Annotated in this window: 118 protein-coding genes and 5 pseudogenes (1 of these 123 cut by a window edge); 64 read left to right on the forward strand and 59 right to left on the reverse strand. The window is 64.2% G+C overall.

Features of this window, described 5'->3' with window-relative positions:
* Window positions 1-86: 86 nt before the first annotated feature.
* A complete protein-coding gene (locus CLG96_RS05350; protein ID WP_133175346.1) occupies window positions 87-395 on the reverse strand; it encodes a hypothetical protein in 309 nt (102 codons plus the stop codon).
* A gap of 290 nt (window positions 396-685) precedes the next feature.
* On the opposite strand from CLG96_RS05350, the pseudogene tnpC reads away from it, so the two are divergent.
* Window positions 686-1525, forward strand: a pseudogene (tnpC, locus tag CLG96_RS05355) (IS66 family transposase); the annotation flags it as partial.
* Here tnpC and CLG96_RS18460 read toward each other — a convergent pair.
* The gene (locus CLG96_RS18460; RefSeq protein WP_133175347.1) at window positions 1522-2412 is read right to left on the reverse strand and encodes a hypothetical protein; all 891 of its coding nucleotides are present in this window, start codon (window positions 2410-2412) and stop codon (window positions 1522-1524) included. The pseudogene tnpC and the gene CLG96_RS18460 overlap by 4 nt on opposite strands.
* A 212-nt stretch (window positions 2413-2624) precedes the next feature.
* On the opposite strand from CLG96_RS18460, the gene CLG96_RS05365 reads away from it, so the two are divergent.
* Window positions 2625-3506 (forward strand): reverse transcriptase domain-containing protein, encoded by an 882-nt coding sequence (locus CLG96_RS05365; protein WP_107966868.1) that lies wholly within the window; start codon window positions 2625-2627, stop codon window positions 3504-3506.
* A gap of 297 nt (window positions 3507-3803) precedes the next feature.
* Entirely contained in the window at window positions 3804-5012 is a 1209-nt protein-coding gene (locus CLG96_RS05370; protein WP_107966869.1) for a toll/interleukin-1 receptor domain-containing protein, read from the forward strand.
* A gap of 248 nt (window positions 5013-5260) precedes the next feature.
* On the opposite strand, the gene CLG96_RS05375 is transcribed toward CLG96_RS05370, so the two are convergent.
* From CLG96_RS05375 to CLG96_RS05385, 3 genes are all read right to left on the reverse strand, one after another.
* Window positions 5261-6640 carry a phage portal protein gene (locus CLG96_RS05375; RefSeq protein WP_165799538.1) on the reverse strand — a complete coding sequence of 460 codons (1380 nt, stop codon included), beginning with the start codon at window positions 6638-6640 and terminating at the stop codon, window positions 5261-5263.
* Window positions 6641-6733: 93 nt separating this feature from the next.
* Window positions 6734-8197 (reverse strand): phage terminase large subunit, encoded by a 1464-nt coding sequence (gene terL, locus CLG96_RS05380; RefSeq protein ID WP_207796585.1) that lies wholly within the window; start codon window positions 8195-8197, stop codon window positions 6734-6736.
* Window positions 8175-8615, reverse strand: coding sequence for a terminase small subunit-like protein (locus CLG96_RS05385; protein ID WP_133175348.1), 441 nt, complete (start codon window positions 8613-8615; stop codon window positions 8175-8177). The genes terL and CLG96_RS05385 overlap by 23 nt, the downstream gene beginning before the upstream one ends.
* A 183-nt stretch (window positions 8616-8798) precedes the next feature.
* Here CLG96_RS05385 and CLG96_RS05390 point away from each other — a divergent pair, with 183 nt between their 5' ends.
* The 3 genes from CLG96_RS05390 (at window position 8799) to CLG96_RS05400 (ending at window position 14184) form a co-directional block, all read left to right on the forward strand.
* Entirely contained in the window at window positions 8799-11267 is a 2469-nt protein-coding gene (locus CLG96_RS05390) for an NAD-dependent epimerase/dehydratase family protein (protein WP_207796586.1), read from the forward strand.
* A 340-nt stretch (window positions 11268-11607) separates the two neighbouring features.
* Entirely contained in the window at window positions 11608-13452 is a 1845-nt protein-coding gene (locus CLG96_RS05395) for a M48 family metallopeptidase (protein ID WP_165799539.1), read from the forward strand.
* A 183-nt stretch (window positions 13453-13635) separates the two neighbouring features.
* Window positions 13636-14184 (forward strand): hypothetical protein, encoded by a 549-nt coding sequence (locus tag CLG96_RS05400; protein WP_107966874.1) that lies wholly within the window; start codon window positions 13636-13638, stop codon window positions 14182-14184.
* Window positions 14185-14353: 169 nt separating this feature from the next.
* On the opposite strand, the gene CLG96_RS05405 is transcribed toward CLG96_RS05400, so the two are convergent.
* Entirely contained in the window at window positions 14354-15460 is a 1107-nt protein-coding gene (locus CLG96_RS05405) for a DUF3616 domain-containing protein (RefSeq protein ID WP_107966875.1), read from the reverse strand.
* A 112-nt stretch (window positions 15461-15572) separates the two neighbouring features.
* Window positions 15573-17855: a UDP-galactopyranose mutase gene (gene glf / locus CLG96_RS05410; RefSeq protein WP_107966876.1), complete on the reverse strand. Its 2283-nt coding sequence runs from the start codon at window positions 17853-17855 to the stop codon at window positions 15573-15575.
* 548 nt (window positions 17856-18403) lie between these two features.
* Here glf and CLG96_RS05420 point away from each other — a divergent pair.
* Entirely contained in the window at window positions 18404-19525 is a 1122-nt protein-coding gene (locus CLG96_RS05420; protein ID WP_107966878.1) for a glycoside hydrolase family 26 protein, read from the forward strand.
* Between the two features lie 237 nt (window positions 19526-19762).
* Window positions 19763-20308: a YciE/YciF ferroxidase family protein gene (locus CLG96_RS05425; RefSeq protein WP_107966879.1), complete on the forward strand. Its 546-nt coding sequence runs from the start codon at window positions 19763-19765 to the stop codon at window positions 20306-20308.
* Between the two features lie 286 nt (window positions 20309-20594).
* Here CLG96_RS05425 and CLG96_RS05430 read toward each other — a convergent pair whose 3' ends face one another.
* From CLG96_RS05430 to CLG96_RS05440, 3 genes are all read right to left on the reverse strand, one after another.
* Window positions 20595-20900 (reverse strand): hypothetical protein, encoded by a 306-nt coding sequence (locus tag CLG96_RS05430; protein ID WP_107966880.1) that lies wholly within the window; start codon window positions 20898-20900, stop codon window positions 20595-20597.
* A 116-nt stretch (window positions 20901-21016) separates the two neighbouring features.
* Window positions 21017-21502, reverse strand: a complete 486-nt coding sequence (locus CLG96_RS05435; protein ID WP_207796587.1) for a GNAT family N-acetyltransferase — start codon at window positions 21500-21502, stop codon at window positions 21017-21019.
* A complete protein-coding gene (locus CLG96_RS05440; RefSeq protein WP_107966881.1) occupies window positions 21499-22107 on the reverse strand; it encodes a TetR/AcrR family transcriptional regulator in 609 nt (202 codons plus the stop codon). The genes CLG96_RS05435 and CLG96_RS05440 overlap by 4 nt, the downstream gene beginning before the upstream one ends.
* Before the next feature lie 112 nt (window positions 22108-22219).
* On the opposite strand from CLG96_RS05440, the gene CLG96_RS05445 reads away from it, so the two are divergent.
* From CLG96_RS05445 to CLG96_RS05465, 6 genes are all read left to right on the forward strand, one after another.
* Window positions 22220-22912: an NnrU family protein gene (locus tag CLG96_RS05445; protein WP_243395640.1), complete on the forward strand. Its 693-nt coding sequence runs from the start codon at window positions 22220-22222 to the stop codon at window positions 22910-22912.
* A 196-nt stretch (window positions 22913-23108) separates the two neighbouring features.
* Window positions 23109-23816, forward strand: coding sequence for an aspartate/glutamate racemase family protein (locus tag CLG96_RS05450; protein WP_107967247.1), 708 nt, complete (start codon window positions 23109-23111; stop codon window positions 23814-23816).
* 67 nt (window positions 23817-23883) lie between these two features.
* On the forward strand, window positions 23884-24456 hold the full coding sequence (locus CLG96_RS05455) for a helix-turn-helix domain-containing protein (protein WP_107966883.1): 573 nt from the start codon (window positions 23884-23886) through the stop codon (window positions 24454-24456).
* The gene (locus tag CLG96_RS18635; protein WP_165799540.1) at window positions 24449-24613 is read left to right on the forward strand and encodes a hypothetical protein; all 165 of its coding nucleotides are present in this window, start codon (window positions 24449-24451) and stop codon (window positions 24611-24613) included. The genes CLG96_RS05455 and CLG96_RS18635 overlap by 8 nt, the downstream gene beginning before the upstream one ends.
* Before the next feature lie 49 nt (window positions 24614-24662).
* Window positions 24663-25541, forward strand: coding sequence for a S1C family serine protease (locus CLG96_RS05460; protein WP_107966884.1), 879 nt, complete (start codon window positions 24663-24665; stop codon window positions 25539-25541).
* Window positions 25538-25912, forward strand: a complete 375-nt coding sequence (locus tag CLG96_RS05465; protein ID WP_107966885.1) for a helix-turn-helix domain-containing protein — start codon at window positions 25538-25540, stop codon at window positions 25910-25912. The genes CLG96_RS05460 and CLG96_RS05465 overlap by 4 nt, the downstream gene beginning before the upstream one ends.
* Before the next feature lie 100 nt (window positions 25913-26012).
* Here CLG96_RS05465 and CLG96_RS05470 read toward each other — a convergent pair whose 3' ends face one another.
* From CLG96_RS05470 to CLG96_RS05485, 4 genes are all read right to left on the reverse strand, one after another.
* Window positions 26013-26465, reverse strand: coding sequence for a hypothetical protein (locus tag CLG96_RS05470; protein ID WP_133175349.1), 453 nt, complete (start codon window positions 26463-26465; stop codon window positions 26013-26015).
* On the reverse strand, window positions 26462-26824 hold the full coding sequence (locus CLG96_RS05475) for a PadR family transcriptional regulator (RefSeq protein ID WP_107966887.1): 363 nt from the start codon (window positions 26822-26824) through the stop codon (window positions 26462-26464). The genes CLG96_RS05470 and CLG96_RS05475 overlap by 4 nt, the downstream gene beginning before the upstream one ends.
* A 495-nt stretch (window positions 26825-27319) precedes the next feature.
* The gene (locus tag CLG96_RS05480) at window positions 27320-28432 is read right to left on the reverse strand and encodes an extracellular catalytic domain type 1 short-chain-length polyhydroxyalkanoate depolymerase (RefSeq protein ID WP_107967248.1); all 1113 of its coding nucleotides are present in this window, start codon (window positions 28430-28432) and stop codon (window positions 27320-27322) included.
* 41 nt (window positions 28433-28473) lie between these two features.
* Complete coding sequence (locus tag CLG96_RS05485) at window positions 28474-28887, reverse strand: CopG family transcriptional regulator (RefSeq protein ID WP_107966888.1); 414 nt, start codon at window positions 28885-28887, stop codon at window positions 28474-28476.
* Window positions 28888-29082: 195 nt separating this feature from the next.
* Here CLG96_RS05485 and CLG96_RS05490 point away from each other — a divergent pair, with 195 nt between their 5' ends.
* Window positions 29083-29289, forward strand: coding sequence for a hypothetical protein (locus CLG96_RS05490; protein WP_107966889.1), 207 nt, complete (start codon window positions 29083-29085; stop codon window positions 29287-29289).
* 309 nt (window positions 29290-29598) lie between these two features.
* The gene (locus CLG96_RS05495; RefSeq protein WP_133175350.1) at window positions 29599-29856 is read left to right on the forward strand and encodes a hypothetical protein; all 258 of its coding nucleotides are present in this window, start codon (window positions 29599-29601) and stop codon (window positions 29854-29856) included.
* 176 nt (window positions 29857-30032) lie between these two features.
* On the opposite strand, the gene CLG96_RS18465 is transcribed toward CLG96_RS05495, so the two are convergent.
* Window positions 30033-30593: a hypothetical protein gene (locus CLG96_RS18465; protein WP_133175351.1), complete on the reverse strand. Its 561-nt coding sequence runs from the start codon at window positions 30591-30593 to the stop codon at window positions 30033-30035.
* Between the two features lie 219 nt (window positions 30594-30812).
* On the opposite strand from CLG96_RS18465, the gene CLG96_RS05505 reads away from it, so the two are divergent.
* From CLG96_RS05505 to nhaA, 8 genes are all read left to right on the forward strand, one after another.
* The gene (locus tag CLG96_RS05505) at window positions 30813-31031 is read left to right on the forward strand and encodes a hypothetical protein (protein WP_107966892.1); all 219 of its coding nucleotides are present in this window, start codon (window positions 30813-30815) and stop codon (window positions 31029-31031) included.
* Window positions 31032-31378: 347 nt separating this feature from the next.
* Window positions 31379-31771, forward strand: a complete 393-nt coding sequence (locus CLG96_RS05515) for a PRC-barrel domain-containing protein (RefSeq protein ID WP_107966894.1) — start codon at window positions 31379-31381, stop codon at window positions 31769-31771.
* Window positions 31772-32039: 268 nt separating this feature from the next.
* On the forward strand, window positions 32040-32246 hold the full coding sequence (locus CLG96_RS05520; protein WP_107966895.1) for a cold-shock protein: 207 nt from the start codon (window positions 32040-32042) through the stop codon (window positions 32244-32246).
* A 7-nt stretch (window positions 32247-32253) separates the two neighbouring features.
* Entirely contained in the window at window positions 32254-32514 is a 261-nt protein-coding gene (gene infA / locus CLG96_RS05525) for a translation initiation factor IF-1 (protein WP_107966896.1), read from the forward strand.
* A 304-nt stretch (window positions 32515-32818) separates the two neighbouring features.
* Window positions 32819-33025 (forward strand): hypothetical protein, encoded by a 207-nt coding sequence (locus CLG96_RS05530; RefSeq protein ID WP_107967249.1) that lies wholly within the window; start codon window positions 32819-32821, stop codon window positions 33023-33025.
* A complete protein-coding gene (locus tag CLG96_RS05535) occupies window positions 33022-33258 on the forward strand; it encodes an antitoxin Xre/MbcA/ParS toxin-binding domain-containing protein (protein ID WP_107966897.1) in 237 nt (78 codons plus the stop codon). The genes CLG96_RS05530 and CLG96_RS05535 overlap by 4 nt, the downstream gene beginning before the upstream one ends.
* 53 nt (window positions 33259-33311) lie before the next feature.
* Window positions 33312-34208, forward strand: coding sequence for a transglutaminase family protein (locus CLG96_RS05540; protein ID WP_107966898.1), 897 nt, complete (start codon window positions 33312-33314; stop codon window positions 34206-34208).
* 301 nt (window positions 34209-34509) lie between these two features.
* Complete coding sequence (nhaA, locus tag CLG96_RS05545; protein ID WP_107966899.1) at window positions 34510-35838, forward strand: Na+/H+ antiporter NhaA; 1329 nt, start codon at window positions 34510-34512, stop codon at window positions 35836-35838.
* Window positions 35839-36037: 199 nt separating this feature from the next.
* Here the strand turns inward: nhaA and CLG96_RS05550 are convergent, their stop codons facing one another.
* Both CLG96_RS05550 and CLG96_RS05555 read right to left on the reverse strand, forming a co-directional pair.
* The gene (locus tag CLG96_RS05550; RefSeq protein ID WP_133175352.1) at window positions 36038-36262 is read right to left on the reverse strand and encodes a hypothetical protein; all 225 of its coding nucleotides are present in this window, start codon (window positions 36260-36262) and stop codon (window positions 36038-36040) included.
* Between the two features lie 181 nt (window positions 36263-36443).
* Window positions 36444-36671 (reverse strand): hypothetical protein, encoded by a 228-nt coding sequence (locus CLG96_RS05555; protein ID WP_107966901.1) that lies wholly within the window; start codon window positions 36669-36671, stop codon window positions 36444-36446.
* 310 nt (window positions 36672-36981) lie between these two features.
* Here CLG96_RS05555 and CLG96_RS05565 point away from each other — a divergent pair, with 310 nt between their 5' ends.
* Together CLG96_RS05565 and CLG96_RS05570 are read left to right on the forward strand one after the other, a co-directional pair.
* Entirely contained in the window at window positions 36982-37173 is a 192-nt protein-coding gene (locus CLG96_RS05565; protein WP_107966903.1) for a hypothetical protein, read from the forward strand.
* A gap of 1516 nt (window positions 37174-38689) precedes the next feature.
* The gene (locus tag CLG96_RS05570) at window positions 38690-39229 is read left to right on the forward strand and encodes a hypothetical protein (protein ID WP_107966904.1); all 540 of its coding nucleotides are present in this window, start codon (window positions 38690-38692) and stop codon (window positions 39227-39229) included.
* Between the two features lie 361 nt (window positions 39230-39590).
* Here the strand turns inward: CLG96_RS05570 and CLG96_RS05575 are convergent, their stop codons facing one another.
* The 3 genes from CLG96_RS05575 to CLG96_RS05585 form a co-directional block, all read right to left on the reverse strand.
* Window positions 39591-40190 carry a TetR/AcrR family transcriptional regulator gene (locus CLG96_RS05575; RefSeq protein ID WP_107966905.1) on the reverse strand — a complete coding sequence of 200 codons (600 nt, stop codon included), beginning with the start codon at window positions 40188-40190 and terminating at the stop codon, window positions 39591-39593.
* A 74-nt stretch (window positions 40191-40264) separates the two neighbouring features.
* Entirely contained in the window at window positions 40265-41389 is a 1125-nt protein-coding gene (locus CLG96_RS05580) for an acetyltransferase domain-containing protein (RefSeq protein ID WP_133175353.1), read from the reverse strand.
* Between the two features lie 95 nt (window positions 41390-41484).
* Window positions 41485-42267: a GNAT family N-acetyltransferase gene (locus CLG96_RS05585; protein ID WP_341476938.1), complete on the reverse strand. Its 783-nt coding sequence runs from the start codon at window positions 42265-42267 to the stop codon at window positions 41485-41487.
* On the opposite strand from CLG96_RS05585, the gene CLG96_RS05590 reads away from it, so the two are divergent.
* On the forward strand, window positions 42186-42434 hold the full coding sequence (locus CLG96_RS05590) for a putative antibiotic biosynthesis monooxygenase (RefSeq protein ID WP_107966908.1): 249 nt from the start codon (window positions 42186-42188) through the stop codon (window positions 42432-42434). The two genes, CLG96_RS05585 and CLG96_RS05590, sit on opposite strands and share 82 nt — an antisense overlap.
* 62 nt (window positions 42435-42496) lie before the next feature.
* Here CLG96_RS05590 and CLG96_RS05595 read toward each other — a convergent pair whose 3' ends face one another.
* A complete protein-coding gene (locus tag CLG96_RS05595; protein WP_107966909.1) occupies window positions 42497-43585 on the reverse strand; it encodes an aldo/keto reductase in 1089 nt (362 codons plus the stop codon).
* A gap of 151 nt (window positions 43586-43736) precedes the next feature.
* On the opposite strand from CLG96_RS05595, the gene CLG96_RS05600 reads away from it, so the two are divergent.
* Together CLG96_RS05600 and dapA are read left to right on the forward strand one after the other, a co-directional pair.
* On the forward strand, window positions 43737-44612 hold the full coding sequence (locus tag CLG96_RS05600) for a helix-turn-helix domain-containing protein (protein WP_107966910.1): 876 nt from the start codon (window positions 43737-43739) through the stop codon (window positions 44610-44612).
* Between the two features lie 459 nt (window positions 44613-45071).
* Entirely contained in the window at window positions 45072-45950 is an 879-nt protein-coding gene (dapA, locus tag CLG96_RS05605) for a 4-hydroxy-tetrahydrodipicolinate synthase (RefSeq protein ID WP_107966911.1), read from the forward strand.
* A 60-nt stretch (window positions 45951-46010) separates the two neighbouring features.
* Here the strand turns inward: dapA and CLG96_RS05610 are convergent, their stop codons facing one another.
* From CLG96_RS05610 to CLG96_RS05645, 8 genes and pseudogenes are all read right to left on the reverse strand, one after another.
* Window positions 46011-49751 carry a tetratricopeptide repeat protein gene (locus CLG96_RS05610; RefSeq protein ID WP_107966912.1) on the reverse strand — a complete coding sequence of 1247 codons (3741 nt, stop codon included), beginning with the start codon at window positions 49749-49751 and terminating at the stop codon, window positions 46011-46013.
* Window positions 49752-50285: 534 nt separating this feature from the next.
* Window positions 50286-50930 (reverse strand): annotated as a pseudogene (locus CLG96_RS05615) (dienelactone hydrolase family protein); the annotation flags it as partial.
* A 111-nt stretch (window positions 50931-51041) separates the two neighbouring features.
* Window positions 51042-51788: an arsenical resistance protein ArsH gene (gene arsH, locus CLG96_RS05620; RefSeq protein WP_107966914.1), complete on the reverse strand. Its 747-nt coding sequence runs from the start codon at window positions 51786-51788 to the stop codon at window positions 51042-51044.
* Window positions 51788-52234, reverse strand: a complete 447-nt coding sequence (arsN2, locus tag CLG96_RS05625) for an arsenic resistance N-acetyltransferase ArsN2 (protein WP_207796588.1) — start codon at window positions 52232-52234, stop codon at window positions 51788-51790. Before arsN2 ends, arsH begins: the two co-directional genes overlap by 1 nt.
* Window positions 52231-53307 carry an ACR3 family arsenite efflux transporter gene (arsB, locus tag CLG96_RS05630; protein WP_107966915.1) on the reverse strand — a complete coding sequence of 359 codons (1077 nt, stop codon included), beginning with the start codon at window positions 53305-53307 and terminating at the stop codon, window positions 52231-52233. The genes arsN2 and arsB overlap by 4 nt, the downstream gene beginning before the upstream one ends.
* Before the next feature lie 16 nt (window positions 53308-53323).
* Window positions 53324-53764 (reverse strand): arsenate reductase (glutaredoxin), encoded by a 441-nt coding sequence (arsC, locus tag CLG96_RS05635; RefSeq protein ID WP_207796589.1) that lies wholly within the window; start codon window positions 53762-53764, stop codon window positions 53324-53326.
* Window positions 53765-53772: 8 nt separating this feature from the next.
* A pseudogene (locus CLG96_RS05640) lies at window positions 53773-53916 on the reverse strand (arsenate reductase/protein-tyrosine-phosphatase family protein); the annotation flags it as partial.
* 12 nt (window positions 53917-53928) lie between these two features.
* On the reverse strand, window positions 53929-54261 hold the full coding sequence (locus CLG96_RS05645; protein WP_107966917.1) for an ArsR/SmtB family transcription factor: 333 nt from the start codon (window positions 54259-54261) through the stop codon (window positions 53929-53931).
* Window positions 54262-54442: 181 nt separating this feature from the next.
* Between CLG96_RS05645 and CLG96_RS05650 the strand changes: the two genes are divergently transcribed.
* Entirely contained in the window at window positions 54443-54889 is a 447-nt protein-coding gene (locus tag CLG96_RS05650; protein WP_107966918.1) for a VOC family protein, read from the forward strand.
* A 281-nt stretch (window positions 54890-55170) separates the two neighbouring features.
* On the opposite strand, the gene CLG96_RS05655 is transcribed toward CLG96_RS05650, so the two are convergent.
* The 3 genes from CLG96_RS05655 to CLG96_RS05665 all read right to left on the reverse strand — a co-directional run bounded on the left by CLG96_RS05655 (window position 55171) and on the right by CLG96_RS05665 (window position 57072).
* A complete protein-coding gene (locus CLG96_RS05655) occupies window positions 55171-56055 on the reverse strand; it encodes an AraC family transcriptional regulator (RefSeq protein ID WP_107967251.1) in 885 nt (294 codons plus the stop codon).
* A gap of 116 nt (window positions 56056-56171) precedes the next feature.
* Window positions 56172-56618, reverse strand: a complete 447-nt coding sequence (locus CLG96_RS05660) for a DUF411 domain-containing protein (RefSeq protein ID WP_107966919.1) — start codon at window positions 56616-56618, stop codon at window positions 56172-56174.
* A 64-nt stretch (window positions 56619-56682) separates the two neighbouring features.
* On the reverse strand, window positions 56683-57072 hold the full coding sequence (locus tag CLG96_RS05665; protein ID WP_107967252.1) for a DUF305 domain-containing protein: 390 nt from the start codon (window positions 57070-57072) through the stop codon (window positions 56683-56685).
* A 223-nt stretch (window positions 57073-57295) separates the two neighbouring features.
* On the opposite strand from CLG96_RS05665, the gene CLG96_RS05670 reads away from it, so the two are divergent.
* The 4 genes from CLG96_RS05670 (at window position 57296) to CLG96_RS19120 (ending at window position 62029) form a co-directional block, all read left to right on the forward strand.
* A complete protein-coding gene (locus CLG96_RS05670) occupies window positions 57296-57685 on the forward strand; it encodes a ribonuclease HI family protein (protein ID WP_107967253.1) in 390 nt (129 codons plus the stop codon).
* Window positions 57686-57781: 96 nt separating this feature from the next.
* A complete protein-coding gene (locus CLG96_RS05675) occupies window positions 57782-58441 on the forward strand; it encodes a phytanoyl-CoA dioxygenase family protein (protein WP_243395641.1) in 660 nt (219 codons plus the stop codon).
* 260 nt (window positions 58442-58701) lie between these two features.
* Window positions 58702-61095, forward strand: coding sequence for a TonB-dependent receptor (locus CLG96_RS05680; protein WP_107966921.1), 2394 nt, complete (start codon window positions 58702-58704; stop codon window positions 61093-61095).
* A gap of 397 nt (window positions 61096-61492) precedes the next feature.
* A complete protein-coding gene (locus CLG96_RS19120) occupies window positions 61493-62029 on the forward strand; it encodes a TetR/AcrR family transcriptional regulator (RefSeq protein WP_279330576.1) in 537 nt (178 codons plus the stop codon).
* A 39-nt stretch (window positions 62030-62068) separates the two neighbouring features.
* Here CLG96_RS19120 and CLG96_RS05690 read toward each other — a convergent pair whose 3' ends face one another.
* A complete protein-coding gene (locus CLG96_RS05690) occupies window positions 62069-62650 on the reverse strand; it encodes a CGNR zinc finger domain-containing protein (protein ID WP_207796590.1) in 582 nt (193 codons plus the stop codon).
* A 154-nt stretch (window positions 62651-62804) separates the two neighbouring features.
* On the opposite strand from CLG96_RS05690, the gene CLG96_RS05695 reads away from it, so the two are divergent.
* From CLG96_RS05695 to CLG96_RS05710, 4 genes are all read left to right on the forward strand, one after another.
* On the forward strand, window positions 62805-63503 hold the full coding sequence (locus tag CLG96_RS05695; RefSeq protein WP_207796591.1) for an SDR family oxidoreductase: 699 nt from the start codon (window positions 62805-62807) through the stop codon (window positions 63501-63503).
* Window positions 63504-63559: 56 nt separating this feature from the next.
* Entirely contained in the window at window positions 63560-64030 is a 471-nt protein-coding gene (locus CLG96_RS05700) for a lipocalin-like domain-containing protein (RefSeq protein ID WP_207796592.1), read from the forward strand.
* 91 nt (window positions 64031-64121) lie between these two features.
* The gene (locus tag CLG96_RS05705) at window positions 64122-64412 is read left to right on the forward strand and encodes a hypothetical protein (RefSeq protein ID WP_107966926.1); all 291 of its coding nucleotides are present in this window, start codon (window positions 64122-64124) and stop codon (window positions 64410-64412) included.
* A 16-nt stretch (window positions 64413-64428) separates the two neighbouring features.
* A complete protein-coding gene (locus CLG96_RS05710; RefSeq protein ID WP_207796593.1) occupies window positions 64429-64797 on the forward strand; it encodes a 5-carboxymethyl-2-hydroxymuconate Delta-isomerase in 369 nt (122 codons plus the stop codon).
* A gap of 403 nt (window positions 64798-65200) precedes the next feature.
* Here CLG96_RS05710 and CLG96_RS19435 read toward each other — a convergent pair whose 3' ends face one another.
* Together CLG96_RS19435 and CLG96_RS05720 are read right to left on the reverse strand one after the other, a co-directional pair.
* Window positions 65201-65473, reverse strand: coding sequence for a helix-turn-helix transcriptional regulator (locus tag CLG96_RS19435; RefSeq protein WP_107966928.1), 273 nt, complete (start codon window positions 65471-65473; stop codon window positions 65201-65203).
* Between the two features lie 622 nt (window positions 65474-66095).
* Complete coding sequence (locus tag CLG96_RS05720; protein ID WP_207796594.1) at window positions 66096-66965, reverse strand: LysR family transcriptional regulator; 870 nt, start codon at window positions 66963-66965, stop codon at window positions 66096-66098.
* A 132-nt stretch (window positions 66966-67097) separates the two neighbouring features.
* Between CLG96_RS05720 and CLG96_RS05725 the strand changes: the two genes are divergently transcribed.
* Both CLG96_RS05725 and CLG96_RS05730 read left to right on the forward strand, forming a co-directional pair.
* Window positions 67098-67445: an antibiotic biosynthesis monooxygenase gene (locus CLG96_RS05725; RefSeq protein ID WP_107966930.1), complete on the forward strand. Its 348-nt coding sequence runs from the start codon at window positions 67098-67100 to the stop codon at window positions 67443-67445.
* Window positions 67442-68629 (forward strand): MFS transporter, encoded by a 1188-nt coding sequence (locus tag CLG96_RS05730; protein ID WP_107966931.1) that lies wholly within the window; start codon window positions 67442-67444, stop codon window positions 68627-68629. Before CLG96_RS05725 ends, CLG96_RS05730 begins: the two co-directional genes overlap by 4 nt.
* Before the next feature lie 188 nt (window positions 68630-68817).
* On the opposite strand, the pseudogene CLG96_RS19440 reads toward CLG96_RS05730, so the two are convergent.
* Window positions 68818-69333 (reverse strand): annotated as a pseudogene (locus CLG96_RS19440) (TetR/AcrR family transcriptional regulator); the annotation flags it as partial.
* Between CLG96_RS19440 and CLG96_RS05740 the strand changes: the two are divergent.
* The 5 genes from CLG96_RS05740 (at window position 69312) to CLG96_RS05755 (ending at window position 72494) form a co-directional block, all read left to right on the forward strand.
* The gene (locus tag CLG96_RS05740) at window positions 69312-69794 is read left to right on the forward strand and encodes a zinc-binding dehydrogenase (protein ID WP_207796595.1); all 483 of its coding nucleotides are present in this window, start codon (window positions 69312-69314) and stop codon (window positions 69792-69794) included. The pseudogene CLG96_RS19440 and the gene CLG96_RS05740 sit on opposite strands and share 22 nt — an antisense overlap.
* Before the next feature lie 119 nt (window positions 69795-69913).
* The gene (locus tag CLG96_RS18640; protein WP_165799541.1) at window positions 69914-70057 is read left to right on the forward strand and encodes a hypothetical protein; all 144 of its coding nucleotides are present in this window, start codon (window positions 69914-69916) and stop codon (window positions 70055-70057) included.
* Between the two features lie 64 nt (window positions 70058-70121).
* Window positions 70122-70985, forward strand: a complete 864-nt coding sequence (locus CLG96_RS05745) for a PhzF family phenazine biosynthesis protein (RefSeq protein WP_107966933.1) — start codon at window positions 70122-70124, stop codon at window positions 70983-70985.
* A gap of 152 nt (window positions 70986-71137) precedes the next feature.
* On the forward strand, window positions 71138-71905 hold the full coding sequence (locus CLG96_RS05750; RefSeq protein WP_165799542.1) for an SUMF1/EgtB/PvdO family nonheme iron enzyme: 768 nt from the start codon (window positions 71138-71140) through the stop codon (window positions 71903-71905).
* Window positions 71906-72092: 187 nt separating this feature from the next.
* Window positions 72093-72494, forward strand: coding sequence for a hypothetical protein (locus CLG96_RS05755; protein ID WP_133175354.1), 402 nt, complete (start codon window positions 72093-72095; stop codon window positions 72492-72494).
* 19 nt (window positions 72495-72513) lie between these two features.
* Here CLG96_RS05755 and CLG96_RS05760 read toward each other — a convergent pair whose 3' ends face one another.
* The 3 genes from CLG96_RS05760 to CLG96_RS05770 all read right to left on the reverse strand — a co-directional run bounded on the left by CLG96_RS05760 (window position 72514) and on the right by CLG96_RS05770 (window position 74062).
* Window positions 72514-72786, reverse strand: coding sequence for a hypothetical protein (locus CLG96_RS05760; protein WP_133175355.1), 273 nt, complete (start codon window positions 72784-72786; stop codon window positions 72514-72516).
* 53 nt (window positions 72787-72839) lie between these two features.
* A complete protein-coding gene (locus CLG96_RS05765; protein ID WP_243395644.1) occupies window positions 72840-73574 on the reverse strand; it encodes an energy transducer TonB in 735 nt (244 codons plus the stop codon).
* A 119-nt stretch (window positions 73575-73693) separates the two neighbouring features.
* Window positions 73694-74062 carry a hypothetical protein gene (locus CLG96_RS05770; RefSeq protein ID WP_107966938.1) on the reverse strand — a complete coding sequence of 123 codons (369 nt, stop codon included), beginning with the start codon at window positions 74060-74062 and terminating at the stop codon, window positions 73694-73696.
* Window positions 74063-74204: 142 nt separating this feature from the next.
* On the opposite strand from CLG96_RS05770, the gene CLG96_RS18955 reads away from it, so the two are divergent.
* A complete protein-coding gene (locus CLG96_RS18955) occupies window positions 74205-74426 on the forward strand; it encodes a hypothetical protein (RefSeq protein ID WP_207796596.1) in 222 nt (73 codons plus the stop codon).
* Window positions 74427-74548: 122 nt separating this feature from the next.
* Window positions 74549-75546, forward strand: a pseudogene (locus CLG96_RS05780) (aldo/keto reductase).
* Between the two features lie 90 nt (window positions 75547-75636).
* Here the strand turns inward: CLG96_RS05780 and CLG96_RS05785 are convergent.
* Complete coding sequence (locus CLG96_RS05785; RefSeq protein WP_207796597.1) at window positions 75637-76191, reverse strand: TetR/AcrR family transcriptional regulator; 555 nt, start codon at window positions 76189-76191, stop codon at window positions 75637-75639.
* 159 nt (window positions 76192-76350) lie between these two features.
* Here CLG96_RS05785 and CLG96_RS05790 point away from each other — a divergent pair, with 159 nt between their 5' ends.
* Window positions 76351-77976, forward strand: coding sequence for an ABC-F family ATP-binding cassette domain-containing protein (locus CLG96_RS05790; protein ID WP_207796598.1), 1626 nt, complete (start codon window positions 76351-76353; stop codon window positions 77974-77976).
* Window positions 77977-78002: 26 nt separating this feature from the next.
* Here CLG96_RS05790 and CLG96_RS18645 read toward each other — a convergent pair whose 3' ends face one another.
* Window positions 78003-78176 carry a hypothetical protein gene (locus CLG96_RS18645; RefSeq protein WP_165799543.1) on the reverse strand — a complete coding sequence of 58 codons (174 nt, stop codon included), beginning with the start codon at window positions 78174-78176 and terminating at the stop codon, window positions 78003-78005.
* Between the two features lie 127 nt (window positions 78177-78303).
* Here CLG96_RS18645 and CLG96_RS05800 point away from each other — a divergent pair, with 127 nt between their 5' ends.
* Both CLG96_RS05800 and CLG96_RS19310 read left to right on the forward strand, forming a co-directional pair.
* A complete protein-coding gene (locus CLG96_RS05800; protein ID WP_107966942.1) occupies window positions 78304-79137 on the forward strand; it encodes an oxidoreductase in 834 nt (277 codons plus the stop codon).
* A 10-nt stretch (window positions 79138-79147) separates the two neighbouring features.
* The gene (locus CLG96_RS19310; protein ID WP_279330549.1) at window positions 79148-79279 is read left to right on the forward strand and encodes a hypothetical protein; all 132 of its coding nucleotides are present in this window, start codon (window positions 79148-79150) and stop codon (window positions 79277-79279) included.
* Here CLG96_RS19310 and CLG96_RS05805 read toward each other — a convergent pair.
* Window positions 79269-79727, reverse strand: coding sequence for an Lrp/AsnC family transcriptional regulator (locus tag CLG96_RS05805; RefSeq protein ID WP_243395645.1), 459 nt, complete (start codon window positions 79725-79727; stop codon window positions 79269-79271). The genes CLG96_RS19310 and CLG96_RS05805 overlap by 11 nt on opposite strands.
* A 146-nt stretch (window positions 79728-79873) precedes the next feature.
* On the opposite strand from CLG96_RS05805, the gene CLG96_RS05810 reads away from it, so the two are divergent.
* A complete protein-coding gene (locus CLG96_RS05810) occupies window positions 79874-80836 on the forward strand; it encodes a DMT family transporter (protein WP_107966944.1) in 963 nt (320 codons plus the stop codon).
* 17 nt (window positions 80837-80853) lie between these two features.
* On the opposite strand, the gene CLG96_RS05815 is transcribed toward CLG96_RS05810, so the two are convergent.
* Window positions 80854-81762 carry a LysR family transcriptional regulator gene (locus CLG96_RS05815; RefSeq protein ID WP_107967254.1) on the reverse strand — a complete coding sequence of 303 codons (909 nt, stop codon included), beginning with the start codon at window positions 81760-81762 and terminating at the stop codon, window positions 80854-80856.
* A 97-nt stretch (window positions 81763-81859) separates the two neighbouring features.
* On the opposite strand from CLG96_RS05815, the gene CLG96_RS05820 reads away from it, so the two are divergent.
* On the forward strand, window positions 81860-83185 hold the full coding sequence (locus tag CLG96_RS05820) for an MFS transporter (RefSeq protein WP_243395646.1): 1326 nt from the start codon (window positions 81860-81862) through the stop codon (window positions 83183-83185).
* A 38-nt stretch (window positions 83186-83223) separates the two neighbouring features.
* On the forward strand, window positions 83224-83574 hold the full coding sequence (locus CLG96_RS05825) for a gamma-glutamylcyclotransferase family protein (protein ID WP_243395648.1): 351 nt from the start codon (window positions 83224-83226) through the stop codon (window positions 83572-83574).
* A gap of 83 nt (window positions 83575-83657) precedes the next feature.
* Here CLG96_RS05825 and CLG96_RS05830 read toward each other — a convergent pair whose 3' ends face one another.
* Complete coding sequence (locus CLG96_RS05830) at window positions 83658-84686, reverse strand: alpha/beta fold hydrolase (RefSeq protein WP_107967257.1); 1029 nt, start codon at window positions 84684-84686, stop codon at window positions 83658-83660.
* A gap of 141 nt (window positions 84687-84827) precedes the next feature.
* On the opposite strand from CLG96_RS05830, the gene CLG96_RS18470 reads away from it, so the two are divergent.
* Window positions 84828-85085, forward strand: coding sequence for a hypothetical protein (locus tag CLG96_RS18470; protein ID WP_133175356.1), 258 nt, complete (start codon window positions 84828-84830; stop codon window positions 85083-85085).
* Here CLG96_RS18470 and CLG96_RS05835 read toward each other — a convergent pair.
* The 4 genes from CLG96_RS05835 to CLG96_RS05845 all read right to left on the reverse strand — a co-directional run bounded on the left by CLG96_RS05835 (window position 85061) and on the right by CLG96_RS05845 (window position 88418).
* Window positions 85061-85396, reverse strand: a complete 336-nt coding sequence (locus CLG96_RS05835; protein ID WP_243395649.1) for a hypothetical protein — start codon at window positions 85394-85396, stop codon at window positions 85061-85063. The two genes, CLG96_RS18470 and CLG96_RS05835, sit on opposite strands and share 25 nt — an antisense overlap.
* A gap of 48 nt (window positions 85397-85444) precedes the next feature.
* The gene (locus tag CLG96_RS05840; protein ID WP_107966945.1) at window positions 85445-85861 is read right to left on the reverse strand and encodes an NUDIX domain-containing protein; all 417 of its coding nucleotides are present in this window, start codon (window positions 85859-85861) and stop codon (window positions 85445-85447) included.
* 329 nt (window positions 85862-86190) lie between these two features.
* On the reverse strand, window positions 86191-86982 hold the full coding sequence (locus tag CLG96_RS18475) for a hypothetical protein (protein WP_133175357.1): 792 nt from the start codon (window positions 86980-86982) through the stop codon (window positions 86191-86193).
* A 524-nt stretch (window positions 86983-87506) separates the two neighbouring features.
* Entirely contained in the window at window positions 87507-88418 is a 912-nt protein-coding gene (locus CLG96_RS05845; protein ID WP_107966946.1) for a LysR family transcriptional regulator, read from the reverse strand.
* Between the two features lie 186 nt (window positions 88419-88604).
* On the opposite strand from CLG96_RS05845, the gene CLG96_RS05850 reads away from it, so the two are divergent.
* From CLG96_RS05850 to CLG96_RS05865, 4 genes are all read left to right on the forward strand, one after another.
* Window positions 88605-90041, forward strand: coding sequence for an MFS transporter (locus tag CLG96_RS05850; RefSeq protein ID WP_107966947.1), 1437 nt, complete (start codon window positions 88605-88607; stop codon window positions 90039-90041).
* On the forward strand, window positions 90038-91030 hold the full coding sequence (locus CLG96_RS05855; protein WP_107966948.1) for a nucleoside hydrolase: 993 nt from the start codon (window positions 90038-90040) through the stop codon (window positions 91028-91030). The genes CLG96_RS05850 and CLG96_RS05855 overlap by 4 nt, the downstream gene beginning before the upstream one ends.
* A gap of 13 nt (window positions 91031-91043) precedes the next feature.
* Window positions 91044-92045 carry an adenosine deaminase gene (gene add, locus CLG96_RS05860; RefSeq protein WP_107966949.1) on the forward strand — a complete coding sequence of 334 codons (1002 nt, stop codon included), beginning with the start codon at window positions 91044-91046 and terminating at the stop codon, window positions 92043-92045.
* 65 nt (window positions 92046-92110) lie between these two features.
* The gene (locus CLG96_RS05865) at window positions 92111-93448 is read left to right on the forward strand and encodes an 8-oxoguanine deaminase (RefSeq protein ID WP_107966950.1); all 1338 of its coding nucleotides are present in this window, start codon (window positions 92111-92113) and stop codon (window positions 93446-93448) included.
* A gap of 134 nt (window positions 93449-93582) precedes the next feature.
* Here CLG96_RS05865 and CLG96_RS05870 read toward each other — a convergent pair whose 3' ends face one another.
* The gene (locus tag CLG96_RS05870; protein WP_107966951.1) at window positions 93583-94572 is read right to left on the reverse strand and encodes a zinc-dependent alcohol dehydrogenase family protein; all 990 of its coding nucleotides are present in this window, start codon (window positions 94570-94572) and stop codon (window positions 93583-93585) included.
* Window positions 94573-94676: 104 nt separating this feature from the next.
* On the opposite strand from CLG96_RS05870, the gene CLG96_RS05875 reads away from it, so the two are divergent.
* Window positions 94677-95576, forward strand: coding sequence for a LysR family transcriptional regulator (locus CLG96_RS05875; protein ID WP_107966952.1), 900 nt, complete (start codon window positions 94677-94679; stop codon window positions 95574-95576).
* Between the two features lie 430 nt (window positions 95577-96006).
* Here CLG96_RS05875 and CLG96_RS05880 read toward each other — a convergent pair whose 3' ends face one another.
* The 8 genes from CLG96_RS05880 to CLG96_RS05915 form a co-directional block, all read right to left on the reverse strand.
* Window positions 96007-96918: a DUF4238 domain-containing protein gene (locus CLG96_RS05880; RefSeq protein ID WP_107966953.1), complete on the reverse strand. Its 912-nt coding sequence runs from the start codon at window positions 96916-96918 to the stop codon at window positions 96007-96009.
* A 9-nt stretch (window positions 96919-96927) separates the two neighbouring features.
* A complete protein-coding gene (locus CLG96_RS05885; protein WP_107966954.1) occupies window positions 96928-97647 on the reverse strand; it encodes a hypothetical protein in 720 nt (239 codons plus the stop codon).
* 23 nt (window positions 97648-97670) lie between these two features.
* Window positions 97671-98669 carry a hypothetical protein gene (locus CLG96_RS05890; RefSeq protein ID WP_107966955.1) on the reverse strand — a complete coding sequence of 333 codons (999 nt, stop codon included), beginning with the start codon at window positions 98667-98669 and terminating at the stop codon, window positions 97671-97673.
* Window positions 98666-99238 carry a hypothetical protein gene (locus tag CLG96_RS05895; RefSeq protein WP_107966956.1) on the reverse strand — a complete coding sequence of 191 codons (573 nt, stop codon included), beginning with the start codon at window positions 99236-99238 and terminating at the stop codon, window positions 98666-98668. Before CLG96_RS05895 ends, CLG96_RS05890 begins: the two co-directional genes overlap by 4 nt.
* The gene (locus CLG96_RS05900; RefSeq protein WP_133175358.1) at window positions 99235-99660 is read right to left on the reverse strand and encodes a hypothetical protein; all 426 of its coding nucleotides are present in this window, start codon (window positions 99658-99660) and stop codon (window positions 99235-99237) included. Before CLG96_RS05900 ends, CLG96_RS05895 begins: the two co-directional genes overlap by 4 nt.
* Window positions 99650-100144 carry a YfbU family protein gene (locus CLG96_RS05905; protein ID WP_243395673.1) on the reverse strand — a complete coding sequence of 165 codons (495 nt, stop codon included), beginning with the start codon at window positions 100142-100144 and terminating at the stop codon, window positions 99650-99652. Before CLG96_RS05905 ends, CLG96_RS05900 begins: the two co-directional genes overlap by 11 nt.
* Before the next feature lie 77 nt (window positions 100145-100221).
* Window positions 100222-101193 (reverse strand): hypothetical protein, encoded by a 972-nt coding sequence (locus CLG96_RS05910; RefSeq protein ID WP_133175359.1) that lies wholly within the window; start codon window positions 101191-101193, stop codon window positions 100222-100224.
* 840 nt (window positions 101194-102033) lie between these two features.
* Window positions 102034-103047: a GlxA family transcriptional regulator gene (locus tag CLG96_RS05915; protein WP_165799545.1), complete on the reverse strand. Its 1014-nt coding sequence runs from the start codon at window positions 103045-103047 to the stop codon at window positions 102034-102036.
* A 163-nt stretch (window positions 103048-103210) separates the two neighbouring features.
* Between CLG96_RS05915 and CLG96_RS05920 the strand changes: the two genes are divergently transcribed.
* From CLG96_RS05920 to CLG96_RS05940, 5 genes are all read left to right on the forward strand, one after another.
* Window positions 103211-104038, forward strand: a complete 828-nt coding sequence (locus tag CLG96_RS05920; protein ID WP_107966960.1) for an alpha/beta fold hydrolase — start codon at window positions 103211-103213, stop codon at window positions 104036-104038.
* 100 nt (window positions 104039-104138) lie between these two features.
* Window positions 104139-104918: an SDR family NAD(P)-dependent oxidoreductase gene (locus CLG96_RS05925; protein ID WP_107966961.1), complete on the forward strand. Its 780-nt coding sequence runs from the start codon at window positions 104139-104141 to the stop codon at window positions 104916-104918.
* A 37-nt stretch (window positions 104919-104955) separates the two neighbouring features.
* Complete coding sequence (locus CLG96_RS05930; RefSeq protein WP_107966962.1) at window positions 104956-105456, forward strand: hypothetical protein; 501 nt, start codon at window positions 104956-104958, stop codon at window positions 105454-105456.
* A 99-nt stretch (window positions 105457-105555) separates the two neighbouring features.
* Window positions 105556-106017, forward strand: coding sequence for a GNAT family N-acetyltransferase (locus CLG96_RS05935; protein ID WP_107966963.1), 462 nt, complete (start codon window positions 105556-105558; stop codon window positions 106015-106017).
* 38 nt (window positions 106018-106055) lie between these two features.
* Window positions 106056-106253: an ester cyclase gene (locus tag CLG96_RS05940; RefSeq protein WP_207796599.1), complete on the forward strand. Its 198-nt coding sequence runs from the start codon at window positions 106056-106058 to the stop codon at window positions 106251-106253.
* Between the two features lie 379 nt (window positions 106254-106632).
* Here CLG96_RS05940 and CLG96_RS05945 read toward each other — a convergent pair whose 3' ends face one another.
* Window positions 106633-107394 (reverse strand): hypothetical protein, encoded by a 762-nt coding sequence (locus CLG96_RS05945; protein ID WP_207796600.1) that lies wholly within the window; start codon window positions 107392-107394, stop codon window positions 106633-106635.
* Window positions 107381-108454, reverse strand: the 3' portion of a protein-coding gene (locus CLG96_RS05950; RefSeq protein ID WP_207796601.1) for an N-6 DNA methylase. It continues 636 nt past the right edge of the window; only the last 1074 of its 1710 coding nucleotides appear in the window; its start codon lies beyond the right edge, outside the window; its stop codon occupies window positions 107381-107383. The genes CLG96_RS05945 and CLG96_RS05950 overlap by 14 nt, the downstream gene beginning before the upstream one ends.

Here is a 108454-nt window from a genome sequence, read left to right on the forward strand (position 1 = left end):
ACCGTGAACGCTTCATTCGTCCGTCCTTCTGAAGGGCCGGACTCCAGCTCCAAATGGAGGAAAATCTCAGGGGCAGGTCAGGGTGGTCAGCGGACGTTCACCAATGCGCCCGTTGAGCGCCGTTTCATCATGAGCATCAGCATGATGGTCGATATCGCAAAACTCATGAAACCGAGTAGCGCGAGATCTTGTCGACGAACGAATATGAAGACAGCCAATTCAAGCCAAACAAGGCGATTCACGATCAGGAGGCGACGGTCCCCATATTCGGACGAGAAGAGTCGCTCCCACCACGTCATCTCACGCCATTTCTTCTTGGCGTTCGAATTGAAGGCATTAACTGCCCGTCGCGTTGGGGCATCGAGAAGCATCAGCACGAACATGATCGTCGCCATGGCTCCCAGCATGATCGTGGTCGGAAGAACGAGCGCTATGAGAGGCCTGCGCATTAGAGCGGCAGCCATACCGACCAACACGCCGGCCCAAGCGCCGATTAGTGAGGGCCAGAAGAGCGAGTCTGTCCAACGGTCAACCATCGTCAGCTAAGATAGCATCGGATCGATCCGATGCCCATGAATGTTTACTATTGGTCGTCTCCTTCCCGGCAGCTTTTCCAGCCAACGGTGCAGGGCGTACGCTTACCAACATCATCAATCACGATAGAATTTACCCTTAGGCTTGACATCCCGTGCTGGCGCCGGGGGCCGGGAAGACGGCCACCGGTCGCCTATGGGTCTACCTTCGCGACAATCGACGATGGAGCCATCTGGACAAGCTGGCGGCGCTGTTCCGCTACAGCCCGGATCGCAAGGGCGAGCGGCCGCGCGAGCACCTCAAGACCTTTGCAGGCTTCCTGCAGGCCGATGCCTATGCCGGGTTCGAGCGCCTCTATGCGCCCAACCGCGAGCTGGGGCCGATCACGCCTGTCGCCTGTTGGGCCCATGCCCGGCGCAAGCTGAACGATGTCTACAAGGCGGATCCGAACTCGGTCGCGCTCAAAGGGCTGCAGATGATCGGCGAGCTTTACGACGTCGAGCGGCAGATCGTGCGTGAGCCGGCAAACTTCCGCCGCAAGGCCCGTGCGCTCTCAAAGCTCAAGGCGCTGGATTTCTTCGTCTGGGCTGATGATGTGCTTTCCAGGGCATCGGCCCGTTCGCCGCTGGCCGAGGCGCTACGCTATGCCGTGAAGCTCAAGCCGCAACTGCTCGCCTACACTGCGGACGGCAGGTTGGAGATCGACAAAAACCCGGCGGAGAATGCCCTGAGAGGCATAGCCGTGGGCCGCAAAAACTGGCTTTTTGCGGGTGCCGACTGCGGCGGTGAGCGCGCCGCCGCCATGTATTCGTTGATCGAGACCCCTAAACTCAACGGCGTTAACCCGCAAGAATGGATGGCCGACGTGCTCGACCGCATCGGCAAAGGGCATCCGATCAACAGGATCGACGAGTTGCTGCCCTGGACGTGGGCAGCATCTCAATTCGTGACCGAACAGGAGGCGCAACCGCCACAGAATGGGCGCTGCTAATTCGGCAATTTCCAGCGAAGTTTGTAGCGGAACCTTGATCCTGCCGCGTTTGCACCATTCTTTAGGCGCTCCTGAACCACGACGCGCCTGAACATGCTGTCGGCAGATCCAGCGAAATACAGTGCACTCTCTGGTGGATCGAAAGATTCATCCCGGCATATGACAGAGCGATCGGCTTGCACCTGGCATTCTGCAGTCTGCGTTCCTTCGCGATTCTCACGCAGGGCGCGCGACGGATACTGATTCATTTGAGGATCCTTGCCGGCTTCAAACGAAATCTGTGCGAGTTCGACCAGGGGACCCGTGGTCAGATCAACCGCAGGCGGCTGAGTGCGATCGATGCGCACGGCTACTCGGGCTAATCTGAAGAATGGCGGATTGCTATTCCCCGGAACATCGGCGCGGTAAGCAACAAGCTTACTCCACAAGGGAGATGTCCCCCGCGGTGCGAGACCGAGCGCAGTTCGGTTGATAGCTGGAAACTGTGGCAACGCTGATTGCGGCGCTGCACGGACCAGCCTCATGGCGAGCAACTGTTCCTTGCTTGACCAGCTATCCGCTTCGCAGGTGTTGCGGTCGACCGTCCCGTCGTCGGATATCTCGCAAAGGATGCTCACATTTAGCGCAGGTATCGTCCCGCCCCACTTGGCTGCTTCGCGATAAACCTCGGCAACTGATAGAAGGTGAGGATCGAACGTAGTTGGCGGTACGTCGAACGTTTGAACCTTGAACGCGATATTCCCATTCCGGTCAACGACAACGGGGGCTTCGACCACCGCTTCGCTAGGTAGGATCAACACAATAGCGAAAACTGCTGAAATGAAAGCTCGCCCAGACATCTCGACGTCGACCCCATCTTGCCACGACGAACCGCAAACGATCATCACCGGCTGCAACCCTTGCCATTTCAAAATTACGTAGCAAGTCCAATCGAACGTCACTCCAAACGCGACACCGGACGCTTACCGTTCTTCTCACCATCGATGCCCTCAAGCCATATGCAGAGACCCCGTTCAGCTTTGGTGGCATCCGCAAAGTGCGGGCGCGCGGTCAGTCGCGCGAAGAGTCTCTGTCCGCCGTGCCTGCTGCGATCCAGGCTATGCTCGACGCAATTGCAAACGGAGCTCGCTTCGTAGTCTGCGCGGATATCCAAGCTTTCTTCACGCGCATCTCCAAGGAGCATGTCTCCAGCATAATCGCCGCGGCTGTCGATGATCCGCCCTTCATGGAGTTATTCAGGACGGCCATTCGTGTCGAGTTGGCTAACCTCGCCGATTTGCGAGACAAGGCCGACCTTTTCCCCATTGAGGACATCGGCGTCGCTCAGGGTAACTCTCTATCACCACTTCTCGGCAACATCGCCTTGGCAGAGTTTGACCGCATCATGAACGAGGGCGACTGCAGGTGCATCCGGTATATTGACGACTTCATCATTCTCGCGCCGACGCTGCAGGCGGCCAATGCGCGACTTGCAAAAGCAAAGGCTTTGCTGGGCAAACTCGGCATGCAGCTCTCGCCGGAGAAGAGTGGCAAGGGCGGGACGAGCATCACCAAAGGGTTCGACTTTCTCGGCATCAACATTTGCCCTGGCCTCGTGCGGCCGAGCGCCAAATCCGAGGCTCGCTTTCTTGCCTCGCTCGATAAGCTCCTTAGCGAAGGGAAGCGCTCGCTCAGGATCGTCGAGAACGGTGGCACGGTCGAACGGACGAGCTCCTTTCTCGGTACTCTCAAACGATTGGACGGCGCGATTGATGGATGGGGCAAACACTACTGGTTTTGCTGCGATCAGTTGAAATTCCAGAACCTCGACAAGGAGATAGCCAAGAAATTGGCCAAGTTTATCGGGCACTATGGCAGCATCCGCGACCATCTTGCGCCTGAGCGGCGGACACAGCTGCTCGGGGTGGCAGAGCTGGCGAGGCAAAAGCGGGAGCCGTTCAAAGGCCCTCGGATCAAGGCGAAAGCCGCTCCTCCACAATAGCGCAAAGCTTACCACTGGCTCTCTGTCTGCTCTGATGTCGCATGGAGAACCGTTGGAATTACGAGAAAAGCATGTTTGCCAATCCGCCGCTCTTGCCGTTAGCCGCCCCTCTGCTCGTGGAGAATCCACGCACAGAGGCAGACATAGATGTCCACCTGAAGCCAGTATCGCGCTCCAGCAAGGGCTGGAACAAAAAGGGATCGAAATGCGATGCTGCATCTGGCATAGAGCTCACGCCCAATCACACGGCGGGAGAGCAATCCTGTGGTTATCGAATTCCGGCAAAGGGGCCGAAAGGTGTCACAGAGCAACTTCTTCAAGGGATTCATGGAAGACACCCTTGAGCAGGTGATGTCCTCCTATGCCGACGAGCTGCACGGCACGGCCGCCTCGGTCGTCGATCCCGAAACGGGCAAGCATGCGCTGGTTTTCGTCCGCCGGATCGGCAAAGATGGATGGGTGATCCACACCAGCGGTTCGCCAGCCTTCGCCCGTGCGCTCGAACAACGGCTGGGTCTCAATAAGGGAGAAGTTCACGGCATGAATGAACCGGCCAACCGCGAGCGACTGGTCTATCTGGCGCATGCTTCCGAGGACAAAGCCCTGGTCAAGCCGTTGGCCGAAGGGCTAATGCGGCGGGGCATTAAGGTCTGGTATGACAATTGGGAGATCGGTTACGGCGACAGCCTCCGGCGGAAGATGGAAGAAGGTCTTGGGGACTGCACTCATTTCGTCGTGCTACTCACCGAAACGTCGATCAGGAAACCTTGGGTCAATGAGGAGATCGACGCCGGCTTGATGAGCGCGGTGGAAGGCAGCGCCAAATTCATCGGCCTGCGCCACAACCTGCCGCTTTCATCGGTATCGCCCTTTTTCAAAACGCGGCTGACACCCGAGTTCCAGCCCGGCGAAGAGGGACTGGATGCGCTGTCCGGTGAAATTTACGGAGTGAGCAAGAAGCCGCCGTTGGGTGAGAAGCCTCGCTATGTCCAGTCGCACGAGCCGGGTTCCACCTGGGCAGCCTCGGCTCGGACCGTGGCGGAATATTTCGTGCGGAACAGTGCTCACGCGCAGCCGATGGACCCGCAGGCCAGCTATGCCGAAATCCAGCAGGAAACCGGCTTGCCGATGCCCGATGTGAGGATCGGCGTACTCGATCTGATCGGAGCAGGCCTCTTGGAGAAGCAGGAATATTTTGGCGGAGAAGGCCATATCTGGCCGAAGTCCGATATGTTCGTGACGTTCGATGCAGATTTTATGGATTGGGATCCCGAGAAGGATGCGCGCGATCTCGCGGTGCATCTAACCAATCTCGATACTGACCAGGCCGATGCGAACGAAGTGGGCCTGGCGCTCGGCTGGAAGCCGCGCCGTTTCAATACAGCGGCGGCCTATTTGGTATCTGCGCGGGTGGTGAAACCAATCGAATACATGAGCGGCGATGCATATTGGCCATGCGGCTTCATGATGGGCGATGAATTGCTGCGCTTCGTGCGGAGTCTCTGACGGTCAGCTATTGCTCACTCGGGCTCTAGTTCGACTGCTTGCGTCCGCTTTCAGGATAATACGTGGGGCCGCTGTACGGCAAAGATGGCGCATCCCGGTCGACGAGAGCGGCTCGGTCCGCCGTCATGGCGACGTAGCGATAAAGGGGCAGATCCAACTGGCTCCTTCCGGCACAACCGAGCCCGGCGCTCATGCGCCGGGTTCGACATCCAAAGCTCGACATAGCGCAAGCCTCGCACCGCCCCTGCTCAATCCGCCGAAGGAAGGCGTCCCTCCCGCCCAAGCGCGGAGGTCGCCTCCGCCGGCATCCGCACACCGGCCCCCTCCCCCTCCGACTCCTCCCCGCTCTTCCCCCCGAAGCGCGCCTCTTCCGCTATCTCGGCGAGCGCGCCGTCCAGCCCGGGGATCCACCCTTTCTCCACCAGCAGGTTCTGCATCGCCTTGGCGAAGGCGATGGGCGGGATCGTGCCGCTCTTTCGGAGCGCCGTCATCGCCTCCATCATCGTCTTGAACAGCCCGGCCGTTTCCGTCTCCGACAGCAAAGACAAGGGCGCGAAGGCATGGAAAATGTCCGGATCGCGGCTGCCGAGCGCGGATCGGATCAGCAGCTCGTCGATGCGCGCAAGCTGCGGCGCAAGGTCCGTCTCCTGCCGCCCGGCGATCATCCGGTCATAATTGGCCCGATCGCCCTCCCCCGTGGCGTTCATGCCGTCGGGCGACTTGCCGAGCAGCCGCGTCGCCGGAATGTCCGTCGCGCCGGCGACGAGCCCCACATAAGCGGAAATCACATCCGTCATGCCCGCCCAATTGACCTGGCGCGTCTCCCACGTCTCCGCCGCATCCTTCAGCCGCGCCCGATGCATCGACTGGCCGAGCTTCATCAGCTCCAGCCGGCGCAGCAGCCGGGATTCGCCCTCCTCCGTCCCCACCATGGCCAGCATGTCCGGAATGCCGATCGTGTCGATGCTGGCCTCGTCGATCAGGCTCGCAAAGCCGTTCTGCGCGGCATCGGCATTCTTGACCGCATCGCCGATCGCCTGCGGGATGCTGTCGCCCCAGAACGCATCCTCCTCCGACACGGTGGCGAAATCGGGCACGGCCTGCCCGGTGAAGGCGACGACACGCGAGGGATGGATCAGCGCGCCGCCGCCCTTCCCGTCCGTCAGGCGCCAGAGGCTGGGCTGGCCGAAATTCTCGTCCGTCGGATCGCGGATGATGCCGCCCTCGAACTGCAGCTGCCAGCGGCTGATGACATGGAGGAATTTGAGCTCCCCCTGGCGGAGCTGATCGGGCAGGAGCGGCATGGCCGGATCGCCACGGCCGACGCCCAGCAGGATCGCGCCGCCGCCGAGCCGGCCCAGAATCAGCGCGCGCCGGATCTTGGCGCGAAGGTCCAGCCTGCGCTCCTCCGCCTCCAGCCGCTCGATCTGGTCGCCCTTCGCCTGCCAGTTCCGCCAGGCGCGCGTCATGTCATAGGGCGGCAGGTCCACCGCCTTGCGCATCAGCCAGGAGCTGCGATAGGCGGCCTCGATCTGGTCGGGCGACCAGCGGTCGAGGCGATAGCGGGCATATATCCGCTTGTCGGCGGTCGTGCCGGCGCCCGTCATCGCATTGGTCAGGCTATCCATGGCGACGAAGCGCCCGGATGCGGGATCGCGGGGACGAGCGGGGAAAGACATGTCGCCACGATAAGGCGCGGCACGTGGCGCGGTTTACGGCCGTCAGAGATTGGCGAGCGAATAGGTCGAGCCCAGCGCAAGCGCGTTCACGGCATCGGCGAACGCGTCCACCTGATCGTCATGCGCGCCGGCCGGGAATAGCGAAATCTCGTCGAGGAAGGGGCCGATCCAGGCATCCCGGTCCGCCTCTCCGCTGGCGAGGATGCGGACATTGCCCGCCTCCGCCTGCACCGCCGCAGGCGTCGCGCGCGTCGCCTTGTCGCCCGTCGCGGGCTCGATCAGGACGGTATAGCCCGCGAGCGCGCGCAGGAAGGTATCGGCCTGCGCCTTGCCCGCCTGCCCCGGATCCTGCGTCAGCCGGATCGTCACGCTGGTTCCATCCAGCGCGGCCATGCCCCGGATCGCGGCATCCACCTCCATCGGCGATCCCCGGAAACGATGGACGCCCTCGATGATGAACAGGCCGTCATTGCCGCGGGAGATGCGAATGCCCACGGTCCAGTCCGGATCATTGCCGCTCGCCTTCCTGGTGGCGGCAAGATCCCAGGCGCGCACGGTGCGGCGCGCGCCCGCGGGGATGGCGCCGATCGGCTGGAACCAGGCCCGCTTGAACAGCCCACCCTCGCGCGGCGCGGGGCGCTGCTGATGCTGGCCGGCGGTGGCATAGGCGCCCATCACCCTTTCCAGCTCGTCCACCACCTTCGCCGGAAAACGCTCGGGGAAGAGCAACTCGCCCGGCGCGCTGCGCCAATCGGCCGCGCCCAGCATCGTCACGCAGGTCCGCTCCGGCTCATAGCGCATCGGCAGCATCAGATGCTCGTAACCCAGCCGTTCGGACAGGATCAGGCCCGAAAGGTCGCGCTCGTGCAGCCGCTGCATGACGATGACGATCGCCGACCGGTCCGGATTGTTGAGGCGCGTGGGCAACGATTCCCGGAACCAGAGATTGACCCGCTCGCGCTCCGCCTCGCTATTGGCATTTTCGGCGGACAAGGGATCGTCGAGGATGATGCGGTCGCCGCGCCGGCCCGTTATGTTGCCGGGCGTCGCCACCTGGCGGAAGCCGGTCGCTTTATTCTCGAAATTCAGCTTCTCATTCTGGTCGCGCGTCATCGCCACCCGATCGCCCCAGAGCCGCTGATACCAGGGCGAGGAGGCGAGCCGGCGGCACTTCAGATTGTCGCGAATGCCGAGATTCTGCTCATGCGCGACGCCGATATAGCGCATCGACGGCATGTTGCGCGGCCCCCATTCCCACATCGGCCAGAACACGCCCGTGACGGTGGATTTGGACGTGCCGGGCGGGACGTTGATCAGGAGCCGGCTGATCTGCCCCGCGGTGACGGCCTCCAGATGCTCGCACATCACATCGATATGGCGGCCATGGACATAAGGCTGCCCCGGCTCGATCGTCGGCCAGGCCAGGCGGACGAATTCGGCGAGCGAGCGCCGCGACAGCTCCCGTCGCGCCGCGAGCACATGATCAGCGCTGATCGTCGTCGCCAAGCGACTGCTCCGCCAGATAGCGCAGCACGTCCATCGGCGCGTCGCTCAAATCGATCCTGTGCGCGTGGGGGACGGCTGCGGCATCGCCCGCGCCCGTCGCTTTGTCGCCCCTGTCGGCAAAGGCGCGGGAAAGCTTGCCGAGGAACCATTTCTCCGCATCGAAGGCCAGCCGGCCGGCAGCCGCATTTTCGGCACTCTTCGCCGCCTCCACCGCCGCCTCGGCCCGGTCGAGATAGCCCAGCTCGCGCGCGGACAGGATGGCGGCCGCAAGCGCGCCGTCCCCCTCGCTCCAGCGCCGGATGGTTTCGCGATCGGGCATCCGCCTGTCGGCGCATATGGCCCGCAGGCTCTCACCCTTTCTCAGCCGTTCCAGAAGCTCTTCGATAATCTCTGCGGGGAAGCGGTTGTCGGGGCTCATCACCACCCCAGCCTACGCCCCCCGCCGTTCACGCGTTTACGGCCCTCACGCGCATGCCCGTCGGGCCCTCCACGATGGCCGGCGGACTGCGGGCGTTGCGCGCCGTCCGGAACCGGCATCTGGCGCGCCGGTTCTATCAGCGAGCCGGTAATGGCATCACGGACCGGCCGCGAGGCGGGAAGCATGCGCGACACTGCGAAACCCATCGTCCTGATCACGGGAGCAGCCGGCAATATCGGCCGCTCGCTCGCCCATGCGCTGAGCGACGCCTACACTATCGTGGGGCTCGACCGGGAAGGGATGAAGGCCGATTTTCCGCTGATCCCGGTGGATTTCACGGACGATGCCTCGGTCGCCGGGGCCTTGGCGAAATTCCGTCGGGATCATGGCGTACATATTGCCAGCGTCATCCACCTCGTCGCCTTCTTCGATTTCAGCGGCGAGGATAATCCGCTCTACGACAAGGTGAATGTCGAAGGCACGCGGCGCCTGTTGCGGGCCTTGCAGGATTTCGAGGTCGAGCAGTTCGTCTATTCGGGCACGATGCTCGTCCACGCGCCCGGCCGGCCCGGCGAGCCGATCAGCGAGGATCAGCCGATCGCCCCCGGCTGGGCCTATCCAAGATCCAAGGCCAGGGCCGAAGAGGTGATCCGCGCCGAGCATGGCCATATTCCCTATGTCCTGCTCCGCCTCGCCGGCCTGTACGACGAACGAACCTCCGTCCCGACGCTCGCCCATCAGATCGCGCGCATCCATATGCGGGAATTTCAGAGCTATTTCTATTCGGGATCGCCGCTTGTCGGCCAGTCCATGCTCCATCGCGAGGATATGCTGGATGCCTTCCGGCGCGTCGTGGACCGGCGCAAGAAACTGCCGCCGCAGAGCGTCATCCTGATCGGGGAGCCCGGGGCGATGGGCTATGACGCGCTTCAGGACGAGATCGGCTATCTGATCCATGGCACGGAGGATTGGCCGACGCTGCGCCTGCCCAAGGCCGCCGCGGCCGCGGGCGCCTGGGTTCAGGACAGGCTCGAACCCGTCGTGCCCGATGCGTTCGACCAGGGCGAGCGGCCGTTCATCCGGCCCTTCATGGTGCAGCTTGCCGACGATCATTATGAGCTCGACATCGCGCGCGCCCGTGCCTTGCTCGATTGGGAACCGCGCCATCGGCTGAAAGACCGGCTGCCCGCGATGATCGCGGCGCTCAAGGCCGATCCGCTGGGCTGGTACAAGGCCAATGGCCTGACCCCGCCCCCCTTCATCGCGGAAGCGGCCGAGGCGGGCGAACATCCCGAAGATCTCCGCAAGCGCCACGAAACGAAGATCCGGGCGGAACATCGCGCCAACCGATGGGCGCATTTCATCAATATCGCGCTCGGCACCTGGCTCATCACCCAGCCGCCGCTGATCGGCGTGGCCGAGCCGGGGCTGGCGCGGGCCGAAATAGCGCTGGGCGCGGTGCTGATCCTGTTCGCCGCGCTGTCGCTTTCCTGGCGGATGGGCTGGGCGCGCTGGGTCTCCGCCGCGATCGGCGCGCTGGTGATGGCGGCGCCCTTCCTCTTCTCGACATCCAATGCGGCCGCCTATCTTTCGGACACGCTCGTCGGGTTGCTGATCTTCGGCTTCGCGGTCGGCACCCGGCCCGATATCGGCCCTTCGCCGCTCGCGGCGCTCACCGGCCCGGAAACGCCGCCGGGCTGGAGCTATAATCCCTCCTCCTGGACGCAGCGCATGCCGATCATATTGCTCGCGCTCGTCGGCCTTCAGGTCTCGCGCTATCTCGCCGCCTATCAGCTCGGCCATGTCGATGGCGTGTGGGAACCCTTTTTCCAGGGATCGCCCGAAGATCCGAAGAACGGCACGGAAGAGATCATCACCAGCTATGTCTCCGAAGCCTGGCCGGTGTCCGATGCCGCGGTGGGCGGCTACACCTATGCGCTCGAAATCCTCACCGGCATCGTCGGCTCGCGGATGCGCTGGCGCACCATGCCATGGCTGGTCATCCTGTTCGGGCTGATGATCGCGCCCTTGGGCGTCACCTCGATCTTCTTCATCATCATCCAGCCGATCTTGCTCGGCACCTGGAGCACGCTCGCGCTGATCGCGGCCGCGGCGATGCTGATCCAGATCCCCTATTCGCTCGACGAGCTGCTCGCGACGCTCCAGTTCATGCGCCGCCGGGTGAAGGCGGGGCGAAGCTGGCTGCGCGTCTTCCTGTTCGGCGACACCGATCGGGGCCCGCGCGATGAAGCCGCCGACGAGTTCGATGCGCGTGCCGACGTGGTGCTGCGCGAGATCTGGACCGGCGGCGTCACCCTGCCCTGGAATCTCGCGGCGGCGGCGGCGATCGGCCTGTGGCTGATGTTCACGCGCCTGACGCTGGGCGCCGTCGGGGGCATGGCGGATGCCGATCATCTGATCGGCGCGCTCGCGCTCACGATCATCTCGCTCGCCGCGGCCGAGGTGGCGCGGCCGCTGCGCTTCCTGCTGATCCCCCTGGGCGCCGCGCTGCTCGTCACGCCCTTCGTCTATGAGGCGAGCGGCGCGGCGATCGCCGCCAGCATCGCCTGCGGCATCGGCCTGATCGCCCTCAGCCTCCGCCGCGGCACGATCACGCAGCGTTATGCCGGCTGGCAGAAGATGATCGTCTGAAATCGGGCGGCGAGCGACGGCAGCAGCCCTCCGAACGGAATTGCCTCGATCGGAGACGCTGCCCGGCGGATCTCCGATGGGCAGCGGACCGAGGGATGCGCAAGCCGCTGTCGGGGCGCATCACCATTCCAGCCTACGCCCTGCCCCCTTACGCGTTTACGGCCCTCCCGCACATGCCCGTCGGGCACGCCCCCGCCCGGCCGGCATCACGTCCATCGCGCTTGACGCGTCGTCGCCGTCATGCTGCCTCTCGATGGAACAGGGGGGAGGCATCGGTTTGACGTTTTTCCGGCGGAAGAGGCTGCGGGTCGAAGCCGGTTCGCCCGCCTGGACGGGAGCGGTGGGCATCGACGCGCGCTTCGCCGGGCTGGTCGAGCGACTGCGCGTCGAGGCTGAGCGGCATCCCCTCGCCTATCGCCGCAAGGTCGTACTCGCCGGCCTGTTGGGCTATGCCTACGTCCTGACCGTGCTGCTGGCGCTGCTCGCAGGCACTGGCGCGATGATCTGGATGCTTATCGTTGCGCGTGGCGCGGCGGCGATCGAAGCGAAGCTTGGGATTTTTCTGGGCCTGAGCGCGTTCGCCCTCATCCGCGCCCTGATGATCGAGGCCGAAGCTCCGGCCGGCATCCTTATCGACCGGGCGGCCGCCCCCGATCTGTTCGCCCTGCTCGATCGATTGCGCGCGCAAGTGAATGGCCCGGCGATCCACACGGTCTATATCGGCGATGAATTCAACGCCGCGATCATGCAGCAGCCGCGCTTCATGATCTTCGGCAATCGCAATATCCTGACGATCGGGCTTCCCTTGCTGCAAGGCCTATCGAAAGACGAGGCGGCTGCGGTGATCGCGCATGAGTTCGGGCATTTTGTCGGCGGCCACGGCCATTGGGCCGCATTTATCTACCGCATCCGCAAACGCTGGATGCAGATCGCCGAGCGCCTTCCCAGAGGGATCGTCGCCGCTGTGCTGCGGCTGTTCTTCCGCCGCTATGGCCCCTGGTTCAACGCCTACAGCTTCGTCCTCGCCCGCGCGCAAGAATATGAAGCCGATCGCCTCGCCGCACGGGCATTATCGCCGGCATTGGCCGCCGCCGCGCTGATCCGCGTGACGACGCGCGGCGATCGTTTCGCCGCAAGCTGGACCGGCGTCTGGGGCGAGGCGGTATCGCGCCCGGATCCAAGCACCATGCCGTATCGGACCGCCGCTTCCTATCTGCGCGAGGAGGCCGAGGACGAGCTGTCGGTCCTTGAATATGCGCTGGAACGGATGACCGGCCTTGACGATACGCATCCTTGCCTGAAGGACCGGCTGGCGGCGATCGGGTCGGATCCGGTCCTGCCGCCTCCCTTCGCAGCCAGCGCGGCCGAGACACTGCTCGGTGGCCGTGCGGAGGAGCTCGCCGACGAACTCGACCGCAATTGGTGGAATGCGCATGGCAATTGGTGGCGCACGCTGCACCAAATGCGCCAGGACGAGATTGCGGAACGCGATGCGCTCGCGGCGCGCCTGGAAAGCGGCGACGCACGCAAGGCCGAATATCAGCGGCATGCGGAGCTGGTCGCAGAGATGGATGGCGCATCGGCGGCCATTCCTTTCTATCGAAAGCTGCTCGATCGCTTCCCGGACGCTGCCGACGTCCGTTACCAACTCGGCGCAGCGCTCCTCTATGCTGGCGACGATGCCGGCATCGTCGAGCTGGAGACGGCGGCACAAATATGGCGCGGCCTGGGGGCGCCCGCCTATCGGACGATCATCGGCCATCTTCATGCGACAGGGCGGCAGGACGAAGCCGAACCCTATTTCGTCCGGCTCGATGCCGCCGAAGCGCATGACGAGCAGGCTGCCGCCGAAGCGAACCAGATCGACGCGCAGGCGGAATTGCTTCCGCTGCTCCTGTCGGACGAGGACCGTCGGAGGATAGCGGATACTCTGGCGGGCATATCCGGGCTGAAATCGCTCCGCGCTGCGCGCCGGAAGCTTCTATTCGGCGACCGGGACCAGATCATATTCCTGGCCTATCCCGGCAAGGGCACCGACCCGCAGCAGCTCGTGGATGCAATCACGCCTATTCTCCTCGAATATGGCGATACGCTCGGCTTTGGCGCCCATGGAACGACCCGATGGCTCGGCAAAAAGCTTCGCGCCATTCCCGGCAATCAGCTTGTGCCAGCCGTAAAGGGCTGAGCCAGCCTATGAAATGCCGGGCGTGAAGGCCAATAGGCGCTTTGGCCGATACCATTGAAAAAGTCGTCCCCCTCAAGAAGAGCGCGACATAATCAGGATTTTGCACGGCCACTTTGACAGCTCAGATTCTTTCAACAGCACCGCCCCATTGCGGACGTCCATGTCGGTGCCTAGCCTGCCGCTATGATCCTTGGCTGCTTTGAAAAAACCGTGATCTTCATCGTCGCGATCGGGAGCTATTTCGCCCGGCCATGGTCATGCGGCTACGCGCTCGGACGCTTCTCCCCGGAAGAGAATGTGCCCTACGCCGGATTTGACTATCATGGCATGGGCGCAATCAGCGGCTGGCTGCTCGCATTGCTATATGCCGTGCCTTTCTTCCTTTTGATCAGAGCAACATTGATACGACCGTCCACGCAGTCTGACCCTCGGTTGGCAGATGCAAGCGGGCGAAGGCTGGGTGTTTCGCTCCTTTTTCTCCTGATCTTCGCAGCACCAACCTATACTCAAATTTGTTACCTTCTCGCCCTTCCTGCGTCTTTGACGATGCCCATCGTCCTGTCGTCGGCAGCATGGTTCGGGATCACGACCATCATCTGGCTTGCGGCGATCAGTCGCCCTGATGCGACGGCATTTTGGGCTTCAATCCGCTCCAAGGTCGGGACACTCGCCGCATTCATTGCCCTGCCCAAGATCGCGCTGCTGTTCCCCCTTCTTCTGCGGGCCGCCTGACTGGGATGACAATGAACCACCCCGTCCGGCGGCCGCCCGTCGCCGACGCGCTCGCCTCAAGGCCCAACGCGACGATCTGGCCGATTGCGGAAATCGGCCTCGCAATCATGGGATTGGAGAGGCAGAGCTTCGGAATGGTCATTCGCCTGGACGTCCGGGAAGACCCCGCTCAGTCCGGCAGCCGGAACAGGTCGCAGGCAAGGCGGCGGCGTGCCGCATCCAGACGGAAGGGCGCAGGGCCGTCGCAGACGATGAGGAGGTCGAGGCGTCCGTCCGCTCGGTCGATCAGCGCCAATCCCTCGGGATGATCGTCCCCGCGCCCGAACGGCAGGTCGATGATCCGTTCGGGCCTGTGCAGGCGGACCATATCATAATGCTCGGCGGGTTCGGACAGCCAATCGCGCCAGCGATAGATGGCGCACGGCCCGTCCAATCCGGTGGTCGGGCCGGCGAGGATGAGGAGATCGGCCCCGATCCGCTTGAGATCGCGGATGCCGAGCCCCTCCAGATCGAGCAGGCGCTTGAACAAGGGCCCGTCGATCCGGAGCGCACCGGAACGCCTGGCGCCGATCTCCATTTCGAGCAGCACCGCATAATTCCGGATCACCGGACCGCGCATGCCGATTGCAAGCCGGGAGCCCGCGACGGCGATGCCCTCCAGGTCGATCCCGCCTTCCTTGGCCGGAATTTGGGTGAAGGGCTTCAGGAGAGGATGCCGCGCGAGCAGCCTGGCCAGTTCATTGCCGTACTTCGTCCGCTCGAGCATGCCGGCACGGCGGCCGCCCGCGCTCAGCACCGGCATCACGCGTCCGGGCGCGTGCGGATCGGGCACAAGCGGGAGCCGCGCGAGCAGGCAGCGCGCGCGCGTGTCATTGAGATTGCTGAACGTGCCCAGATCGATCCGATCCTCGCCGCGGCGGCGCAGCTTCGGCCGCGTGCGCGCATGCGAGCCCAGCACCCAGAGCCAGCCATCCTCCTCGGCGAGACCTTCGACATCGGCCTCCGCCGCGGGGTCGAGATCGAGATAATCGGCGAGCATCAGGCGGCGGTGCCGTACCCAGCGCGTGCCATCGCGTTCGAGCCGCTCGATCGCTGCGCCCTCGTCGCTCCCGAGGAACAGCGTGTCGCCGACCCGGACCGCCGCGGACAGATCGGCCAGGGGATCGTCCGCGCCTTCAAGATCGGCGTCGAGCGCGATTTCGACCCGACCGCAAGCGGGAGTGACCTCCCGCCAGGGATGCGCCGACGGCGCCGACGGCCAGCTGGCTTCCGACATCTTTCTTGTCCTTCCGTCCCGTTCCGCGCTGCAACGCACCGGGCGCGGGATCGGCGGCAAGGAAATAGGGCGCTTTACGCGCTGTGGAACAACGCCGTGGAGCGGGCTCGCTTCAGCTCGGCTCCTTGCCCAGCGCGAGCCGGCCCGCTGCCGCGGCGAAGCTCCTGCGATGCCACCCGCTCCTGGCTTGAACCCTGCCCGATGCGGCGGAGCGGAGCCGCCGGTAGGTGGCGAGCGCCTGCCCTATCACCTGGTCCATATTATAATAGCGATAGGTCGCCAGGCGCCCGACAAAGATCACATTGGCCAGGGCAAGCGTCAGCGCCTCGTAACGCTTGAACAGTTTCTGGTTCTCCTCGCAGGGAATCGGGTAGAATGGATCCCCTTCTGCGCGCGGATATTCATAAGTTATGCTTGTCTTCGGCGCGATCTGCCCGGTAATATGCTTATATTCGGTGATACGCGTGTAAGGAACCGTTTCCGAGGGATAGTTGACTACGCCCGCTTTCTGAAACCATTGCTGATCCAGCGTCCGATGGCGGAACTCCAGCGAGCGATATGGCAGCTTGCCGAAACAATAGTCGAAATATTCGTCGACCGGGCCCGTGAACACCAGTTCCGCGTGGGGATAGGCGGCTCTTGCATCGCGATATTCCACGCCGAGCAGCAAGTCGATATTCGGGTGATCGAGCATGCGCTCGAACATTCTGGTAAAGCCCTCGGCGGGCATGGCCTGGAAACGGTCGGTGAAATAGCGATCGTCCATATTCGTCCGGACGGGCACCCGGCATGTCACCGATTTGTCGAGCTCGGACGGGTCCATGCCCCATTGCTTGCGCGTATATCCCCGAAAGAATTTTGCGTAGAGGTCCCGCCCGACCCTGGATATGACGGCGTCCGCCGCGCTGCGGATGGCGGGAAGGGTTTCGGCCCGCGCCGCGAAAAACGCCTCCGCCTCCTCGTCGCTGGACAGCGAAAGGTCATAAATGGCGTTGAGCGTCGTTCGATTGATCGGCATCGGCACCAGCTTGCCCTCGACGCTCGCGATCACGCGATGCTCATAAGGTCGCCACCGGGTGAAACGGGAGAGATAGTCGACGATCTCGGCGGAATTGGTATGAAAAATATGCGGGCCATAATGATGGATGAGGATCCCGGCCTCATCGAACCGGTCATGCGCATTGCCGCCGATATGCGGCCGCCGATCGATCAACAGCACCTTCTTGCCTGATCCGGCGGCAAGGCGCTCCGCCATCACCGCCCCCGCGAAGCCGGCGCCGACGACCAGGCAGTCATAGCATCTGGGGCGTTCTGCCGGCCAGACCGCCTGCGCCTTCGATCGCCTGGCGGGCCTCTTCTCCCCGATCGCCTCTTGGACGAGCCTGGCCATGCGGGCGTAGATGCCGTCCCAGCAATGCTGCGCCAGCATCCTGTCCACCGCGTCGCGCCACCTGCTCCCGCTGCGGGACAAGACGAGCGCGGCCTCGCATTGCCGGATGAAGCCTTCGACCGAGCCGGCGATCCGCACCGCCTCCAGCCCCGCATAATGGCGCACCACATCCGCGATCGGGGTGGAGACGACCGGGCGTCCGCCTGCGAGATATTCGGGGGTCTTGGTCGGGCTGATGAAGCGCGTCGCGGCATTCACCGCAAAGGGCATCAGCGCGACATCCCATCCGCGCAGATAGGCGGGAAGCTCGCCATAGGATCTGCCGCCGAGATAATGGATGTTCGGCCGTTGCGGGAGGTCGGCGCGATCGATCTTCACGACCGGGCCGACGATCATGATCGACCAGCCTGGCCGCGCATCGGCAATTGCCGCGAGCAGCGCCAGGTCCATGCGCTCGTCCACGACGCCGTAGAAGCCGAAACGGGGCCTTGGCAGCCCGGCCTGGTCGGCGGGTTCGGCGCCCGCTTCGCGCGCCCGGATGAAATGCGCCACGTCCACGCCGGAGGGAAAGGGATATATGTTGCGATGGCTGTCGCGCTTCGCCTCATAGAGGCTGTAGCCGCCGGTGAAGACCACATCCGCCCGATCGAGCAGCCTCCGCTCCAGCGGGCCGAGCCCGGGCGGAGCATTTTTGAAATTGGCCAGCTCGTCCATACAGTCATAAACGATGCAAGCCGCCGGCACATGCTCGGAAAATGGCAGCATCATCGGCGTATAGTACCAACGTATCAGCGGGCCATTTTCGCGGGCCAGAAGGGCGTCGAGCATTGCCGTCAGCACGGCCTTGTCGGTCGTGCGGTCCGCCGCTGCGACCAGCTCGGGCACGGCCACGATCACCCCCGTGTCGGGGCAGGTCCGCAGATCGAGCCTGGCCTCGCTCAGGTCGGCACGGAACCGGGGCTCCTCCCAATAGATGATCCGGTTCTCCCGCGCGAAACGACTCATAAGATGCTGCGGGCGCTGAAACACAAAGTCCCAACGCAGATGACTGAAGCAAATAATTATATTCTGATGTTTGCGGGGATAGTCGGCAGCAAGGACCAACGGTGATGCAAGATTATCGCCATGCTCCATGCGAACACACCTCCGCATAAATACACTGTTTTGATAGCTTATGGTACACGAACGTACGATAAAAATGGTTGTTCCTTTAGTTGACAATGATCGCCGCATCCGATCCACTAATAGTAACATAGATTATACTATAAGATGTTTGGCATTTGGGATGATGGCTTCTTGAAAGCCGGGCCGGAACAAGGCGCCGGAAAGCGCCGTCATGCTGCGACGGAAGGCCGGCCCGTCAAATCGGGGAGAATGAGGAACAAGTGGCGGCGCATGATGTTCGCACACAGCCGCGCAAGGATATTCAACCGACGATCAGGGAGGGAGGAATGGCAGGAGCGCCGGCAGATGCCCCGGCGGCAGCAAGCCGGGGCGGACGGACGCGCCGCATGGTTCGCCAAATCGTTCGAATGCAGCGCCGGTGACATGCGGTGACGCGCCAGCCTCTGTTCAGCAGCTTCTTCATGGCGGGCTTCGAATGCTCGTCGCACCGCCGGAAGGATGGCATGCGCCTCGATCTGATCCGCGCGACGAGGCACGACCGGCATGCCTTTGACGATTATCGCCGCTGTGCCGAGTTGGGCTTGCGCACCGTTCGCGACGGGCTTCGCTGGCATTTGATCGAAACGGCGCCCGGCATCTATGACTGGTCGAGCTGGATACCCATGCTCGACGCCGCCCAGGCCGCCGGCATACGCATAATCTGGGACATCTATCATTATGGCTCGCCCGACCATTGGGATCAGCGGACGCCCGATTTCATCGATGCCTATGCCCGGTTCGCGGGCGAAGCCGTGCGCGTGCATCGCGAGAGGACCGGAGAGGCGCCGCTCCTCTGCCCGATCAACGAAATCTCCTTCTTCGCCTGGTCGGTGGAGACCGGATATTTCCCGCCGTTCGCGGCCGAGACGGGGGGCTGGTTCAAGCGCCATCTGATCCGCAGCGCCGTTGCGGGCATCGGGGCGATGCGGTCAGCCGATCCCGGCTGCCGCTTCATCTGGGCCGAACCGCTCATCCATGTCGCCCCCCGCGATCGTTCACGCGAGGAAAGGCGGCGGGCGGAGGCGTATCGGCTGGCGCAGTTCGAAGCCTATGACATGCTGGTCGGCCGCAGCGCGCCCGAGCTTGGCGGCCGGCCCGACATGGTCGATATGATCGGGCTCAACTTCTACCCGCACAATCAATGGTATTATGAAGGCCCTACGGTGCCCATGGGGCATCATGAATATCGCGCGCTCGCGGACATGCTGATGGAGGTGGGCGATCGTTACGGCAAGCCGATATTCCTCGCGGAGACCGGCGCGGAGGGCTCGGGCCGCCCTGCCTGGCTCCATTATGTCTGCGACGAGGTGCGCGCAGCGATGGCGGCCGGCGTCCGCATCGAGGGGATCTGCCTCTATCCGGTGACGGCCTATCCCGGCTGGGACAATTCGCGGCATGCCGAAGTCGGACTATTCTCGGCGCCGGTGGCGAACGGAGAACGGCATCTTTTCAAGCCCCTGGCCGACGAGCTGGCGCGCCAGCGCGGCTTGTTCGCCGCGATCGGCCGATAGCCCGATTCGCGCGCAGCCATGGGAAGCCCTGCCGCAGCGGGCCTGCCGCGCGACGCAACGCGCGCCGCACGTCCGTGGCGCGATGACGGGCCGTGACGCCTGGGCTCGGTTCGTCGGGGGAAAGGCCCGCACGAGCGCGCGCCGAACGGCGCGGACACATGGGTTATGACCAGGCCCCGACATGCGGAATAAGACCCCCTTCCTCCAAAAAAAAGCTTGTTTGGAAGGAGGCTTGGAATGGCTGCTGCGCCGAAAACCGCCCAGGACATTCTGGTGAAGGAATTGAAGGAAATCTACAGCGCTGAACGGCAACTGTCGCGCGCCGTGCCGAAGCTGGTGAAAAAGATAGGATCGGAACCCTTGCGGGCGAAGCTGGATGAGCGCCGCGAGCAGGGCGCGCGTCTCGTCGAGGAGCTCGACAATGTCTTCGAGGAGATGGACGTCACCCGGGCGCGGCCCAAAAATGTCGCCGTCGAAGGGCTGATCGAGGACATTAATCTGCATGTCGAGGAGATTCAGGAGCCGACGCTGCTCGATTCCGAGCTGCTCGCGGCCGTCCAGAAGGTCGAGCATTATTGCATCGCCGCCTGGGGCACCTCGGCCTCGCTCGGGCGGCTGCTCGGCGAGCAGCAGACCGTCCAGGTCATGGAACGCGCCCTGGAGGAGGGCAAGCGCTTCGACCAGGATCTGACCGACCTCGCCGAAAAGGAGATCAACCCCGCCATGCTCGCGTCCGGCGAGCGGCAGGGTACGAGGTCGGGCCGCGAGAGGCAGCAAGTCTGAGCCGTCGCGGTTCGCAACGGGAATGAGCGAGGCGGGCAGCGGGTCCGGACGCAATACCCCGGCACGAACCCCGGCACGAACGCGCTGCTCGCTGCCCATCCGATCGCTCTCGGCATCGTTCGACATCGCTGTCCCGGCCTGCGAAGCCGGATTTTCAGGCAGGCAATGATCGACCCGCCGGGATTATAGTCTGTTGTGATTGGATCCAATCACAACAGGCTCCAATTCTCCTTTGTTTTCCGTACTTTCCGAGTCATCAGGCGATTCCGCCCGACTGGAAAATACGCTAGCGCGTCTCCACGGCGAAGAGCGTGACGCCGGCATATTTGCGGTCGTTCGGATCGAAGGTCGGCTCGGGCTGAAAACGCTGATCGGCAAAGGCCAGTCCGGTCAATCCAGCCAGTTTGAACGTGCCGAGCTTGATCTCGCGTGGGGGCTGGCCGTCCCGCTCGACCGTGACGGCATCGACGAAAACCTCGTCATGGCGGGTGTATAATATGTGCGGCGCGAGCTTCACGAACATACGATTATAGGTGGCCTCGACACATTTCCGGAGCGCGATGGCCTCAAGGAGGAGCTTATTGGTCTGCATGGGCCCAGAATGGGCAAGCGGTGCCGGATGTTCAACTATCTTGCGCAGCGCAACATGGCATTCTGTCCCGCGGTGAGGCTTTCATGATGGCCGGAAAGGCGGGCCACTGTTCGGCCCTATTGAAGGTCGATCTCGTAACGCCACACGTCCAGCAGGAATATGCCCGCTTGTGTCGGGAGATGGCTCGTCATCACTCCGGTGCGCCGCCATCCACTCTTCTCGTAAAATCGCGCGGCGCGCTCGTTCCCGATAGCGCAGGCGAGCCATGGCTTGCGGACCCGATCCTGTCGGAACCTTGCGAGCGCATCGTTCATGAGCATCGAAGCCACGCCCGTGCCGCGGGCGCCTGCCGATACATAAAATTGATAGAGCTCGTCGGATTTGGTCATCGTGAAGCCGAGTGGCGCTTCGCCGCCTTGCGCCACTCGAACGGCAGCCAGCGCCTCCTGAAGCCGCAGCTTGAAGCTCTCAACCGTTCTCAGGCGCGCCAGCTCGGCGGGAAGGATGTTCGTATGTCCGTCCTGCCAGCCGCTGAACCAAAGCCCTGCAAGCGCATCGAGCTCCTGCTCCGCAGCATTCCGAATAAGGATCGCTTCCCTCACGGAAGTCCAGCTGGCGCGAAGGTGAAATCGCGTGCGTCGATCGCCGCATCGATCATCGCCGCGTCTGCCTGCACCTGGCCGTCGAGCAACAGCAGCGCCAAGCCATGGACGAGCGCCCAAGATCTGAGCGCGAACAGCCTGGCCGCCGCTTCGCCGTGCCGGGCCGCGACGAGTTGCTCCGCATTCTCGCGCAGGAACTGCATCGCATCATTGCTGCCCTTGCCGTTCCAGTCGCTCGGCGCATGCCCCGGCGCATTGGCGAAGATGAGGCGGAACAGCCCCGGATTCTCCAGCGCGAAGCGGACATAGGCGCGGCCGGCGGCATTGAACCCCGCAAGGCCGCCGCCCGCAGCCTGGGCTGCCGCGCGCTGCGCGCGCCCGAGGCGTGCGAGGCCCGCCTCCGCCAGCGCCTCCAGCAGCGCGCCCTTGTCGGGAAAATGGCGATAGACCGCGGTCGCGCTCACGCCCACCGCGCGCGCCACCTCGCGCAGGCCGAGATGGTCCGCCTCGCGCTGCTCGATCAGCTTCAGCCCTTCCTCGATCAGCGCCGCGCGCAAATCTCCATGGTGGTAACGCCGCGCCTTCTCGCTTGCCCTGTCTGCCATGTTGACACTGTCACCATAAAACCGTTATGTGAACGCCGTCAACATTAATCATAGAGGCAGATATGGCAAGCGTCGTCGGATCCGCGACCGCAGCGCAGGCGGGGAAATGAGCATGGCGGGCCTTGCGAACCTCGTCGCGGCGATGACCGCCTTTGTGGGCACGCACTTCCTGCTGTCGCACCCGTTGCGCCCCGCTTTGGTCGGGCGATTGGGGGAGCGGCCCTTCCTCGGCCTTTATTCGCTCGTCGCATTGCTGACCTTCGGCTGGGTCATCCTCGCCGCCCGCACGGCACCCGATACGCCCCTCTGGTGGATCGCACCATCCTGGGCCTGGCAGGTCGCGAGCATCGTCATGCTCTTCGCCTCGATGCTGCTGCTCGGCTCCTTCTTCGGCAATCCGGCGATCCCCGATCCGACGGGAAAGCGGCGGATGCCGGGCGAGGCCCGCGGCATATTCGCGATCACACGCCATCCGATGATGTGGAGCTTCACGATCTGGGCGGTCGTGCATGCGCTGCTATGGGGGTCGGCCTCGAACCTCGTCATCACGTCCGGCATCGGCATTCTCGCCTTCTTCGGCGCGCTTGCCCAGGATGCCAAGAAGAAGCGGCTGTTGGGCGAAGCCTGGCGCGAATGGGAGGCGCGAACCTCCTTCTGGCCCTTCGGAGCGCAGCTTGCCGGGCGGAGCCCCTGGCGCGCGACGCTGCCGCGGCCAGCCCTGCTCGCCGGAGGCCTGATCCTGTGGCTGATTGCCACACTTGCGCATGGCTGGCTCGGCGGACCGGAGGTCGGTCCCTGGCACTGACTTCATCGCGATGAGGGCGAAAGCATCATCCGGCTGTTGGCCTCCCCTATGCCGCCGCCGGGCTGCGGCGCGGATGCGCAGCATTTGCAACGAAGCGAGATTGATATCCCTGTCTGTTCGTTATATCAAACATATGTTCTCTAAATGAGAGAATCGCCTATCCCCTTTCCCGCGAATGGGCAGCCGGAAGACTGACATGACCCGACATATTGGCATCGTCGCCTGCTCCGCCGAGGGCGCGGCCTTGTGCTACAAGACCATCTGCGTCGAGGGCGCCCGATGGCTGGGTTCCCATGCCCATCCGGAAATATCCCTGCATTCGCTGTCCCTGGCGGACTATGTCGATTGCCTCGAAAGGGGCGATTGGAAGGGCGTCGGCGACATCATGCTCGTCTCGGCGCAGAAGCTGGCCACGATCGGCGCCGATTTCCTGATTTGCCCGGATAATAGCATCCATCCGGCGCTGGCCTATGTCGCGCCCCGCTCGCCCCTGCCCTGGCTGCATATCGTCGAGGTCGTTGCCGAAGAGGCGGCGCGCCGGGGCTTCCGCCGCCTGGGCCTGACCGGTACGCGCTGGTTGGTCGAAAACGACCTATACCCGCAAAAATTGGCCGCGCGAGGGCTGGAATGCGTGCGTCCTTCCGCGGCCGAGCGTGACGAGATCGGCCGCATCATCATGGACGAGCTGGTCTGCAGCCTGTTCAGGCCCGAAGCTGTGGCCTATTTCCAGCAGACCATCGCCGGGATGAAGGATCGAGGCTGCGACGCGGTCATCCTGGGCTGCACCGAAATCCCTTTGATCATCAACGACGACAATTCGCCATTGCCGACGCTCGATTCCAACCGGCTGCTGGCGAGGGCTGCGTTGCGGCGGGCGGTGCAGCCGCAGGATGTGCCGGCATGACGCGCGAGACCGTCGAAGTTCCGGTCCTGTCGGCACCGGACGGAGAAAGCAATATGGACGTGGCTGAATGGACGTGACCGCGGAAAAGGCGCCGAACAGCCTGATCTCGTCTATTGCGACATCGCTGCGACGGGAGCGCGAGAGGATGGGCCTGTCGCTCAACGAACTTGCCCGACGCGCGAAAATCGCGAAGTCGACCCTGTCGCAGATCGAGTCAGGCGCCGGCAATCCCAGCGTTGAAACCTTGTGGGCGCTTGCCGTAACGCTCGACATCCCCGTCAGCCGCTTGATCGCCATGCCCCGGCCACGCACGCAGGTGATCCGCGCCGGAGAGGGGCCGGCGGCCTTTTCCGAACAAAGCAATTATGCCGCTATCCTGCTCGCTGCCAGCCCGCCGGGCGCGCGCCGCGACATCTATCGCCTGCAAGTGCAGCCCGGCCGTCCGCGGCTGTCGGATCCGCACATGCCGGGGACGGTGGAACATCTGATCATCAGCAGCGGGCGCGCACGCGTCGGGCCGGCCGAGGCGCCCGTGGAGCTCGGCCCAGGCGACTATATCAGCTATGCCGCCGATGCTCCCCACCTCTTTGAAGCCCTGGAGCCCGACACGACGGCAGTGATCGTGATGGAGCATGTCTGACGAGCTGCCGACAGAAGAAATGCTCCATGCCTCTCCGGCGCAGGTGAATCCCGACCTCGGCCTGGCCCCTTCGCCGCCCGTCTTCGTGCCGCTCTGGATCGAAGGCGGGCAGATCGCCGATATGTCCTGGCGACACACCTACCCGACCGGGCAGTAGCCGTTCCTGGGCTCTCGTTCCTATCTCCAGCGCTGCAGGAGATTTGAACATGGCCAGTCCGTCATCGCCCTTTGCCGATCTTTCGTCCGCGCTCGCCGACATGGTCGCGCGGGCCTCGCCCCATGTCGTCGAAGTGCAGTCGCATCGCTCTTTGGCCAGCGGCTTCTTCTGGCGGGAAGGACTTGTCGTCACCCCGGACGAGACGCTTGCCGAGGAAGGCAAGATCGAGATCGAACTGGCGGACGGCAAGGTGCTCGAAGCGAAGCTCGTGGGGCGCGATCCCGCCACCGACATAGCGCTGCTCCGCGTCGAAGGGGCGAATGCGGACGCTGTCGCCTTCGGATCGGACGATGTCCGCCCCGGCGCGCTCGCCTTGATCGTCGCCGCGGCCGAAAGCGCGCCGCTGGTCGCATTCGGCGCCATCGCGGCGGTCGGCCCAGCCTGGCAGTCGATGCGCGGCGGCACGATCGACACGCGCATCGAGATGGATGTTCGCCTCCGCCGTCGGGCCGAAGGCGGATTGGCGATCGATGGCAGCGGTCAGGTCTTCGGCATGGCGGTGCGCGGGCCACGCGGACGGACGCTGGTCATTCCAGCAGCCACGATCGATCGGGTCGCGGGGCAGCTCGCCGAATATGGTCGCGTTCCGGTCGCCTATCTTGGCGCGGGTTTGAAGGACGTGCCGCTCGACGCGGGCGGTAGCGGCGTCATGGTGATGACGCTCGATCGTGCCGGTCCCGCCGCCGCCGGCGGGCTGCAGCAGGGCGACATCATTCTTTCCTGGGCGGGCAAGCGCATGCCCCATGTCGGCGCGCTGCTCCATATGCTCCGTGCGACGCCGGTCGGGTCGCAAGTGACGCTTGGCCTGCGGCGCGGCGGATCACCGATCGAGCTCGGCATCACGATCGGTGACAGGCCGGCGAAATGAGCGCCCCCGGCCGGGCCGACGACCTCGCGGTCAGCATCCGGATCGCCGAGCCGGCGCTTGCGGCCCGCCTCGCCGCGCTGCTCGAGCAGACGCCGGGGCTGAGGATTGCGGCGCCCGGCGAGCCCGGCGACCTGGTCCTGAGCCCAGCGGACATTTCCGAGGGCGGATTCGCGCAGCCGCTGACGCCACGCGAACGCGATGTGATCGCGCTCCTGGCCGAGGGACTGTCCAACAAGGCGATCGCTGGCCGGCTCGGCATCTCGCCCGACACAGCCAAATTCCATGTCGGCCGCCTGATCGACAAGCTGGACGCGACCGGACGCACCGACGCGGTCGCGCATGCCGCGCGACGCGGGATCATCCACCTATAGCGGCGGCCCGTCGCAGCCCCTCAGCATGGCGCCCATAAGTAAAGCGGGCCCTTGTTCGGACACCCCGTCTTTCGACCCGTCGCGACGCTTAGCCGAGACCTTATCCGGGCCGCCTGCCTCCGCAGCGCTCAATGATCATGAAGCTCGCTGTCACGCAGAAGAAGCCGAGCAGCAGTCCAATGAGCGTTCTATTGGCAGCGTCCCGGAGAAGCGGGCCGAAACCCGATCCGGAGGTGATATGAACACCGATCAAAATCAACTGGACCGTCACGATTGCGGTGAAGGCGATCGCAAGGACTCTCCAGTAGATGAATGCGAGCATGCCTGAAATGACCGGCGGACCCTGCAAATAGCGCGCGGCCACGAGCATAGCGGGCCCGAACTCGTCAAGGATGCGACGAGTCTCCGCTTCGGTCAGCGCGCGGCCCTGCGCGGCCTCCGCCGCTTCCACGCGATCGAGGAGAACGCCGCGAAGTTCCATGACTATTTCGCGTCGTTTTCCCACCGGCAGCCAGAATCCAAGGCGTTTCAGATATCTCTCGATCATGCTCATGGCTCCACCTTCCTGATCAAGTGTTGAAGCCCGGCCGTCTGCCGTTGCCACTCGTCCACCAGACTGGCGTAGGTCGAGGCGCCTAGCTCAGTCAGTATGTAGAAGCGTTTGTTCCGGGAGCCTTCCAGCCGCCACTCGCTGGTCAACATGCCTTGCTCCTCCAGGCGGCGCAGCATCGGATATAGCGCGCCGTCCTCGATATCCACGCCGCCGGCGGCCAAGGCTTCGCGGACCGCCGTGCCGTTTCGCTCCTCGCGCAACACCGCAAGCGCGGCGAGGACCAGCGTGCCGCGGCGCAGCTCCTGCCGGAGCGCCTCCGCAGCGCCGCGCTTGAATCTGGCTGTCGCGGCGTCGCTCAACGCTCGCGTGCAGCGACTGCAGCGGCTGCCTCCCGATCGACGGCAGCTACCGCCGGAGCCGGGACCAAGCACCCTATGGCCAGGATGAAAAGGGCAGAAGCCTTGCGCGTTTCCATCGCCATCCCTCCTCTCATCTTATGAGCAGTGCATAGCACAGTGTGCATCGCACAGTCAAAGCGTCGAGATGCCGCTCACGGATCGATGGCCCGATCCCGTCCGCGCCTCTCGCGCGAAGGGAATCCGTCCGATTGTCTGACCGCGATACGGCGCGGCGGTGGCGTTGCACCGATTTCGTGCGATCGCCATTTCGGCCGATACCGGCCTGACCGCTTTCGGCCATGGTCCCAAGAAGCTGTCATTCCCAAGTCCGGCGAAAAGCGGCGACGGGCCTTCCACCGCCTCAAATAGAATTGCGGGACCTCAACGCGTCCAGCAGCATCTTGCCAGCAGCACCTTGCCAGCAGCACCTCGAATGCCGGCGTAGGCTGCTTCCCGTCAGCCTGTCGCCCGATGCGCGAGAAAGAAGCGCAGCATCTCGCGAGATGCGTCAGGGCCGCTCGGGTCGGTGAAGGAACCGCTCCGGCTGCCGCCCGACCAGGCATGGCCACCGCCATGGATCGTCCATTGTTCGATGAGCGCCCGGCCCCGATCGTCGACGCTCACGGCGCGCGTATAGGCCCGGCCTCCCGGACTGCGGCCGGCCTCGCTATGCGTCCGCAGCGACGGGCCGGCCGCCGCCGCGGCGCGCGCCACGATCTCGCAGCTATTGACCTCATGCACCGTCGTGTCCTGATCGCCATGGAAGGTGATGGTCGGCACGAAATGCGTGCCCGGCTGGCCTGCGGCGTTGATGCCGCTGCCCTGCCTCATCGCCATCATGGCGGTCGGCAGGTCGCGCGCCGCGCCGCAGGCCAGCCCGGAATGGATGCCGACCGCGGCATAGAGATCGGGATAGGCCGCGCCCATGATCGCCGCCTCCGCCCCGCCGGCCGAAAGACCCGCGATATAGACGCGCTGGCGATCGATCCGATAGTCGGCGATGACCTGCCTCGTAATGCCCGCGATCAGGGCCGGCTCGCCGCGGCCGCGCTGCTGATCCCCGGACTTGAACCAGTTCCAGCATCTCGATGCGTTCGCGGCCTGCGTCTGTGCCGGATAGGCGACCAGGAAACCGAGCTCGTCGGCAAGCCGGTTCATGCCGGTGCCGAGCGCAAAATCGTCCGGCGACTGGCTGCAGCCATGCAGCATCACCACCAGCGGCATGCCATCGCGCACCGAAGGCGGCACATAGAGCTTGTAGCCGAGCGTGCCGGCCGGGCCATGATAGCTGCGCGTGAGGAAGGTGCCGCCCGTGCGCGCTTCGACGGCCGGGCCTTCCTTATCCAACCATAGCGGCTTGTCCGGCCAGAGCGACCGCCTCGCCGAAGGCGATACCGTCGCCCCTTCGGGCGTCAGGTCGAGGATCGCGGAATCGCGCATCGCCGGCGTCGGTTCGGCGGGAGCCCCGCCCGCGAGCATTGCGCGAATGAGGTCGGTCGCCTCCTCAAGCCTGCCGGCGCGGGTGAGGCGCGTGGCTTCCAGCAGGGAGGGATGCAGTGGCATGGTCATCTCCAGCTCCTTCGTGATATATATAACCGCAAGGTGCGGCCTCACTTGATCCGGTCGGCGAGCGCGGCCTTCACGGCGGCGCTGGCATGGAGCGCGCCCAGCACCGTCAGCGATCCGATCGTCGCGCGGGCGAGCTCCGGTGATACATCGGCGGCGATGGTCGCGAGCCCGAGCACGCGGATGTCGAGCGTGTCGCCCGATGCCCGGACCGCCTCCAGCGCCTCGCGCGAATAGTGGCTGATCCCCAGGTCGAGCTGCTTGCGCACAACCGAATTCCGCGCCGCCTCGGCATGGCGCTCGAGCTGGTTGCGGATCGCGGTGCGGATGAAGTCGGTCCTGTTGGTATAGAATCCGTCCCGCACCAGCAGGTCGATATGCCCGAGATCCACGAAGCCGAGATTGATCGTGATCTTCTCGCTCTCCTTCGGCTTCAGCTCATGCAATTCGGCTGCCATATCCTATCTCCGCCATCCATATGGATGGTATGGGGATGGCGATGTGCCGATTCAAGGTTCGGGCCCCAATCCCCGAAAATATCGTCGCCCCTGCGCGAACGGGGCAATGTCGGCCCGGGGGAGCCGAGGGGCATCGCGCGAGGGGCATCGAATGCCTTCCCGACGCGTTCTCCGCGCGACCGGAAAGGATATTCGATGCGCAATCCTTGGATGAGCCTCTATCTCAGCGCCGCGAACCGAATTGCCGGCCGAGTTGCCGGCACGGCGCGCGGAAAGATAATGGCCGAGGCGGGCCGGCAGCGCGCGGCCGCCAGGAAGAAGGCGGCAAAGCAGCTCGCCACGCTCTGGACCGGAGGCCTCGGGGCACCGCAGCCCAAGAAGCGGCGCAAGAGCCGGCCTTAGAGCCTGTTTGAGAATAAGGCGGCTGAGGGCTGGCGAGAGATTTTTCGTGCCGGACAGGAGCGGTCGCCGCCGCGATGTCGAAACATCGTGGCAAGATCGCGACGCATCCGGCACGGAAAAGATCCGCCAGACCGACCCGCAGCCATTCTCAAACAGGCTCTTAGCCCCTCCCGTCCGCGGACACCGGCCCTCAGCTGCCGTCGCGGCCGATCGACCTGGCCGCCATAGCCATCCTCCGACCGGAGCGCATCGGGAGTTCCGGCGTTGAGCCGTCGGGCGGCCGGCGAAAAACTACGAGGGAAAGCGGAGATGGCGATATCCGACACGCCACATGCCGTGGAGCAATCCGCGAATATCGAGGAGATGCTATGGGTGCTCGCGGAAGCGGTTGCGGCGCTGACGGAGCTTGCGGCCGGCGGCACGCTTGCGCAGGTCGGACTTGATACGCTGGACACGGCCATCTCGCGCCTTCAGCAGATGGCCGAGCAGACGGGACATCCAGGCGTGTCGCAACATCTGATGACGGCGCGCGGCCAGCTTCGACGCCGGTTCGGGCAGGAGGCCTGAGAGCCGATCGGCCACCGATGCGATCGCCCGATGGTCGGTGGTTGCGATCGAGCAGATCCGGTGCGGCGGGCGAATGGAGCGCCCCAAAATCCCCAACATATTTCAGGCCGCCGCCGAACAGGGGAAAGATGTCGCTGCTGGCGGCGACTTGTGATATAAGATTTCCATCACGCGATTCAGATCGCAGGCTTTCGTGACAGAGAGACAAATGTGCTCCCGCTTGCAAATCGGGAGTCGTCACGATGGACATCGCCTATCTGGAAAAACGCCTCGCCGCCAGCTTGGTCGCGATGCGGGATGCCGCGGATCCCTGCGCGCAGATCGCACATCGCGGGATGGTTCATGGCTATCGATCCTTGCTGGCCGAACATGCAGCAGCGCTTCGGAGAAGCCCTTTCGGGGCCGAACCCGAACCAGCGCAGCAGGGTGACGATATAAGCTCGACAAGCGCGGGCCTCGCCCGGGCGGTCGATGAATGGGCCGATGCGGTCGGTGCGGGCGCGGGACCATCGCCCTATCTCATGCAAGCGCTTTCGCTTCTGGCAGCCGCTTTCGAGCGGGCCGGCATCGAAACCGTCCGGATGCCGGATCTGCTCGCCACGCTTTCGAGGCTGCCGTCCCGCTGCGAGGATAGATCGCCATTGGATCGGGTCTGGAACGGCGCGGGCTCCCCGGCCGCCGAGGACAGACGCAGGCTGCTTGCCGAATCGCTCCGGGAAATCAGGCTTCGATTTCAACAATGAAGGCCCGCCGCCCCGGCGGCCGATGGTGGAAGAGAGGTGCCCGGATCGACAGGCCGGGCAACGCCCGGGACGATATGCGCCCGCGCACTGATGCATGTGGCCCAAAGCCGCTCAGGAGCCTCTATCATTTAACAAAAGCCGGCTACCCCCAAAAGATCGGGGGCCCCCGGAAGATCGGACCCATGAAAGTCCCGATCGATTCAGGAGAGATATATGTACCGCTTATTTCCGCAGGCGCTTCTGGCCTGCATCGCCAATGGGCGGACGCCGCATCCGCAGGCGATCGACGATGTCGCCGAAAAGATCTGGCGGGAGGCCTTTCAGCACGGGTCGCGCCGTCGCTGGAAAGATGTGCTGCCGAGCTCGATCGAATATCGCCGCGCCATGGCCGCGGCGCATGCCGCCTATGGCATGAGGCCCGCGGCGATTTAGGCCAAGCCTCCTAAACGCGCAGCCGCATCGAGGCGCAGGGCGACGCGGCGGACAGGCTTCAGCTTGGAGAAGACGCGCTCGATGCGGTTGCGCTCGCGATAAGCTGCCTGGCCGAAGCAGGGCTTTCCTTTTCCGGCTGGGCGCGATGTCGGGCGCGGCGCCCTGGGCCTCGATCGGCGCGCGGAGGCGATCGGCATCATGCGCCCTGACGATGCCGCCCGCCATTGTCCCTCTCCTGAGGCCGCCTGCCTGATGTTTCCATCGGCATGGCGCCCGCCACATCGCGGCTGATGCAGGAACTGACCCGTTTCGAAACCGTTGAACAATCCCCAGTTCCGGAGGCCCCCATGCCCACCGATGCCCCATCCGCCCCTCCCCATGCGACGCGACAGACCAGCCGGCTTGCCGCCGCCGATCGGGTGACGGGAACCGCCGTTCATGCGCGCGACGGCCGCAAGCTCGGCACCATTCACAGCTTCATCGTCGACAAGCTGACCGGGCAGATCGCCTTCGCGGTACTGTCGATCGGCGGCTTTCTGGGCCTTGGCCAAAAATATCATCCGCTCCCCTGGGAGCTGCTCGCCTATGACGAGTTCAAGGATGGATATGTGGTCAATGTCGATCTGGAGAGGTTGCACGGAAGCCCGAGCTACAGGCCCGACGATGCCCCCCAATTCGATGAAGCCTATGGGCAGCGTATTGCCGCTTATTATGCAAATTCCAGCGAGAGAGATTATTGAGGCGCGTCGTCGCGTACCGGCCGTCGATGCTTGGCCCTGGCGAATATTTTGTTATCATGATTATCGGCCCATTCCGGGCTTTGTTACGGCGCTGCTCGCCACTTATTGGGCATATTCCTTGATTTTCTGCATGTCCTGGCCTATATCCGGATAGCTAACGTCGCCTGCGACGGAATTTGACGCCTTAGGGCAGATCCTTCCCTTTCACGCTTCCTGGCTCTGCTGGCCTGTTGCCTGCGGAAAACCGTTTTCGTGAAGGAAACACCCCATGCCGATCGGCACCGTCAAATTTTTCAACTCCACCAAGGGCTATGGCTTCATCGCCGCCGAGGATGGCTCGGGCGACAGCTTCGTCCATATCTCCGCGGTCGAGCGCGCCGGCATGCCGACGCTCAACAAGGACCAGCGGCTGAGCTACGAATTGGAGACCGACCGGCGCGGCAAGCAGTCCGCCGTCAACCTCCAGCCGGCCTGACCCGGCCATGGCCAAGGAGGATCTCCTGACCCTCGAAGGCCTGATCGACGAAATCCTTCCCGACGGGCGCTTTCGCGTCCTGCTCGAGAATGATCATCGGATCATCGCCTATACGGCGGGCAAGATGCGGCGATATCGCATCCGCTCGGTGGTCGGCGACCGCGTCCATGTCGAAATGACGCCCTACGACCTTGAAAAGGGCCGGATCGTCTTTCGCGAACGGACGCCGGGCGCAGGCCCCGGGCCGCGCAGAGGCGGTCGCCGTTAGCCCGCCTCCATCTTGCAACCGCGCGCGACGATCGCGCGCCCAAGGATATTATGTACGTTCAGACTATGACATTGGATCGCCCCCGCCGGCCCGTCCGGCGGAGCAAGCCTGCGCGCCAGGCCGATCGGCGCTCCCCCACCCTTTCCCGGCCGGAACTTCGCCGGATCGTCGCCGACATGCTCGGCTGAGCAGCCTATCCCCCGCGGCCGTCATGGCCGCAAATCCCACCATGCGGCCGTCATGGCCGCACGGATTCCATCAGGCGGCCTTCATGGCCGCCGCAATCCCATCAAGGAGCACGCCCATGTCCGTAAACCGGGAATTCTACATGGCGCGTGCCGCCGAAAGCGCGCGGGATGCGGAAAATGCCACGCTCGACAATGTGCGCGAGCGCTGCCGGCGCTCGGAGGCGGCCTGGCTTTCCATGGCCGATCGCCTCACGCGCGGCGAGGCGATGCGCGAAAAGCTGGCGACCGAGAAGGCCGCGCGCAGGGAGGGTGCAGCGGAATGAACAATGTCTTCCGGAAACGCTTCGATGGCCCGCGCCTGACGCGCGAGGAAGCCGAACGACAGGGTCGCGCAACGCGCCTGGCTTATGAGGCGCTGGGCAGGCCCGAAGCCGCCATGGCCTTCCTCAACGGCCATGATGCCGCCCTTGCCGGCCGGCCGATCGATCTCGCCGTCGCCAGCGCCGCAGGATTGCTGGCCGTCGAACGGGCGATCGCCGCCCTGAACCGGGATTGAGGCCGCATATCGGCCAAAAACCGATAGCGCCCCCCCGATAGCGGACAGCGCCGATGCTGCTGACGATCTGCCACAAGACGCTGTATCGCTATGCGCGACCGGTGACGCTGCTGCCGCATCGCATGATGCTGTGCCCGCGGGGGCAGCATGATCTCAGGCTTCTCGCAACCTTGCTGAGCTGCTCGCCGCCTGCCCATCTCGAATGGACGCAGGATGTGTTCGGCAACATCATCGCGACCGCGACCTTCTCCGACGCCACCGACAGCCTGGCGGTCACCAGCCGGATGGTGGTCGAACAGTCCGCCACCGCCTGGCCGGTCTTCGCGATCGCGCCGCGCGCGCACAGCTTCCCGTTCGACTATTCGGAAGACGAGCTGATCGATCTCGGCGCCCTGCGCGCGCCCGAGCATGACGATCCCGACGGCCGGCTGCGCGGCTGGGCACGCGGCTTCATTGCGGCGGAACCCACCGACACGCTGTCCCTGCTCAAGGATATCAACGCCGGCCTGCTCCGTCACGTCGCCTATCGCGCGCGCGACGAGGAAGGCACGCAGCCGCCGCTCGAAACGCTCGATCGGGCGACGGGCTCGTGCCGCGACATTGCGGCCCTGTTCATCGATGCCGCACGACATCTGGGGTTCGGGGCGCGCGCCGTATCGGGCTATCTGTTCGATGGGCAGGCCGGCAGCGACAATGGCGTGCCCGGTTCGACCCATGGCTGGGCGGAGGTCTATCTGCCCTGCGCCGGCTGGATCGCCTTCGATCCGACGCATGCGCGCCTGGGCGGCGCGAACCTCGTGCCCGTCGCCGTTGCCCGCAACATTGGCCAGATCAGGCCGATCGAGGGGCGCTATGTCGGCGCGGCCGAGGATTTTCTGGACATGCGGGTCGAAGTGACGGTTACGCGGGGTACGCGATCGAAGCTGCGATCCGGCCGGGAAAGGCATTGAGACAGGATCGGCAGGCCATGGCGTCCGGACGGGCATGGGGACGGGCAGCCTCATTATGGCGGAGAGCGGCTTCCGCCATACGGAGATGATCCGGACTCGGGGGCAGGGATGCCCCCCTCCCCCCACGCGACCGGGCCCTGTCGCCGGCATCCGGCGGCGCGGGGAACCCCGGGAGCGATCCTCGCCATCCTTCGTTCAGCGGCTCGATCAGGCCGATCGGACAGCCCGCCAGCCCACGCCCGCCAGTTCGCGACCACCGGCTCGCAATCGCGGGACGAGCGCCTATGGAAGCCTGGATGAGATGAGCAACAATCGCGGGCAGCTTCCGAGGAAGCAGATGGACCGGTTTACCAGGCCCTTTGTGCGCTTCCTGCGCATCGAGGCGACCGCCGGCGGCCTGTTGCTGCTCGCCACGCTGCTGGCCCTCCTTCTTTCCAACTCCCCCTGGTCGATCGCCTATCTCTCCTTCTGGGACATGCCCGCCGGATTCCGGCTTGGCGGCATCGCGATCGCCCATTCGTTGAAATATTGGATCAATGATGGGCTGATGACGCTGTTCTTTTTCATCGTCGCCCTCGAGCTGAAACGCGAGATGGTTCTCGGCGAATTGCGCGATCCGCGTATCGCCGCTTTGTCCGCCGCCGGGGCCCTGGGGGGAATGATCGTACCGCCGAGCCTCTTTTTCCTGCTGCTGGGCAGCGGAGCGGGTGCCCAGGGCTGGGGCACCGTCATGGCGACCGATACCGCCTTCCTGATCGGCTGTCTCGCAATCGTCGGTCGCCGCGTTCCGCAGAGCCTGCGGCTGTTTCTATTGTCCCTGGCGATCTTCGACGATGTCGGCGCGGTTCTGGTGGTCGCGATCGGCTATGGCGGCACGTTGAACTGGCTCGCGCTCGGGCTGGCGGGGCTTGGGCTTGCGGCCGTGGCGGGCGCTGGCCGGCTCGGCATCCGCAGCATGCTGATCTATTTCGCATTGGGAGGCGCGGTCTGGCTGGCCTTTTATGCGTCGGGCATCCATCCGACGCTCACGGGCCTGCTTTTGGGTCTGATGACGCCGGCGCACAGCTGGGTCAGCGATAGCCGGCTGCACGCGATCCTGGACCGCGTGGTCGCTTATCCTCCCGGCGAGCATTGGAGCGGCAATACGGTGGACCGGCAGGATCTGCGCCGGGCGCGGGTCGCGGCGCGCGAGGCCCTGTCGCCCCTCGAGCGGCTCGAAATCGCGCTCCATCCCTGGATAACCTTCACGGTCATGCCCGTCTTCGCCTTGGCGAATGCCGGCTTTCCGATCCTGCCCGCGGAGGTCGACGGGCGCCTTGCCGCGGCGATCTTCATAGGGTTCGTGTTCGGCAAACCCATCGGCGTTGTGGTTTTCAGCTATTTGGCGGTGCAGGCCCGCCTGGCCACGCGCCCTGCCGATCTGCCCTGGGGCATATTGGCGGCCGGCGCGGTCCTGACGGGCATCGGTTTCACCATGGCGCTCTTCATCGCCGAACTGGCCTTCGATCCCACGCTGCTCAACTCGGCCAAGCTCGGCATTTTCAGCGCCTCGATCGTCTCCGCGACATGCGGCCTATCGGCATTGGCATGGCTGACGTCCGCGCGCAGGCGGCGCGGCGGATCGACCTGACCCTGCAGGCCGCACCCCTGCGATCCGCCGCCGAACCACGAGCCCCGATCAGCCCTCCCCATCGGCATGGGCCGATAGCGTCGAGAGAGCTCGATCCGGACTTCGATCCAGGCAATGATGTTTCGATCCATGGCATCCCGACGATCCGATGCAGGAGCCGATCAGACCCTATTTGGGGCTTGATATGATCCCGCCCGCATCACCCCGGATATTTCTGCAGCCGGGTCGGCAAACGCGGTGCGCGGGCGTCCAGCAGCTTGTTCTTATAGTGGGTCCGCACGTCATGGGCGGATTCGATCGATTTCAGGACGACGCGCGTGCCGGCTCCTGCGAGCTGCTCGATAGAGCTTATGGCGGCTCCCATTTTCGCGCAGGCTGCTGTCACCTCCGCAACGGAGGCGTTGACGTTCACTGCTCTCGTCATGGCAATCTCCGAGCGGCGCAACCGCCCTGGCCGGAATAGGCCGACTACCCATAGGCGATCGTTACCGCCTTGTCCCCTGCTCATATCCGGTCGTGCCGTCGATCCGGCCATGAACCTGTTGGCTATTGCCGCGAATTGGCAAGTTGGCCGCGCCGCCCCCCTGTTCGGCCAACCAACTCTATCATGGGCATTGAAGCCTGATCTCCCGGAGCGACGCGGCAAGTATCCTGCGCCGATCCTCGGCAACCGGGGAACCCGCGCCGCTCCAGAAGCGATCCAGTGGCGATCTGTCCTCGCAACGGGTCACCAGCATCGTAAGGGCAGCCCGGAGATCGGGCGTCTGGACCGTTTCGGCGCCAGCTCGATCGACCGCGACCGTCAGGATCGAAATGGCTTCCGCGGGGCTCATCTTCTTCTTCCCTCGCCCGAGCCGCCCTCATTGGACCATTCCTCGACCGCCCGGGCGAGCTCCGAGGTGGCGTTGTCCTGTCGCGTTGGTTCCGGCGCGGCCTTGGGAGGCTCCTTCCGAAGGTCCGAACGCTTGGCCAGCAGCGAACGATAGCCCTGAACCATCCCGCTATGCGCTATTCGCGCACAGGGGTCGGCAGCCTTCCGCATGGCGGTCAGGCTGTCTGCGAGGCGTTTTCGGATATAAGTGCTGTTCATCGTAACAATTCCCGGTGGTGCAAGCGGGAGCACGTTCGTCTCTCTGTCACGAGATGCTTGCGATCAATTCGGGTGATGTCATTGATATATCACGAGTCGCCGCCGGAGTCGTCGCTTTCCTTCAGCTGAAGGCGTTCGATCCGGAGAAGATCGAGCAAGCATCGGCGGAGGAACAGGCACCGGTGGAGGAAAAGCTGCCAGCGGCCGCATCGATGCAGCGCCGGCAAGATCGACAAGGAGCCTGACGGGCCCGACATTTGCTTGCGGACTTTCCCCGCTGGCGTCCCCGGCATCGATCCAGTCTATTGCCGTCGGAACGTGGTGAGCCCCCCAATCTGTCCCCGTTTCAGCCCCGAAACCCCGCCGCCGAGGCGGCGGGGTTTCACCTGCCGGCATCGCCAGCATGCGCGCACGCAAGCTGGTGATCCGCCGCCTATGATAGACCTGCCATCATGATTTGCTTTCGAGCTAGTCAATCAAGAGGCGGGCGCCGCTGCGACACCCGCGCCCGATCGCTTCGATCCCCGTTTGAGCCCGTGGCCGGAGACGCGCCGGCGCGCCTCGACAAGCTCGCCCCCTCGATCCAGCGGACGTCGCGAACCCTGGTGCCGAGCCCCTGATGCTGCCCCTATGTCCATGCCCGCAATGGGGGCGCCTCCTCCAGTTCCGGCCAGACGACGAAGGCACGGAACGTCCCATCCTCCGTGCTGACCTCATCATATTGCCCCATGGCATTTCCTTCCCGCCGCAAAGCGCGATTTGGAACGCCTCGATGCCGGCCTGTCAACGCGTGAATCGGCGCCGGCCGTCATCCCCTTTGCCAGCGCGATCCGACCGCAAGCGGTCGCTCGCCTGCGACATTCAGATGCGAGAAAAGGGACATCGACCAGCACGCAGAGGCAAGCATCGGCTTCGCCTCCCTAGCGAACATCCCCTCCCGGAACCTCCGGCGTCCAGCACTGCTCCAAGGAACCAAGGCTCGCCTCAACCCAGTCTGCCAGCGGAGTGTTGACGTTTGAATGGATGGTAAGCTCACCATCGTGCATCCCGAAGCGCGCCGGTGCCCGCAGGGTGTAGCCAACACCGTCCAAAACAATCTCTCCCCCTTCCTCCAATCCCGGCGGAGCTGGCCGAGGCATGGCGATCTCTCGCATCCTGATGAGCACGGAGCGGACTGCAGGACAGTTGCGGCTGTCGGTCCAACTTACTGTATCATGGCCCGCTTCACGGAGCGTGCGACGCAGCCAATAGTGGAGTTGCCTTCCTTCTCGATCATAGCCGAGCGTCCCGATCTCAACCGTTGCCGCAACCTGCCGCAGGGCTGGCCGTCTAGAAAACTCAGCCCATGCCGGGCCCGATTCAGAGGGCCCAACTAGCAAGCTGGCAACGAGGAGAATGGCTGCCGACATCCGGGAGACGATATCAGATTCGCGTCTGCTTCCTATCCAGGTTTCATGTTGATGCGCCTGCCGGCGGAAGCTGGCCTCGACACAAGGGAGCGGTAGCGGTCGTCGAGCAAAGAGCCGCCTAGAAAGAAATGCCGGGCTGCCGGTGTGACCTAGCCGAAAGACGCCTGTCCGTTTTCGGTTCAGCGCTTCGAGGAAACGGATGTCGGCGATCTGAATGGGCTTGCCGGGACCGCCTCAGGGCCAGCGGTGCGTCTGTGCACGTCACCGCTATGCCGTCCCGGTCTGAACTTACGGTGCTGCCGGTTGCGATTTGCTTGTGGCCGATATCTTGTCTGTCTAGGAAGATAGCCAGATGATGGAAGTTTCGCCACCTGAGCCGATAATGACGTTGCGCTGGCGCACAGGTCTCATCGGTTTTCTACTGCCTATTATGGGCGGTGGTGTTGTGATGTTTGGCATTGCTGCCTTCAAGCCATCACTCGCTGCGGAGCTGGCGGATGGCCGTCGCGGTGCCTGGATCAGTGCTACGTCTGAAATGACCTTCGGCGGCGTTAACATTCCGCTCGCGCTTCTCGCCCTCTATTTTGGCTGGGAGTTTTTCCGCTTTGGCTGGCGCTGGGCGGATGAGTTCGCGGTCAGGGCAACGACGGTCGGACTTGTGCCGCATCGATCCACGCTGATTAAGCCGATCCCCTGGGGCGAGATCGCGGATATATCCTACTCGCAGTTCGGCCGCGCGTCGTCGCTGGTCATCAAGTTCCGGGATGGCCGCAGCCGCATCATCCGTGGAGTCAGCAACGACGGTGGGGCGGCAGAGAGTTTTGCCGTTTACGCACGCAACCGGATTATGGCAGCCAATCAAGTTCTTTCAGCAGACGCTAAGAAGGGCTAACCATCTCAGCGTTGAACACTGGCCGTGCGTGCGGCCCCCATCATCTGCCGCCAGAGGCGCGCTTCACCAGGACGAGAAGTTCTTGCCGAGCTTGTCCTGCCGAGCCCGACAAGGCCGCCGGCCCACCGCAGCGGCAGCTGCGGCTTTTCCGAGCCCCGAGGTCCCGCCAAGGATCACCACCCGAATTCCCGTCAAGTTCATGCAATTGTCCTCAGGCATAAAGTGAGAAGCGCCGCGAGGCCCAAAGCGCGCGGCATTTATCCCACTAATGACCCGGCCGGCGCGCGCGCCGGATCCTCACGCCGCCGCTGGTTAGTGACGCATTCCGCAGGCGCGTGGCGACGGGCCGAGCCATGGGTGATCAGGGCTGGTGCAGAACGCCTCGGAGGACGTGTCGGACGGTCCGGCGAATCTCCTCCTGGGGCTCGCCGAGCCGATCGATCAACAAATGTACCCAAGCATATGAGGCGAGAAGGTCTGCAACGACAATGGGCTCGACATCCTCGCGAGCATCTCCGCGAGACTTGGCGCGCTGGACCATTTCTCCGATCTCCTCCCTCCGCTCGCGTGCATAGTCCGCGAGAGCCAGACGAGCCTTCTCGTTGGCTTGCGCCTCGGCGATTAACGAGCGGAACGTGTTGCCCGATGATGTCTCACGCCAGTGCCGCAACAGGCTATGCAGGAATCGAAACAGGTCCTCCTCGAGGTCACCGGTGTCCGGATACTCGACGTCGCGCTTCTGGCGCTGATAGACATCGAGCAACAGGGCAGCTTTGCTGGGCCACCAGCGGTAGATCGTTGCCTTTCCTGCCCGCGCCCGCTGTGCGACGGCCTCGATCGAGAAGCCGGAATAGCCTTCGTCAACCAGCAGCCCCTCCGCAGCCGCCAAAATAGCCTCGGCGCTATCGGGGCTGCGCCGCGAGCCAATCGACTTGCGGGCGGCTTCACGTTGATCGGTCATTTTCGCACCTCCAATTCCCCCATAGCACATTCTTTCCGAACGGAACGGGTCGTTCCAGGTCGCGGGGTCTGGAGCTAGAGGTAGCGCAACCACCATTCGCGTCGCCGAGATTTGAGGACGGCGAACCAGGCGGCTAGTGGATAGAGAGTGACGCAGACAGCCAGCCAGCAAAGATAGATCCAGAAAAGGCCGAGGCCCCAGCCCGCATCGACGAGCGGTTGCGGATCACTGAGGAATCCCAGGAACAGTTGCGGCGGGAAACCGAGCGCAAGGCCGATCACCAAGGCGAGGCCATGCGTTGCGTAAATGTGCACGATGTAGGTGAATAAGGAAGCGCGACCGAAGGCGTCGAGCATTCGGCCGAGACGACCCGTCAGTCGAGCAACAAACGGGGCGAAAAGCAGCGAACACCCTAATGTTGCAAGAACGAAGTCCAGGGAGGGCGGATATTTGGAGACGTTGAGGAAGGAAAGCGCTGTCCGCCACGCTTCGGCCTGGACCGCCCAGGGCTGGAAATCACCGTAGCCATTGCTTCCACGCAAGAGAAGGAACAGCGCGAGCATGCCAAGGCCGATGCAAACCAGCGTTCGGGCCCGTTCCATCGCCGGTGCAAGAAAGACGGGGGCCATGCCGAAGCCCAGCGCCATGATGCCGAACCAAGGCAAGGCGGGATAGGCTACGAACCCGTTCAGCCAAGGAAGCGGTCCTGGCTGGAACAGGAGCGTCCACGCTATCGCTCCGCCCGTGCCCGGCTCAGGAGCGAATGGCGCGAGCAGCGGATAGCCGGCGACGATAACAGCGCCGATAGCGAGCACCCAGCGATGCGGCAGGTGAATGAGGACCGCAAGCAGGAGCATGCCGAAGCCGATCGCCCAGATCACCTGAAGGAAAAGGAAGGGCGCTGCGAAGTCGAGCGCAAAGGCAATTACGCTAAGCTCGAGCAGGATCAGCCACAGGCCGCGCGTGACGAGATAGCGCCGCAGGCTGGTGCGGCCATTGGCCTTTTGCAGCCCCACTGCAACGCCGGCGAGCAGCACGAACGTGGGCGCGCAAAGATGCGTCACCCAGCGCGTCGCGAACAGCAGCGCAGTCGTGCGCCCCACATCCGTCGGCTGGAAAAGCAGGGCCTGCTCGTGAAGATACTCCCGGACATGATCCAGAATCATGAGCACGATCATTAGTCCGCGCAGCTTGTCCACGAGCGCGAGCCGGTTCCCGAGGACCGGGACATGCCGATCATTTGCCGAATGGGGCTCGCTCCCCGAAGGGCCCGCGCCAATGCTGATCGGACCGGTCAACGCAGGGCACTCAAAGACATGCGCTGGCGGCCGGCCGCGTCAAAATTTGCCGGATCGAGCCAGGCTTCATAAGCTGGCCGCAGGGCTCGCCACTCTTCGCCGAGCAGAGAATACCAGGCCGTATCGCGCGGCTTGCCCTTGACTGTCTCGGCCTGACGCCAGTTGCCTTCATGGCGAAACCCGAACCGCTGGGCGGCGCGGTTGGAAGGCGCGTTGTCCGCGTTGCACCGCCAAGCGACGCGGCGATAGCCGAGGCCAAAGGCATGATCGATCAGGAGGAAGACGGCCTCAGTTGCCGCGCGCGTGCGCTGAAACCGGGGCGAGAACCAGATGCTTCCGATTTCCAGCATCTCTGCGCCGGCGTCGATGTCGCAATAGGAAAGCCATCCCTCGGCGCGTCCGCTCGTCGCGGGTACCGCTGCAAAAAAGGGCTGCCGCCTCATTCGGGCCAAGCTGCGGATCTGGGATGCCATCTCTTCGAGCGAAGCGAAGGGCCCGTAGCGCAGATAGGTCCAGCTGGCCTGCGCTCCACGAGCGACTTCCCAAAGGGCGGGAGCGTGAACTGCCCCAAGCGGCTCGAGCCGAACATAGCGTCCGGCATGAGGACGGCGTTCAGGAAAGGGACAGGACATATGCACGCTTGACGAAACGGAACGGACCGTATAGATTAACAATACTGAGCCGACAATCTGGAAACATGACCGAATCAACCTCCCTCGAGCCCGCGCGCGGACAATTCTCGCGCCCCCGCTTCTTCCTGCTGGTGCTTGCTGGCGCATATCCGCTCATCACCACGATCCTCTATGTCGTGCGGCCGTTCACGGAAGGCTGGAGCCTCTGGCAGCGGACGCTCATCGTCGCGCCGATCATGGTCTCGCTCATGGTCTGGGGACTGATCCCGTTCGTACAGAAGCGGTTCCACCGCTTCATCCACCCGGGCGGATGAACACATTACCCATGCAGGCCGGCCTGGCAGCTCGGAAGAGGCGTCGGCACGGCAGGTGGTCATCACGTCCGCGCGCGAAGCGCGGCCTGCGCGCGCCCGATAAGACCCTGATACCTCCGGTCCGGATACCACGGCATCTCGGAAATCCGGCTGAAGCCGGGAATGGCCTCCATGTACCTGATCATGCGCGCGCGCATCGCCTGGTCGGGGAGATCGCCGCGCAGCGCTGCGATATTCTCGGCGGCGTGCTCCGGCTTGGACGTCGCCGGGAGCACACAGGTAACCACCGGATGGGACAGCACGAACTTGAGGAAAAAGGCTGCCCAGGTCTCTGCGCCAAATTCCCGGGCAAAAGCAGGGGGATCTCGCCCTTCGACAAGCTTGAACAGGCGGGCCTTCTCGAACGGCATGTTGATGTTGACCGCTATCCCCCTCTCCTGCGCGGCCGGAAACAGTCGCTCCTCGGCAGCGCGATTGAAGATTGAGTAGTTGACCTGGATAAAATCGATCCCGCCCCTCTCGACCCAACTCAGAAGCGCCGGGTGATAGATGTTCTCATGGTGGGTCACGCCGGTATAGCGAATGCGCCCATCGCGCTTCCAGGCACGCAAGTAGGGCAAGATGATGTCGACGTTCACCAGGCTATGGCATTGCATGAGATCGATAGGGTTGCGCCAAAGCCGGGCCTCGGACAGCTCGAGGCTGCGCAGCGCGTGACTCTCGTCCGCGAGATACTCGCCCGTGGACCAGATCTTGTTCGAAATGAACAGCCGATCGGAAATGCCGAGCGCGATCGCAAAATCCCCGACGCTGATCTCTCCGGAACCATAAAGGGGAGACGTGTCGACCACGCGCGCGCCCCCTTCCCAGTAGGTCTGCAGCACCTGCCGCAATGGTTCGCGGGGCTGGCCGGGCAGCGCGTCGAAGGTAAGGAATGTCCCGAGGCCGATCGCCGGGACCGCTTCACCGCTCGAGGGAATGGTCCTCATGATCATTTCGGCGCCTGCAGGCGGGTTCGCGGGCTGCGCCATAGCCGCGCTGGCAAAGGGCAGAAGGCTTGCCGGGGGACCGGCGAAGAGCGCACCCGCTGCTGCGTTCTTGATCAGGCTTCGGCGGCTGATCGGACCTGCAGCAATAGACTCAGCCTTCATCACGAGCTCCCATTTTCCGGTTCTCCACGCGACCCTTTGAAAGGGAGCAGGCGATATCCCCGGTATCTGGAGCCTTTTGCTCTCTCGCGCGCGTCCGATTCTGACGGCGCTTGTGCGATACTGTCCTTCTTTCAGTTCTATTGGAGGGATCATGGCTTCCCAAGGATATGAACGACGCATCGAGCCGGTCGCCAAGGAATGGCGGAGCCATGCCTGGAATAGTGGCATCTTCGACACCGCACGCCGCGACTACACGCCTTGCGTTGAAGGTATCATCAGGACGCCTCAGCACGTCGTGATGCTCACAATGAGCGGAAGCGCCGAGAGGCTCGAGGTCCACTCCGACTGCGGGCACCGCTTCACAGGACCCGACAAGGCAGGCGCGGTATCGTTCGTGCCCGCCGGGTGCGAACGCCGCCTGTCGCTGATCGGTGTAGCCTCGAAATGGGCGTCCATATCCCTGGATCCGGCCTTGTTTGAGCCAGCGGAAGACGAGCTTCACGGGCGGCTGGATATCGGAGCTTTCTCGAATGTCGAAGATCCGCTCGCGGCGGCAATCATTAGCGAGTTCGCGGCCCTGCTCGCGCGCGATGGGGCATTGGATCCGGCTTATTGCGAAGCGATGTCATGTGCGCTCGCCCGGCATCTCGTGGCTCGCTACGGAGAGAAGAGGAACCTGCCTGCACTTCGCAGCTGGAAGCTGCCGCCATGGCGGCTGAGGCGGATTACGGAATATGTCGAAGCCCATCTCGACGGCGCGATCAGGATTGCCGATCTCGCCGCGCTCGCAGGGCTCTCGCCCGGTTATTTTCATCGCGCGTTTCGCGAAACGACCGGGCAAACGCCCCTCGATTTCATCAATGGAAGGCGCGTTCGGCGAGCCGGCGAACTGATCCGGCGAACGGATGCATCGCTAGCGCAGATTGCCCTTGAGGTGGGTTTTGTGAGCCCGAGCCATTTCACCCGCACGTTTCGCGCCTGCACCGGCATAAATCCATCGGCTTGGCGTCGCAATGACAGGGCGTAGGCCGCCCCTCCTGCCCGAACGTCAGGTTTCCTGTCGTCTCGCGCCGAGGAAATTTGGGGGCAAGCTGCGGTCGACGGCCGTGGCGGATGCAATCCTCGCTGGGCAGCGTGCCACGAGGCAGACGCCGGGCGCCGAGACCGCCCTCCAGCCGGGCCCCTCAGCGCGCACCGATTTTGGGCGCCGCTACCGTCGTCGGAAAATCTCACGACCACGCATCCGGTCAGATGCGCCGCTATCTGGCGTGCGGCCATGATAGTCTCGCGCTCGATCTTGCCGAACCTGTTCTGATCCTATCGTCGAGCGCGCGATCCTGCCTCAAATTCTTCCAGCTTTGCGCCGGCCCCTTGTCGTTTGGCGCTCCAGAAAGTGAATGGGTCGGCAGGGCTCGCCTCCTGCCCCCCTGTCCCCTGCCCCCAAGGACTCGCGCCCATTTTTCAGTCTTCGACCGGGAGGATATCTGTGTTCCGTGGCTCCATTCCGGCTCTGGTTACGCCCTTTCGCGGCGAAACATTGGATGAGGAGGCCCTTCGCGCCCATGTTGAATGGCTGATCAGCGAAGGAAGCCATGCATTGCTCGCCTGCGGATCCACCGGCGAGCATGCGACGCTGACGCCTGACGAACTGTTTCGCGTGATTGCAATCTCTGTGGACCAGGCAGCCGGTCGTGTGCCGGTCATCGCCGGTTGCGGCTCCAACTCAACCAGAACCGCGGCCACGCACATGAATGTAGCGGCCGAACTCGGTGCGAATGCGGCACTGCTGGTCGTGCCATATTATAGCAGGCCGAACCAGGAGGGCATATATGCCCACTTCGCTGCGTGCGCCGACGCCTGCCCTTTGCCGATCATCATTTATAACGTGCCGTCGCGGACCGTGGCGGACGTCAGCGTCGAGACATTGGGGCGGCTGGCGGAAATCCCCACTATCATTGGCCTCAAGGATGCGACCGGCGACCTGGCGCGTGTGAGCGCGCAGCGCCTCGCTTGTGGCACTGCCTTTGCTCAGTTGAGCGGCAATGACGGTACTGCGCTCGGCTTCAACGCGATGGGAGGTATCGGCTGCATCTCGGTTACCGCCAATATCGCCCCGCGCCTCTGCGCCGATTTTCAGGAAGCCACCCTCTCCGGCGATTGGAAGAAGGCGCTGGAGATTGAAGGCAGGCTCCACCCCCTCCACGCTGCTCTCTTCAGCGACGCCTCACCCGCTCCTGCCAAATATGCGCTGAGCAGGCTTCGAAACTTCCCACCCCATCTACGGCTGCCGATGGTTCCGGCATCCGACGCGAGCCGCCGCGAGGTTGATGCAGCCCTTGAGCATGCGGGCCTTGTTCGGTCATGATCCTGTTTGCCGCCGGCTCATGACGGCGTCGGTGCCGTCGTGGCGCTGACCAAAGCTCTATTACGGCTTGACGCCATAGCGTTCGAAGTCGGTCCGGATATCCGGATCGATCTTCAGGGCTGCGACAGCATCGGCGTCCGATCTCGTTTTGTTGCCCTTCCGCGCCCAGGCCACAGCTCGACCGAACAACGAGGATGGTATGTTGGGGCTCTTCGCCAAGGCTCGGTCATAGTCGGCGATAGCTTCATCGAGCCGTCCCAGACGGAGCATGACCAACCCTCGACTATCGAGGTAACCGGCAGCTTCCGGAGCCTTGGCCAGCGCCGCATTGCAGTCGGTCAGCGCTGATTCAAGCGCCACGCCAGCTGTCGCTTTGGACCAGCACATGTTGTTGAAGATGACCGGCTCGGTCGCCTTGGCGCGTGCTCCCGCAAAGTCCTTTTCGGCGCTTGCCGCATCGCCTGAGCGAGCATAAGCGATCCCCCGGTCCACCAGCAGCGCGGGGTTGTCAGGCGACTTTTCGAGCGCGGAAGAATAAGTCGCGATTGCCCCGGTGAAGTCGCCACTGTCCACCTGCAATTTGGCTTTGGCGGCGATAGCATCGGCGAAGTTCGGGTCCAGCTTTAAGGCGGCATCCAGATCGGCCTGACGCCCGGCTGCGTCCGCCTGCGGACGTCTAAGGCTGCGGTTCAGATATATATATGCCTCAGGCTTGATCGCGATTGCACGATCATACGCTTTCATCGCGTCGGCGTCCTTGTGAAACGCGCTGTAGATGCTGGCAGCCACGACATGCGCATAGATATTATCCGGGTCCGCTGCTTCCACCGCAGCAGCCTCTCGGAGGGCATCCTCGGCCTTACCCTGGCTCCGAAACAGGTTCGCTCGCATCAGGTAAAGATCGACGATCTTTGGCTCCCGCTTCAGCGCCGCTTCGGCGGCCGCGAGCGCGCGATCATAGTCTCCTGCCTGTCGATACGCTTGAGCACCCTGGGCAAGTAGGACCGGGTTGTCCGGCGAGGCCGCGAGGAGCTGCGACCAAGTTGCGATTGCAGCCTTCGTATCACCTTCGTCCTGCTGAAGCGCGGCGCGCGCGACGAGAGCGTCATTCGACTTCGGATCGAGCTTCAGGGCCGCGTCGATGTCCGCCCGGCGAGCTGCTCTGTCGTCAGGCGAACGAACCCTGCTCCTCTCGGCATAGATATATGCCTGGGGTTCGATCGCGATCGCCTGGTCATACTCCTTGAGCGCCTCCGCTCTGCGATCGGACGCTGCGTATATGCGGGCAGCGGCAACATGGGAGAATGCCCGCTTTGGGTCGACCGCAATGGCCGACCGCATCTCCTCAATCGCATGATCGCGGTCGCCTTTCTCCAGATATATGCCGGCTCGAAGCGAGTAGAGGTCGATCCAGTCAGGGTCGAGCTTGATCGCGGCTGCCGCATCGGCAAGGGCCCGGTCTTCCTCGCCAATGACAGCATAGGCCAGGGCTCGATGGCCGATCGCGTAGCTATTATCCGGCTCGCGCGCGATGGCCTTCGTGTAGGCCTCGACCGCATCTCGGGGGCGCCGCTCGGCGTCTGCGAGCATAGCGTGCCCGATGAAGTTCTGCACGAAGGTGGGATCAAGCGCCTCGGCCTTCTGCAGGTCGCTCTTTGCTCCCGCGAGATCGCCGACTTGGATACGTGCTATACCCCGATTGGCCCAGGCATAGATGTTGCTCGGGTCGAGCTCGACGGCCTTGTCATAGTCCAGGAGCGCTTCTTTACGCAGGTCTCGACCTATTAAGATTCTGGCGCGGCTTACATAACCTGCCGAAGTCGTGGGAGTGTCGGCGCGCACGGCGGCGATGTCCTTCCCAGTGTAGCTGTAGCTACTCGGCATCCGCAGCGTGGCCGGCCGATCGGCGAGCATGCGCAGCGCCGCTTGTTCGGCGGGCGCATCCTTGGCGGGAAACTCGGGTACGAGGCTTCGTTCGGTTTTCTCGATCGTGAACACACCACCAGCGACCGTCGCGTGCCGCCGATATTCGATGCCCCCGGCGGTCTGGTCGACATCCATGCCGGTGCCGAGCTTAAAGTCGCCGAACCCCTTGGGAAGCAGGATCGTCTCGTGCGTGCGCGTGAAATACGGGTACGGCACGGCGAACGGGGCCTCTCGGTCCGGCCCCGGATCGCGGCTGAAGTCCGCTCGATAGCCGACATTAGTTCCGTCTGTCTGGTAATTGCCGTTCGCCCAATCCAATTGGGCCTCGCCCTCCATCGAAAGGCGCTGCTCTCCAGTCTTCGAGTCGAAGCTGGCGCTCACTGACTTCACATCAATGAAGTCATACTGGTTCTTCCAATAGTCCCGGAGCGCCCGATCGCGCGCTTCGCCGACCAGATTGGCAAGCACGGCATTCGTTGCGAGCGCTTCATCGCCACGCAAAATCGTCTCGACTTTGGTCGGTGCGGGCGCGGAGATCCCCGCGCTCGCGTCAATCCGGATGGAAGTGTCTTGGGTCGGAATCTCAAGCGGAGCCGGAACCATCCGGACAAGCGCCGCGCCTTTCGCGACCAGCGGCAGCCCCCAACCGAAAGCAGGCACCGTCAACCTGTCCAGGCTCGTGTCGCCGGTACGGGTGCCGTCCAGCCAGTAAGTTCGGCCGGCGATTGTGGCCCGGACGAGAACGTGATTGAACAGCCCCACCATGGGAAGGCGCGCGTCCAGCCCGTCGCCGAAGACGGTGCTGACCGCAACCGGTTCGGCCTGGATGCCCATGGCGTGAAGCAGGGCGAGGAGAAGCGCCGTCTTGCCCTTGCAGTCCCCGTACCGCCGCGACCAGGTCACCTCCGCGTCGGCCGGGACATAGCCGCCGGCTCCCATCGCCAGCGCGACATAGCGCACCTTGTCCTGAACCATCGCGAGCGCAGCCTCTGTGCGGACTTTTGGATCGGGTGAAAGATTCTGGATGCGCTCCAGCTCCGTACGCAACGGACTCTGCGCCGGCAGGACGGCGGCCTTCTCATAGAGGGGCGCCATAAGCGCTCCGAGGTCCGCCCAAGAGGCGAAGTCCGTAACCTCGACAAGGCGGCCGATATGGTAGCGGGGCGGCGCGCCCTTCGGCGGGATGATCGGCTTCACATCGTCGAGCGAGAGCTCTACGGAGGTGGCGCTCCCTGCCTTCACCGGCTTCAAAGCCGGCAGCGAGGCGGCCTGACGGAGTCGCGCCGGCAGCGTTGTCGGCCATTGCATGCGGAGATGTGCTCGCCCGATAGGGAAGCCGTTCCAAGCGCCCGCGATTTGCTCGACATGCCCCTTCAGCGTGGGATCGCTGGACGACACCGAAGCCGCAAACTCGAGGACATCGCCGACCTGCAATCCTTCTGGCTGGATGTTCGCCGTGAGAACGCCGTCGAGGGTCGCACTCTCAAGATTCTGCTCGCGTCTGACAACGGTAAACGTCTGCCCCGAGGCAAGCACATCGATGGTTTGGTCGCCGCGCCGGATCAGAAGCTTGTGGACCGTCAGCACATCGGTGTCGGGGCGCCATGGGAACGATATGTTTCCGGCTGCCAATCCTTGCGGGGTTTGGATTCTGAGCGCCACCTCGGAGTAAATCGTTTGCCGGCCGGGCTCTAAGGCGACCTGTTGATCCGAGAGCAATATGCGAACCGGGGCCTCATCTGGCTTTGCAGAAGCATTGGGCGGGGTGAGCGGCTTCACCCAGGCGGGCGCCGGACCGATCACCGGCTTGTCCGCGGCGTAGGCCGCGCTCGTGAGCGCGCTCGATACGATTAACGCTAAGGCCAATATTCTCATGTGCCCCCCAGTCCCTTATAGGAGAGCAGGATAATGGGAAGTCAGATAAACGCCAGAGGGCGCAAGCGCCAAGAGCTTTGGGACGTCTGTCCGTACCAATAGCACCGACAACCCGCTAGTGTGAGTCCGCTTTCTTGCTTTGAATTCTCTAAGCCGCCGGTCGGCTTTCGGCCAGACATGCCGCCGATAGGACCAGCTTCAGCCTGGCATCTTTGATTTTCACTTTCATGAGACCCTATGCCTCGCCCTCAATCACTCGGTCGATGTGCTGGCGGAAAGAGGCCTGCTGCTGAAGCACCGGACCGGGCGGAACAACTATTATATCAACCAGCCCTTGGTGGCGCTCTTTATGGAGCGTGATGACATTGCGTGACGGTGGAAGCTGAGCTGAGGCGGACAGGCTGTTTACGAGCATCGTAGCGGCAAAAGCGGAACTCGTTCCGCTAGGGGCTTAAATATCTACACCCTTTGTGAACCTCGAATTGCACGGCCAGAGCGAACCCGCGCGCTGCTGGGGGAGCCCCAGCGCGTCGGTCAGCGCAGATGCCGGTCGAAAAATGCCCATGTCCTGTTGTTGGCGAGGTCGGCGGCCTGCGCGTCGAAATGCGTGCCGCTATGACGGGCAAAGGCATGGTTGCAGCCGGCATAGCTGTGGATTTCCACATTGGGCTTGTCGGCGAGCGCGGCCTCGATCCGGGCCTGCGCCTCCTTGGAAATAAACTCATCCTCCTCGGCGAGATGCATCAGCAAGGGCGCCGCGACGCCATCGCCTTCGGACAGATATTTCTCGGTCCCGCCGCCATAATAAGCGACCGCGCAATCGACCTGCGCCCGCGCGGCGGTGAGAAAGGTCATGAGGCCGCCCAGGCAGAAGCCCATGACGCCCACCTTCCCCGACGCCCCTGCCAAAACACGCGCATAAGCTATGACCGCGGCGATATCCGATACGCCCGCATCGAAATCATAGGCGGCATAGAGCGCCAGGCCCTTTTCCCATTCGGCTTCGGACCAGCTCGAAAGCTCCAGCCCCGGCTCCTGCCGCCAGAACAGGTCGGGACAGATTGCGATGAAGCCCCTGCCGGCAAGCTCCTCGCACGTCTCCTTCATGTCGGCGTTGATGCCGAAAATCTCCTGGAGGATGATGATGACGGGTGCCGCCTCCTGCTCCGGCCGGACGACATAGGCACGGAAGGCCCCATCCGCCGTGCCGACCTCATCCTATCGCCCCATGACATTCCCCCCGCCGCAAAGCGCGATTTGGAACGCCTCGATCCCTTTCGGACGCGCCGGCTAAGCCTGCCTTGCGATCGCGATGGCGGACGGATCATGGGCAGGATCGATCGCGACGCCAGCCTGCTTGCGTTCCGAATAGCGATCGACGAGCTGCGCGGCATGCGGACGCATCAGTATCGTGATCCGCACCAGCTCCTCCATCACATCGACGATCCGGTCATAATAGCCGGACGGCTTCATGCGGCCGTCCTCGTCGAATTCCTTATAGGCCATCGCGACCGAGGATTGGTTGGGGATGGTGAACATCCGCATCCAGCGGCCGAGCAGGCGCAGCGTGTTGACCGCGTTGAAGGATTGCGAGCCGCCGGATACCTGCATGACGGCAAGCGTGCGGCCCTGCGTCGGCCGCATCCCGCCCATCTCCAGCGGCAGATGATCGATCTGCGCCTTCATGATCCCGCTGATCTGGCCATGGCGTTCCGGGCTGCACCAGACCTGCCCCTCGGACCATAGGGACAGCGCGCGCAGCTCATGGACGGCGGGATGATCGTCCCCCTTGACCTGATCGGGCAAGGGCAGGCCCGAAGGATCGAAGATGCGCGTCTCCGCGCCGAAGAGACGCAGCAGCCGCGCCGCTTCCTCGACGGCCAGGCGCGAATAGGATCGCGCGCGCAGCGAGCCGTAGAGCAGCAGGATGCGCGGCGGCGGATCCCCCGCGCCCAGGCCGAGCGCAGGCCGCGCGTGGACATAGCGGCGATCGAGCGCGGGCAGATGATCGGGATCGGTGAGGGTGCGCAGAGGCATCAGGACAGGCGCTCCAGAGACTTGACGAGATAGGCCGCGCTTGCGGGGCAAAGCGTGCGGAACTCGGCCGAGCCCGCGATCGATGCCGGTGCGGCGCTGCGATCGGCGGCGGCATAGCCGTTGGCGAGGAAGAAGGGCGCGGCGCTGTCGGTCAGCAGGTGGAGACGGACGACGCCCAGCTCGCGGGCGCGCCGTTCGAGCGCCGCGAGCATCGCGCGGCCGAGGCCGGTGCCGCGCCGGCCGGCGGCAATCACGAACGACCGCAGCAAGCGGTCGGGCCCGTCACCTTCGAGACCGCCATATCCGACAAGCGCCTCATCCTCGAAACGGAAGAAGACTTGGTCCGGTCCGGCCAGATCCGCAGTCGGCAGGTTCGCCGTCGCGAGCGTCTCCGCCAGCGAGGCGAGTGCGGCCGGGCCAAGGAGGGTGAGGGTCAGCCCCGTCATGCCTGCGCGCCCCGTTCGTACCAGCCCCGCGTCCTCTTCACGATCGAGACGACCGAGAGCATGACCGGCACCTCGACCAGCACGCCGACCACGGTGGCGAGCGCCGCGCCCGAATTGAGGCCGAACAGCGAGATTGCGGCCGCCACCGCCAGTTCGAAGAAGTTGGATGCGCCGATGAGCGCGGCGGGCGCGGCCACGCACCAGGCGACCCCGAAGCGGCGGCTCAGCCAATAGGCCAGGCCCGCGTTGAAATAGACCTGGATGAGGATCGGCACGGCGATGAGCGCGATCACCAGCGGGCGCGCTACGATCGCCTCGCCCTGGAAGCCGAACAGCAGGATCAGCGTGGTGAGCAGCGCGACGAGTGATACCGGACCGAGCGCCTTGAGCAGCCGATCGAGGGCTGGCTGGCCGCCCCGCCCAAGCGCCGCGCGGCGGATCACCTGCGCAATGATCACCGGCACGACGATATAGAGCAGCACCGAGATCAGCAGCGTGTCCCAAGGAACCGTGATCGAGGCGACGCCCAGCAGCAAGCCCACGAGCGGCGCGAAGGCGAAGACCATGATCATGTCGTTGAGCGCGACCTGGCTCAGCGTATAGCCCGGCTCGCCCTCGCAGAGATTGGACCAGACGAACACCATCGCCGTGCAGGGCGCCGCCGCGAGCAGGATCAGCCCGGCAATATAGGACGGCCCCTCTCCGGCCGGCAGCAGCGGCGCGAACAGCCAGCCGAGGAACAAAGTGGCGAGCGCCGCCATCGAGAAGGGCTTGACCGCCCAGTTGATGAACAGCGTGACGCCGACGCCCTTCCAATGCTGGCGGACGGAGCCGAGCGCGCCGAAGTCGATCTTGAGCAGCATCGGCACGATCATCAGCCAGATCAGCACCGCCACGACGAGATTGACCCGCGCGACCTCGGCCGAGGCGATCGCGGCGAACAGCCCCGGCAGCCAGGATCCGAGGCCGATGCCGGCGAGGATGCAGAGCGCTACCCACAGCGTCAGATAGCGTTCGAAGGTGGACATGCCGGGACGGGCCGGCGCGGCACCGGCCAGGGGTGCGGTGGACATGGTCTCTCTCCCCGGATCAGGCCCCGGAACAGGCGATGCGCCGGCCCTGCGCGTCGATCACAGGCTCGCCATCCTCCTTGGCGAACGCCCCCGTCTGCGGCGTCGGAAGCAGATCGAGCACCGCCTCGGAAGGACGGCAGAGCCTCACGCCGAGCGGCGAGACGACCAGCGGCCGGTTGATGAGAATGGGATGCGCCATCATCGCGTCCAGCAACGCATCGTCGGACAGCGCCATGTCGCTTAGCCCCAGCTCCGCATAAGGCGTCCCCTTCTCGCGCAGCAGCGCGCGCGGCGTGATCCCGGCGCGCGCGATGAGCTGGACGAGCAGCGCGCGGGAGGGCGGCGTCTTCAGATATTCGATGATGTGCGGCTCGATGCCGGCATTGCGGATGAGGCCCAGCACGTTGCGCGACGTGCCGCACTCCGGATTATGATAGATAATGATATCGGCCATCATGCGGCCTCCTTGGGATGGCTTCCCGCCGAAAAGGCGCGGAAGCGCCCTCCCCCTTCCCGGTTGAGGATGCTTTCGGCCAGGATCGAGCGGGCCGAATTGCCGGTGCAGAGGAACAGGACGTTATAGACCCGATCGGGCGTGGCGGTGGACATCAAGGGCTCCGTTCAGCAGCAGGGGGCGAGTTCGGCGAGGAGCGGCGCGCACAGCTCCGCATTGCCGGCGCAGCAATCCTTGATCAGGAACAGCATGAGGCCGCGCAGCCCATCGAGATCGGCGCGATAGACGATCGAGCGGCTGTGCCGTTCCGACCGCACGAGGCCGGCCCGCGCGAGGATGGCGAGATGCGCCGACATGGTGTTTTGCGGCACGTCGAGCCGACGCGCGATCTCACCCGCGGCAAGGCCGTCCGGTTCGTGGCGCAGCAGCAGGCGGAAGCTATCGAGGCGCGTATTCTGAGCAAGCGCACCCAATGCGGCAATGGCCGACTCGTTTTCCATATATCCAGAATATCGGATATTAGATGATGGCGCTAGTGCCGGCCGACTAGCAGTATCGATCCTTGTGCGACGTCGGTCGTGCGGCGTTGGTCGAATGGCGGCTTCCGAACGGAAAACAGCCCTTCGCCGGGCCGCTTGGGCGGGCTTCCGCGCATCGGCCTCTTCGGCCTAGATCGATCCCATGCGCCAGTCCCTGAGTCTCACGGCCGTCCTCGTCATCGACTATGACGATGCGATCGCCTTCTACACCAACATGCTCGGCTTCGAGCTGCGGGAAGATACGCGCCTTTCGGCGGAAAAAAGATGGGTCGTCGTAGCGCCGCCCGGGAGCGATGGCAGCGCCATCCTCCTGGCGAAGGCTGCGAACGCGCGGCAGGCCCGGGCGGTCGGGGATCAGAGCGGCGGGCGTGTGTTCCTGTTCCTGCAAACGGACGATTTCGAGCGTGATTATGCCGCTTATACCGAGCGCGGGGTGCGCTTCGTCGAGCAACCGCGAACCGAATCCTATGGCACCGTCGCCGTTTTCGAGGACCTTTATGGCAACCGTTGGGACCTGATCGAAAGCGCGGCCGGCCTGATCCCGTCCAAAAAAATAGCCATTCAGAAGAACGTCCGCTTCGAGGCATGAAGCGGTCGCAAACCAGGTGAGCGGCAGGGCAGCGATCCATCCTGCCGAGACGTTGGCGGCTCTTCCCGCATGGAGACGCCGGACCGGAAGAGCGATCCCGATATTCGTGTTTTCGGCAACATCTCCTCGGCTGGTGATCACAAGATAGCGCCTGCCATTTGGCGAGGACAGGATGCCGCTGGGAGCCGAGCTGGATCCCATTATGTTTGTTACGGCAATGGCGTCCGCCACCGAAAAGGGAACGTTTCCGTCAGGTGCCCCCGGAAAGGGGCACCTCTGTATCAGCGTAGCGGCAGGAACAGGTCGGTGACGACTTCGTGTTCCGGCACGTCGGGGAAGAAGCTGACGCGTTGACAGTAAAGCGGGAAGTCCCGTGCTTCCTCGCCGCTCGCAGGCAGCCAATCCCGGTAGAGGTATAAGGCGGCCGGTTCGAGATCGTCGCTCGACCCGATGACGCGCAGCACCGCACAGCGACCCGCCGGGATCAGGCCAGCTTCCACGCCCTGTTCATTTGGCGCGATGGCGCGATCGGTCGCCGCGCACAGGTCGAGATGGAAGTCCGCCGGCGGCGTAGTGCGCGGATCGGAATGGAAGACGTTGTAGGTAGCGCTCAATTTGGGACTTAGCCCCACGGCCTTTCGCCAGGCGATGAAACGCCGGATCGTCTCGCCGATCCTGGTCGGGTCGCCGCGATGTTCCATCACGGCGACCGGCGTTGCCGGCATGTCCAATATCGTCACGTCATCGGCGCAATAGGAAGTCGTCATGAGCATGGTCCTTGCGTTGGTGAGTGGCCCGAAGGCCGCAAGCCACGGCTCCCAATCAGGAGATTTCCGGAAGGCCGAGGGCAGCTGTCCGAACCGCTGCCGGAAGGCACGGGCGAACGCCTCGGGCGCCTCGTAGCCGGCATCCATCGCGACCTCGATGATACTGGTGCTGCTCCTGAACGCCAGCCGGTACGATGCCCGCTTCATGCGGGCGAGCTGGACGTAGCGATGCACGGAAAGCCCGAAGGTCGCCGTGAACTGCCGATGGAAATGGTGCTTCGAGAAAGCCGCCACGCCACTGAGCGTCGTCAACCCGAGTTCGCTGTCCAGATGCTGGTCGATATAGTCCAGCACCCGCTGCATTCGGGCATGGTAACGTTCAAGCGCCGTCTTCGTCATCGCATCCTCCGTGGCGCCGATCAACTAGACGGCTGACACGGCGCAACGCTCGACCGATCTTGCCGACTTGCCATGATCCGCTCCCCGCCAGCAAGCGGACGTAGGACCGTCATCCCTCAGCGGCCATGGCGTGCGAATAGCTTCTCGCCGGCCGGACCGAAGGCGATGACGTCAAATGGCTGCGCCGGCTGTCCCGGCACCTCCATACCGGGCGAGCCGATCGGCATTCCGGCCACGGCAAGGCCTTTCACGCCGCGCGGCCGCTGCGCGAGCAGGCGCTTCATGTCCGCGATCGGGACATGGCCCTCGAAGAGCATGCCGTCGATAATCGCCGTATGGCAGGATGCCAGCCGGGCCGGCACCCCCTGGGCCCGCTGAAAGGCGTCTCGCCGATGATCGTCGATGATCGTCACGCGCCGTCCGAATTGCCGGCGGACCTGCGCGGCCCACTGCTCACAGCAGCCACAGCCCGGATCGCGATGAACGACGATGTCCGCGGCCGCCACGGCCATGGACGGCAGGCCGAGCGCGAGCAAGGCTGCGAGGACGGAGGGGGATTTCATCTCTTCACTCCTGCTGGCGGCCGGCGCCACCGGAGCGCCGGCCTGCGCGCCATTGGCCTGCCCGTCACTGGGGCGTCTTGTCATTCTGCTTCAGCCATTTCTGCAGCGCGTCAATCGCTTTCCTCTGCGCGGCGATGGTCCTTGTCGCTATTTTCCGGACCTTTGCGTCTGTCGTGCGCGCGAGCACAAGGTCGGAGATTTCGATGCCGCCGCGATGATGCTCGATCATTTTCCGGACCCACGTCTCCGTGGCGTCGGCGCCCGTCGCCATCATCACCCGCTCATGCATCCTCATCTCGGCGGGCGGATAGGGATCGGCTTCGGTCGGCTGCATCATCCTGTCCATTCCGGCCATGGAGCGATGCGGCATCTCCTGCGCTCCTCCACTTTTCGCGAAAGCCGGGCTGGCTGCGGCCAGGGCGGCGAGCAAGGCGATCATTGGCTTGGTCGACATGGCATCCTCCGTGGCGCCCACCCCTGGTCGTGAAAATGCTTGAGTGGCCATTATCGCCCCAATTCGTCCCATCCGGTTCGCAGGCCGCAGCCCGCTGCAATGCCGGCCGTCACCCGACCTCGGCAGCCACGGAATCTCTCGCTGTCCTGGCTCATATCATTTTGTACAGATGAGGGGCGCCACCGCGTGGGAGCGCGCGCCAGCCGATCGCATCAGGGGGACCATGCCGGAACGCAGCCTGAAGCTCTTCTTCGACGGCGGGTGCCGGCCCAATCCCGGCGCGATGGAGGTCGCCGTGGTGGCGCGCGGCATCACTTACCATAAGCCCGATCTCGGCCATGGGACCAACAATGATGCCGAATGGCTCGCCCTGATCCATGCCCTCCAAGTCGCCCGGTCGCTCGGCGCGCGCGATATCCTGCTGGTCGGGGACTCCGCCCTGGTCGTCAATCAGGCGAACGGCGCCTGGAAATGCAGGGGCGCCGCGCTCCAGCGCCATCTCGGCGCGTTCAAGGCGCTCGCCGCGCAATTTGCCCGGGTCAGGGTCAGGCATATCGGCCGATCCCAGAATCTCGCCGGCATTGCGCTCGAAAAGCAGCATGGCCGATGGTGACGGGGAGCAAGAGCCACCCTCCGAACGGAATTGCCTCGATCGGAGACACGGTCTAGCGGACCTCCAATGGGCAGCGGACCAAGGGATGCGGATGCATTGACGTTCGAGCGCGATGGCGCGCAGCGGTTCGGCGCGGCGGTTCGCGCGGTCCTTTCCGACATCGAAGAGGCGATAGCGCAATTGCCTGCCGATCAGGCGGGCATCCGCCTTCATGGGATCGGGGCCTTGCGCCCGCTTCTCGCTCCGTCCGGCCCGATCGGCAGCATCGCCGCTTCGATCCTGGGCGCGCAGTGTCGGGCGGTGCGCGCGATCCTCTTCGACAAGACGCCGGCGACGAACTGGTCCCTGTCCTGGCATCAGGATCGAACCATCGCCGTCGCGCAGCGCATCGACATGCCCGGATATGGGCCCTGGACGGTGAAGCGCGGATTGCTGCACGTCGCCCCACCCTTCGAGCTGCTGGCGGGCATGGTGACGCTCAGGGTCCATCTCGATCCCGTCCCGGCCACCAACGCCCCACTTCTCGTCGCGCCGGGCTCGCATCGCTTCGGACGGATAGCGGAAGGCGATATTCCCGGCGTGTTGCGACAATGCGGGGCCTTCGCCTGCACCGCCGATGCCGGCGATGTCTGGCTTTACGCAACGCCGATACTCCACGCCTCCGAAGCGGCCGCCGAGCCCCGCCATCGCCGCGTGCTGCAGGCGGATTTCGCCGCGGGCGATCTTCCGGGCGGGCTGCAATGGCTGGGGGTCTGATGGCCTGCCCGGTCGGTGGCCGATAGCCGCCGTCGCAATAGGCCGCCGTTGCCGCGAAACGGGAATATCGTCCGCCTGCCGGCCAAGCCAAGCTAGCCGGGGCTCAAAAATTTCCTTGTTCCATCCCCGCCTGCTCCGGATATCTCTATTAAACCGAAAGAGAATGTCTCGATGCGTTCGGCGGCAGGGGCTATTTCCCCTGTCGCGTCCCCATCGCGCGCTATTTTTCTACCTATTTAATAGTCAATCTTGGGGGAATCATGTTCGACAGGGGGAATGCGGGGACGAATGGCGCGATATCGGGCAGGTCCGTGCTGCTGACGGTGCTGGCCTGCATGGCGGGCACAACCTTCGCAGCCGCGCCGGCCCATGCAGCGGTGGAGGCGGAGGCCACGGAAGCCGAAGCAGGCAACGGCGATATTCTGGTCACGGCGCGGCGGCGCGAGGAGGCGGTGCAGGATGTGCCGCTGGCGATTTCCGTCCTGGATTCCCGCGCCATCGAGGCAACCGGCACATTCAATGTCGCGAAGCTGACGCAGATTCAGCCGAGCCTGCAATTTTATTCGACCAATCCCCGCAACTCCGCCGCGAATATTCGCGGGCTCGGCGCGCCCTTCGGCCTCACCAACGACGGCATCGAACAGGGCGTCGGCATCTATGTCGATCAGGTCTATTACAGCCGCATCGCATCGGCGACGTTCGATTTCATCGATGTCGATCGCATCGAGGTGCTGCGCGGGCCGCAGGGCACGCTGTACGGCAAGAACACGACCGCCGGCGCGATCAACATCACGACGCGCGCGCCCAGCTTCTCGCCGGAGGGACGCGCGGAAATCTCGATCGGCAATCTCGGCTTCGTGCAGGCCAAGGCGTCGCTGTCCGGCCCGTTGGTCGAAGACAGGCTGGCGCTGCGCCTGGCGGGATCGGCGACGCGCCGGCGCGGCACGATCTTCAACGTGGCCACCGGCAATCATGTCAACGAACAGGATAATCTCGGGCTGCGCGGCCAGCTCCTGTTCCGCGCGACCGATAGTCTCGACCTGACCCTGGCCGGCGACTTCAACCGCCAGAATCCCGAATGCTGCGCGCAGATCTATGTGCACACCGGCGCTACGCAGCGGCCGCTCAGCCGGCAGTTCGCGGCGCTCGCGGCCGCATTCGGCTATGCGCCGCCGAGCACCAATGCCTTCGATCGTCTGACCGATCTCGATGTCGATCTGCGCGCGAAGCAGGAGATTGGCGGCGTTTCGCTGCGCGCCGAATGGGATTTGGGCCCCGGCACGCTGACGTCGGTTTCGGCCTGGCGCTTCTGGGACTGGGATCCTTCCAACGATCGCGACTTTACGGGGCTGCCGATCACCACCGTTTCGGCCAACCCGTCAAGCCAGCGGCAATGGACGCAGGAATTCCGCTATGCCGCCACCGGCGAGCATATCGATTATGTCGCGGGCCTGTTCGCCTTCCACCAGACGCTGCACACGTCCGGCGCGCAGGAACAGGGCGTGGCGGCAAGCCGCTGGCTGCTCAATCCGACCAGCGCCAACGCCCATAATCCCGCGGTGCTGAACGGGCTGCGCTCGGAAAACGACATTGATTTCAAGAATACCAGCCTCGCCGCCTTCGGGCAGCTTATCTGGCACGTAACCGATCGGCTGCGCGTGCAGCCGGGGTTCCGCGTCAATTATGACAGGAAGACGGGTTCCTATGTCGCGACGGTGACGACGGGCAGCGGCAGCACGACGCTGAACAATGATCAGCGCGGCGTGCTCGCGCCGCAAAGCTACCGCTCCCGGTTCAGCGACTGGAATCTGTCGGGCGATCTGACGCTGTCCTATGATGTGTCGGATGATGTCCTGGCTTATGCGACCTATGCGCGCAGCTTCAAATCGGGCGGCATCAATCTTTCGGGCCTCCCGCTCGATGCCGGCAGCAATCCGATCCTGAGCGCCGGCAGCGTCAAGCCGGAAAAGGTCAATCATTATGAGATCGGCCTGAAAACGCAGTTCTTCGACCGGCGGGCGACATTGAACCTGTCCGGCTTCTGGACCGAGATTAACGATTATCAGGCGACCGTGACGAACGGCCAGCTCGGCGTGCTGCGCGGTTATCTCGCCAATGCCGACAAGGTGCGCGTGCGCGGGATCGAGGCCGATTTCGCGGCCCGGCCGACCGATCGCATCAATGTCTATTTCAACGGCGCGTTCACCGATCATGAATATGTGAAGTTCACCGACGCGCCATGCCCGCCGGAATTGGCGGGCGGCAGCGCCAGCCCGGCCAATTGCGACATTTCGGGCCAGTGGCTGCCCGGCATATCGCGCTGGGCCTTTTCCTATGGCGGGGAATATGCGCTGCCGGCCAAGCTGCTGGGGGTCGACGGCAAGGCCTATGCGGGTGTGGATGGCAGCTATCGTTCCCGCTTCTCGTCCAATCCCTCGCGGTCAGCCTATACCAATGTCGGGGGCTATGCGCTCGCCAATTTCCGGATCGGTTTCCGGACGGAGGGCGGCTGGGACCTGTTCGGCTGGGTCCGCAACGCGTTCGACAGAAATTATTATGAGCTGCTTGCGACGCAGTCGGGCAATACCGGCCTGATCGTCGGCCAGCCGGGCGACCCGCGCACTTATGGGGCGACCTTGCGCGCCACCTTCTAAGGCGAGGCCGGGGGCGGGCCCGGCCCACGGCCCGGTCGGGGCGAAGCGAACGGCATGGGGCGGGAATATCCCGCCCCTACCCCCCTTGGCCGAAAATGGTGCCGACCCCTTTTCGATACGGACGAACGTCTCGCGCAAATCGCGCGGCCTGGGGCCCCATAGGCCATGATGGCTCCGGCGACAGGCATCGGCCCCTCCAATGAAAGCGTTGCGACAGGCCGAGGGCCCCCTTTTCGGCTCAAGGATTCAGCTGGCCTGAAAAGTCGAGGATCGACTGCGCCGCCACGCGCTGACATGAAGGCTGCGGCAGGTCGCAGCGATCAGAAAAGCGCCGTCGCATGCGGATGCATCGTCGCGCGGTCGCGCGCCTCCTCTCGCCTATCCGCGCGAGAAGGCCATTGAGACGGCGGAGCGGCTGTTCCGCCTCCATGGCTACGCCGCCACCGGCCTCAACCAGATCATTGAGGAAAGCGGCGCGCCCAAGGGTTCGTTCTACTTCCACTTTCCAGGCGGCAAGCGCGAGTTGGCAGCCGAGGTGCTCGCGGCGTATCGCACGAAGACATCGGCGGGATTTCGGGTGCTGGCACAAAAGGCGGCGGGAGACCCCGACCGGTTCGTTCGCGCGCTTGTCAAAGCGGTGGGGGAGGAAATGCGGGCGTCCGATTGGGCGGCGGGCTGTGCGGCGCAGGTGCTTGCGCAAGAACTTGCGCCCGACGATGCCGAGATGTCCGATGCGCTCGCATCTCTGTTCGACGAGTGGGTTGGGATCGCCGCGGCGGCCATTGGTCCCTCGGCGGATCGCCGATCCGCACAGGCGCGGGCGCTGGCGCTCGTCGCCGCCCTAGAAGGCGCCAGGACGCTCGCCCGAACGCTGCGCTCGGCCGCGCCTTTCGACGCCGTCGCCAGGCAGTTCACGACGAGCGGAGCTGGGTGATATCGAGGTGCGATGAGATTGGCCCAACCCTGGGCGCTCTCAACGCCCCTCTCGTTTCCGCCGCCGAAACTCGGCGACCTTGCGCTTGTTGCCGCACGCCGCCATCGAGCACCAACGGCGATCGCCGGAGCGCGACGTGTCGAGAAAGAGGATCGCACATCCGTCCCCCTCGCATTGGCGAACCCGATCGGCCATCTCGCCACCCAGCAGCAGGACGGCTTCGCGCGCGACAAATGCCAGCAATGCGCCGGCGTCGCTGCGCAATCGCGCCCGACCGTCGGAGTCGATCTCGGGCGCTGCTGCAGGCAGTCGTGCTATGCTGTTGAGAACCGTGCGTGCCCTTGCGGGCAGCGCCTGTCCTGTGATGCGTCCCATCGTCAGGGTGTAGATCGCCTCCCGCAACCGCCGTGCAGAATCCAACAGGTGGTCGTCCGGCGCGATCGTCCCGCATTCGAACTCGGCGGCCCGGAGCCAGCGCACGACATCCTCCGGCCGCGCGAGGAGGTCGCGCTGCGTTTCCTTGAGGCGGCCCGTCAGCGTGGCCGTGAGGTCGAGCGCCGCGAGGCCGCCGCGAAAGCGGAAACCGTCTCGGGTTTCCTCATGTGAGACCGAACCTTTCACTGGAAGCATGGGCCTTTCATCTGGTTGCGATGCGCATTGATATGAAACCAGATTGACAGGTTACATGACATGGGGCAACGTAACCGAACAAACAGGTTACCATTGCGAACGCATGATCAACCGCATTCTTTTGCGGACCGGACGGAGGTTCTGGGTGAGCCTATTGCTGGAAGGGCAGAGCGTGGTTGTCGTCGGCGGCAGCACCGGGATAGGCTGGGCGATTGCGGAACTCGCCGCGAAGGCTGGCGCGCGGACCTTCGCGCTCAGCCGTTCGGCAAATGCGCCCGAGGGGGCGGAAGGGATGATCGCCGACGTGACGGATGCGGCATCGATGGAAGCTGCTTTCGGCCGTATCGGCCAAATCCATCACCTGGCTTATACTGCATGGTCTCGCCAGGGAGCGCCGCCGCTCGGAACGCTGACGAGCGACCATCTGCAACAGACCTTCGCCGCCAAATTGTTCGGCGCTCTGCACACGGTCCGCCTGGCTCTGCCCCATCTCGATCCGTTGGCGTCGATCACCCTCACCTCGGGCCAGGTGTCGCGCAAATATGGCGTCGGGAGCGTCCTCAAGGGCTCGGTCAACGCGGCCCTGGACTCGGCCGGCAAGCATCTCGCCAAGGAACTGGCGCCGCGCCGCGTCAACGTAATCAGCCCCGGCGTGACCGATACGGCGCAATGGGGCGAAGCGGGCTCGGCCAGACGGCAGGAGGCGCTGGAGCGCGTTTCCGCCGCTCTGCCCGTCAAGCGGGTCGCCACGCCGAAGGAGCTGGCCTCCGCCTATCTGTTCGTGATGACCAACCCGTTTGTGACGGGCGCCGTCGTCGATGTCGATGGAGGAGGATTGTTATGAATTCGCGCGCTCTGCTTGGCCGCCGCACGCTGCTTGCGCTAGCCGCGGCCGTTCCCGTGGCGGCTGCCGCTGGCAAGGCAGCTTCGCAGCCGGCCGCGCCGTCGCTTGCCGGCACTTGGACGCTCGTCGCCGCCGACCGCCGATTGCCGGACGGCTCGGTGACGCGCGACTATGGCGCCGCGCCGCAAGGCCGGCTGATGATCGATGACGCGGGGCGATATGCGGTGCAGATATTCCGCGCCGAGCGGCCGAATTTCGCGGCCGCGGACAAGGCTGGCGGCACCGACGCCGAAATGCGCGCCGCCGTCATGGGCTCAAGCACGCACTTCGGTTCGCTTACCGTCGATTGGGCAGCGAAGTCGCTGCGTTTCACAATCGAGGACTCGTCGTTTCCGAACTGGCGCGGGCAGGTGCAGAGACGTTCCTTTACCCTGCGCGAGGATGTGCTGAGCTGGGAGGTTCCGCCGCGGCCGGACGGCGCCGTGCCGATCTCCGTCTGGCGCCGCGTATCGAGTCCGACGCCATGAGCGCCTGTGCAAGGATCAGCGCTGGGTCTGGGCGGCGCTGCGCAGTCTCGGACGCGAAGGCGTTGCCGATCTGGTCGACAGGTGCTGTCGTTTGGCGCGCCTGTTCGCGGACCAGTTGGGCGCGGCGGGCTTCGAGATTCTCAACGACGTGGTGCTCAATCAGGTCGTAGCGACCCTGCCTGGACGGGAAGCGCAGATGCCGGAGATCGCGGCCAGGGTCCGGGCCAGCGGCGAGGCATGGTTCGGACCCACCCGATGGCGCGGGACGGATGCAATCCGGCTCAGCGTGTCTTCCTGGGTCACGACGGAAGAGGACGTGTACCGCACGGTCGCGGCCATCAGGACCGCACGTCTCGCACACAAATTCAAAGATCGGAAATGACAGGATGCCACATTGCGTGATCGAGTGCCCGGCTTCCATCGAGGCGGCAGTGGATTTGGATATCCTGGTCAAAACTGTTCACGACGCGGCGGATTCGACCGGGATCTTCACTCCTGGAGATGTGAAGTCGAGGTTGAAGGTTTACCAGCATGACATGGTTGGTGGCCGGAAGGACGACTATGTCCATGTGACGATCGGCCTTCTGAGCGGACGTACGGATGATCAGAAAAAGGCGCTTTCCAGCGCCGTGGCGCGCGCGGTCTGCGAGTTGCTCCCGAATGTCCACTTTATTTCCGTGGATGTAAGGGACTTTTGCTTGGAAACCTACAGCAATCGGGCCTCACTGGACCGTCTTGCCGGGCAGGCCGCTCCAGCCCGCATCTGATGAAGCGGGGGGGCGCCGTCTATCAGGTGACGCTGTCAGCGGTCGAAACCTGGCCTCCGGTCTGAACGAAAAGAAAGTGGAGAGCGAAGATGCGGTGAGAAAGTGGCTCCCTTGACCAAGCTCCATTGCATGCGGCCAGGGTCCGCGCCGGCGGCGAAGCATGGTTCGGGCCGACCAGGTGGCGCCGGGTGGATGCGATACGGCTTAGCGTGTCTTCCTGGATCACGACGGAAGAGGATGTGCATCGCACGGTAGCAGCCATCAGAGCAGCGGTCGCCTAACGAGACAGACCACATGCGCGATTGCATCGGGCGGCCCGCTTCACTGACACAACGCGCGCTGTGTTTCACAACGCAATCGCCGCAGGCTTCGGCGGCGAACATGTCACGGCCATCGCCAAGCTCTACCGCGTCCGGTAGCGGCCGGGCGAGATCGAAAATTGCCGTCGGAAGGCGTTGCCGAAAGCCGTGGCCGAATCGTAGCCGACACTGAGCGCGACGTTTTCCACCGAAAGCCCGGTCGATCGCAGCAGCTTCGCCGCAACATTCATGCGCCATTGCGCAAGATAGCCGAGCGGCGTCTGGCCGACCAGAAGGGAGAAGCGACGCGCAAACGCCGCTCTCGACATCCCGGCGCGAGCGGCGTCATCGCGTCGGTTCAACAGGATCTCGGCCATGAAGCGCGGCGGAGGTCGCGTCTGGCCGCCTCGCTTCTCGGCACAGCCGGACTCGTCACCGATCCCGCTGCCTGTCACGCGTGGCTGCCGGCACCGCGCGATGTCGCTGATCGCCTCGTCTCCACTGCGGCCGGGATTGGCATCAAGGTCACGCTCCCCGAATCCGTGATGGTGGAGCGCGAGGATCGGACCACGGGCATTCGCCTTTGCCTGGGTGGCCCATCCTTCGACGAACTGACGGACGCTCTGACCGCGCTATCCGGTCTGTTGAACAACATTCACAACAAGGCGTGACCGCATAGGGCGGTGCCGCCAATCGCGACGACGCGAGCAAGCTATCCAGCATATCGCCACCCACATGCCCGCCATTGCCGCCGATTTCCCTCCATTGCCGCCGAAAACCGCCGATTGCCGCAATGGCTGTGAAATGCCGTTTCGGATTAGATGGTTATGACGTATTCGTAGTGCTCATCTTCGTCGGGCGCTCCCCTGCCCTTCGTCCGACATTGCGCCCAAGTCCGCCCCAACCTGCCCAAGGCCGAACTGCTCAACGGCATCGGCCGATTTCGGCCAGTCCGCTCGCGAGAGATGAACCCCTGAAGCAGATCTTGCCAACGGGGCTTCAACCAAGGACCAGATGATCGCCCATGAACGCGACAAAGGCGCGGATCTTGGGTGAAAGCTGGCGATTGGCCGGCCATAGCACGCTGAACATGCCCGTTTCCGCGACATGGGGCTCAAGAAGCGGCACGAGGCGTCCCTCCCCGATCTGACGGGCGACGGCAAAGGGCGGCAGGCAGGCGATGCCGAAACCTTGCTCGGCCAGATGAACGAGCGGCTCGATCGTGTTCGCGCTCATCGTTTCCGGCAGGTCGAGCTTCAGGGCCGTGCCATTGTCGAGCAACGGCCATGGCCGCAGCTTGCCGCTCGCGGGCGAGCTCTGGTGAAGGCAGGCATGCGCGGAGAGGTCCTGCGGCACTGTGGGCGTGCCATGTCGGCCAAGATAATCGGGTGACGCGACGATGCGCAGCCGAAAGCGACCGAGCGTGCGGCTCATCAGCCGGCTATCGGCAGGCATGCCGGTGCGGACAACGGCGTCGAACCCTTCCTCGATCACGTCCACCAGCCTGTCGGTGAAGTCGAGGTCCAGGCGGATGTCCGGATAGGCGCGCATGAAGTCTGCGAGGACCGGCATCAGCAGCATGCCGACCAGCGGCAGGCTGATCCGCAGTCGCCCTTTCGGGACCTGGCTTGCCTGGGCCAGCTCCGCTTCGGCCGCGTCGACCTCCTCGAAGATGCGGCGGCAGCGATCGAGGAACAGCCTGCCCTCCTCGGTCAGCGTCATATTGCGCGTGTTGCGATGGAACAGCCGCACGGCCAGCCGTTGTTCGAGCCGCGCGACCGCCTTGCCGATCGCCGAGGCGGACAGGCCGAGCTGGCGCCCCGCCGCGACAAAGCTGCCGGTTTCGGCCGATTGGACGAAGGCGCTCAACGTTCCGAGATGGTCCATGCGCATGGGATAGCGGAATATTATTCCGTAGTCAGCGGAACATGAGCCTGTTTTTCTTGAAGCAGGCGGAATTTACCTGGCGAGGCAATTGGAACCTGTCTTCGGAGAAGCAGCATGACCGACCAGCCCCAAATCGCCTTCACCGCGGCGCCGGAGCCCACCACCTTCATCGTCAACGTCATCCATGCCCATCCCGGCAAGCAGGAGGAAGCGTTCCGCATCATTCAGCATGTCGTCCATTATGTCGCGGAACGGAAGCCCGGCTTCCTGTGGAGCAACCTGGCCAAGAGCACGGACGGGCTGACCGTCGTCAACATCGAGGCGATATCGGACGCCGGCGACGTCGAGCTGTTCTTTTCCGATCCGGTCTTCGTGGAAAAGTTCCGGCAACTCGATGAGGTATCGACGAGCGAGTTCCATATCTACCGGACGGGCGATCTGGTGCTGCCGGCACGCTCATGATCACGGCGCAGCTTGCCGCGCCCGCCCGCAAGGAGGGACTTCCGATCGCCGGGCTGCTCGCGCTGGCGACCGCGGGCTTCGTCACCATCCTTACGGAAGCGCTGCCGGCAGGCCTGCTGCCGCAGATCGGCGCCGATCTCGCCGTCAGCGAGGCGATGGCAGGTCAGCTTGTCACGCTCTACGCCATCGGCTCGTTCGCCGCGGCCATCCCGCTGACCGCGGCGACGCGGGGCTGGCGCCGACGGCCGTTGCTGCTGTCGGCGATCATGGGCTTCGCCCTCGCGAACATGGTGACCGCACTGTCCGGCAGCTTCGCCCTGATCCTTGCGGCGCGTTTCGTCGCGGGTGTGTCGGCAGGCCTGCTTTGGGCGCTGCTCGCGGGCTATGCGGTCCGTATGGCACCGGCACATCTCGGCGGCCGCGCGATGGCGCTGGCGATGGCGGGCACGCCGCTCGCGCTCTCGATCGGCATTCCTGCCGGCACCTTCCTCGGCGGAATCGCCGACTGGCGGACAAGCTTCGGCCTGATGAGCATGATCGCTATGACGCTGGTCGGCTGGATTCTCTGGAAGCTGCCCGATTTTGCCGGCGAGGAAAGCGGAAAGCAGCTCCCGCTCCGCCACGTCTTCACGCTGCCGGGCGTGCGGCCTACGCTGTTCGTGACGCTCGCCTTCGTGCTCGCCCACAATATGCTCTACACCTATGTCGCGCCGCTCCTGACGATGCTGGGCCTGATCGGACGGACGGACCGCATGCTGCTGCTCTTTGGTTGTGCGGCATTGGCCAGCATCTGGATCGTCGGAATGCTGATCGACCGTTGGTTGCGGCCATTGACGCTGGCGAGTGTGGGGCTGTTCATCGTCGCCGCGCTGACGATCCTGTCCGGGTCGGGCGCAACGATCCATGGAGCGATGCTGGCCTGGGGGCTGGGCTTCGGGGGCGCAGCCACGCTCTTCCAGACCGCGTCCGCCAGGGCGGCCGGCCCCGCCGCCGACGTGGCGCAGGCCATGATCGTCACGGTCTGGAATCTGGCGATCGCCGGCGGCGCGCTGATAGGGGGCGTCATTCTCGACAGCCTCGGTGCCGGGGCCCTGCCATGGGCATTGCTGCTTCTACTCTTCCCGACATTCTGCCTATTGCTCAAGGATAGGCATTTCGGAACGGCACGCGGGCTGAAAGCGTAAAGGAAACCGGCCGTTGAACGGCCCCGCCGCCCCTCAATCGGTTCCCCACCCTTCGCCCAACATTTCGCCCAAATCCGCCCTTGCCTGCCCGAAGCCCATTCAAGGCTGCAGCCATCCCGCAACATTCTTAAGGCCAGGGCGACAAGGCGTTGCAGCCGGATCCGTGAAACCCCGTCGCGCGCCTGGACGGAGACGCCGTGCAGCAAGGCGGCAAGATAATCGCCCACCAGCTCCGCATCGACGTCCGGCGGCACGTCGCCATCGGCCATGCCCTTTTCGATCCGGATCCGGAACGCGTCCGCGCGGCGGCGGCGATGCTCCATCAGCCATTCGGCAATCGCCATATTCTCCTGCGCGCAATTGGTGGCGGCCGCCACCACCATGCATCCCGCGGGATATCCGGGCCGCGTATAGAGATCGATCGCGTCCCGGAACGTCCGTTCGATCGCGCCGAGCGCGGTGGATTCCTCGGCCAGGGCACGGTCGGCAAACCCGCCCTCATTGCGTTCGTAAAGCTCGACAGCTTCGCGAAACAGCGCCGCCTTGGACCCGAACGCCGCATAGATGCGCGCGGACGCCAGGCCAAGTGCTGCGACAAGATCCGCGATCGACACGCCTTGATAGCCGCGCCGCCAGAACAGGTCGCGTGCGCGCAGCAACGCCTCGTCCCGATCAAACTCCCTTGGTCTGCCTGCCATGCCCATTCCTTGATCATGCGCTCGAGGCGGCGCGCAAGGCCGGCGCCGAACATATCATCGACGCGCGGGCGCAGGATCCGGTCGAGGCGATCCGGGAACTGACGAAGGGCGGCGCGCCGGTATCGATCGACGCGCTCGGCATTGCGGAAACCTGCGTCAATTCGGTGCGCTCGCTGCGCAAGCGTGGACGCCATGTGCAGATCGGCCACACGACGCGCGCCGAAGCGGGCTATGTGCCGCTGCCGATCGACGAAATTCTGCTCAACGAGCTCGAGCTCTATGGCGCTTTCGGCATTCAGGGCCAGCGATATGGAACGATGCTTGCGATGTGCGAAGCCGGCACGCTCGATCCCGGCGCGCTCGTCAGCCGCACGGTCGGTCTCGACGGCGTGACCGGCGTGCTCGAAGATATGGGACGCTATGACATGACGGGCATCGTCGCGATCGATTTCAAGCTCGACGCATAATGGACCGGGCGAACCGGGTTGTCGGATGAAGGACCGGTCGTCCGGACGTACCCGGCGCATCCGGACGACCACCTTCAGCACAGGGTTCCCAAGCAGGTCGCGCATGGGATCAAGCGCCGATGTGGCAGATCGACGGCAGGATCAGCCTGGTGGCCGGGGCAGCGGATGCCGCGCTCGATCGCGTGGAGCGCGAGCTGGAGCGGCTGGGCGGCGTCTCCGTTCGCAGATCGGCGTCGCTGCGCTTCTCCGGCTCTGCGCCATGAACTATGGTCGCGTTCGGAAGCGCGCTTCGAGATTTATCATGGACGCTGCGGAGAAAGCCCCGGCATGACGACTTCATCGGCAAATGCGATCATCGTGGAGCGGCTGGCCGCCTTCTCGGAAGGCGATATGGGTGGCAACCCTGCGGGCGTCGTGATCCGCCAGACATTGCCCGATCCGGCCGAGATGCAGGCGATCGCGAAGGAGGTCGGCTATTCCGAAACCGCCTTCGCCGCGCCGATCGGCCAGGATTGGCGTGTTCGCTACTTCGCGCCCGAGATCGAGGTGCCCTTCTGCGGACATGCCACGATCGCCCTCGGGGCGGCCTTGGCCATGCGGCATGGCGACGGCCTGTTCCGCCTGCACCTCAACGACGCCCGCATCACGGTCGAGGGACGCCGGACGGATCGCGGCCTTGCCGCCGCGCTCCAGTCGCCGCCGACACGCAGCGCACCCGCCGAGCCGCAACTGGTCGAGGAGGCGCTCCGGCTCTTCGACTATCGAAAGAAGGATCTCGATCCACGCCTGCCGCCGGCAATAGCCGAAGCCGGCGCGCGCCATCTCATCCTGGCCCTCGCCGATCGCGCCAGGCTCGCGGCGATGCGCTATGAGCTTCCGGCTGGCCGGCAGCTGATGCTGGCGAACGGCTTCGCCACGATCAGCCTCATTCATGCCGAGGGGCCCCAGCATTTTCGCTCCCGCAACCCTTTCGCCGCGGGTGGCGTATATGAGGATCCGGCGACGGGCGCCGCCGCGGCGGCATTGGCCGGCTATCTGAGGGATATTGGCTGGCCGCACGGCGGATCCATCGAGATCATGCAGGGCGAGGATATGGGCGTCCCCTCTCGCTTGCGCGTAGAATTTTCGGATGAACCGGGCGCGAGTGTCCGCGTATCCGGCAGCGCACGGGTCATGCCGAAAGAAACATAAAGTCGAGCTTTCCCAGCGGCATCGACCGGAAGCAGACGGCCTGCATTCGACGGCCATGATGGTAGCCGGCTGAATCTGATCATTGCAGGCGCTCGGCAATGAATGCACAACAGTCAGCTAATAGGGCAATTGAGTAGCGAGGGCTCGTGCGGTTGGGTTTACTAAAAGGATTCCTGCTTATTTCGGCCTGGATCTTGGCGTCCGGCGGAAATGCAACAGATCGAGTTGGAACCAACACAAAAATCAGAACGTGCATCGACTGTCCTGAGTTTGTCTCGCTTCCTACATTTTCCATTTCGGGAAGAAATATCAGTCACGTCTCGCGATATGAATTGACATGGAAGAACTACCTGCAATCCTATTTTGCCAGGGCGTGTTCTCTTCCTAAGCTGAGCGTTCGCAAGGACTTTGGCCAGCCGTCAGAAGCAGAAATCCAATCGCTCGCGCTAGACTGGCCGATCGGCGTTCTTACGTTGGAGCAAATTGATTGCTATTCTAAATGGCTGGGAAAACGGCTTGGGGTCGAACTTGCCCTTCCAACGTCGGACGAGTGGAGCGCCATTGATCAGCCTTCCGCCTCGTCGGTTGATACGTCTCCTAGCAGCGCCCTCGAAACACGTTCATCGCCTGATTGGAAGCTCCCAATCTACACTATTGTTTTCGACAACATTCGGGACAAGCACATTGGCAGTTCTGCGCCGAACAGGATGGGAATTTTCGATCTTCACGGAAGCTTTCGGGAGCTCACAAGCACTTGTGACGAAAAAGGTCGGCTCGGTGAGCTTAATCTGACGCGTTGCATAACCCGTTCTGGTGGGGATTCCGCTGCCAACGAAGGAATACGATACGCGCTCATAATCGAAGGCTCGCCTTCAATTGACGCCGGCATACGCCTTGTTGTGCTTGCAAAAAACCGATGACAACTTTCTACCCTCTTCAGAAGCAAGCCGCAGTGATGAACGAGTGTACCGCCTCCCGACGTGATCTGGTCGATACCGGACCGATTGCTTTCGGGCAGAAGTCCGTAATTCCAGATTTCCGTTCATGGAGGAATCCTCGATCGGATCCGACTCCTGGCGGACGTTCTCCGACGCTGTAATAAGAGATATGGAACAGCAAGACTGGCTCGAAGACGTCGTCATTGTGAACGAGAGCCCCGACGAGCGAGTAGTCGGCGATGTCAGCCTGTTCCGCAATGCGGGCGATGCTTGTCGTAGGCTTGAACAATGGTGGGTGGAGGACCAAGAGGGCTTCGCTTTCACCGCCTCAGGCGCACGGCTGATACTCGCGGTCGATGCCTCCAACAACGTCGTCGTCGAGCGTCGAGAAGCCTGTGCCGATGGTACGGACATCATCAAGGGTTGGCTGCGGTCGTCGGCCAATGCAATGCTCGAAGCCCGCCGGCAACGCGCCAGACAGGGAAAGATCAACCTGGGCGAGGCAGAGACGCGCGGTGTGTTGCCCGGCACGATCGAAGGGCTGATCGCGTATCTCGGCTTCGCTCGCTGATATTCGCTTTCCGCCCATATCAGTCGTGCGCAGCAATCGCCGAGATCCGACCGTCACGGCTCGATCTGGCCGAGACCAGTCGTTCGGCTTTCATCTCCAAATAAGAAAGCCGCCGCTCAGAGCGTCGCTTGGCCACGCATGCCCCTGCGACGAACGGAGGCGAGTCCTCCCAAGCGAGCAGCAGCGACATGGCCGCCACGCAGGCGCATCCGAACAGGTTGCCTATCCGCCCATAGAGCGTAGGCCGCGCTTCTAGCTGCAAAATCGGACATTCCAGCATCCAGGCGAACATGCTGGATGCCTGCTGCCCGGAGCGGAACCCCAGAGCGGAACCATAGCCCGACGTCAGGCCGGCCGTTCGATCCACCAGATCTGTTTCCAGAGCCGCACCTCCGGGACGGGCCATCCCTCAGCGTCTCTTGCCGGCGTGTAGCGATAGCGCCGCTCGATCAGCCGACAGGTGGTGGCATCGAGATCGGCATTTCCGCTGGACCGGACCACGGCGCAGCCATAAGCGCGGCCGTCCGTCTCCACCGTGAAGCGCACATAGACCACGCCTTCCGCACCGGCCTTCCGGGCTGCGCGCGGATAGTCCGAATCCGCGATACGGCCCGCCACCTGCTGCGCCCTGGCCGCGGCTCCGCCGCCGGTGCCGCTGCCTTGGCCGCCACTGCCCGTCCCTGTCCCGTCGCCGCCGGCGCCAGTGCCCGGCCCCATCCGGTCCGAAGCGCCTGCGGAGGTCTCGCTTTCCGTTCCCGGGACAGGTGCCGCTGCGACCGGCGGCGGCACATCCAGGCGGACTTTCGGCGGGGGCGCCACGACCGGCGCAGGCCGCGCCCTCAGATTGGGCGGCGCAGCCCTTCCTTCCGGCGCGCGCGCCTCGGCCCGAATGGCCTCCTCCCGGGGCGGGCGCGGCGGTTCCAGAGGAACGTCGAACAGCTTCAAGCCATCGCTCACGCTGCGCACGAAATCGAGCCTCAGCCCCGAGATGAAGGCGTAGCCGAGCAAGAGGTGAAGGAGCGCGACGCCGAGCGCGGAGCCGATCCTGTCGTAGCTTCTCTCCTGCTCCATCTGCCTCATCACGGATCCGGACCTGCGGCGCGGGCGGGGACCTCCTTCAATGCGCGCCGGCATCGGACTGAACGCCCAGCGAACGGAATGGTGGCCGAGATGGAAAATGTCCGCGCCCGCGCTTCGGCCTAAGCTCGTTTCGGATGCTCTTTCGCCAGGCGATGGGCAACGAACAGCCCGCCTGCGATCGCGGCCATGGCAAGGACAATAGCGAACGCCGTCGCGCCGACCGCAAGCCCGGTCAGATCGATGAGGCAGCCCGTCGCGACCGGAAGCAATCCTGCCGGGATATAGCCGCCGAAATTGAGGACCGAATTGGCCTCGGCCCGCCGATGCGCCGGCACATGAAGGCCGATCAGCGTCAGCCCGCCATATTGCCCGAGGCTTTGTCCGGCGCCGGCGAAAAGCGCGGCGGCCACCAGCAAGGCCGCGATCGAGCCGTTTACCGCGATGGCGATGCCGAACATCGAAAGAATGGTCGCCGCCGCCCCCATCATGAAAGCCGCATAGCTGTGCCCAGTCCGAACCCATGGCCGATATTCATTAGGCAGTCTTATAGGCCTTACCAAATCTATCTGCCTAATCACAAACTCACGACGGAGCTACAATCGGGAGAAACAGTCGCTGAGAGAACGGACGATGCGCTTGACCTCCCGCAAGCATTTTCTCGAACCAGTGCTGGCCTGCGCCAGCCTTGTTGCGGCGCCGGTAGCGATGGCCCAACCAGCCCGCAATACCGCGCCGCTGATCGTTCAGGAGCAAGGCAGCTTTGCCGTGGGCGGTTCGGTCGCGACCGCGCCGGGGACGTTCGATCCGAGAAAGCCGCTGGAGCCGCGCTCGCGCTTGTCGTCGTGCTCGTGACGATCGTGCTTCCCCGCAAGGACAAGTCGGCGCCCGCTTCGATCGGGGAGGAAAACTGCCTGAGCGCTCCCCGAGAGGCTCCCCTTTGCGCCGCGGATACGGCCTGATTCCAGGAAGAAGACATGCAAAAACGCAAACTCGGAAATTCCGGCCTCGAGGTCTCCGCCCTTGGCCTGGGCTGCATGAGCATGAGCACCCTCTATGGGCCGCCGGCCGACCGGCAGGAGATGATCAAGCTCATCCGCGCCGCTCATGAGCGGGGCGTCACCCACTTCGACACGGCCGAGGCCTATGGCCCCTTCATCAATGAGGAGCTCGTCGGCGAGGCACTGGAGCCGATCCGCGACCGGGTGGTGATCGCCACCAAGTTCGGCTTCGACATCGACCTTGAGACCGGCGAGCGCCGCGGCGGCACCAATAGCCGTCCCGAACACATCAAGGCGGTGGCGGACGCCTGCCTCAAGCGTCTGCGGACCGATCGCATCGATCTCTTCTACCAGCATCGCGTCGATCCGGAGGTGCCGATCGAGGACGTGGCCGGCACCGTCAAGGCGTTGATCGCCGAGGGCAAGGTCAAGCATTTCGGGCTCTCGGAAGCGGGCATCCAGACGATCCGCCGCGCCCATGCCGTCCAGCCGGTAACGGCCGTTCAGAGCGAATATTCGCTGTTCTGGCGCGGGCCGGAGGCGGAGCTTCTGCCGGTCCTCGAGGAGCTCGGCATCGGTTTCGTGCCGTTCAGCCCGCTCGGCGCCGGCTTCCTCACCGGCAAGATCGACGAGAACACCAAATTCGATCCGACCGACTTCCGCAATTTCGTCCCGCGCTTCTCGCCCGAGGCGCGCAAGGCAAATAGGGCGCTGGTCGACGTCGTCAAAGACGTCGCCGATCGGAAGGGCGCAACGCCGGCGCAGGTCGCGCTCGCCTGGCTGCTGGCGCGCAGAAGCCCTGGATCGTGCCGATCCCCGGCACGACCAAGCTGCATCGGCTTGAGGAGAATCTGGGCGCGGTCGCCCTCGATCTGACGCCCGCCGATCTCAAGGAGATCGACGCCGAAGCGTCCAAGATTCAGGTCCGGGGCGAACGCCTGCCCGAGGCGGCGCTCAAAATGACCGGCCGCTGAGCGCCGACATCTGACCAACCTTGCGGATGATTGCCCCGCGGCAAGCTCGGGATCCGCGGATCGGGCGCAATGCTTTCAGCTGGAGGGCCGCTAGGATGCCGTGGCCATCGCCCGGCGAAAGAAATCCCATCTCGCGGCGAAAGATCGATCCGACGCGCTCGGGTCGGCCTGCGCATCATCCGACCATCTCGCCCGGTTGGCGGCGCCGTCGAGCAAGTCGATCAGGATCTCGCAAGCTTCAGCGGGATCCGCCTGAGGCATCGCGATGGCGATAGCCTCCCGCAGGGGCGCGAGCGCGGCCGACGCCCACTCCCGGAGCTTGTTTCGCAGATGCGCGGAGGTCGCCGCCTCGAGCGATATCGCCGCGTAGAGCGCCGCATAGTCTCGCGACGCGCCGAACCCGAAATAGGACCGCGCCATCGCCCGAAGCACATCGACAGGGTCGGCGCCTGCGGCGCCCGCTTGAGCCAAGGCTTTCCGAAACCGATCGACGTCTCGCTCCACGACTGCCTCGAGCAGTTCAAGCTTGCCGGGATAGCGCCGGTAGATGGTGTGCTTGGACGAGCGCAGCAGCGCCGCAATCTCGTCGAGCGACGTTCCGGCAAACCCCTTCCGGCAGAAGAGCTCGCGCGCCGTGTCGAGCAACAGTTCGGTTCGCGCTGCTGCCTGCGCCTTCGTCGGCCGCCCGCCTGCGGCTCGCGCATTCATCCGATCACACCTTTCCCCACATGTTGATTGCCCTCGCAGGCCGGCTCTGATAACGGCACGTAATCGTGTCGTTTCTAATAGCAGCAGCTGCGGATCATGTCGTCGATTACCTTATCCGACCTGAGCTGGGCGACTCCCGAGGGTCGCGCCGTGCTCAATGGCACCGATCTGCGCTTCGGGCGCGAGCGAGCCGGGCTGGTCGGCCGCAATGGCGTGGGCAAGACGACCCTGCTCCAGATCATCGCCGGCGAACGCCAGCCTGGCTCGGGCAGGGTTACGGTCGACGGCACCGTCACCATGCTACGACAGGCAGTCCAGGCGCAGCCCGGCGAGACCATCGCGGATCTGTTCGGCGCGACCGACGCGCTCGCCATGCTGCGGCGCGCCGAGGCCGGTGAGGCGACCATCGACGAGCTTGCCGACGCCGATTGGACGATCGAGGAGCGGATCGCCGCGTCGCTCGCGCGCGTGGAGCTCGGAGCCGATCCCGCTGCGCCGCTTCACCTTCTGTCCGGCGGGCAACGCACGCGCGCGAGCCTTGCCGCGGCGATCTTTGCCGAGCCTGACTTCCTCCTGCTGGACGAACCCACCAACAATCTCGACCGCGACGGCCGCGACGCCGTCGCTCGCCTTGTCGAAGGATGGAATGCCGGCCTGATCGTCGTCAGCCATGATCGGGAGCTGCTCCAACATATGGACGCGATCGTCGAGCTCACCACGCTGGGTGCGACGCGTTACGGCGGCAATTGGAGCCACTATCGCGCGCGCAAAGCGATCGAGCTCGAGGCGGCCGAGCATGACCTTGCGCACGCCCAGAGGCGCCAGGCCGAGATCCAGCGCCGCGCCCAGATCGCCGACGAGCGCAAAGTGCGGCGCGACGCGGCCGGCGCCCGCAAGGCCGCGCGCGGCGACATGCCGCGCATCCTGATGGGCGCGCGGAAGAATGCCGCGGAGGCCAGTGGCGGCAGCGGCCAGCGCCTGAGCGAGCGAATCTCGAACGAAGCGGCCGATGCGGTCGCAGCGGCCAAGGCGAAGGTCGAGATACTCCAGACCCTCTCGATCATATTGCCGACCACGAACGTGCCAGCCGGTCGCGTGCTGGTCGACATGCAGGGGGTGGCGGGCGGATACGACGCCAAGGCGCCACTGTTCCGCGATCTGGATTTAAAGATCGCAGGCCCGGAGCGGATTGCGATCGTCGGGCCGAACGGCAGCGGGAAGAGCACGCTCGTCAAGCTCGTCACGGGCGGTCTGGAACCGCTCGCGGGGCGGGTGAAAATGTCGGCCGCGACGACGCTGATCGACCAGCATGTCGCCTTTCTCGAGCCGCGCGCCTCGATCCTGGAGAATTTCCGGCGGCTCAATCCGGGCAGCGACGAGAATGCGTGCCGGTCGATCCTGGCGGGCTTCCTGTTCCGCGCCGACGCCGCGCTCCAGCAGGTCGACACGCTCAGCGGTGGTCAGATGCTCCGCGCCGGCCTCGCCTGTCGTCTGGGCGGCACCAGGCCGCCCGAACTGCTCGTGCTGGACGAGCCGACCAATCATCTCGACCTCGACTCGGTGCACGCGATCGAGGCAGCGCTCGAAGCCTATGACGGCGCGCTGCTCGTCGTGAGCCATGACGAAGGCTTCCTCGAAAACATCGCGATCACGCGTCGCGTGGAACTCGGAAGGGAAGCCTTCGAAGGTAACTCGCCGAATTGCGAGGCAGTCGGCGCATGAGCGTCGGGGCGGACCGCCTGCTCCGGTCATGCCGCCCCTTCCTCCGCTTTCACATGCTTGAGCAGATTGTCGCGGACCTTCACCATGGCGCGCTGGGTGGTCGTGAACTCGTCCCGGTCGAGCCCCGTCGCCGCCACCAGGGTGCGCTGCGCCCCCTTTTCCCGAAGCGCGCGGCCAGCCGGGGTGAGCGTGACGATCACCTGACGCTCGTCGGCAGGAGCGCGCCGGCGCTCGAGGAAGCCGAGGCCACAATCTGCCCCAGGAAGCGCCGCGCGCCTTCGCCGACGCGGTCCTCGAAGCAGCCTCATTTGCGTGAAGGAGAACAGCATGAGCAAGACATGGCTTGTCACCGGCAGCTCGCGCGGCTTCGGCCGGGCGCTCTGCGAAGCTATCCTCGATGCGGGCGATAATCTGGTTGCGACCGCCCGCGATCCGGAAACGCTTGGCGGCCTTGCCGACGGGAGGCCGGGACGCCTTCTTGCCGCGCGTCTGGATGTCACCAGCGAGATCGAAGCCGCCGCAGCCGTCCACCTTGCCATCGCGGAGTTCGGCGCGCTGGATATTCTCGTCAACAATGCGGGCTATGGCGACATAGGTTCGGTCGAAGACACACCGCTCGCTTCCTTCCGCCGCCAGATCGAGACCAACCTGTTCGGCACGATCATCATGACCAAGGCGGCGATCCCGCACATGCGCGCGCGCCGGTCGGGGCACATCATCCAATTCTCCTCGGTCGGAGGCCGCCTGGGCGCGCCCGGGCGCGCGCCCTATTCGGCCGCGAAATGGGGCGTCGAGGGCTTCTCCGAGGTCCTTGCGCAAGAAATGGCGCTGATCGGCGTTCGCGTCACGATCATCGAGCCGGGCGGCTTCAGGACCGACTTCGCCGGCGCGTCGACCACGATCGAGGAGAGCCGACCGGAATATGACGATGTCGTCGGCGCCGCCGCCCGGATGCAACGTGCATATGACGGCCACCAGCCGGGCGATCCGCGGAAGGGTGCCGCCGTGATCCTGAAGATTGCCGGCATGGATCAGCCGCCCTTGCGTCTGCCTTTGGGCCAAGACGCCGTGACAGCGATCGAGAAGATGGATCGCGATCGCCTCAAGGAGCTCGAACATTGGCGGCACCTCAGCGCGTCCACGGATTTCGTCGAGACCTAGGCGGCGGTAGGTGCTGGCCATCAGCGACGGCGCCCTGGCGATCCAGGAGGTGCGGCGGATCGCCGACAGGCTCGCCCAGCGGCGCATCCAGCCCGCACAGCATATCTCAAATCTGAAATGCAACTATGATGCTAAGGGATGACGAGCGCCGTGTCGGTCTTGACCCGGTCCAGGGCGATCAACGTGCGATAGCGATCGACAAAGTCGTTCGTCGCGAACAGCCGCCGCGTCAATGCTTCATAAGCACGCATGTCAGGCGCGATGATAACCAGCACGAAGCTGGTCCCACCCGTGACATAATAGCATTGCTGAACCTCCGGCGCGGCGCGGAACAGGGCCTTGGCCGGATCGACGGTCGTGGATCGCTCGTCGCGCAAATGCACCTCGACGATCGCGGTAATCGCCAACGGGACGGCTGCGGGATCGACGATCGTGACATTTCGCTCGATGATCCCGGCCGCTTCCATGGCGGCAATCCGCCGCTGCACCGCGGCGGCGGAGAGGTTCACCGCCTCTGCGATCTTCCGCTGCGGCATCTTGTTGTCGCGCTGGACGATACGCAGGATCGCCCGATCGAAGGAGTCGAGCATGCGCGGCGGATAAGGAGCTTGATCGACCATCCAGCGAGTTTTTGTTGCATTTGGGCTATCGATCAAGAGCGCATGTCTCGTGCCTGCGATGATAAGATGCGCGCCAGTCGTCGGCAAGCAACAGAGCAACAGGAAGACTATCGTTCATGGATCGCACGTCCGGCGCCGGCGCGACATTGATCGGGATACTGTGCGGGATGGGCGCTGGTGCCTTGTGGGGGCTCGTGTTCCTCGCCCCGGAGCTGGTGCAGGCGTTCGGCCCGCTCCAGCTGACGATCGGCCGCTATCTCTCTTATGGTCTAATTTCCGCGATCCTGATCGCGCCGCGCTGGCGCACGCTTTCGCTCAAGATCGGGCGCCGCGAATGGCTGGGGCTCGTCTGGCTCGCGCTCGCCGGCAACACGCTTTATTACATCCTCCTGTCGAGCGCCGTGCAGATTGGCGGCATCGCCATGACCTCGCTCGTCATCGGCTTCCTGCCGGTCGCCGTGACGATCATCGGGAGCCGCGACCGCGATGCGGTACCGCTTTCCAAGCTCATGCCGTCGCTGCTGCTCTGCGCGGCCGGCGCCCTCTGCATCGGCTGGCAGGCCGTGGCGGCGCCGCTGTCGGGCGCGGCCGGCGCGCAAGCCACCGGCCTGCTCTGCGCGATCGGCGCCCTGCTGTCATGGACCGGCTATGCGGTCGGCAATAGCCGGTGGCTCGGCCGTCTCGACAGCGTCTCGGTTCACGACTGGAACCTGCTGACGGGAATTGTCACGGGCGCGCAATCCCTCCTCCTGATCCCGATCGCGCTCGTCCTCGACAGGACGGACCATAGCGGCGGCGCCTGGGCGCAGCTTGCAGGCGTCTCGATCGGCGTGGCGCTGCTCGCCTCGATCCTTGGCAATGCGCTCTGGAACCGGATGAGCCGGCTGCTGCCGCTGACGCTGGTCGGGCAGATGATCCTTTTCGAGACGCTGTTCGCGCTGATCTACGGCTTCCTGTGGGAACGGCGCCTGCCGACGCCTCTCGAAACCGCTGCCTTCGCGCTGGTGGTGCTGAGTGTCCTGGCCTGCATTGCGGCGCACGGGCAAGGAAAGGCCCGAACTGTGGCCGCTGTGGCCTAGAAGAGGCTTACCCCGCCCTATTCTCCCCCCTGGCCGATCGTCCGTCGCGCATTGGCGACGAAATTGCGGACCAGCATGGAAGGGTCGCCCCGCCGATGCGCGATGGCGAGGCGTGCGACCGGCGCCTGGCCGGCCACCGGCCGATAGACGACGCCGTTCAAGCCAAGCTGACGCATCGAGGCGGGCACGATGGAAACCCCGAGCTCCGCCGCCACGAGCGCAAGGACGGATGCCATTTGCGGGGCCGACTGGCCCAGCATCGGCTCGAACCCGGCGGCCCGGCACGCCTCCACCGCGGCGTCGAACAGCGTCGGCCCGACGAAACGCGGGGTCAGGATGAAGGATTGGTCGAGCAGCCGGGCAAGGTCGATCCCATCCGCCTCATCGCCGCCGGCAAGGGGGTGACGCCCCGGCAGCGCGACCAGCATCGGCTCCTCGTGCAGCAGATGGAGCTGCAGATCGTCGCCGCCCACAGCGCCCGGCCGCAGAAAGGCCGCGTCGAGGCTGCCATCGCGCAAGCCCGCGGCCAGCCCGCTGCTATTGGCTTCGCCCAGCGTCAATTCGACATCGGGAAATGCGCGGCGATAGGAGCGGATGGCCGAGGGCACGATCGGGTTGAATGTCGCGGAGCCCGTAAAGCCGATGCCGAGCGAGCCCGTCTCGCCGCGCGCGGCACGGCGGGCGGCATGAACGGCAGCCGACGCCTGCCCCGGAATGCCCCGCACGCTGGCCCGAAAGGCGTGGCCGGCCTCGGTCAGTTCCGCGCCATGCGGCACCCGGCGGAACAGGCGGGTGCCGATTTCGGCCTCCAGATCCTTGATCTGCTGGCTCAGCGGCGGCTGGCCGATGCCGATGCGGGCCGCAGCGCGGGTGAAATTACCTTCCTCCGCCACCGCCAGGAAGTAACGGATGTGCCTCAACTCCATCGCCATATCCAAAAGCTATCGAGATCGACTTTGCCATATATTGGACTGGCAGTTCCGGCGAATGCAAGGCAGGTGCGTCAGCATCGAGGCAGAGACAATGGACGCGCGGCCAGCAAAGGCAGACGGGATTTTCGACACGGCAGAGGGCATTGCCGCCCCGGCGCCACCGCCTGCCGGAATCGCCGCCGGGATCGCCGGGATCGCCGCCGATGCCGCTCCGACAGGGATAATGCGCGGAACCGCCGCCTATCGCCGGATCAGCCTGGCATTGTTCCTCGCGGGCTTCGCGACCTTCTCGCTGCTTTATTGCGTGCAGCCGCTCCTGCCCGAATTTGCCCGCGCATTCGGCATCAGCCCGGCCGAGAGCGCATTGGCGCTGTCGCTGACCACCGGCTTCCTTGCCCTCGCCATCGTCGCGGCGGGCGCCTTTTCGCAGGCGCTGGGGCGGCGAGGCCTGATGTTCGGATCGATGGCCTCGGCGGCGATCCTCAATATCGGCGCGGCGCTGTCGCCGGACTGGCACATATTGCTCGTCGCGCGCGCCTGCGAAGGATTGCTGCTGGGCGGCGTGCCCGCGGTGGCGATGGCCTATCTCGCCGAGGAGATCGATCCGCGCCATCTGGGCAAGGCCATGGGCCTTTATGTCGCGGGCACCGCCTTTGGCGGCATGGCGGGACGGGTCGGCATGGGGGTGCTGACCGAGCTCACCTCCTGGCGCGGGGCGCTCGGGGCGCTGGGCGCGCTCGATCTGGCCGCCGGCATCGGTTTCCTGCTGCTGCTGCCGCGCTCGCGCAACTTCGTGCCGGTCGCGGGCTTTCAGCCCGGCACGCATCTGCGCATATGGGCCGGCCATCTGCGCCATCCCGGCCTGCTGCGGCTGTTCGCGATCGGATTCATCCTGCCGAGCATGTTCGTCACCCTGTTCAACTATGCCGGCTTCCGCCTCTCGGAGGCGCCTTATGATCTCAACCAGACGCAGATCAGCCTGATCTTCCTGGTCTATGGCTTCGGCATGGTCGCCTCATCGGCGGCAGGCGGCCTCGCCGACCGCTTCGGCCGCGCGCCATTGCTCGCGCTGGGGCTGGCGCTGCTGATCGCGGGGGTGGCATTGACGCTGCTGCAGGCGCTTTCCGGTATCATCGCGGGCATTTTGCTGGTGACGATCGGCTTCTTCACCGGCCATTCGGTCGCGAGCGGCTGGGTGGGCAGGCTGGCGGGATCGGCCAAGGGGCATGCCGCTTCGCTCTATCTGCTATTCTACTATCTCGGATCGAGCCTGATCGGCTCGGCCGGCGGCTGGTTCTGGGCGCATGGCGGCTGGCCATCGGTGGCGGCGCTGACCGGCCTCCTCGCATTGACCGGATTGGGCCTGCTCGCTTCCATGCGGCGCGCAGGCCCCATGAACGGCCCTATGAACGGATGATAGCCATTTCGCCCGATGTCAGGACAGGGACAGCGACGATGACGATGCCGAACAGCAATGATGCCGGGATACGCCTGGCCGTCTATGGGACCTTGGCTCCGGGCAGGCCCAATCATCATCAGCTCGCAGGACTGGAAGGGCAGTGGCGAAAGGGCATGGTGCGCGGTCGGCTCGTCGAGGGCGGCTGGGGCTCGGCGCTCGGCTATCCCGGCCTGATCCTCGATGCGCATGGGGACGCGATCGAGGTCCAGCTTTTCGAATCCCCGGATCTCCCCGCGCATTGGCAGCGCCTCGATGAATTTGAAGGCTCCGGCTACAGGCGCGTCACAGTGGCGGTGGCGCTGGCAGGGGAAACGCTCCCCGCCTCCATCTATGTGCTTGCGGCGTGACAGCCCTGCCGCATGGCGGCTTCGCTCTGTCGCATGGCGGCTTCGCTTAGCACGCCCTCCGGCTCGGGCTGGCGCCGCCCGGGTCATGCCTCGGGTGGATGCCGGGGATTCGGCGCCGCTGCTCCAGCTGCGCCATAGGCCGGCTTCCCCGCAATGCCGGTCAGCATGAGGATGGCCTCGGCCACCTGATCGGTCGCGACATGGTGCACCATATGCCCGGCGCCCGCGACGATCCGCAAATTGCTGCCGGAGATCGCCGCCTGCAGCCGTTCGGCATGGCGATGGCTGACGATCTTGTCGCCGTCGCCGGCGATGATCGTCACCGGCAGGGACAGCGCGCGATAATGAGCGCGCAGGCGCTTCGCGCTCGAGACCATGAAGGTGCCATCGACGCAGGTGGCCCGGATCTGGGACGGCCGCAGGGCCATGGCGGTGGAATATTCCGCCCTGAACCGCGCCGTGACCGGCGCCGGCGCGAACATGATCCGCTTGGTGAGCGGCATGGTGAGCCAGCCGAAAAGCGGCGAGATGGTATAGCGCAATATGTCGCCCAGCAGGGGGACGGCTCCCGGAGCCACCATCACCGCATCCAGCCGGAAGGTCGGGAAATAATAGCCGGAGAGCAGGACAAGGCCGGCCGTGTCGGCCGGGTAGCGGATGGCGAGCGCGAGAGCCACCAGCGTCCCCCAGGAATGCCCCACGACCACCGGCCGCCGGACGCCAAGTTCGGCGAGGGCCTTGTGCAGCAACCTGGCCTGCTCCATGGCCGCCCAGGGGCGCCACCGCGGCCGTTCGCTGTGGCCAAAGCCGGGCCGGTCGAAGATGATGACGCGGCAGGTTCCGATCAGCCGCTCGGCCACGCCGCTGATATCATAATCGTCCCCGGTCACGACATTGCCGTGCACCAGGAGGATGGGCGGTCCGCTGCCCCGGTCGCTATAGTGCAGCCGCACGCGGTCCACCTCGATGAAGGCGCCCTTGGGCGGGTTCCGCCGCTCCGCCCATCGCGCGGCGGCATGGTTCACCACCGCCAGGAGGACGAGAATGAGGACGACCGCCAGCAGGACGGCTTGCCAGCTCTGCAGCTCTTGCAGGCTTCCGAACAGGTCCATGGCCAGGCTCCATCTGTTGCGATCCGGGCGGGCCGGGGGACCTGCCACGGAGCCGGTATCGAGGGCCGGTCTCCAACGCAGCAGGACGCCGCTCGGCTGCGGCGTGCGCGGCAAATCGCTGCCTTCAGGCGGCACGGACGAATGATGCAGGCGCGTGGTGCAGGCCGAGCCCACGATCAGGCAGTCGATGTCTCGGGCCTGGAGAGCAATCCGGAGACGCTATCGACCGAAAATTGCGGATCAAAATTGCGGATCTCTGCCGTGCGGATTCGTGCGATGGCCCCGCCTCCCCCCTCATCCCGCCTGCGGGTGGACGGCATGACGGGAAGAACTCAAGGCAAGGGCCGCATCTTGGAAGCTCGTTTGAGAAAGCGTCAGGCGGCGGCGCTGCTGCGTTGAAAGGCGATGGTCCGGTTTTCGGCGAAGGGTGGCAGAATAACCTTCTCACGCCATTTTCGGTCGAAGCCGGGCAGCTTCTCGAGCCGGAGCATGAGGGCCTCGAAGCCGTATATTTCTTCATGCACGGTGCGGACCTGTTCGGCGCCTGCGGAGCCGGTGATGATGTCGCAGCAGATCAGGTCGGTCGTCAGCGCGTCGAGCTTGTAGACCACCACCCTGCTCACATCCTCGAAGCATATGGTGTCGGCGCGCTTTGCTGTCGTGATCGCGAAGCTGCCGTCTGCGACGATGATCCGGGTGTTGGGCATCATGTCTCTCATTCAGGGTGCCTCCCCTCATGGCCGGCGGTACGGAGAAGGTCAGCCGGCAGTCTGCCTGTAATACCACGACCGCAGTGCGCCCCTTATGGGACAGGTCAGCGCGTCCGGCAGCGCATCGAGCGGGAACCATGCAAGCCCGCCATGTTTTTCGGGCTCGACGATCCTGGGCGCGCCCATGAAGGCGGTGACGAGATAGACCGGTGCAACCCAATGCGCGCCGCGCTCCTCGTCGATCTGCTCGACCAGGCAGAGCAGGTCGGCAGCGTCTATCTCTATGCCGATTTCCTCTTTTATCTCACGCTGCGTCGCGGCCGCGGCGCTTTCATAGAGATCGACCTTTCCCCCGGGCATGCCCCAGCAGCCGGCCTCCGGTTCCGTAAGCCGCTTCAAGAGCAGGATCCGCCCCTCAACGATGATCGCGGCCCCACATCCCAGCCTCGGTTCCGTAAATGCCATACCGCACCGCCCCCGCCTGAAAGCCCGAAGGACGGCGTAACGCCTGACGCGCGGGACGTCAGCAATCCCTCTCTGCAGGTCATGGCCGGCATCGGCGGCAAAGATGGTGCTCGATCCGGAAATGGCCGAGAGCGGTCCGGCAGCTTTCAGGCAGCAAATGCGGGAAGCGGACCATCGCTCTTCAAGATGTAGGCCAGCAGTTCCCACCTATGTTGGTCGCTGCTTCCCGCGCAACCTTCCTCCGAAGCGGACATGCAGTTTTGGCTAAGGGTGATGGCCTACGGCCATGCCGGCATGCATACTGCGCTCGAGTTGAACGCGCGCCTCAACTACGGATGTTGCGCATTACCGGACGAGGTGTTGACAGTCAGTTCAAGCCTGAACCCTTTATCTGTTTTCGCCTTCTTCTCTAGTTTGATTGTGCGTTCAGGATAGAGCATCTTTTGCTCATCAAGGATATTCTTAATTGCATTTGTGTATACAGAATCTAACTTATCCATTGTTTCGCAAATATCTCTTAGTAACGCATCTAAAGATAAGGCGACTCCGCCGGCCATCAGCACTACAGAGTGGATATTATCAAGACTGTCGATTGGAACATCGAACGGGAATTTACTATCATTTAAGTTTGGATTAGCTTGCGGCCCAGCATTAATCACGTAAGCGTACACCTTGCCATGACCGATACGAAAGCGTGAGTCGACCCAACAAAGCGTGCCGTAAACGTAATTCTCCCCGAAATGATTCTTACTGTAGTCCTTATCAGGATGTTGCATTGCGTCTCGCATTTCCCTCAAAGACGGCCACCTACTTACGAACCCCTGTGCGACGGCTTCATCTTCAACACCAGGCATCTTCCAGAGTAGACGTTGCAGGCGCCGAGCATTGTCAACTATAGCCCAGGCATCAGCAAAGAGCTCCATGTTGGCGGTTTCTGGCGCGACTTTCTCATGATTATCGTGGCGGCGCTCTAGTGCTGCCCATAAACGTCTTCCCGAGAGTTGTGTGGTTTCAACAGCGAAGCGAATGCCGACGAGGAAGCGTCGCTGTTTTACGTCGAGTAGCAGCGGTTGAGCGAGAAAGATCGAGTCTTTAGCGAACGGCATACCCGCAATAAGCATGATTTAAGTCCGCTGTGAATCACCGCAGATCACCCGAAACCGTGGCTGGTGAGTTCGTGCAGGTCCAAACCGTTCGCTTAGGGCCAAACCGCAATGTCAAGCTAACGTCCGACTTCAGCGTTGGCCTGGAAGTGGACCGTCACAGAATTGCCCAAAGCAGCCTTGACATCTCGCCGATGCGGCGTCTGCTTCGGATAACTTCCGCCATCGATCGAAGTGGCCGAAGTTGGCGCTTCCCTGCCCTTCGTCCAACATTTGGCCCAAGCCCGCCTCTGCCTGCCCAAGGCCGGCTTTCTCAACGGCATCGACCGGAAACGGATGGCCTGCCTGCGAACGGGGCAGCGCATCAGCCGATATCCAGCGCGACTCCGCCCCCAAGCCCGCGCGTTCAAGGCGCCTCCCCCACCCCATGATCAGCGGCACGGGGGCGTCGTCAGGCGGCGGCCTGCCTGTGGCGCCACGACCGCGCCGAGATTGGTGAATGCAAGGCCTCGATCCAGCGGCGAGGCTCCCAGCGGCGGGGATCAGATGGCCGGCACGTCGCTTTTCAGCATGGTGGCGGAGAGATGGCCGATGAAGAGCGACGCGGCCGCCGAGAGCGTGCGGCCGCTGGCGCTGACCAGCGAGAGGATGGAAAGCGGCGCCGGCGTATCCGACAGCGGGACGAAGGCAAGCTGCCCTTCGGCCACCTCGTCCATCACGTCCAGCGCCGAGACGATGCCGGCACCGACCCCGCTCGCCACCAGCGACTTGACCATGGTGATGCCGCTCGCCTCGATGAAATGGCGCATCTTGCCGCCGACGGTGCGCGCCCACGCCTTGTCCAGCACGCCCCGCAAGGAGACGGACGCATCCGGCACGATGAGCGGCAGGCCCGCGCAATCGACAAGCCCGATCTCGGATCGTCGCGCCAGCGGGTGATCGGGCAGGACGATGAGCCCCAGCCTGTAAAGCAAGGTGCGCTCGATGCGCAGTTCGCGCGTCTGGGGCGCATTTGCCGTCAGGCCGATATCGCATTCGCCTGCCATCACATGGCGCAGGACCGCCTCGGCGCCGCCCGTCTGCAGCCGGAAGACGATATGCGGATAATCCTGATGAAAGCTTGCGATCCCGCGCTTCAGCAATTCGGCCGCGCCCTCGATCAGCGCCACCGAGACTTCGCCCCGGCGCAGGCCCGTCAGATCGTCGATCTGCTCGCTGACATGCTTGAGGTCGCGGCGCCAGTTGCGGAGCGCAGCAGCCAGCATCTCCCCGGCCGTGGTCATGCGCAGCCCACGGCTCGTCCGTTCGAACAGGGGCGCGCCAAAATGCTGTTCGAGCTGGAGTATCTGTCGATCGATGGCCGAAGGCGCAATTCTCAACATCTCGGACGCACGCCTGATCGATCCCTGGCGGGCGACCTCATCGAAATAAATCGCTGCCCGGCCGAATATCATGCGGGGATCGCGCGATGAGCGTTCGCATTTCGTGATCGGACAGTCCGTATTTTGCTCATGGATTAGATCGTTTCACAACCCTAGACCAATCACAAGAGGCTGCGGAGCACCCGCAGCTGGGGCGTTCGGGCGCGCCGGATCGGAGGTCGGGTGATCGAGGGGGGATCGATACGGCCGGCAAGGCCGATGACCGAGTTCGCATCCGCCGGCGGGGCGACTGCCCTGCCCCCCGCAGCGCCGCGGCAGGAGCATGTGTTGCGCGGGGCGAAAGCGGCGGCGCTGGTGGCCAGCCTGACGCTCGCCGTCCTTTCCTATCAGCTCAATGCGACGATGATCACGCCCGTGCTGCCGCAGATCGCGACGGATCTGGGCGAGAGCCTCGATCATGTCGCCGGCGTCTCGTCGCTCTTCTTCCTGGCCGGCGGGATCGCCGGGATCGTGCTGAGCCGGTGGAGCGACTTCATCGGCCGCAAGCTGTGCCTGATGATCCTGCTCGTCATCCTGATCACAGGCACCCTCCTCTGCATCGTCGCGCCCAACCTCCCCGTGCTGCTGACCGGACGGGTGATGCAGGGCTGCTCCAGCGCGGCCTTCCAGATCGCCTATCTCCTGTTGCGGGAAAGGCTGCAGAAGAAGCTGTTCGGCGTGTCGCTGGGCCTCATCACGGCGATCAGCGGCGGCGCGGGCGGGATCGACGGCTATCTGGGCGGATTGCTGGCGGGGCGCTTCGGCTTTCGCGCGGTCTTCGTGGCGATCCTGATCTTCGGGCTGCTGGCCCTCCTCTCCGCCATGCTGCATCTGCCCAGGGACGCGCCGGTCGATCGCGGCGGCCGGATGGGCAGCCGAATGGATTGGGCCGGCGCCGCCGCCCTGTCGCTCATGCTCGCCTGCACCAGCTTTTTCGTGTCCGACGGCGCCGCGATCGGATGGGGCAGCGCGCGAACGCTGGCGTGGCTCGGCGGGGCGGCATCGGCGTTCGCGGCCTTCTGGCAGATCGAGCGACGCAGCGCGGCCCCGCTGGTGGCGACGCACCATCTGCGGTCGCGCTCATTCTGGCCGATGCTGATGACCACGAGCCTGACGCTCGCGGGCATCTTCGCCGTGATCAACTTCACGATCGTGCTGCTGAGCCAGGACCAGCGCGCAGGCTTCGGCCTGGACAGCGCGACCTCCGCCCTGCTCTATCTTTCGCCGGCCGCGCTCATCGGGGTTCTGACCGCGCCTATGGCAGGATGGCTGGCGGATCGCCTGGGCTGGATCAGGGTGATGCGGCTGGGATTGGGCGCGAGCATCCTGCTGCTGATCGCCATAGCCTTGCGATCGGACGATCCCGGATTCGTGATGGTCGCGGTGGCGCTGCTCGGCCTCACTTATAACGGGCTCGCGCTCACGACATTGAACGGCCTCGGCGTGCTTCTGTCGCCGAAGGATGCCCCCGCCGCGCTGCCCGGGCTCAATGGCGCGGCCTTCGGCCTCGGCGCCAATCTGGGCATTGCGATCGTCGCGCCCTTTGCCGCTGCCGGAACCGGCGCCGGCTATGCCACGGCGCTCTGCATCTCCTGCGGCATAACCCTGGCCGCGTTCATCAGCAGCCTCTTCATCGCACAAGAGCCGGGAGCATGAGCTTGGTTGGTTCAGGCGGGCGCCGCCCCATTTACCTGGATTGCGACACCGGCATCGACGATTCCATCGCGCTTGCCTATCTGCTGGCATCGCCGGAGGTCGAGCTGGTCGGCATCGGCACGGTCAGCGGCAATGTCAGCGCCGCGCGCGCCGCGCGCAATACGCTCGACCTGCTGCACCTTGCCGGGCGCGACGACGTGCCCGTCGCCATTGGCGCGCAGGATTTCCTGGCCGGCAGCTTCGACGGCGGCGTCCCCTGGATCCACGGCCATAATGGCGTCGGCGACGTGATGCTGCCGGCTGCGCCGAGAGAGCCCGACCGGCGCGACGCGGCCGACCTGCTGCGCGACCTCGCGCACGAACATGGCGGCGCGCTGTCGATCGTCACGGTCGGGCCGACGACCAACATTGCGACCGCGCTGGCGCGCGAGCCCGGCCTGCCGGGACTGATCCGCTCCGTCACCACCATGGGCGGCGCAGCGCTGGCGCCCGGCAATATCAGCGCGGTCGCCGAAGCCAATATCGGCAATGATCCCGAAGCGGCCGCCGCCCTGCTCGACGCCGGCTGGGACTGCACGCTCGTGCCGCTCGACGTCACGCTGGAGAACCGGCTGTTCGAACGGGACTGCGCGGCCCTGCTCGATGCCCCGACGGCGCTCGTCCGCGCGCTGGGGGCCATGCTCGACATTTATTTCGATTATTATGTGCCGCTTTACGGCGAACGCAGCTGCGCGCTGCACGATCCCATGGCCGCCGCGATCGCCGTCGGCGAGGTCCGGAGCCGCCGGGCGCCGGCCGTCGAGATCGTCGTCGACACCACGCGCGGCCCCGGCCGCGGCCAGACGATCTGCGACCTGCGCGGGCAGCGGCTCGGCCCCGTCGACCAGCCGGGCGCACGGACCCGCGTCGTGCTGGAGCTGGATCGCCCGCTCGGCCCCCATCTCGTCGAGCGCCTCACCCGCTTCGACGCACCGGAGGCGGTTCGATGAAAGGCACGATGCAATGCTGCTGAATCTCCACACGCATCTCGAAGGCAGGGTCAGGCCCTCCACCGCCCAGGAACTCGGCGCCAGGCTGGGGCTGGCGGAGCCCGAGGGCGGCTGGGCGCAGGCGATGCAGCTGGGCGGGCCTTCCAATCTCACCTGCTTTCTGCAGAAAGTCTCCTCCACTTATCCCTTCTTTGCGGATCGCGAGAGCCTCACGCGCATCGCGCGCGAGGCGGTCGAGGACGCGGCGGCGGACGGCGAGGACTATCTCGAGCTGAGGTTCGGGCCCATGAGCCATGTCGGCAACGGCATGGACCCGGACGAGGTGATCGCGGCGGTTTGCGAAGGCATGCGGGAGGGATCGCAAATAACCGGCATGCCGGCAGGCGCCGTGGTCTGCGCCTTGCGGCTCCACGGCCCCGAGATCAACGAGGCGGCCGCGCGCGCCGCGGCCCGTTTCGCCGGGCGCGGCGTCGTGGGCTTCGATCTCGCCGGCGACGAGATACTCTATCCCGACCTCGGGATGCTGACGTCCGCATTCGGGATCGCGCGCGCGGCCGGGCTCGGCCTCACCTGCCATGCCGCGGAGGCCGGCCCGGCCTCGGCCGCGATCGACGCCGTCGATCTGCTCGGCGTGACGCGCATCGGCCACGGCACGCATATCGCCGACGATCCCGCCGTGCTGCGCGAGATCGCGGCGCGCGGCATCGTCGTGGAAATATGCCCGACCTCCAACTGGTACACCGGCGGCATCGCCGCGATCGGCGCGCATCCCGCCCGGCATCTCCACTGCAGCGGCGTGCCGCTCGTGCTGGGCGACGACAATCCGCGGCAGACCGGCTCGCCGCTCTCGGCCGAACGGCAGCTCCTTCGCGAGACGCTCGGCTTCGATGCCGCAAGCCTGCTGGCGCTGGACCGCACCAGCGTGGCAGCCGGCTTCATGGAGCAGAGCGTGCGCGACGGGCTCGCCCGGCGCCTGGACGCGGAAGCGCGCGCCGCATCCGACGGACGCGGCTGAAATACCGAAGGCCGACAGTAGCGACGACTGGCGCGCCGCCCAACAGATCAAGGGAGTTTCAATCCATGCGGCTTTGGCTGAAGAATCCGCTCGCCATCCTTGGCCCCGACTGCGCGGGGGGGCTCGTCGTCGACGGCGATGTCATTGCCGAGCTCGTGCCTGCCGGCGCCACGCCCGCCGGGCCCGTGGACGAGGTGATGGATGCGAGCGCGCATGTCATCCTGCCCGGCCTCGTGAACACGCATCATCATTTCTACCAGAATATGACGCGCGCCCATCCGGCGGCGATCAACAAGCCCCTGTTCGGCTGGCTCCAGGCGCTTTACCCGATCTGGGCGCGGATCACGCCCGAGGCGCTCGAACTGGCCACCGAAATGGCCATGATCGAGCTGATGCTGTCGGGCGTCACCACGACATCGGACCATCATTATCTCTTTCCGGCGGGCATGGAGGAAGCGATCGACATCCAGGTCGAGGTTGCGCGGCGCCTGGGGATGCGCGTGACGCTGACGCGCGGCTCGATGAGCCTGTCGGTCGAGGATGGCGGCCTGCCGCCCCGGTCCGTGGTCCAGCGCGACGAGGCCATATTGGCCGATTGCGAAAGGCTGATCGCGCGCTTCCATGAACGCGGGCCCGGCGCGTTCGTCCAGATCGCGCTGGCGCCCTGCTCGCCTTTCTCCGTCACGCCGCAGCTCATGCGCGAAAGCGCCGCGCTCGCCGCCCGCCATGGCTGCCGGCTGCACACGCATCTGGCCGAGACCGAGGACGAGAACGACTTCTGCCTGCACAGCTTCGGCCGCCGCCCGCTCGATCATCTCGAAGAGGTCGGCTGGCTGGGCGAGCAGACCTGGCTCGCGCACGGCATTCATTTCGACCCGTCCGAGATAGAGCGGCTGGGGCGCAGCAAGGTGGCCGTCTGCCACTGCCCGACCTCCAACATGCTTCTCGCCTCGGGCCAATGCCACACGCTGGCGCTCGAGGCGGCAGGAAGCCCCGTCGGCCTCGGCGTCGACGGATCCGCCTCCAACGACGCCGGCAACGGCATCGAGGCGGTGCGCCACGCGCTGCTGCTCAACCGGCTGCGCTATGGCGCGGATCGCATGACGCATCTCGATGCGCTGCGCTGGGCCACGCATGGCTCTGCGCGCTGCCTGGGCCGGGACGATATCGGCCGGCTGCGCGCCGGCGCGGCGGCCGATCTGGCGCTCTTCCGGGTGGATGAGGATCTCGCAATGTCCGGCGCGCATGATCCGCTCGCCGCGCTGGTGCTGTGCGGCGCCACCCGGGCGGATCGCCTGATGGTCGGCGGCCGCTGGCTGGTCCGGGATCGCATGCCCGTCGGCATCGATCTCGCCTCGCTGCGCGATCGCCACCACCGGCTCGCGCGCCGGCTCTATGGATGAGGCAAGGCGACAGCTTGGCGAAGAACGGCAGCAGCTGCGCGCGACGCAGCACCTTAGGGACGACAGCGCAGACGTGCCTCAGCTCATCCTGGACATCGCGTCGGCGCGCTTCGGACTGGAGGTCGCATCATCGGTCAAACCGTCACGACGATCTTGCCGAATTGCGCGTTCGACTCCAGAAAGCGATGAGCCTCGACGATCTGATCGAACGGAAAGGCTTTGGCGATTACCGGCTGGAGCGAACCCGATGTCAGCCCGTCGAGGACGAATGCCTTGGCGGCCTCCAGCCGCGCCGGATCGCCGACGATCTCGTGGATGAGAAAGCCACGCAGGGTCAGGCTCTTGGCCAACACGGCGTATAGCGGGAAGGGGGTCGGTTCAGGGCTCAAGGCGCCATATTCGATGAGAATGCCACCCCGTGACATCGCGGCCGTCAGAGGCTCGAAAGCGGGGCCGCCTACCGGATCGAACACTATTCGTACGCCCTCCGGGCCGGCGATTTCCTTCAACCGGGCTTCCAGATCTTCCTCCGCTGAAGCGATGACGTGCATGGCACCGCACTCGAAAAGGGCGTGCTTCTTGCCAGACGTCCGCGTGACCGCGATCGGGATCGCGCCAACCATATTGGCAATCTGGATCGCGGCCAGTCCGACGCTGCTCGATGCCGCGGTAATGACGACAAAGTCCCCCCTGCGGAGTTCGGCAAGGTCGATCAGCGCGCCATAGGCGGTGACATATTGCATCCAGACGGCTGCCGCGGCTTCCCAGCCGAGCGATGGGGGGTGCTTGACGACGAGTTCGGCAGGAAAAGTGGCGAACTCGCCATAAGCGGGCCAGCGGACCATCGACAAGGGCGGCACGACGCTGACGGCGTCGCCCGGCGCGAAGCCCTGGACGCCTTTGCCGACCGTTTCGACGATGCCCGCCGCCTCGAGGCCGAGACCGGAAGGCAGCGTCGGTCTCTCGATATAGGAGTCCGTGCGGATCATCGCCTCGGCCCGGTTCAGGCCCAGCGCCTTGACGCGGATCTGAACCTCGCCGTCGCCGGGCCCCGGAACATCGGCCTCCTCGATGCGCAGAACCTCGGGACCACCAAATTCATGGAAGCGAACCATGCGTGCCATTAGGCCACGACTCCAAAATGATTGCACTGAATGCGCTATGCCAAGCCGCGACAGGAGGATAAATGGCTTCAGAAGCATAACAGTGGAAACCAGGGGTTTTGAATATGGATCGCCTGACCAGCATGTCCGTGTTCGTCAGGGCCGTCGACTTGGGCTCGTTCGCGGCCGCCGCGGCGGCGCTCGATCTATCCGGACCGATGGTCGGCAAGCATGTGCGGTTTCTTGAGGAACGTCTGGGCGTGCGCCTCATCAACCGGACCACGCGCCGCCAGAGCCTGACGGACTTCGGGCGTGCCTATTATGAACGCTGCCGGATCATACTTGCCGAAGCGGCGGCTGCGGATGCGCTCGCCGCCGATCAGCTTTCCGAACCCTGCGGGAAGCTGCGTGTCACCATGCCCGCCTTGTTCGGCCGGCACTGCGTCGCCCCCGTCCTGCTGGAGCTTGCGCGGCAATATCCTCGGCTGGAGCTTGATCTGTCGTTCGGCGACCGCATCGCGGAGCTTGCAGAGGATGGCTATGATCTCGCCATCCGGACCGGCAATCTGGCAGACAGGGCCGGTGTAATCGCGCGTCGCGTCGCACGCCAGCGCATGGTCGTCTGCGCGTCGCCCTCCTATCTCGAGGAGCACGGCCGGCCAAGGCGGATCGAGGATCTCGGCAGCCACCAAGCCATCGTCTACCGTCGGTTGAGGCCGGTTTCCCCCTGGCTCTTTCCGCGCGAGGGCCAGCCTCCGGCGGAGGTCATGCCGGCCAGCCGGTTGCGGCTCGACGACATGGATGCAATCGCCGATGCCGCGGCGACCGGCATGGGGCTTGCCTGGCTTCCATTCTGGCTGGTTCGGGAGCGCATTCAGGCAGGCCTGCTTGTCCGGCTATTGCCGGATCAGCCGGAATTTCTTTACGACGTCCATGCGCTTTGGCTGCAGACATATCATCTGCCGCTAAGGGTCCGCCTTGCTGTCGATGCGTTGGCGGCTGCATTGCCCAGATTCATGACATGAGATGCAGGAGCGCGATCCCGAGCCGCCACCGATGATCCGGAGCTGCTTTTGGAGACTGGCTCAGCCGCTGCCTGATGCCGCTTTGGGCGCCTTTCCGCCATCGTCCACCATTTCGCTTAAACCCGCTTCTGCCTGCCCAAAGCCGGTTTTCCCAACGGCATCGACCCATCCTAGCCGTTCGGCAGCGATTTTCGTCTCCCTAGGAGCGGCCGGTCCGCTTGAGTGCTGACGGATCCGCCAATTGACCTTTCCCTGACCGGGAGGTGCCTGACAGCGGATCTGCTGAAGCGAAGTCTCACCATCGATCCCCTTCGTGTAATCGAGCCCTCAGAGTTCTGAGCGGCTGACCATCGACGACAGTGCGGGAGCGACATGGCTATCGCAAGTCATTCCACAATGGAGAGCGATCAGCCCGTGCGATCGACCCCGCTCAGGCGCCAGTCGCGTACCGCGCCGCGATGCCTTTGAAGATCGTCTCATTGACCTCCTTGCCAAACTCCCGCTCGATGAAGGGACGCTGTGACAGGTCGGTCGTTCCCACATATTCAGACGCGCGGCGGACGACCGCCCGGTTCGCACGGGCCACCAGCTCGTTGCGGCTCAGGGTAAGAAAACTGTCTCTCAGACTCCTGCTGTTCACCGCAATGAAGAGTTTGCGCGACGCGATCGGCATCGTGATGAAGCCTGTTGGGGTGAAGACCCCTTGTGATTGCTGGAGGAGCGCATCGGAAACGAGAAATTCCCTCCCGCCCTCGGTCTCCCTGATCAACCAGTGCATCCGGTTGAGGCTTAGCCCATGTTGCGGATTGTCCATCATCGTGAACATCAACTCGAGTGCCTTCTGCTCGACGATATGCGGGGTGGACCTGACCAGCAGTTCTTCAAGAGTCGCCGGCATGCCCTCCTTCCACTCTTCGCGATAGCGGATCCTAAGCTCGCTGTCCGGTTGGGTCAGCAGATGGGTCATGGCCGATTTGAATGCCGTTACGCCCTCTGGTGTGCGAAACCATTGGGACATGATGAACCGGCTCCAGGCGCTCCGCTGCTTCTGAGGCATGCCCTGGATCTTTCCCTTCAGAAGGAGGGAATGGGTTTCAGCCGCCTGAGCATCCAGCGGCGACATGAACTTCTCCTCGAAGATCTGCATCTTCTCGGGAGACACTCCCGGCAAGGCATAGAGATGCGGCTGGTAACCTATTTCCGCCGTCGAGACCTGCTTGACGGCGATCTTGTCACCATAGGGGCGGCTGAAGCGCCAAAGCTTCCTGTCCGTCACCGCCCACTGCGCCAGCAGGAATTGCGGCGTATAATGATGCTTCACGGGGGGATTGTTGGCCGCCATGGGCGTGCTTCAATCGGACGCCTGGGCAGACCGCGGCTCTTCCTCTGTCGACCGCGCCAGGCAATAGGCGATTATCCGGTCGCGGGCATGCTCAAGGGCCTGCCGCTCATCCCGATCAATATGGTGGAAGACTGTTCCGATCAATGTGGCCACAAGATTAGCGGCCACAGGCAGAGGCTCGAATACATAGGCCATCTCGATCGCATGAATTTGCTGCTTCGGATGCTCGATGTCGTGGCGGATCCGCGCGAGCCGATCGAGCAGGAGGGCATCGTCGGTGGAAAGCTGGATAGCGTCGCCCCAAGGCAAAGGGCCCGCTGTGGCCTTGGCGAGCAAGTCTGGAAAGCTCATGACACGGTCGCTGGTGGGACGCTCGACGCCTCCTTCGCCGCGATCTTCCAGATAGGCCAAGTGGCGCGCCGCGAGCTTATCATCATGGGCGCCGATATTGGCGGTGCCCGCCAGTGCTGCGGTCAGCGCCGCCTGCAGAGCCAGATGCGCAGACTTGGCGGCCAAAGCCAGACGCATCGGAAATTGGTTCATCGCCTCAAGCTGATCGGCACAATCGACCAGGCTCATCACCGCGATGGTCTCGGGCGTGACCATAATGGACGGGAATTCGGATTTGTCGTCCGCAGCGGCCAGTATCTCTGCCCAGTTTACAGGCAAATCGGTGTCGTTCGTCATGGCGAAGGATAGCAAATTGCCGATCTTGCCACCAAGGATCAATCTGCGACCCGTACCGCGCAAATCTACGACGCCGGGCCGGCCTCCTGCCCCATCTCCTTGCCGACATAGAGGATTTCTGGCGGTTCGGTCACGACGTCGTCGGGATCACGATCATTGAACATCGTGGCGAATTCCTCGTCGGTCCAATCACCGTCACCATAGTCCGGAACATCAAATATCGTCATTCCCCCATCGATTCTCCCCATGCCGAATAGCGGGCCGACAAGGGCGCAATGCGGGACGAAATAGGTCTTGATGAAAGGATGCTCCTCATAGGCCTTCCTGATGAAGATCTGGCCCCTGGTGCCTTCGATGAACCAAGGCCGAAGCCCGAAGGTGCCGAATTGCTGATCGATGATTGTCCGCATGTGAAGAATGGCTGCCAGCGCATCTTCCTTGAGCGTGTCATAGGTGCTGACATTGAAATGGAGCGAGCGGTGGCGAAGGAGTTTCAGCTCGCGAAATTCGGCCACGGCTCCAGGCAGCAAAATACCCCAGGCTTCAAGGGCATTGATCGGCACATCCCAGTTATCGAAGGAGTCCTTCCGATAGACCTGCTTATATTCCGGGCTCGCCGTAAAAAAGGAACGCATGTCGAGGATGAGATGGTTGAGAATCCTCTCGCCCAGCGCGCAGGCGCCGACCAGCGCGGGATAATATTGGCCCATGACATAAGCGTCGCGAACCTGGGGGTAGAGCTCATTGTGATAGGCAAGGATCGACATGGGCTTCGTGTCGATGGCGACGAAGTTCTCGACCTTCCTGTCCAGCGCGTGCACACCAAACTTGATTGCGAGACCCTTTGATATCTGGTCCTTATTGCCTTGCCACATCTCCTTGATGTGCGGCTCCCAATCATCCTCGATTTTCATGCCAAGGGTGACGGCACGAGTATCGAAATCCCATGAGAAACTCAGCCGCCTGCGGCGGCCAGCATCAGGAATCCGGGCGGTATAGTCGCTCGGCGGGAGCGTCTGGGGTATGTCATAGATTGTCGGGCGGTTCGTCCTGAAGGTCTTCATCGCATCATTGACCGGGATGATTGCGGGAGTGTTGCTTGTCCGACAATCGCTTCAGGATCCTCCTGGAGCTGGCCCCGTATCAACCGAAGGACGCGACATGTCCGGTCGAGCGGAATAGAGCCGATATGGGCAGTCTCCAGGCCTGCGATAATCCGCAGATTTGGCGAGTGCCTCTCAAACGCCTCGCGCCAGCGGGACAGGGTTTCCTCCGTCGTGAGCAGCTCGGCAGCGACGCCGCTACGTTCGATCTCGATCCAATATCGCGGTTCGTCGTCTGTGGCGCCCAGCCAAGCCGACCAATGTGCGGCCGCAGGCGAAGCGGCGTCGTCAGGCCGGGTGAGATCGAAAAGGCTGACCCCGCCGATGGAGCGGCAAAAGCCGTTCTTGTACAAGGGGGGCGCATCGGCACGGATTTTCCCTTCGTTCACAATGCTGCGCCACGCATGTTCTTTGGTCGCGTGCCAAAGCCCTCCATCAAGCATGCGAAGCAGTGTGCCGTCGATCCAATCCGGCGCTCCTGCGCGTCTCGCAGTCCTGCTGATCGCAGCCGCATCGCCGTCGGGGGTCAAAATAACAAGCCGCGTACCGACATGAACACCCCTCCATATTCTGTCGCCGGCTTGTAGACGATCGTGCGTTTGACCTTGAATCCCTTCATGCAAGGATCGCCCTTACGCCGCCCTGCCGGCGTCCCCTCGTCGCCGCCGCACGGATAGGTCTTGTCGATGGTGGTGATCTGGGATTCGTAGCTGTGGTTGCGCAGAAATGCGCCGAAGTCGAAACCGCCTCGCCTGCACCGATCATTCGGGCATGGCACGAAGCGGCTGGACGAGGCGGCGGTGAAGTTTAGCGGTCTGGACCCACGAATATCAAGCCAGCCGTAGAGATTATCATCGATCGTGAAGTCGATCCGCTCGACATTCGGATAAGCCTCGTCGAAGTAGGCAGCCCTCCCGCCGAGCCACGCCTTATCTTCCAATTTATCGGGCATCGGCGATCTGCTCGATCTCGGCCGCGTCCAGTTCATAGTTTCCGCCAAGGCGGTCCCACGCCCGGACCATGGCACGATAATGGTTCAGCGACGTCGAACTGTGCGAGTTGTCCGGACGGTCGGCGAGTTCATCCCACAGACCAAGCGTGCGCCGCAGGAACTGCGCGAACCCATAATGACCGGTCGAGCCATTGCCATCGAAACCTTCGAACTGGGCATGATAGCTCTTGGGGGTATATTTCAGCCGGTCGCACGAAAATGTGATGGCCCTGAAGACGTTGAGAATTTCCTGAACTTCACGGCAGGTCGCCTCGTCCACTCCGCTCTCGTAAATCGAGGGATTCAGCTCGGAATAATAAAGCTCGAAGCCATTGGAGAGGATTTCCTGATTCCTCTCATATTCCTTTATATCGTCCGGATTCACATGTTTCAGTATCTCATACTGGTTCCAGAGCGAAAGGCGTTCAGCCTGGGTAAGCTTCATCTTTGCCACAAAAATCCCCTGTGAATGAAACACCCTTCTAATGGGTGCGAGTTGGACAAGAAAGCCGGGCCTTGCGATCAATAGTCCATATTCACATGGCGCTCCCATTGATCGGACCAACCGTCGATATAGGCGTCGATACCGACTGGCCCTTCAGCAATGGCCTCTGCATATTCCGCGCAATGCTCGGCATCGAACACGGGATCGACGCCTCCCCGCATGAACTGGTCAGGCCCGGCAAGAGCGCCAGTCGACAGAAGCTGATCGAGTGCGTCGAAGGTTTCGCAGCTTTCGGCATGGCCCTCGGCGTCGACAGGCAGCATGGAGAAGCGCACGCTTTGGCCGAACTGCGAAAAATTGGCAGGAACCGCGCCGATGCTGGGAAGACGGAAGAACAACGAACCATTGTCGTTTTCCACACCGCCATGCGCAAACGGATTGCGGATGCGCTCCTTGATCCGTCGCATCCGACCAAGGATGTCGGATGTCTCGTTCGAAAATGGCGCCGTCAGCACCGTCTTCAGCTTGTCTCCCCATTTCATGCCCAGCAGCGCAAGCATGTCTCCCTCGGCGAATGGCCGACCGGTAAACACGCGCAGCAACACGAGCCGATGCTCCAGGCTGCTGAAATAGGCGTCGATCATGGCAGTTGAATGGAAGAAGCCCTCGCGGTCAGCGGACAGCCGGGCATTGATCCGGCTGGTCAAGCTCGCCCCTAACCGCTTTGTCCGGTCAGTTCCTGCCTCGGCTCCGTCTTCGTCGGAAGGCATCGGCCGATGATAGGCCGCATCGGCCAGCGCACGATGGAAACGGTAGCGCTCATCAAACTCGGCAAAGCGGTTGATGATCATTGCCTCGCCACGGTCCACCTGCGCCTTCGCGAACGGGCGTAGAAAAGCCTCTACGTCGCGGAGCGCAGTGCAAAGCTGGCCTTCTATTCTGCCCTGCAACTGGGGCCGGTCTTTCGGGAGGATGATCGTGAAGCCGAATTTCCGGTACTCAAAGGCGATCCTTTGCCCATCAATGGCGCCATAGACCGTCCAGCGCACTTTCTCCCCATGGCGGTGCCATGGCCATCCCAGCACGTCCCGAGCGCAAAGAGAACTAGTTCCGGTACGGGAAAAAGGAAACGGTCCGGATGATAGCTCACCATGGGGCTCTTTGCGGCTTCCTCGGGAATCTTGGCCGAAAAGCCGGCGAGCTTTCGTTCAAGGCGCCTCCGCAGCACCGCAAGGCTGCTCTCATTGTCCAGCGGATTTCCCATCACGTCCGACATCCCACTACCTCTACCCTCGTACTAAACGCGAATGCCAATTTGGCCGCAAATCGAAAGATCAGGCTGGTCCGTTCAGAACCTGCCTACCGGCCTTCGTTGAGTGCGAGGAAAATGGCGCTCCCTCCTGCCGAGTAGAATCCCCCGATCGCCGACATGGACGCCCGCAGCCCGTCTGGCGGGCACAAGGGCACGTTCTAGTGCTGCAACGATGAAAGGAAGCTCAATATGCGGATCGGCCAGCCTTGCCGAAAAGAATCGCAATTAGTGACTGGACGAAGGGCAGGTATCTCAAGATGACCGCTCGGAACCGGACCGACCGGAAAGTCCCAAAGCCCGACGTCTAACCACCGTCTCCGACCAAGCTGAACGAACGGCGGCTATTGGGATCGAGGTTTGGCTCCCAACGGCAGTGATGAGCGGATAGTGTTGAAAAAGTCCGCAAGCCTATTTTTTTACGCCGGTCTGGCAGAATGGAATCTTGCGACGTGTCTACTTGAATAAGAATTTCATGTGAAAAGCATAGGTTGTAAAAATATTTCTTGTCTCTCTGGAGAGGCGACTTTTCAACAATATAAGCACCTCCCCCACCCCCTGATCCGCGCCGGAACAAAGGTCACGCCGCCTGCGCCGTCGCCGCGGCGAAGCGCTGCCGATAATCGCCGGGGGACAGGCCGATGATGCGGTGGAACAGCCTGCGGAAGGCCGACGCATCCTCATAGCCGACCGCCCAGGCGATCTGCTCCACCGGGCGCCTGGTGAACTCCAGCAGCTCGCGCGCCTTGCCGATGCGCAGATGCTGCGCATATTCGATCGGCGTCATCCCCGTCGCGGCCTTGAAGCGGCGCAGGAAGGTGCGTTCCTCCATCGCCACCAGCCGCGCCATCTCCGCCACGCTCACCGCGCGCGCCTCGCGCGCCTGCAGCCAGTGCTGCACCTTCAATATCGCCTCGTCGCCATGCGTCAGCCGCGGCGCGAAGCTCGAATAGTGCCGCTGCTCGCGCCCCGCCGGGTCGATCAGCAGGAAGCGCCCCGTCTCGATCATCACGGTCGGGCCGAACAGCCGGTCGACGAGGCGCATCCCGAGGTCCGTCCAGGCCATCAGCCCGCCCGCGGTGATGATGTCGCCATCCTCGATCACGATCTTGTCCGGATCGAGCCGCACATCGGGGAAGCGGTCGCGAAAGGCGTTGGCGAACAGCCAGTGCGTCGTCGCGGGCCGCCCCGCGAGCAGGCCCGTCGCCGCCAGCACGAAGGCGCCGCCGCAATTGGAGGCGAGCGTCGCCCCCTGCGCATGCCGATCGAGCAGCCAGCGCGCATAGGGCGCCGCCTCCTCCGCCTCCATCGGCCCGGACAGCCGGCCGGGGACGAGCAGGATGTCGGGCGTGCCCGCGCGCCCCGGATCCGCGGCCCCGAGCGCGGGATGCGTATCGAAGCAGCGCGCGAAGCCGCCGCCATCCTGCAGCCGCCAATGGCTGACGCGCGCGACCGGCCCGTCATATTTGGCCGAAATATCGCCCGCAATCTGGATCAGATCGGTCATGCCATGGACCATCGCCATCTGGCAGCCCGGATAGGATAGCAGGCCCAGCTCGGCCTTCGGCTGCCGCATCGTCGTCGTCCCGGCCATCGCGCGCGCTCCTTTGTCGGTATCGGCCCGTAATATGTCACATTCGCCGATCCCGGCCATTCCGCAACGCGCCTAATCCTTCAGGCACAGGGCAGGGACAGAGCGCCACCGCCCTTCCAGAACGTCGCAAGCATCAACGCCAGGACATTGAAAGGACAGGAACATGGCCAGGATCACCACCCAGGACGGCACACGCATCTTCTACAAGGATTGGGGCTCGAAGGAGGCGCAGCCGATCCTCTTCTCGCATGGCTGGCCGCTCTCGGCGGACGCCTGGGATGCGCAGATGCTCTTCTTCGCGGACAAGGGCTATCGCGTCATCGCGCATGACCGCCGCAGCCATGGCCGCTCGGATCAGGTGTGGGACAACAACAACATGGACCAATATGCCGACGATCTGGCCGAGCTGATCGAGACGCTCGACCTGCACGACGCGATACTGGTCGGCCATTCCACCGGCGGCGGCGAAGTCACCCGCTATATCGGCCGGCATGGCAGCGCGCGGATTGCCAAGGTCGCGCTGATCGGCGCGGTCCCGCCGCTGATGCTCCGGACCGAGGCCAATCCCGGCGGGCTTCCGATCGAGGTGTTCGACGGCATCCGCAAGGGCACATACGACAATCGATCCCAATTTTTCCAGGATCTTACGACCCCCTTCTACGGCTATAATCGCGCGGGCAGCACGCCCTCCCAGGGCATACGCGACAGCTTCTGGCTGCAGGGGATGATGGGCGGCCTCAAGGGCCAGCTCGACAGCATCCGCGCTTTTTCCGAAAGCGACTTCAGCGAGGATCTGAAGCGGTTCGACAAGCCCACGCTCGTCCTCCATGGCGACGATGACCAGATCGTGCCGATCGGCGCCTCCGCGCTCGCGACCGTCAGGATCGTCCGCCATGCGATCCTCAAAATCTATGAAGGCGCCGATCACGGCCTGACGCAGACGCATCAGGATCGTTTCAACGCCGACCTGCTCGATTTCATCCGGGACTGACCCCGGGACCGGACCCAAGCTTTGCTTATTCGGGCGGCGGGCATTTTCCGCTGCCCCTCTCCTTCCTCTTCCAGCATATTCTTCTTCCAGGAGACATGACATGACCAAGGGCAGCATTCTCGTCACCGGCGCATCGAACGGCATCGGCGCGGTCTATGCCGATCGGCTCGCCAGGCGCGGGCACGACCTGATCCTCGTCGCGCGCAGCGGAGACAGGCTCCAGGCGCTCGCCGATCGGCTGCGCAGCGAAACGGGCGTCGCGGTGGAGGTGATTTCCGCCGATCTCGCCCAGGCCGCCGATCTCGCCAAGGTCGAGGCGCGGCTGCGCGAGGATCGCGCGATCACGGGCCTCGTCAACAATGCGGGCATTGCCGGCGAAGGCGCGATCGTCGATGCGGACCCGGCCTATCTGACGGGGATGATCGATCTCAACATCCTCGCGGTGACGCGGCTTGCCGCCGCGATCGCGCCGCGGCTCGCAGCACAAGGCCAGGGCATGATCGTCAACATCACCTCGGTCACCGCCTTGATGCCGGACGGCTTCACCCCCGTCTATCCCGCGACCAAGGCGTTCGTGCTCGCCTTCACCGAGGCGCTGCAGGCCGAGCTCGGGCCCAGGGGCGTCACCGTGCAGGCGGTGCTGCCGGGCATCACGCGCACCGCCATCTGGGAAGAGGCGCGGCTGGCGCAGATCCCGGCGGAGATGATCATGGAGGTGGACGAGATGGTCGATGCCGCGCTTGCCGGGCTCGATCTGGGCGAGAAGATCACCATCCCCTCGCTGCCCGACAATGCCGATCTCGACGCCTATCTCGCCGCGCGCGCCGCGCTCCGCCCCAACCTGTCCCGCAGCAAGGCCGCCTTGCGCTACGCCGCCTGACGCCCCGCTCTCCCCAAGACATACAAGGAGATACGCCATGATCCTCGGACTTTCGGTGCAGGCCTTCGTGATGCTGCACGTCGCCATCAGCCTGGTCGGCATCGCCACGGGGCTCGTCGCGCTGCCGGCGCTGGCGGCGGGCCGCTGGCTCGGCGGCTGGAACGCGGCCTTCCTGATCACCACCGCCGCCACCAGCATCACGGGATTCCTCTTCCCGATCGGCGGGATCACGCCGGCGCTCGTGGTGGGGGCGATCTCGCTCGTCGATCTCGCCATCGCCTTGGTCGCGCTCTACGCGCTCGGGCTGCGCGGCCGGGCGCGGATCGCCTATGCGGTGAGCGCCACGATCGCGCTTTATTTCAACCTGTTCGTGCTCGTCGTTCAATCTTTCCTGAAGATCCCCGCGCTGCAGGCGCTGGCGCCGACGCAGACCGAACTGCCCTTCATCGCCGCGCAATCCTTGGTCCTCGCGGCGAGCGTGGTGCTGGGCGCGACCGCCATCCTCGGCTCCCGCCACGCCGCGCCGACCGCCGCCTGACGCCATCCCGGGCCGGAGCCTCCCTGCCCCGGCCCGGGGCGCCGAAGGACGCCGAAGGACGTCGAAGGACGTCGAAGGACGCCGAAGGAGCCCCGGGGCATGACACAGCTTCAGTTCCGCGAGGCGGTCGCAGCCGATCTGCCCGCGATCGTCGCGATGCTCGCCGACGATAGGCTCGGCGCCGATCGGGAGGATGCATCCTCGCCGCTTGCCGCCGGCTATATCGCGGCGTTCGAGGCGATCGCCGGGGATGCCAACCAGCATCTGATCGTGGCCGTCGACGGCGAGCAGGTGGTCGGCACGCTGCAGCTCAGCTTCCTTCCCGGCCTGTCCAGCAAAGGGGCGTGGCGCGGCCAGATCGAAGCGGTCCGCATCGTCGCGAACCGGCGGGGCGAAGGGCTGGGCGAGCAATTGATCCGCTGGGCCATCGAGGCGTGCCGCCGGCGCGGCTGCGCCACCGTTCAGCTGACCACCGACAACCGCCGCGCCGACGCGCACCGCTTCTATGAACGGCTGGGTTTCAAGGCGAGCCATCGGGGCTATAAATATCCCCTGCCCTGAGCGCGGCCGATCCCGGCTCGCTCCCCACGCGCGCCGCCGTGCCGGACCTGCAGCTGATAGTGATGCAGCAGATCGTCGCCGGCGACCGGGTCGTATCGCATCTGCAGATACGCGGCCATTTCACCGGCCATCTTCAGGGCCGGCAGGGCGCGGGCCAGCCGGTCGATTTCATCGCGACCGACATCGTGCGCGTACAAGCCGGCCGGATCACCGACCAATTGGCATCTGGAGGATAATCCGACCTTCCTCCGCCAGACCGGCCTGATCCCGCCTTCCTCGTCCGGGGGATGAGGGAGGACGGGCGCGGCCGTCAGCGCGCCCGATCCCCGTCCCGAACCACCCGACGACGCGCGTCGGCCGAGCGATCGGGAAAGGCGAGACGCAGCGCTTCATGAAGACTGTTGCCGATGCGGCCGAAAGCGGTTGAGCCCCTTATCGGTGCTGGCCGTTCCCGAACGTTGGGTGATGCGCACGCCGGCGCCTGCTTCATCTCTAAATGACGCTGGCTAGAGGCGCAGCTAGAATATGTCAAAAAAAATGCCCCCCACATCGGACATCTCTTATTAATATTGCTAGAGCACCAGGCGATCTCCGATGCCGAGCAACGGCAATTCTTTAACTTCTAGCGCGGATCAACTTACCAGTCGTGTCATCAAACTCGTAAAAATCCGGGTTCCGCTCTGCGACGAGAGCCATCAATTCGTTGAGTACTTGCTGGATAGAGATTTCTTTGTCAGGCTCGCCCACGGGGAAGGCGCGGACACTCGAAGTGTCTGGCGATGCCTCAACGAGAATGAGGTAGAATCGCTCGAATTGCTCGTCGCGGTCATGCGGGTCCTCTCGCCCCGTGAACAGCTTAAGCCGTTGATGGGCGTTGATGAAGGTCGATCGCCGGCGGGGCGCGCCGTTATCGGCCCTAACGTGATCACTATGAGCGCCTGCATCAAGAAAGAAAAAGCCAGCGAGAACCGCATAAGGAAAACGTCGATGGAGCGTGACTGCCTCAATGAGCATGTCCCCGCGACGATTGGTCAGGTTTTTCTGGAAGTTTCGAGTGTGGCTATCGCGAAAGTTGATTGTCTTGATTGATATGCCAAGTAAGAGCCCCGATTCTTCGGTCGCCCAAGTTACGTCGACTTTTTTAGCACCGATACCGCCCGCCATGCGGCGCTCCGCGCCTGAGCCGCCAAGCTCACCGGGTTCGGCTGGTCGCGCTTCCTTGCACCCACGCCGACGGAGTTCCGCCCCGATTGTGACGGCCACAACGGCCGACATCGCCTCACTATAGGCCTTCTTATGATCCGATTTAGCGTCATCGTCCGGTTTTGGCGGTAGACTGCGAAGCGCCGCATCGATTGCCTGCTCAATTGGTAACACGCTCGCTCCTGCTACGAGTTACGCGCCGCTGGAAGAGGAGGTCGCGAGCACCGCGCAAGCCTGCCACCTCCGATGGACTTAAGCCAAGATGCCGCTCGAGCAGGATGGTATCAACCAGCTCGACAGCGCGCTGCGGCTTGGTGCTGCGAAGCGCTCGGCCAATCTGTGGCCGAATCGCGCGCAGCTCGTCTGCGATCGCCTCGAGGGTGACAGGCGTCGGTACAGGCAGCATATCGGCTTCCTTGGGCTCATGCTTGAGCATCCCGCCGCCATAGGCGCGGCCGACAACCTCGGCTCCCAACAGGGTTGCAGAATTCAGCGAAGCCAACGGCAGCAATTCGCGACCAATCGCACGCACGGCAGCCTTGAGCTTTACTCCATAGAGTGAATTCAAGAACTGGGCGTCGGCATCGTTGGTGATGAGGCGTGGTCGATCGTGATTCATGTAGGTAAACAGGAGATCAGGCCGGTCAACGAGCGGCACACGCCACCATGGTGAACGCTTGCGGCACTTATAGGTCTTATGGACATCTGCAGCCTCCCCCTCGGCAATGTATGCGCGAGCCGCTGCAGACGGGTTTGCACCGGGTGCAAAGAGAAAGCAACGCTTCCCCTCCTTCGCAAGACTTTCCCATGCGGCCTGGGTAAAGGTCAAACCGCGCAGATGCTTGGAACCTGGCGGCGAAATCCCTAGCAGCTCGTTCGATTTGAGGCCGAGCTTGGCAGCTTGCGCTCGATCGAGCGAGAACCAATCGTTGTTGCCCGAGACAGCGCCTAGATAGGTCTCACCCCATCCGAGCATATTGGTAAAGCCGGGCCCCTCAGTGAGCCGGGCATAGATGTCGAGCGCCGCAGCCGGAAGCAGCGCAGATGTCCATTTTTGATCGCCTGATGGAACGTAGCCAATCCAAGAATCGGCACAGATCCGCTCGAGGTCAGCGAGATTGCGGGCTTGGTACACCTCGAAACTGGGTGCATCGCCACGCCCCTCCGCGAGGAGCAACACTACTTCCTCGAGCACATCGGGAAAGACCAGTTCCTCGAACAATACGAGGCGCAC

It is taken from the genome of Sphingomonas oleivorans, from assembly GCF_003050615.1.
Lineage (GTDB): Bacteria > Pseudomonadota > Alphaproteobacteria > Sphingomonadales > Sphingomonadaceae > Sphingomonas_H > Sphingomonas_H oleivorans.

What these genes read in the sequence shown, in the direction of transcription:
- CLG96_RS05350 (WP_133175346.1), bottom strand. Translation starts at nt 395, where the DNA reads ATGGCGACGATCATGTTCGTGCTGATGCTTCTCGATGCCCCAACGCGA.
- CLG96_RS05365 (WP_107966868.1), top strand. Translation starts at nt 2,625, where the DNA reads ATGCTCGACGCAATTGCAAACGGAGCTCGCTTCGTAGTCTGCGCGGAT.
- CLG96_RS05375 (WP_165799538.1), bottom strand. Translation starts at nt 6,640, where the DNA reads ATGGATAGCCTGACCAATGCGATGACGGGCGCCGGCACGACCGCCGAC.
- CLG96_RS05385 (WP_133175348.1), bottom strand. Translation starts at nt 8,615, where the DNA reads ATGAGCCCCGACAACCGCTTCCCCGCAGAGATTATCGAAGAGCTTCTG.
- CLG96_RS05390 (WP_207796586.1), top strand. Translation starts at nt 8,799, where the DNA reads ATGCGCGACACTGCGAAACCCATCGTCCTGATCACGGGAGCAGCCGGC.
- CLG96_RS05400 (WP_107966874.1), top strand. Translation starts at nt 13,636, where the DNA reads ATGATCCTTGGCTGCTTTGAAAAAACCGTGATCTTCATCGTCGCGATC.
- CLG96_RS05405 (WP_107966875.1), bottom strand. Translation starts at nt 15,460, where the DNA reads ATGTCGGAAGCCAGCTGGCCGTCGGCGCCGTCGGCGCATCCCTGGCGG.
- glf (WP_107966876.1), bottom strand. Translation starts at nt 17,855, where the DNA reads ATGAGTCGTTTCGCGCGGGAGAACCGGATCATCTATTGGGAGGAGCCC.
- CLG96_RS05425 (WP_107966879.1), top strand. Translation starts at nt 19,763, where the DNA reads ATGGCTGCTGCGCCGAAAACCGCCCAGGACATTCTGGTGAAGGAATTG.
- CLG96_RS05430 (WP_107966880.1), bottom strand. Translation starts at nt 20,900, where the DNA reads ATGCAGACCAATAAGCTCCTCCTTGAGGCCATCGCGCTCCGGAAATGT.
- CLG96_RS05440 (WP_107966881.1), bottom strand. Translation starts at nt 22,107, where the DNA reads ATGGCAGACAGGGCAAGCGAGAAGGCGCGGCGTTACCACCATGGAGAT.
- CLG96_RS05445 (WP_243395640.1), top strand. Translation starts at nt 22,220, where the DNA reads ATGGCGGGCCTTGCGAACCTCGTCGCGGCGATGACCGCCTTTGTGGGC.
- CLG96_RS05450 (WP_107967247.1), top strand. Translation starts at nt 23,109, where the DNA reads ATGACCCGACATATTGGCATCGTCGCCTGCTCCGCCGAGGGCGCGGCC.
- CLG96_RS05455 (WP_107966883.1), top strand. Translation starts at nt 23,884, where the DNA reads ATGGACGTGACCGCGGAAAAGGCGCCGAACAGCCTGATCTCGTCTATT.
- CLG96_RS18635 (WP_165799540.1), top strand. Translation starts at nt 24,449, where the DNA reads ATGTCTGACGAGCTGCCGACAGAAGAAATGCTCCATGCCTCTCCGGCG.
- CLG96_RS05460 (WP_107966884.1), top strand. Translation starts at nt 24,663, where the DNA reads ATGGCCAGTCCGTCATCGCCCTTTGCCGATCTTTCGTCCGCGCTCGCC.
- CLG96_RS05465 (WP_107966885.1), top strand. Translation starts at nt 25,538, where the DNA reads ATGAGCGCCCCCGGCCGGGCCGACGACCTCGCGGTCAGCATCCGGATC.
- CLG96_RS05470 (WP_133175349.1), bottom strand. Translation starts at nt 26,465, where the DNA reads ATGAGCATGATCGAGAGATATCTGAAACGCCTTGGATTCTGGCTGCCG.
- CLG96_RS05480 (WP_107967248.1), bottom strand. Translation starts at nt 28,432, where the DNA reads ATGACCATGCCACTGCATCCCTCCCTGCTGGAAGCCACGCGCCTCACC.
- CLG96_RS05485 (WP_107966888.1), bottom strand. Translation starts at nt 28,887, where the DNA reads ATGGCAGCCGAATTGCATGAGCTGAAGCCGAAGGAGAGCGAGAAGATC.
- CLG96_RS05490 (WP_107966889.1), top strand. Translation starts at nt 29,083, where the DNA reads ATGCGCAATCCTTGGATGAGCCTCTATCTCAGCGCCGCGAACCGAATT.
- CLG96_RS05495 (WP_133175350.1), top strand. Translation starts at nt 29,599, where the DNA reads ATGGCGATATCCGACACGCCACATGCCGTGGAGCAATCCGCGAATATC.
- CLG96_RS05505 (WP_107966892.1), top strand. Translation starts at nt 30,813, where the DNA reads ATGTACCGCTTATTTCCGCAGGCGCTTCTGGCCTGCATCGCCAATGGG.
- CLG96_RS05515 (WP_107966894.1), top strand. Translation starts at nt 31,379, where the DNA reads ATGCCCACCGATGCCCCATCCGCCCCTCCCCATGCGACGCGACAGACC.
- CLG96_RS05520 (WP_107966895.1), top strand. Translation starts at nt 32,040, where the DNA reads ATGCCGATCGGCACCGTCAAATTTTTCAACTCCACCAAGGGCTATGGC.
- infA (WP_107966896.1), top strand. Translation starts at nt 32,254, where the DNA reads ATGGCCAAGGAGGATCTCCTGACCCTCGAAGGCCTGATCGACGAAATC.
- CLG96_RS05530 (WP_107967249.1), top strand. Translation starts at nt 32,819, where the DNA reads ATGTCCGTAAACCGGGAATTCTACATGGCGCGTGCCGCCGAAAGCGCG.
- CLG96_RS05535 (WP_107966897.1), top strand. Translation starts at nt 33,022, where the DNA reads ATGAACAATGTCTTCCGGAAACGCTTCGATGGCCCGCGCCTGACGCGC.
- CLG96_RS05540 (WP_107966898.1), top strand. Translation starts at nt 33,312, where the DNA reads ATGCTGCTGACGATCTGCCACAAGACGCTGTATCGCTATGCGCGACCG.
- nhaA (WP_107966899.1), top strand. Translation starts at nt 34,510, where the DNA reads ATGAGCAACAATCGCGGGCAGCTTCCGAGGAAGCAGATGGACCGGTTT.
- CLG96_RS05550 (WP_133175352.1), bottom strand. Translation starts at nt 36,262, where the DNA reads ATGACGAGAGCAGTGAACGTCAACGCCTCCGTTGCGGAGGTGACAGCA.
- CLG96_RS05555 (WP_107966901.1), bottom strand. Translation starts at nt 36,671, where the DNA reads ATGAGCCCCGCGGAAGCCATTTCGATCCTGACGGTCGCGGTCGATCGA.
- CLG96_RS05565 (WP_107966903.1), top strand. Translation starts at nt 36,982, where the DNA reads ATGCTTGCGATCAATTCGGGTGATGTCATTGATATATCACGAGTCGCC.
- CLG96_RS05570 (WP_107966904.1), top strand. Translation starts at nt 38,690, where the DNA reads ATGATGGAAGTTTCGCCACCTGAGCCGATAATGACGTTGCGCTGGCGC.
- CLG96_RS05575 (WP_107966905.1), bottom strand. Translation starts at nt 40,190, where the DNA reads ATGACCGATCAACGTGAAGCCGCCCGCAAGTCGATTGGCTCGCGGCGC.
- CLG96_RS05590 (WP_107966908.1), top strand. Translation starts at nt 42,186, where the DNA reads ATGACCGAATCAACCTCCCTCGAGCCCGCGCGCGGACAATTCTCGCGC.
- CLG96_RS05585 (WP_341476938.1), bottom strand. Translation starts at nt 42,267, where the DNA reads ATGCGCCAGCAAGCACCAGCAGGAAGAAGCGGGGGCGCGAGAATTGTC.
- CLG96_RS05595 (WP_107966909.1), bottom strand. Translation starts at nt 43,585, where the DNA reads ATGAAGGCTGAGTCTATTGCTGCAGGTCCGATCAGCCGCCGAAGCCTG.
- CLG96_RS05600 (WP_107966910.1), top strand. Translation starts at nt 43,737, where the DNA reads ATGGCTTCCCAAGGATATGAACGACGCATCGAGCCGGTCGCCAAGGAA.
- CLG96_RS05610 (WP_107966912.1), bottom strand. Translation starts at nt 49,751, where the DNA reads ATGAGAATATTGGCCTTAGCGTTAATCGTATCGAGCGCGCTCACGAGC.
- arsH (WP_107966914.1), bottom strand. Translation starts at nt 51,788, where the DNA reads ATGCCTCTGCGCACCCTCACCGATCCCGATCATCTGCCCGCGCTCGAT.
- arsN2 (WP_207796588.1), bottom strand. Translation starts at nt 52,234, where the DNA reads ATGACGGGGCTGACCCTCACCCTCCTTGGCCCGGCCGCACTCGCCTCG.
- arsB (WP_107966915.1), bottom strand. Translation starts at nt 53,307, where the DNA reads ATGTCCACCGCACCCCTGGCCGGTGCCGCGCCGGCCCGTCCCGGCATG.
- arsC (WP_207796589.1), bottom strand. Translation starts at nt 53,764, where the DNA reads ATGATGGCCGATATCATTATCTATCATAATCCGGAGTGCGGCACGTCG.
- CLG96_RS05645 (WP_107966917.1), bottom strand. Translation starts at nt 54,261, where the DNA reads ATGGAAAACGAGTCGGCCATTGCCGCATTGGGTGCGCTTGCTCAGAAT.
- CLG96_RS05650 (WP_107966918.1), top strand. Translation starts at nt 54,443, where the DNA reads ATGCGCCAGTCCCTGAGTCTCACGGCCGTCCTCGTCATCGACTATGAC.
- CLG96_RS05655 (WP_107967251.1), bottom strand. Translation starts at nt 56,055, where the DNA reads ATGACGAAGACGGCGCTTGAACGTTACCATGCCCGAATGCAGCGGGTG.
- CLG96_RS05660 (WP_107966919.1), bottom strand. Translation starts at nt 56,618, where the DNA reads ATGAAATCCCCCTCCGTCCTCGCAGCCTTGCTCGCGCTCGGCCTGCCG.
- CLG96_RS05665 (WP_107967252.1), bottom strand. Translation starts at nt 57,072, where the DNA reads ATGTCGACCAAGCCAATGATCGCCTTGCTCGCCGCCCTGGCCGCAGCC.
- CLG96_RS05670 (WP_107967253.1), top strand. Translation starts at nt 57,296, where the DNA reads ATGCCGGAACGCAGCCTGAAGCTCTTCTTCGACGGCGGGTGCCGGCCC.
- CLG96_RS05680 (WP_107966921.1), top strand. Translation starts at nt 58,702, where the DNA reads ATGTTCGACAGGGGGAATGCGGGGACGAATGGCGCGATATCGGGCAGG.
- CLG96_RS19435 (WP_107966928.1), bottom strand. Translation starts at nt 65,473, where the DNA reads ATGGCCGAGATCCTGTTGAACCGACGCGATGACGCCGCTCGCGCCGGG.
- CLG96_RS05725 (WP_107966930.1), top strand. Translation starts at nt 67,098, where the DNA reads ATGACCGACCAGCCCCAAATCGCCTTCACCGCGGCGCCGGAGCCCACC.
- CLG96_RS05730 (WP_107966931.1), top strand. Translation starts at nt 67,442, where the DNA reads ATGATCACGGCGCAGCTTGCCGCGCCCGCCCGCAAGGAGGGACTTCCG.
- CLG96_RS18640 (WP_165799541.1), top strand. Translation starts at nt 69,914, where the DNA reads ATGTGGCAGATCGACGGCAGGATCAGCCTGGTGGCCGGGGCAGCGGAT.
- CLG96_RS05745 (WP_107966933.1), top strand. Translation starts at nt 70,122, where the DNA reads ATGACGACTTCATCGGCAAATGCGATCATCGTGGAGCGGCTGGCCGCC.
- CLG96_RS05755 (WP_133175354.1), top strand. Translation starts at nt 72,093, where the DNA reads ATGGAACAGCAAGACTGGCTCGAAGACGTCGTCATTGTGAACGAGAGC.
- CLG96_RS05760 (WP_133175355.1), bottom strand. Translation starts at nt 72,786, where the DNA reads ATGTTCGCCTGGATGCTGGAATGTCCGATTTTGCAGCTAGAAGCGCGG.
- CLG96_RS05765 (WP_243395644.1), bottom strand. Translation starts at nt 73,574, where the DNA reads ATGAGGCAGATGGAGCAGGAGAGAAGCTACGACAGGATCGGCTCCGCG.
- CLG96_RS05770 (WP_107966938.1), bottom strand. Translation starts at nt 74,062, where the DNA reads ATGATGGGGGCGGCGGCGACCATTCTTTCGATGTTCGGCATCGCCATC.
- CLG96_RS18955 (WP_207796596.1), top strand. Translation starts at nt 74,205, where the DNA reads ATGCGCTTGACCTCCCGCAAGCATTTTCTCGAACCAGTGCTGGCCTGC.
- CLG96_RS05790 (WP_207796598.1), top strand. Translation starts at nt 76,351, where the DNA reads ATGTCGTCGATTACCTTATCCGACCTGAGCTGGGCGACTCCCGAGGGT.
- CLG96_RS05800 (WP_107966942.1), top strand. Translation starts at nt 78,304, where the DNA reads ATGAGCAAGACATGGCTTGTCACCGGCAGCTCGCGCGGCTTCGGCCGG.
- CLG96_RS05805 (WP_243395645.1), bottom strand. Translation starts at nt 79,727, where the DNA reads ATGCTCGACTCCTTCGATCGGGCGATCCTGCGTATCGTCCAGCGCGAC.
- CLG96_RS05810 (WP_107966944.1), top strand. Translation starts at nt 79,874, where the DNA reads ATGGATCGCACGTCCGGCGCCGGCGCGACATTGATCGGGATACTGTGC.
- CLG96_RS05815 (WP_107967254.1), bottom strand. Translation starts at nt 81,762, where the DNA reads ATGGAGTTGAGGCACATCCGTTACTTCCTGGCGGTGGCGGAGGAAGGT.
- CLG96_RS05820 (WP_243395646.1), top strand. Translation starts at nt 81,860, where the DNA reads ATGGACGCGCGGCCAGCAAAGGCAGACGGGATTTTCGACACGGCAGAG.
- CLG96_RS05825 (WP_243395648.1), top strand. Translation starts at nt 83,224, where the DNA reads ATGACGATGCCGAACAGCAATGATGCCGGGATACGCCTGGCCGTCTAT.
- CLG96_RS05830 (WP_107967257.1), bottom strand. Translation starts at nt 84,686, where the DNA reads ATGGACCTGTTCGGAAGCCTGCAAGAGCTGCAGAGCTGGCAAGCCGTC.
- CLG96_RS18470 (WP_133175356.1), top strand. Translation starts at nt 84,828, where the DNA reads ATGATGCAGGCGCGTGGTGCAGGCCGAGCCCACGATCAGGCAGTCGAT.
- CLG96_RS05835 (WP_243395649.1), bottom strand. Translation starts at nt 85,396, where the DNA reads ATGATGCCCAACACCCGGATCATCGTCGCAGACGGCAGCTTCGCGATC.
- CLG96_RS05840 (WP_107966945.1), bottom strand. Translation starts at nt 85,861, where the DNA reads ATGGCATTTACGGAACCGAGGCTGGGATGTGGGGCCGCGATCATCGTT.
- CLG96_RS18475 (WP_133175357.1), bottom strand. Translation starts at nt 86,982, where the DNA reads ATGCTTATTGCGGGTATGCCGTTCGCTAAAGACTCGATCTTTCTCGCT.
- CLG96_RS05845 (WP_107966946.1), bottom strand. Translation starts at nt 88,418, where the DNA reads ATGATATTCGGCCGGGCAGCGATTTATTTCGATGAGGTCGCCCGCCAG.
- CLG96_RS05850 (WP_107966947.1), top strand. Translation starts at nt 88,605, where the DNA reads ATGACCGAGTTCGCATCCGCCGGCGGGGCGACTGCCCTGCCCCCCGCA.
- CLG96_RS05855 (WP_107966948.1), top strand. Translation starts at nt 90,038, where the DNA reads ATGAGCTTGGTTGGTTCAGGCGGGCGCCGCCCCATTTACCTGGATTGC.
- add (WP_107966949.1), top strand. Translation starts at nt 91,044, where the DNA reads ATGCTGCTGAATCTCCACACGCATCTCGAAGGCAGGGTCAGGCCCTCC.
- CLG96_RS05865 (WP_107966950.1), top strand. Translation starts at nt 92,111, where the DNA reads ATGCGGCTTTGGCTGAAGAATCCGCTCGCCATCCTTGGCCCCGACTGC.
- CLG96_RS05870 (WP_107966951.1), bottom strand. Translation starts at nt 94,572, where the DNA reads ATGGCACGCATGGTTCGCTTCCATGAATTTGGTGGTCCCGAGGTTCTG.
- CLG96_RS05875 (WP_107966952.1), top strand. Translation starts at nt 94,677, where the DNA reads ATGGATCGCCTGACCAGCATGTCCGTGTTCGTCAGGGCCGTCGACTTG.
- CLG96_RS05880 (WP_107966953.1), bottom strand. Translation starts at nt 96,918, where the DNA reads ATGGCGGCCAACAATCCCCCCGTGAAGCATCATTATACGCCGCAATTC.
- CLG96_RS05890 (WP_107966955.1), bottom strand. Translation starts at nt 98,669, where the DNA reads ATGAAGACCTTCAGGACGAACCGCCCGACAATCTATGACATACCCCAG.
- CLG96_RS05900 (WP_133175358.1), bottom strand. Translation starts at nt 99,660, where the DNA reads ATGCCCGATAAATTGGAAGATAAGGCGTGGCTCGGCGGGAGGGCTGCC.
- CLG96_RS05905 (WP_243395673.1), bottom strand. Translation starts at nt 100,144, where the DNA reads ATGAAGCTTACCCAGGCTGAACGCCTTTCGCTCTGGAACCAGTATGAG.
- CLG96_RS05915 (WP_165799545.1), bottom strand. Translation starts at nt 103,047, where the DNA reads ATGGCCGGGACGACGACGATGCGGCAGCCGAAGGCCGAGCTGGGCCTG.
- CLG96_RS05920 (WP_107966960.1), top strand. Translation starts at nt 103,211, where the DNA reads ATGGCCAGGATCACCACCCAGGACGGCACACGCATCTTCTACAAGGAT.
- CLG96_RS05925 (WP_107966961.1), top strand. Translation starts at nt 104,139, where the DNA reads ATGACCAAGGGCAGCATTCTCGTCACCGGCGCATCGAACGGCATCGGC.
- CLG96_RS05930 (WP_107966962.1), top strand. Translation starts at nt 104,956, where the DNA reads ATGATCCTCGGACTTTCGGTGCAGGCCTTCGTGATGCTGCACGTCGCC.
- CLG96_RS05935 (WP_107966963.1), top strand. Translation starts at nt 105,556, where the DNA reads ATGACACAGCTTCAGTTCCGCGAGGCGGTCGCAGCCGATCTGCCCGCG.